93 protein-coding genes, 1 pseudogene, 1 CRISPR repeat array and 1 riboswitch (2 of these 96 running past the window's edge) are annotated in these 115,343 nt (G+C 52.6%); of the genes and pseudogenes, 43 read left to right on the top strand and 51 right to left on the bottom strand.

Annotated features, from left to right (window positions below):
* The 4 genes from EP25_RS0112010 to EP25_RS0111995 form a co-directional block, all read right to left on the bottom strand.
* A protein-coding gene (locus EP25_RS0112010) for an ATP-binding cassette domain-containing protein (RefSeq protein WP_235185891.1) crosses the window boundary here: on the bottom strand, nucleotides 1-227 show its 5' portion. Its footprint begins 1,528 nt before the window's first position; 227 of the gene's 1,755 nt are visible here — the first part of the coding sequence; its start codon is at nucleotides 225-227; its stop codon lies beyond the left edge, outside the window.
* Nucleotides 227-1,261, bottom strand: coding sequence for an efflux RND transporter periplasmic adaptor subunit (locus EP25_RS0112005; RefSeq protein WP_031434116.1), 1,035 nt, complete (start codon nucleotides 1,259-1,261; stop codon nucleotides 227-229). Before EP25_RS0112005 ends, EP25_RS0112010 begins: the two co-directional genes overlap by 1 nt.
* Nucleotides 1,262-1,682: 421 nt before the next feature.
* Entirely contained in the window at nucleotides 1,683-2,651 is a 969-nt protein-coding gene (locus EP25_RS0112000) for a radical SAM protein (protein WP_084191027.1), read from the bottom strand.
* A gap of 12 nt (nucleotides 2,652-2,663) precedes the next feature.
* Nucleotides 2,664-2,927, bottom strand: a complete 264-nt coding sequence (locus tag EP25_RS0111995; RefSeq protein WP_031434114.1) for a hypothetical protein — start codon at nucleotides 2,925-2,927, stop codon at nucleotides 2,664-2,666.
* A 185-nt stretch (nucleotides 2,928-3,112) separates the two neighbouring features.
* On the opposite strand from EP25_RS0111995, the gene EP25_RS0111990 reads away from it, so the two are divergent.
* The 5 genes from EP25_RS0111990 (at nucleotide 3,113) to EP25_RS0111970 (ending at nucleotide 9,040) form a co-directional block, all read left to right on the top strand.
* Nucleotides 3,113-4,192, top strand: coding sequence for a hypothetical protein (locus tag EP25_RS0111990; RefSeq protein ID WP_031434113.1), 1,080 nt, complete (start codon nucleotides 3,113-3,115; stop codon nucleotides 4,190-4,192).
* Nucleotides 4,193-4,427: 235 nt separating this feature from the next.
* On the top strand, nucleotides 4,428-5,855 hold the full coding sequence (locus tag EP25_RS0111985; protein ID WP_031434112.1) for an efflux transporter outer membrane subunit: 1,428 nt from the start codon (nucleotides 4,428-4,430) through the stop codon (nucleotides 5,853-5,855).
* A 34-nt stretch (nucleotides 5,856-5,889) separates the two neighbouring features.
* Nucleotides 5,890-7,131, top strand: a complete 1,242-nt coding sequence (locus EP25_RS0111980) for an efflux RND transporter periplasmic adaptor subunit (protein WP_235185890.1) — start codon at nucleotides 5,890-5,892, stop codon at nucleotides 7,129-7,131.
* On the top strand, nucleotides 7,128-7,841 hold the full coding sequence (locus EP25_RS0111975) for an ABC transporter ATP-binding protein (RefSeq protein ID WP_031434110.1): 714 nt from the start codon (nucleotides 7,128-7,130) through the stop codon (nucleotides 7,839-7,841). Before EP25_RS0111980 ends, EP25_RS0111975 begins: the two co-directional genes overlap by 4 nt.
* Nucleotides 7,835-9,040, top strand: a complete 1,206-nt coding sequence (locus EP25_RS0111970) for an ABC transporter permease (protein WP_031434109.1) — start codon at nucleotides 7,835-7,837, stop codon at nucleotides 9,038-9,040. Before EP25_RS0111975 ends, EP25_RS0111970 begins: the two co-directional genes overlap by 7 nt.
* Before the next feature lie 32 nt (nucleotides 9,041-9,072).
* On the opposite strand, the gene EP25_RS0111965 is transcribed toward EP25_RS0111970, so the two are convergent.
* Nucleotides 9,073-9,849 carry an alpha/beta hydrolase gene (locus EP25_RS0111965; RefSeq protein ID WP_235185889.1) on the bottom strand — a complete coding sequence of 259 codons (777 nt, stop codon included), beginning with the start codon at nucleotides 9,847-9,849 and terminating at the stop codon, nucleotides 9,073-9,075.
* An 88-nt stretch (nucleotides 9,850-9,937) separates the two neighbouring features.
* Entirely contained in the window at nucleotides 9,938-10,372 is a 435-nt protein-coding gene (locus EP25_RS0111960; protein WP_031434107.1) for a PGPGW domain-containing protein, read from the bottom strand.
* A gap of 271 nt (nucleotides 10,373-10,643) precedes the next feature.
* Between EP25_RS0111960 and EP25_RS0111955 the strand changes: the two genes are divergently transcribed.
* Together EP25_RS0111955 and EP25_RS0111950 are read left to right on the top strand one after the other, a co-directional pair.
* On the top strand, nucleotides 10,644-11,603 hold the full coding sequence (locus EP25_RS0111955; RefSeq protein WP_031434106.1) for a GNAT family N-acetyltransferase: 960 nt from the start codon (nucleotides 10,644-10,646) through the stop codon (nucleotides 11,601-11,603).
* 35 nt (nucleotides 11,604-11,638) lie between these two features.
* Nucleotides 11,639-12,727, top strand: coding sequence for an alkene reductase (locus EP25_RS0111950; RefSeq protein ID WP_031434105.1), 1,089 nt, complete (start codon nucleotides 11,639-11,641; stop codon nucleotides 12,725-12,727).
* A 65-nt stretch (nucleotides 12,728-12,792) separates the two neighbouring features.
* Here EP25_RS0111950 and EP25_RS0111945 read toward each other — a convergent pair whose 3' ends face one another.
* On the bottom strand, nucleotides 12,793-13,284 hold the full coding sequence (locus EP25_RS0111945) for an inorganic diphosphatase (protein ID WP_051906618.1): 492 nt from the start codon (nucleotides 13,282-13,284) through the stop codon (nucleotides 12,793-12,795).
* A 1,189-nt stretch (nucleotides 13,285-14,473) separates the two neighbouring features.
* Here EP25_RS0111945 and EP25_RS23910 point away from each other — a divergent pair.
* Complete coding sequence (locus EP25_RS23910; protein WP_031434103.1) at nucleotides 14,474-14,683, top strand: hypothetical protein; 210 nt, start codon at nucleotides 14,474-14,476, stop codon at nucleotides 14,681-14,683.
* Between the two features lie 132 nt (nucleotides 14,684-14,815).
* Here EP25_RS23910 and EP25_RS0111925 read toward each other — a convergent pair whose 3' ends face one another.
* Nucleotides 14,816-15,358, bottom strand: coding sequence for a hypothetical protein (locus EP25_RS0111925; RefSeq protein WP_051906616.1), 543 nt, complete (start codon nucleotides 15,356-15,358; stop codon nucleotides 14,816-14,818).
* Nucleotides 15,359-15,964: 606 nt separating this feature from the next.
* Here EP25_RS0111925 and EP25_RS0111920 point away from each other — a divergent pair.
* Entirely contained in the window at nucleotides 15,965-17,230 is a 1,266-nt protein-coding gene (locus EP25_RS0111920) for a glycosyltransferase (RefSeq protein WP_031434101.1), read from the top strand.
* Between the two features lie 146 nt (nucleotides 17,231-17,376).
* Nucleotides 17,377-17,724: a hypothetical protein gene (locus EP25_RS0111915; RefSeq protein WP_031434100.1), complete on the top strand. Its 348-nt coding sequence runs from the start codon at nucleotides 17,377-17,379 to the stop codon at nucleotides 17,722-17,724.
* Nucleotides 17,725-17,818: 94 nt separating this feature from the next.
* Here the strand turns inward: EP25_RS0111915 and EP25_RS0111910 are convergent, their stop codons facing one another.
* Nucleotides 17,819-18,346 (bottom strand): pyruvoyl-dependent arginine decarboxylase, encoded by a 528-nt coding sequence (locus EP25_RS0111910; RefSeq protein ID WP_031434099.1) that lies wholly within the window; start codon nucleotides 18,344-18,346, stop codon nucleotides 17,819-17,821.
* A 443-nt stretch (nucleotides 18,347-18,789) separates the two neighbouring features.
* On the opposite strand from EP25_RS0111910, the gene EP25_RS0111905 reads away from it, so the two are divergent.
* From EP25_RS0111905 to EP25_RS0111885, 5 genes are all read left to right on the top strand, one after another.
* Complete coding sequence (locus EP25_RS0111905) at nucleotides 18,790-20,205, top strand: alkaline phosphatase D family protein (protein WP_031434098.1); 1,416 nt, start codon at nucleotides 18,790-18,792, stop codon at nucleotides 20,203-20,205.
* Between the two features lie 619 nt (nucleotides 20,206-20,824).
* A complete protein-coding gene (locus tag EP25_RS0111900) occupies nucleotides 20,825-21,490 on the top strand; it encodes a YfdX family protein (protein WP_031434097.1) in 666 nt (221 codons plus the stop codon).
* 233 nt (nucleotides 21,491-21,723) lie between these two features.
* Nucleotides 21,724-22,998, top strand: a complete 1,275-nt coding sequence (locus EP25_RS0111895) for an NAD(P)/FAD-dependent oxidoreductase (protein ID WP_031434096.1) — start codon at nucleotides 21,724-21,726, stop codon at nucleotides 22,996-22,998.
* A gap of 50 nt (nucleotides 22,999-23,048) precedes the next feature.
* The gene (locus EP25_RS0111890; protein WP_031434095.1) at nucleotides 23,049-23,744 is read left to right on the top strand and encodes a TVP38/TMEM64 family protein; all 696 of its coding nucleotides are present in this window, start codon (nucleotides 23,049-23,051) and stop codon (nucleotides 23,742-23,744) included.
* Between the two features lie 43 nt (nucleotides 23,745-23,787).
* Nucleotides 23,788-24,240: a tellurite resistance TerB family protein gene (locus EP25_RS0111885; protein ID WP_031434094.1), complete on the top strand. Its 453-nt coding sequence runs from the start codon at nucleotides 23,788-23,790 to the stop codon at nucleotides 24,238-24,240.
* Nucleotides 24,241-24,367: 127 nt separating this feature from the next.
* Here the strand turns inward: EP25_RS0111885 and EP25_RS0111880 are convergent, their stop codons facing one another.
* Nucleotides 24,368-24,937 carry a hypothetical protein gene (locus EP25_RS0111880; RefSeq protein WP_031434093.1) on the bottom strand — a complete coding sequence of 190 codons (570 nt, stop codon included), beginning with the start codon at nucleotides 24,935-24,937 and terminating at the stop codon, nucleotides 24,368-24,370.
* 754 nt (nucleotides 24,938-25,691) lie between these two features.
* Here EP25_RS0111880 and EP25_RS0111875 point away from each other — a divergent pair.
* The 4 genes from EP25_RS0111875 to EP25_RS0111860 all read left to right on the top strand — a co-directional run bounded on the left by EP25_RS0111875 (nucleotide 25,692) and on the right by EP25_RS0111860 (nucleotide 31,021).
* A complete protein-coding gene (locus tag EP25_RS0111875) occupies nucleotides 25,692-27,365 on the top strand; it encodes an FMN-binding glutamate synthase family protein (protein ID WP_051906613.1) in 1,674 nt (557 codons plus the stop codon).
* Nucleotides 27,366-27,447: 82 nt separating this feature from the next.
* On the top strand, nucleotides 27,448-28,908 hold the full coding sequence (locus EP25_RS0111870; protein ID WP_031434091.1) for a sensor histidine kinase: 1,461 nt from the start codon (nucleotides 27,448-27,450) through the stop codon (nucleotides 28,906-28,908).
* Nucleotides 28,901-30,334 carry a sigma-54-dependent transcriptional regulator gene (locus EP25_RS0111865; protein WP_031434090.1) on the top strand — a complete coding sequence of 478 codons (1,434 nt, stop codon included), beginning with the start codon at nucleotides 28,901-28,903 and terminating at the stop codon, nucleotides 30,332-30,334. The genes EP25_RS0111870 and EP25_RS0111865 overlap by 8 nt, the downstream gene beginning before the upstream one ends.
* A gap of 54 nt (nucleotides 30,335-30,388) precedes the next feature.
* On the top strand, nucleotides 30,389-31,021 hold the full coding sequence (locus tag EP25_RS0111860; protein ID WP_031434089.1) for a MarC family protein: 633 nt from the start codon (nucleotides 30,389-30,391) through the stop codon (nucleotides 31,019-31,021).
* A 36-nt stretch (nucleotides 31,022-31,057) separates the two neighbouring features.
* Here the strand turns inward: EP25_RS0111860 and EP25_RS0111855 are convergent, their stop codons facing one another.
* The 8 genes from EP25_RS0111855 to EP25_RS0111815 form a co-directional block, all read right to left on the bottom strand.
* Nucleotides 31,058-34,225: an HD domain-containing phosphohydrolase gene (locus EP25_RS0111855; RefSeq protein WP_031434088.1), complete on the bottom strand. Its 3,168-nt coding sequence runs from the start codon at nucleotides 34,223-34,225 to the stop codon at nucleotides 31,058-31,060.
* Between the two features lie 698 nt (nucleotides 34,226-34,923).
* Complete coding sequence (locus tag EP25_RS0111845; RefSeq protein WP_031434086.1) at nucleotides 34,924-37,377, bottom strand: heavy metal translocating P-type ATPase; 2,454 nt, start codon at nucleotides 37,375-37,377, stop codon at nucleotides 34,924-34,926.
* A gap of 1 nt (nucleotide 37,378) precedes the next feature.
* Entirely contained in the window at nucleotides 37,379-39,127 is a 1,749-nt protein-coding gene (locus EP25_RS0111840; protein WP_031434085.1) for an FAD-dependent oxidoreductase, read from the bottom strand.
* Between the two features lie 59 nt (nucleotides 39,128-39,186).
* Nucleotides 39,187-40,128, bottom strand: a complete 942-nt coding sequence (locus tag EP25_RS0111835; protein ID WP_031434084.1) for a helix-turn-helix domain-containing protein — start codon at nucleotides 40,126-40,128, stop codon at nucleotides 39,187-39,189.
* 145 nt (nucleotides 40,129-40,273) lie between these two features.
* Nucleotides 40,274-41,173, bottom strand: a complete 900-nt coding sequence (locus EP25_RS0111830; RefSeq protein WP_031434083.1) for a DUF7281 domain-containing protein — start codon at nucleotides 41,171-41,173, stop codon at nucleotides 40,274-40,276.
* Nucleotide 41,174: 1 nt separating this feature from the next.
* Entirely contained in the window at nucleotides 41,175-42,404 is a 1,230-nt protein-coding gene (locus EP25_RS0111825) for a hypothetical protein (protein WP_031434082.1), read from the bottom strand.
* Nucleotides 42,401-43,033 (bottom strand): hypothetical protein, encoded by a 633-nt coding sequence (locus tag EP25_RS0111820; protein ID WP_031434081.1) that lies wholly within the window; start codon nucleotides 43,031-43,033, stop codon nucleotides 42,401-42,403. The genes EP25_RS0111825 and EP25_RS0111820 overlap by 4 nt, the downstream gene beginning before the upstream one ends.
* Entirely contained in the window at nucleotides 43,026-46,700 is a 3,675-nt protein-coding gene (locus EP25_RS0111815; protein WP_031434080.1) for an ATP-binding protein, read from the bottom strand. The genes EP25_RS0111820 and EP25_RS0111815 overlap by 8 nt, the downstream gene beginning before the upstream one ends.
* 283 nt (nucleotides 46,701-46,983) lie before the next feature.
* On the opposite strand from EP25_RS0111815, the gene EP25_RS0111810 reads away from it, so the two are divergent.
* Nucleotides 46,984-47,550, top strand: coding sequence for a heme-binding beta-barrel domain-containing protein (locus EP25_RS0111810; protein WP_031434079.1), 567 nt, complete (start codon nucleotides 46,984-46,986; stop codon nucleotides 47,548-47,550).
* A gap of 172 nt (nucleotides 47,551-47,722) precedes the next feature.
* Here EP25_RS0111810 and EP25_RS0111805 read toward each other — a convergent pair whose 3' ends face one another.
* The 4 genes from EP25_RS0111805 to EP25_RS0111785 all read right to left on the bottom strand — a co-directional run bounded on the left by EP25_RS0111805 (nucleotide 47,723) and on the right by EP25_RS0111785 (nucleotide 52,989).
* A complete protein-coding gene (locus EP25_RS0111805; RefSeq protein ID WP_200875025.1) occupies nucleotides 47,723-48,382 on the bottom strand; it encodes an integron integrase in 660 nt (219 codons plus the stop codon).
* 36 nt (nucleotides 48,383-48,418) lie between these two features.
* Entirely contained in the window at nucleotides 48,419-49,666 is a 1,248-nt protein-coding gene (locus tag EP25_RS0111800; protein WP_031432313.1) for an IS256 family transposase, read from the bottom strand.
* Between the two features lie 703 nt (nucleotides 49,667-50,369).
* Nucleotides 50,370-50,638: a CRISPR direct-repeat array (repeat unit 29 nt; unit sequence GTTCACTGCCGCACAGGCAGCTTAGAAAA).
* A gap of 186 nt (nucleotides 50,639-50,824) precedes the next feature.
* The gene (locus EP25_RS0111790) at nucleotides 50,825-52,498 is read right to left on the bottom strand and encodes a GMC family oxidoreductase (RefSeq protein WP_031434077.1); all 1,674 of its coding nucleotides are present in this window, start codon (nucleotides 52,496-52,498) and stop codon (nucleotides 50,825-50,827) included.
* Nucleotides 52,495-52,989: a gluconate 2-dehydrogenase subunit 3 family protein gene (locus EP25_RS0111785; protein ID WP_160172724.1), complete on the bottom strand. Its 495-nt coding sequence runs from the start codon at nucleotides 52,987-52,989 to the stop codon at nucleotides 52,495-52,497. The genes EP25_RS0111790 and EP25_RS0111785 overlap by 4 nt, the downstream gene beginning before the upstream one ends.
* 70 nt (nucleotides 52,990-53,059) lie before the next feature.
* On the opposite strand from EP25_RS0111785, the gene EP25_RS0111780 reads away from it, so the two are divergent.
* Nucleotides 53,060-54,346, top strand: coding sequence for an autotransporter outer membrane beta-barrel domain-containing protein (locus tag EP25_RS0111780; RefSeq protein WP_152555638.1), 1,287 nt, complete (start codon nucleotides 53,060-53,062; stop codon nucleotides 54,344-54,346).
* A gap of 337 nt (nucleotides 54,347-54,683) precedes the next feature.
* Here the strand turns inward: EP25_RS0111780 and EP25_RS0111775 are convergent, their stop codons facing one another.
* Both EP25_RS0111775 and EP25_RS0111770 read right to left on the bottom strand, forming a co-directional pair.
* The gene (locus EP25_RS0111775) at nucleotides 54,684-55,697 is read right to left on the bottom strand and encodes a hydrolase (RefSeq protein ID WP_031434074.1); all 1,014 of its coding nucleotides are present in this window, start codon (nucleotides 55,695-55,697) and stop codon (nucleotides 54,684-54,686) included.
* Nucleotides 55,694-56,467 (bottom strand): DUF5765 domain-containing protein, encoded by a 774-nt coding sequence (locus EP25_RS0111770; RefSeq protein WP_036300500.1) that lies wholly within the window; start codon nucleotides 56,465-56,467, stop codon nucleotides 55,694-55,696. Before EP25_RS0111770 ends, EP25_RS0111775 begins: the two co-directional genes overlap by 4 nt.
* A 145-nt stretch (nucleotides 56,468-56,612) precedes the next feature.
* Between EP25_RS0111770 and EP25_RS22515 the strand changes: the two genes are divergently transcribed.
* Nucleotides 56,613-57,101, top strand: a complete 489-nt coding sequence (locus EP25_RS22515) for a transposase (RefSeq protein WP_235185888.1) — start codon at nucleotides 56,613-56,615, stop codon at nucleotides 57,099-57,101.
* Here the strand turns inward: EP25_RS22515 and EP25_RS0111760 are convergent.
* Both EP25_RS0111760 and EP25_RS22510 read right to left on the bottom strand, forming a co-directional pair.
* Nucleotides 57,067-57,945, bottom strand: a pseudogene (locus EP25_RS0111760) (IS1380 family transposase); the annotation flags it as partial. The gene EP25_RS22515 and the pseudogene EP25_RS0111760 overlap by 35 nt on opposite strands.
* 50 nt (nucleotides 57,946-57,995) lie before the next feature.
* Nucleotides 57,996-61,370 carry an Ig-like domain-containing protein gene (locus tag EP25_RS22510; protein WP_051906609.1) on the bottom strand — a complete coding sequence of 1,125 codons (3,375 nt, stop codon included), beginning with the start codon at nucleotides 61,368-61,370 and terminating at the stop codon, nucleotides 57,996-57,998.
* A gap of 162 nt (nucleotides 61,371-61,532) precedes the next feature.
* Between EP25_RS22510 and EP25_RS0111750 the strand changes: the two genes are divergently transcribed.
* On the top strand, nucleotides 61,533-62,846 hold the full coding sequence (locus EP25_RS0111750; protein WP_031434069.1) for an IS1380 family transposase: 1,314 nt from the start codon (nucleotides 61,533-61,535) through the stop codon (nucleotides 62,844-62,846).
* A 511-nt stretch (nucleotides 62,847-63,357) separates the two neighbouring features.
* On the opposite strand, the gene EP25_RS0111745 is transcribed toward EP25_RS0111750, so the two are convergent.
* Together EP25_RS0111745 and EP25_RS0111740 are read right to left on the bottom strand one after the other, a co-directional pair.
* Nucleotides 63,358-63,942: a hypothetical protein gene (locus tag EP25_RS0111745; protein ID WP_084191025.1), complete on the bottom strand. Its 585-nt coding sequence runs from the start codon at nucleotides 63,940-63,942 to the stop codon at nucleotides 63,358-63,360.
* Between the two features lie 70 nt (nucleotides 63,943-64,012).
* Complete coding sequence (locus EP25_RS0111740; protein ID WP_031434067.1) at nucleotides 64,013-65,815, bottom strand: TonB-dependent receptor domain-containing protein; 1,803 nt, start codon at nucleotides 65,813-65,815, stop codon at nucleotides 64,013-64,015.
* Nucleotides 65,816-65,925: 110 nt separating this feature from the next.
* A riboswitch (cobalamin riboswitch) is annotated at nucleotides 65,926-66,137 on the bottom strand.
* A 251-nt stretch (nucleotides 66,138-66,388) separates the two neighbouring features.
* On the opposite strand from EP25_RS0111740, the gene EP25_RS0111730 reads away from it, so the two are divergent.
* The gene (locus EP25_RS0111730) at nucleotides 66,389-67,654 is read left to right on the top strand and encodes an MgtC/SapB family protein (protein WP_031434065.1); all 1,266 of its coding nucleotides are present in this window, start codon (nucleotides 66,389-66,391) and stop codon (nucleotides 67,652-67,654) included.
* Between the two features lie 15 nt (nucleotides 67,655-67,669).
* Here the strand turns inward: EP25_RS0111730 and EP25_RS0111725 are convergent, their stop codons facing one another.
* Nucleotides 67,670-68,899: a hypothetical protein gene (locus EP25_RS0111725; protein ID WP_152555637.1), complete on the bottom strand. Its 1,230-nt coding sequence runs from the start codon at nucleotides 68,897-68,899 to the stop codon at nucleotides 67,670-67,672.
* Between the two features lie 14 nt (nucleotides 68,900-68,913).
* Nucleotides 68,914-69,756 carry an outer membrane protein assembly factor BamD gene (locus EP25_RS0111720; RefSeq protein ID WP_031434063.1) on the bottom strand — a complete coding sequence of 281 codons (843 nt, stop codon included), beginning with the start codon at nucleotides 69,754-69,756 and terminating at the stop codon, nucleotides 68,914-68,916.
* Between the two features lie 96 nt (nucleotides 69,757-69,852).
* Between EP25_RS0111720 and rluD the strand changes: the two genes are divergently transcribed.
* From rluD to yjgA, 7 genes are all read left to right on the top strand, one after another.
* The gene (rluD, locus tag EP25_RS0111715) at nucleotides 69,853-70,797 is read left to right on the top strand and encodes a 23S rRNA pseudouridine(1911/1915/1917) synthase RluD (RefSeq protein ID WP_031434062.1); all 945 of its coding nucleotides are present in this window, start codon (nucleotides 69,853-69,855) and stop codon (nucleotides 70,795-70,797) included.
* Complete coding sequence (pgeF, locus tag EP25_RS0111710; RefSeq protein ID WP_031434061.1) at nucleotides 70,784-71,506, top strand: peptidoglycan editing factor PgeF; 723 nt, start codon at nucleotides 70,784-70,786, stop codon at nucleotides 71,504-71,506. Before rluD ends, pgeF begins: the two co-directional genes overlap by 14 nt.
* A gap of 2 nt (nucleotides 71,507-71,508) precedes the next feature.
* Nucleotides 71,509-72,342, top strand: coding sequence for a ZIP family metal transporter (locus tag EP25_RS0111705; RefSeq protein ID WP_031434060.1), 834 nt, complete (start codon nucleotides 71,509-71,511; stop codon nucleotides 72,340-72,342).
* A gap of 239 nt (nucleotides 72,343-72,581) precedes the next feature.
* Nucleotides 72,582-73,466, top strand: a complete 885-nt coding sequence (locus tag EP25_RS0111700; RefSeq protein ID WP_031434059.1) for an NHL repeat-containing protein — start codon at nucleotides 72,582-72,584, stop codon at nucleotides 73,464-73,466.
* A gap of 227 nt (nucleotides 73,467-73,693) precedes the next feature.
* Nucleotides 73,694-74,413, top strand: a complete 720-nt coding sequence (locus tag EP25_RS0111695; protein ID WP_031434058.1) for an SIMPL domain-containing protein — start codon at nucleotides 73,694-73,696, stop codon at nucleotides 74,411-74,413.
* A gap of 56 nt (nucleotides 74,414-74,469) precedes the next feature.
* On the top strand, nucleotides 74,470-74,655 hold the full coding sequence (locus EP25_RS0111690) for a hypothetical protein (protein WP_051907011.1): 186 nt from the start codon (nucleotides 74,470-74,472) through the stop codon (nucleotides 74,653-74,655).
* A gap of 1 nt (nucleotide 74,656) precedes the next feature.
* Complete coding sequence (gene yjgA / locus EP25_RS0111685) at nucleotides 74,657-75,190, top strand: ribosome biogenesis factor YjgA (protein WP_031434056.1); 534 nt, start codon at nucleotides 74,657-74,659, stop codon at nucleotides 75,188-75,190.
* Here the strand turns inward: yjgA and dinB are convergent.
* Nucleotides 75,187-76,272 carry a DNA polymerase IV gene (gene dinB / locus EP25_RS0111680; protein ID WP_031434055.1) on the bottom strand — a complete coding sequence of 362 codons (1,086 nt, stop codon included), beginning with the start codon at nucleotides 76,270-76,272 and terminating at the stop codon, nucleotides 75,187-75,189. The genes yjgA and dinB overlap by 4 nt on opposite strands.
* A gap of 168 nt (nucleotides 76,273-76,440) precedes the next feature.
* On the opposite strand from dinB, the gene EP25_RS0111670 reads away from it, so the two are divergent.
* Complete coding sequence (locus EP25_RS0111670) at nucleotides 76,441-78,150, top strand: L,D-transpeptidase family protein (protein ID WP_051906607.1); 1,710 nt, start codon at nucleotides 76,441-76,443, stop codon at nucleotides 78,148-78,150.
* A gap of 11 nt (nucleotides 78,151-78,161) precedes the next feature.
* Here the strand turns inward: EP25_RS0111670 and EP25_RS0111665 are convergent, their stop codons facing one another.
* The 12 genes from EP25_RS0111665 to EP25_RS0111610 all read right to left on the bottom strand — a co-directional run bounded on the left by EP25_RS0111665 (nucleotide 78,162) and on the right by EP25_RS0111610 (nucleotide 88,485).
* Nucleotides 78,162-78,731: a DUF882 domain-containing protein gene (locus tag EP25_RS0111665; protein ID WP_235185887.1), complete on the bottom strand. Its 570-nt coding sequence runs from the start codon at nucleotides 78,729-78,731 to the stop codon at nucleotides 78,162-78,164.
* Between the two features lie 120 nt (nucleotides 78,732-78,851).
* Nucleotides 78,852-79,169 carry a DUF4389 domain-containing protein gene (locus EP25_RS0111660; RefSeq protein ID WP_031434052.1) on the bottom strand — a complete coding sequence of 106 codons (318 nt, stop codon included), beginning with the start codon at nucleotides 79,167-79,169 and terminating at the stop codon, nucleotides 78,852-78,854.
* A gap of 4 nt (nucleotides 79,170-79,173) precedes the next feature.
* Nucleotides 79,174-80,190, bottom strand: coding sequence for a DUF2333 family protein (locus EP25_RS0111655; protein WP_031434051.1), 1,017 nt, complete (start codon nucleotides 80,188-80,190; stop codon nucleotides 79,174-79,176).
* Nucleotides 80,191-80,412: 222 nt separating this feature from the next.
* Complete coding sequence (xerC, locus tag EP25_RS0111650; protein WP_031434050.1) at nucleotides 80,413-81,312, bottom strand: tyrosine recombinase XerC; 900 nt, start codon at nucleotides 81,310-81,312, stop codon at nucleotides 80,413-80,415.
* 8 nt (nucleotides 81,313-81,320) lie between these two features.
* Nucleotides 81,321-81,998: a DUF484 family protein gene (locus EP25_RS0111645; protein WP_031434049.1), complete on the bottom strand. Its 678-nt coding sequence runs from the start codon at nucleotides 81,996-81,998 to the stop codon at nucleotides 81,321-81,323.
* Nucleotides 81,995-82,822 carry a diaminopimelate epimerase gene (dapF, locus tag EP25_RS0111640; protein ID WP_031434048.1) on the bottom strand — a complete coding sequence of 276 codons (828 nt, stop codon included), beginning with the start codon at nucleotides 82,820-82,822 and terminating at the stop codon, nucleotides 81,995-81,997. Before dapF ends, EP25_RS0111645 begins: the two co-directional genes overlap by 4 nt.
* Before the next feature lie 23 nt (nucleotides 82,823-82,845).
* Nucleotides 82,846-84,093 carry a diaminopimelate decarboxylase gene (gene lysA, locus EP25_RS0111635; protein ID WP_031434047.1) on the bottom strand — a complete coding sequence of 416 codons (1,248 nt, stop codon included), beginning with the start codon at nucleotides 84,091-84,093 and terminating at the stop codon, nucleotides 82,846-82,848.
* A gap of 2 nt (nucleotides 84,094-84,095) precedes the next feature.
* The gene (lptM, locus tag EP25_RS22975; protein ID WP_084191024.1) at nucleotides 84,096-84,230 is read right to left on the bottom strand and encodes an LPS translocon maturation chaperone LptM; all 135 of its coding nucleotides are present in this window, start codon (nucleotides 84,228-84,230) and stop codon (nucleotides 84,096-84,098) included.
* A complete protein-coding gene (locus tag EP25_RS0111625; protein WP_031434046.1) occupies nucleotides 84,227-85,609 on the bottom strand; it encodes a TRAP transporter large permease in 1,383 nt (460 codons plus the stop codon). The genes lptM and EP25_RS0111625 overlap by 4 nt, the downstream gene beginning before the upstream one ends.
* Nucleotides 85,610-86,146, bottom strand: a complete 537-nt coding sequence (locus tag EP25_RS0111620) for a TRAP transporter small permease subunit (RefSeq protein ID WP_031434045.1) — start codon at nucleotides 86,144-86,146, stop codon at nucleotides 85,610-85,612.
* 46 nt (nucleotides 86,147-86,192) lie between these two features.
* On the bottom strand, nucleotides 86,193-86,417 hold the full coding sequence (locus EP25_RS0111615; protein WP_031434044.1) for a hypothetical protein: 225 nt from the start codon (nucleotides 86,415-86,417) through the stop codon (nucleotides 86,193-86,195).
* 76 nt (nucleotides 86,418-86,493) lie between these two features.
* Nucleotides 86,494-88,485, bottom strand: a complete 1,992-nt coding sequence (locus tag EP25_RS0111610; protein ID WP_031434043.1) for an HDOD domain-containing protein — start codon at nucleotides 88,483-88,485, stop codon at nucleotides 86,494-86,496.
* Nucleotides 88,486-88,788: 303 nt separating this feature from the next.
* Here EP25_RS0111610 and EP25_RS0111605 point away from each other — a divergent pair, with 303 nt between their 5' ends.
* Both EP25_RS0111605 and EP25_RS0111600 read left to right on the top strand, forming a co-directional pair.
* On the top strand, nucleotides 88,789-90,330 hold the full coding sequence (locus EP25_RS0111605) for a CHAD domain-containing protein (protein WP_031434042.1): 1,542 nt from the start codon (nucleotides 88,789-88,791) through the stop codon (nucleotides 90,328-90,330).
* A complete protein-coding gene (locus EP25_RS0111600) occupies nucleotides 90,327-91,073 on the top strand; it encodes a ParA family protein (protein ID WP_031434041.1) in 747 nt (248 codons plus the stop codon). The genes EP25_RS0111605 and EP25_RS0111600 overlap by 4 nt, the downstream gene beginning before the upstream one ends.
* A 38-nt stretch (nucleotides 91,074-91,111) precedes the next feature.
* Here the strand turns inward: EP25_RS0111600 and EP25_RS0111595 are convergent, their stop codons facing one another.
* Genes EP25_RS0111595 through cbiB form a run of 3 tightly spaced genes read right to left on the bottom strand, consistent with a single transcriptional unit; the run spans nucleotide 91,112 to nucleotide 93,406 of the window.
* The gene (locus tag EP25_RS0111595) at nucleotides 91,112-91,483 is read right to left on the bottom strand and encodes a cupin domain-containing protein (protein ID WP_031434040.1); all 372 of its coding nucleotides are present in this window, start codon (nucleotides 91,481-91,483) and stop codon (nucleotides 91,112-91,114) included.
* Nucleotides 91,480-92,499 (bottom strand): threonine-phosphate decarboxylase CobD, encoded by a 1,020-nt coding sequence (gene cobD / locus EP25_RS0111590; protein WP_036300498.1) that lies wholly within the window; start codon nucleotides 92,497-92,499, stop codon nucleotides 91,480-91,482. Before cobD ends, EP25_RS0111595 begins: the two co-directional genes overlap by 4 nt.
* Nucleotides 92,492-93,406, bottom strand: coding sequence for an adenosylcobinamide-phosphate synthase CbiB (cbiB, locus tag EP25_RS0111585; RefSeq protein WP_031434038.1), 915 nt, complete (start codon nucleotides 93,404-93,406; stop codon nucleotides 92,492-92,494). The genes cobD and cbiB overlap by 8 nt, the downstream gene beginning before the upstream one ends.
* A gap of 88 nt (nucleotides 93,407-93,494) precedes the next feature.
* On the opposite strand from cbiB, the gene EP25_RS0111580 reads away from it, so the two are divergent.
* Both EP25_RS0111580 and EP25_RS0111575 read left to right on the top strand, forming a co-directional pair.
* On the top strand, nucleotides 93,495-95,030 hold the full coding sequence (locus tag EP25_RS0111580) for a cobyric acid synthase (protein ID WP_084191023.1): 1,536 nt from the start codon (nucleotides 93,495-93,497) through the stop codon (nucleotides 95,028-95,030).
* On the top strand, nucleotides 95,027-95,518 hold the full coding sequence (locus EP25_RS0111575) for a low affinity iron permease family protein (protein WP_051906605.1): 492 nt from the start codon (nucleotides 95,027-95,029) through the stop codon (nucleotides 95,516-95,518). Before EP25_RS0111580 ends, EP25_RS0111575 begins: the two co-directional genes overlap by 4 nt.
* 102 nt (nucleotides 95,519-95,620) lie before the next feature.
* Here the strand turns inward: EP25_RS0111575 and EP25_RS0111570 are convergent, their stop codons facing one another.
* The 3 genes from EP25_RS0111570 to EP25_RS22500 all read right to left on the bottom strand — a co-directional run bounded on the left by EP25_RS0111570 (nucleotide 95,621) and on the right by EP25_RS22500 (nucleotide 100,003).
* Nucleotides 95,621-95,824 carry a cold-shock protein gene (locus tag EP25_RS0111570; RefSeq protein WP_031434035.1) on the bottom strand — a complete coding sequence of 68 codons (204 nt, stop codon included), beginning with the start codon at nucleotides 95,822-95,824 and terminating at the stop codon, nucleotides 95,621-95,623.
* Between the two features lie 422 nt (nucleotides 95,825-96,246).
* Nucleotides 96,247-98,871, bottom strand: a complete 2,625-nt coding sequence (locus EP25_RS22505) for an Ig-like domain-containing protein (RefSeq protein ID WP_051906603.1) — start codon at nucleotides 98,869-98,871, stop codon at nucleotides 96,247-96,249.
* A gap of 229 nt (nucleotides 98,872-99,100) precedes the next feature.
* Nucleotides 99,101-100,003 carry a lipase family protein gene (locus tag EP25_RS22500; RefSeq protein WP_051906601.1) on the bottom strand — a complete coding sequence of 301 codons (903 nt, stop codon included), beginning with the start codon at nucleotides 100,001-100,003 and terminating at the stop codon, nucleotides 99,101-99,103.
* Between the two features lie 139 nt (nucleotides 100,004-100,142).
* Between EP25_RS22500 and clpB the strand changes: the two genes are divergently transcribed.
* The 6 genes from clpB to cydX all read left to right on the top strand — a co-directional run bounded on the left by clpB (nucleotide 100,143) and on the right by cydX (nucleotide 108,517).
* Nucleotides 100,143-102,716, top strand: a complete 2,574-nt coding sequence (gene clpB / locus EP25_RS0111555; protein ID WP_031434032.1) for an ATP-dependent chaperone ClpB — start codon at nucleotides 100,143-100,145, stop codon at nucleotides 102,714-102,716.
* 224 nt (nucleotides 102,717-102,940) lie between these two features.
* On the top strand, nucleotides 102,941-103,633 hold the full coding sequence (phoB, locus tag EP25_RS0111550) for a phosphate regulon transcriptional regulator PhoB (RefSeq protein ID WP_031434031.1): 693 nt from the start codon (nucleotides 102,941-102,943) through the stop codon (nucleotides 103,631-103,633).
* Between the two features lie 10 nt (nucleotides 103,634-103,643).
* Nucleotides 103,644-104,921, top strand: a complete 1,278-nt coding sequence (phoR, locus tag EP25_RS0111545) for a phosphate regulon sensor histidine kinase PhoR (protein WP_031434030.1) — start codon at nucleotides 103,644-103,646, stop codon at nucleotides 104,919-104,921.
* Between the two features lie 297 nt (nucleotides 104,922-105,218).
* Nucleotides 105,219-106,781 (top strand): cytochrome ubiquinol oxidase subunit I, encoded by a 1,563-nt coding sequence (locus EP25_RS0111540; protein ID WP_031434029.1) that lies wholly within the window; start codon nucleotides 105,219-105,221, stop codon nucleotides 106,779-106,781.
* Nucleotides 106,778-107,917: a cytochrome d ubiquinol oxidase subunit II gene (gene cydB / locus EP25_RS0111535; RefSeq protein ID WP_152555636.1), complete on the top strand. Its 1,140-nt coding sequence runs from the start codon at nucleotides 106,778-106,780 to the stop codon at nucleotides 107,915-107,917. Before EP25_RS0111540 ends, cydB begins: the two co-directional genes overlap by 4 nt.
* A 9-nt stretch (nucleotides 107,918-107,926) precedes the next feature.
* Nucleotides 107,927-108,517: a cytochrome bd-I oxidase subunit CydX gene (cydX, locus tag EP25_RS0111530; protein ID WP_031434027.1), complete on the top strand. Its 591-nt coding sequence runs from the start codon at nucleotides 107,927-107,929 to the stop codon at nucleotides 108,515-108,517.
* A gap of 399 nt (nucleotides 108,518-108,916) precedes the next feature.
* On the opposite strand, the gene EP25_RS22495 is transcribed toward cydX, so the two are convergent.
* The gene (locus EP25_RS22495) at nucleotides 108,917-109,585 is read right to left on the bottom strand and encodes an EAL domain-containing protein (RefSeq protein WP_084191021.1); all 669 of its coding nucleotides are present in this window, start codon (nucleotides 109,583-109,585) and stop codon (nucleotides 108,917-108,919) included.
* 3 nt (nucleotides 109,586-109,588) lie between these two features.
* Nucleotides 109,589-110,788: a sensor domain-containing diguanylate cyclase gene (locus EP25_RS22490; RefSeq protein WP_051906597.1), complete on the bottom strand. Its 1,200-nt coding sequence runs from the start codon at nucleotides 110,786-110,788 to the stop codon at nucleotides 109,589-109,591.
* A gap of 181 nt (nucleotides 110,789-110,969) precedes the next feature.
* Here EP25_RS22490 and EP25_RS0111520 point away from each other — a divergent pair, with 181 nt between their 5' ends.
* A protein-coding gene (locus EP25_RS0111520) for an AAA family ATPase (RefSeq protein ID WP_031434026.1) crosses the window boundary here: on the top strand, nucleotides 110,970-115,343 show its 5' portion. It continues 753 nt past the right edge of the window; only the first 4,374 of its 5,127 coding nucleotides appear in the window; its start codon is at nucleotides 110,970-110,972; its stop codon lies beyond the right edge, outside the window.

The following is a 115,343-nucleotide window of genomic DNA, read 5'->3' as shown; positions in this document are numbered from 1 at the left end:
CCGAACACGTTAATCTTGCCGGAATCGGGCAGCAAAAGGCCCGCGGCCAGGCGCAATAGCGTGGTTTTGCCGGCACCGTCCGGGCCGAGCAGCGCGACGATAGAGCCGGTGGCGACCGTCAGCGAAACCTTTTGCAACGCGGCGACAGTACGCCGGCCCGCGCTGAAACCTTTGCGAACATTCCGGAATTCCAGGGCGGTTTCGTCCGCCGGCATAGTGCTCGCCATCATTCCGGGCAAGTTTGCCGCGCCGCCGGCGACGGGCTCGAAGCAAGATCGATCGATACGGTGACCGGCATGCCGAGGTGTAGTTCATTCTGCGGATTACAGACGAACACGCGAACCTGATAGACCAGATGGGTCCGTAGTTCCGGGGTTTCCACCGTCTTCGGCGTGAATTCGGCGGTTGGGGAAATGAAGCCGATCCAGCCTCGGTAAGTCTTGTCCGGATGGCTGTCGGTTTCGACTCTTGCCGGCATGCCGTAGTGCAACAGTCCCAGGCGATCCTCCGGGACGTAGACGCGAGCCCAGACCGGGTCGATCAGGGCCAGCGTATAAACCGGCGTTTGGTTGTCCGCCATATCGCCGGGCTCCAGGATGCGGTCCTGTATGATGCCGTCGTTAGGGGCATGAATATGGCCGTCAAGCCAGATTTTTTCCGCCAGTTTGAGGTCGCTCTGATAGGCCTTCAACAAGGCCTGGGCCTCGGCGATGTCTTCCTGGCGAGGGCCGAGGACCGCCAAGTCCAGTTGTTCCTGCAAGGCCTGCATTTTCTCCTTGGCGGCGACATATTCGGAACGGGCGCGGTCGACCGATTCCTTGGAGGTGAGATGTTTTTTGTACAGGCTGCGCATTCGGCTCAGTTCCTGGTCGGCGAAGGTTACCGTGGCTTGCGCCGATTTGACATCGGCTTTGGCCTTGCGGATTTCTTCCGGGCGCGTTCCGGCGAGCAGCCGCTCGACCGCCTGCCGCTGAGCCTCGACTTTGGCTTCCGCGCTTTCCCGTCGGTAGTGGAAACGCTCCAGGTCTTGTATCGCCAATAATTGCCCCTTTTCGACACGGTCCCCCTCCTTGGCGTACATTTCCGCGATATGTTCGGGGTCGTGGAAACTCAGTTCCACTTGACGGATATCGATATTGCCGTATAGCGTTAACTGGTTTTCCTCGTCATTGGAAGTGCGGAGGTACAGCCAAGCGCCGGTTGCGAGTCCGACAAAAACAACCAACAGGATGATGAATATTATCGTGTGCCGAGTTCGCATAGTCTATTTCTTGCCCCTAAAAACAAGGATTCAACCTGGCCATGTCTTTCTTGGGAAAAACTAAACCAGTTTCTTAGCATTAAAATTATGTCATTCCAAATTGTTTTGCCGGCAACCGATTAATGGCAGGTTTCGCTCTCGTGACGTTTCTCTTTCGGGAATAGCCCGTTAAGCTATGCCTGTCGAAGGGGCGTTGGTTGTTTCAAATAACGGATCAAAGGCGGCATTAGTCGGTGTAGGCATGGTTATGGCAACTCGGCCACCAAAAGTGAAGGTTAGAAACTATCATCGGTTAGTCTGGCACGTCAATAGACGAACAAACTAACCATTTGGCTGAATATCCAGGTTTTCTTCCTGGTTCCTGAATGCGGTCGCGGAGTAATAGCGGCTTTAACCGGCGCATTCCGTTGAATGAAATGCTTCATTCGGCCAGCCGGTTCAGGCCGAAACGCCTGGCAATGGCCAGTGCTTTATGATACTCCGCCGCGGTGATAAGGCGCGACAGTTCCGGAAATTCTTTGGCCCGGTAGCAAGGGTAGTACTGGTCCATTAAATTGAGATAAGTGTCGCTGGAAATCTCGTTGGCAATGAACTTTAACACCCGTTCCGTCCCGGCCAGTTGGTTCGGAAGGACCAGATGGCGCACCAAGAGTCCCCGGTAGGCGATGCCATTACCGTTCAAGCGTAGATCGCCGACTTGGCGATGCATTTCCCGGACCGCCGCACGGTTGACCCGCCAATAATCGCGTGCATGGGAATAGCGGCGAGCTATCGCCGAATCGCCGTACTTCATGTCCGGCATGTAGATGTCGATGACGCCATCCAGCAGGGCGAGGGCTTCGGGACTGTCGTATCCACCCGTGTTGTAGACCAACGGCAGGGCGAGGCCTTGGTCTGCGGCGAGCAATAGCGCTTCTAGAATCTGCGCCACCACATGACTGGGGCTGACGAAATTGATGTTATGACACCCTTGGCTCTGCAACTGAAGCATTATCTTTGCCAGTCCATCGGCGGAGACTTCGCGGCCGGTCCGCTTCTGGCTGATCTCCCAGTTTTGACAAAACTCGCAGCGCAGGTTGCAGCCGCTGAAGAAAATCGTTCCCGAGCCGCGTTTGCCCCGCAGTACGTTTTCTTCGCCGTAATGGGCGCCGTAACTGTAAACGATGGCGTTCTCGCCGATCCGGCACACCGCTCCGTTAATGCCTTTAATTCTATCGACACGGCAGTAACGTGCGCACAGGTCGCAGCATTGCAGATGCCGTTTGGCGAGATCGGCGCGTCGCGCCAGCTCTCCGTTGGCGAGCAGGGACCGGTAGCCGGCTCGAAAGCCGGCACGGCCCTTGCACTTGGTTTTGTCGGCGTCCTGCCAGGCATTAAGCGTGTCGATCATGCCTGCCTCGCGTCAAACGGGCGCCGACGAATCGTCGTATTTGCCGCTTTGAAACATCGTCAGTTCCCAACGATGTGCCAATTCATCGTGCCGCAGGATGTAGATATCGTTCTCGCCTGAACGCACTTTAAAATAACTGTGCTCGGTCGCCAACCAACGGTCGATCACTTCCTCGATTTCGATCGCCTTGTCGCCCATGAAAAACCGCTGTGGCGTTTCCCCTTCATGGTCATCGTCACGATATTCGACGCGTAGTGTTAATGAAGCCGTTTTCATAGTATTTCAACCGATATTGCTGCACTGTTTAGCCTATGGTAATTTCAATATGAAGTTTGTGGTAGATAGATCGTAAAAAGGCGGTAAATGTTCAAAGATCCATCTCTTGGAAAGCAGTGGACGGCAAATTTAGCAACCATAAGATAATGTTTTGCCTGCGAGCTGTGAGGCGACTGGCGGGTTATATGGGCCTTATCATTTTGTGTCCGTTATTGGGCGCCTGGCTCGACGGCAAGCCGCTGGGGCCTTACCTGCGTTTTCCGCCGATACCCGAGAGAATCCATGCGCCATCATTTTCCTGGTTCGTCTTCTTTCTGATCGCCGCCGCGTCTTTATTGATCCTCGCACCATTTTTGCGCCGGATCATTGTTAGCGCTACTTCGCCATCGATGCCGCGTCCGGCGAATAAACCTTTTCCTGTCTGGGGCTGGCTGGGGCTGGTCATGATGCTGTTGGCGTGGATTGTGGCGTGGAACCGTTTTCAGTGGGTCGAAACGCTGCAGGAATATACCTTCACGCCGTTATGGTTGAGTTACATTCTGGTCGTAAACGGGCTGACTTACTCCCGAAGCGGCCATTGCCTGTTGCGCGACCGGCCGCGCTACTTGCTGCTCTTGTTTTTCGTCAGCGCGTATTTTTGGTGGAGTTTCGAATTTCTTAACCGCTTCGTGCAGAACTGGTATTACGTCGGCATCGCCGATTTCGGACCGGGGCGATATTTTCTTTATGCCACGCTGCCCTTTGCGACGGTTTTGCCGGCCGTTCTGGGGACCGCCGAGTGGTTACAGACTTTTCCGAAGCTAACTGCCGGTCTGAATCGGTTCAGCCCCCTACCCATCATGAACAACAAGGTTCTCGCTGTAACGGCCATTGGCGCGGCAAGCATCGGCCTGATCGCGTTGGCCATTTGGCCGCGGCAGTTGTATTCACTGGTTTGGCTTCTGCCAATTGTATTGGTCATAGGGTTGCAATCGGCCACCGGGAAACCGAAGTTGTTGCTAGAGACCGAAATCGGCGATTGGCGGAGGGTCTGGCTGCTGGCCATTGCCGGCTTGGTCTGCGGCTTTTTTTGGGAAATGTGGAATGCCAATAGTCTGGCCCATTGGCGCTACAGCATTCCCTATGTGCAAAGGTTCGAGATTTTCGCCATGCCGCTGCTCGGCTATTTGGGTTACTTGCCGTTCGGCATTTTATGCGGCCTGTTTGCCGATTTCGTTCTGCTCTCGTCACCGAAAAAGAATGATATAAAGGACCCGCGCACATAAAATTTGAGTCGTCTCGAATTGAAAAAACAGATGCCTTGCCCGCCATCGACGGAATTGCGGCGAAATTCCGTTATTAGAGTAATCGTTTTAAACAAAGCGGATGGCGGTCGGGGCAATCGCGCAACCATCGAGACCGGCGCGACTCAATTTGCCATCATGGACTGCGGATAGGTATGGCGTGCCCGACCTATTTTGCATTAACCCGACTGGATAAAGTGGTAAAACGAACATACCGATGACGAACCTATTTCAGTTAATCCTGCTATTGACGACCCTGTTGATGCTATCGGGTTGTATGGTAGGTCCCGATTACCAAAAACCGTGTCCGGAGCTGCCGGATCGTTGGAGCGGCATACCGGGCGGGAAGGCTCCCGCAGGAGCGTCGGCCGACCTGAGCGTCTGGTGGCGGGCTTTCGACGATCCGGTGTTAACCGCGTTGATTAAAATGGCCCAACTCGGTAATCGCGAACTTTACCAAGCGGAAGCGCGGGTACTGGAGGCGCGCGCACGGCGCAAGCTGGCCGGCGCCGAGCTGCTGCCGACCTCGTCGATGTCGATGGGCGCCAGCCGTACCGAAACAGAAAGCGCCTTGCGCGGGATCAATACGGAACTTTACAGTCACACCCTGGATGCCAGTTGGGAGCTGGATCTGTTCGGCAAGAAACGCCGCGCCCTGGAAGCGGCGGCAGCGAGCGAACAGGCGAAACAGGAGGATTTGCGCGATGTTCTGGTCAGTCTATGCGCCGAAGTGGCGCTGAACTATGTCGACGTGCGCTCCTATCAAGCGCAACTAAGCATTACCGAAGCCAATCTGGCGACGCAGACGGAAGCCTATCAACTGACCCGCTGGCGCCGCCAAGCCGGGTTGACGACGCAATTGGACGTCGAACAGGCCAAGCTTGCCATGGAAAACACCCGGGCAAGCTTACCCGGCCTGAAAAATTCGCTGGAACAAGCCAAACATAATCTGGCCTTGTTGCTGGGTAAGGAGCCGGCCGCATTGAAAAAAATACTGCAATACAGCGGTGATATTCCCTCCGCCTCCGCTGGCGTGGCCGTCGGCATACCGGCCGATTTGCTAAGACGGCGGCCCGACCTGCGCCGCGCGGAACGGCAATTGGCCGCGCAAACCGCGCAAATCGGCGTCGCCGAGGCGGAACGCTATCCCGATTTGACCCTGTCCGGCTCCATCGGCCTCAAATCGCTGGAATACGCCAGTCTTTACACAGCGGGTGCCAAAGCCAGTGAAGTCGCGGCCAGAGCGATGCTGACCCTGCTCGACTTCGGCCGCATCAACAGCAATATCGCGATACAAAAAGCGTTGCGCGAGCAGGCCCTGGGGTTGTATCAACACACCCTGCTGACCGCTCTGCGCGATGTCGAAAACGCGTTGACGGCCTATGTCGAGGAATCCAAGCGGCTCGAGGCCCTGCAAGCGGCGGCGCTGGCCGGCAAGGAAGCATTGCAATTGGCCAATTTTCAATATGCGGCAGGATTGAACGATTTTCAGGCCGTGTTGGAGTCGCAGCGCGCGCTATTGAATGCGGAAACCGCCGTGGCCGTCAGCAAGGCAGAAATTACCTCCAATATCATACGTTTATACAAAGCCCTCGGCGGCGGTTGGCATAACGAGGACAGCCAGGAGCAACAACATCATGAATGACCAGAACGATTCGTCCCGACCGGCGATCGGCGAGGTGATTGGACTCGATGAAAAAACTCACCGGCGGCGCGCGAAAAAATGGCTGTGGTATGCCGGCATCGGCTTGGCGGTCGTTATCGTCGGTTTGCTCTTTGTCGGCGGCAATGGCCAAAAAGTTCGCTACCAGACCGAAACCGTGACCCGCGGCGACCTGACCGTGACGGTCAGCGCCACCGGCACGCTGGCACCGCTGAATGAAGTCGAGGTCGGCATCGAAGTCTCCGGCACGATCAAATCGGTGGAAGTCGATTATAACGACCGGGTCGAAGTCGGCCAGGTATTGGCAATGCTCGATACCACTCGTTTGGAGGCGCAGGCCTTGCAAGCAAGAGCGGCGCTGGAGGCAGCCCGGGCCAGGGTGCGCCAAGCCCAGGCCACGGCCAGGGAGGCGGAGGCACAATTGGCCAAACAGCTTGATGTCCAAGAGTTGAGCGGCGGCAAGGTGCCGTCGCAATACGATCTAGATGCCGCCAGGGCCACGTTGGATCGCGCCCGTGCCGACGTGGCTTCGGCCAAGGCGGCGGTAACCCAGGCGCAGGGTACGCTGGACGTCAATCTGACCGATCTGACCAAGGCGGTGGTGAGGTCGCCGATCAACGGTGTGGTGCTGGCGCGCTCGGTGGAGCCTGGCCAGACCGTGGCGTCGCAGTTCCAGGCCCCGCAGCTGTTCACGCTGGCCGAGGACCTGACCCAGATGGAACTGCAGGTCGATATCGACGAGGCCGATGTCGGTCTGGTCCGGCCCGGCCAGCCCGCCCGTTTCACCGTCGACGCCTACCCGGACCGCGATTTTCCGGCCGAGATCACCCAGGTGCGTTACGGTTCGGAAACGGTGGATGGCGTCGTGACCTATAAAGCCGTGCTGAGGGTCGCGAACCCGGATTTGAAATTGCGTCCGGGCATGACCGCCACCGCGATGATCACGGTCGAGCAAAGAAACGCCGCGCTGCTGGTTCCCAACAGCGTGCTGCGTTTCTCGCCGCCGGTTAAGGACGAGCAAGAAACCGGCAGCCGCGGCTTTTTGGACGCGCTGCTGCCGCGCCGTCCGCGTTCCCGCGCTCAACGCCCGGCCGCAGCGGCGAACGGCAGAACCCAACAAGTGTGGGGCTTGCGCGACGGCGAACTGGTGCCCTTTACGATCACCAAGGGGGCGACCAACGGGCTCGTGACCGAGATCGTCGCCGGGGATGTAACGGTTGGCTCCGAGCTGGTTTCAGGGCAGATGAACAAGCAATGAACGGGGGGGAAGCTTTATTGGCGTTGCAACAGGTCAGCAAGGTTTACGGCAGCGGCGAGGCCGCGATGCATGCCTTGCGCGGTGTCACCTTGCGCGTCGAGCAAGGCGAATTCGTCGCGGTGATGGGGCCGAGCGGTTCCGGCAAGAGCACCTGCATGAACATTCTCGGTTGCATGGACCAGCCGACGGCAGGGCGCTATTTGTTTCAAGGCGTCGATGTCGGCAAGCTCGGCCGCGACCAGCGCACCTTGCTGCGGCGTTATTATCTGGGCTTCATCTTTCAGGGCTTCAATCTGCTCAATCGCACCTCGGCCCTGGAAAACGTCGAATTGCCGTTGATATACCGGGGCATGCCGCCCAGGGAGCGCTATGCCGCCGCTTCTCGGGCCTTGGAGACGGTGGGGCTGCGCGGCTGGGAGCACCACATGCCCAACGAACTGTCCGGCGGCCAGCAACAGCGGGTGGCGATCGCCCGCGCCATCGTCACCCAGCCCTTGTTGTTGCTGGCCGACGAACCGACCGGCAATCTCGACACCAAGCGGGGCGAGGAGATCATGGCATTATTGACCGGCTTCAACCGCGACCACGGCATTACTATTCTCATGGTCACGCACGAAGCGGAAATGGCCGCATACGCCAAGCGCATCGTGCATTTTCGCGACGGCCTGATCGAAAGCGATCAACAACAAGCGGAGCAAACGTTATGTTAGGCGTGGCGTTTCGGTTGGCTTTTCGGGAATTGCACCGTAACCTGATGCGTTCGATTTTGACGATGCTCGGCATTATCATCGGCGTGGCGGCGGTCATCGTGCTGGTGACGCTGGGCAGCGGCGCGACCCAGCAGGTGACCGAGCGCATCGCCAGCCTGGGCAGCAATTTGTTGATGATCACGGTCGGCAAGCGCATGGGACCGGGGCAACGGTCGACGGCGCCGGCGTTTAAGCTGGCGGATGCCGAAGCGATCGCGCGAGAGGTGCCGGGGTTATTGGCGGTGGCGCCGCAAGCCACGACTTCCGCCACCGCGATTTATGCCAATGAGAACTGGAACACGCGAATCACCGGCAGCACCGACGCCTATTTCACGGTCACCAATAATCAACTGGCGGAAGGGCGCTTGTTTACCGCCAGCGAGGCACGTTCCGGCGCCGCCGTCTGCATCATCGGCGAAACCGTGCGGGAGAAATTGTTCGGCCGAGAAAGCCCGCTGGGTACGCGGATGCGTCTGCAAAAATTGTCCTGCGAGGTCATCGGTCTGTTGCAAGCCAAGGGCCAATCCAGCATGGGAACGGACCAGGACGATATCGTCATCGTGCCGTTGCGCACCTTCCAGCGCCGCATCGCCGGCAACAACGACGTCAGCCTGATTCAGGTGTCGGCCAAGGATGGCGTATCCACCGAAGAGATCGAACAGGAATTGCGCCGGCTGCTGCGCGTGCGCCGCCATTTGTCGGCACAAGAAGAGGACAATTTCAATATCATGGACATGAAGGAAATCGCGACGATGCTGTCCGGTACGACGCAGACGCTGACTAGCTTGCTCGGCGCGGTGGCGGCGGTGAGCCTATTGGTCGGCGGCATCGGCATCATGAACATCATGTTGGTCTCGGTGACCGAGCGCACCCGCGAAATCGGCATACGCCTGGCGATCGGCGCGCTGGAAAAAGAGATCTTGTTGCAGTTTCTGGTCGAGGCGGTGGTGTTGTCGTCGACCGGCGGGCTCATCGGGATCGTGCTGGCGCTGTTGACGTCGGCCGTCCTGGCGAAGGTGCTGCTGGTTCCGTGGGTGCTTAATCTGTCGGTCATCGCCCTGGCCTTCGCGTTTTCGGCCACGGTTGGCATCGTCTTCGGTTACGTCCCGGCGCGGAAGGCGGCGCGCATGGACCCGATCGAGGCCTTGCGGCATGAGTAGTGGAAACGAGGTGCTGCGTTGGATTTTCTAATCTAATCATCGATAAATTTCATCGCTTCCCGCCACCAGGGCTGCAGCGGTAAGGTGTTGTGGCTTGCGCCGGCAAAGCGCCAGAGCTTTTTGGGGCCAGCCAAGCTGTCGAATAAAGCCAGGCTGTTGCGGGCTGGGATGATCTCGTCCTTGTCTGCCAGCACCATCGCAACCGGACCTCGATAATCGATCAGTCTGGAAATGTTATCGTAGCTATCCAAAAGCAACCAGCGCGCCAGGAAATACCAATAATGATGCTGCGCCACGTTGGCCATCGAATCGAACGGCGTAATAAACAGCAAGCCTTTCACCGGAACTTCTTGCGACGCGACGATGCCGGCGGCGACGCCGCTGCCGAGCGATTCGCCGCATAGGAACAAGGGCTCGCCGAATTCGCGCACGGCCAGTTTTGCGGCGACAATACCGTCCCGGATCAAGGCCGACTCGGTAGGCGGGCCTTGGCGCGTGCCATAACCCGGATATTCGGCGACGATGATGCGGTAGCCTAGATTATGCAAAGCGTCGATGAAGTATGTCCGATGCACGGCGGAACCGGCATTGCCGTGAAAAACCAACACCGTGCCTTGCGGATTTGGTGGCGGTGTTTTACTGGTCAAACCATGCAATTGGTTGGCGGAGGGCCAAGGCTTTAAACTTAATTCCGTGAGTTGGGCTTCCTGCTGGCGTTGGCTGAAGGTGCTCGGGAAATACAGCAGTTTGCGTTGCAGCAAGAAAACCGCCAGTAACAATAATAAATAGAGCAAGAGAAAAGTCGTCATTCGCCGAGTCTTCATACATAAGGAGGCCGAAAGTGGCCAGAGGTAGCCGTCTTAGACAAGCAATGCTTATGCGCCATCCGAACGTTACCTACTCAAAGCCATCGAAACGCAATGGCGGGCGACCGGCCTTGTGCCGCAACCAGTTCGCCGCGTTCCGCACCGACGGTCGCCGGATCAACCAGCGTTCCAGCCGATATTTGCCGGGGAAATTTAACAACAGGATGCCGACAAACATCGTCAGTAGTCCCTGTCCCGGTAAAAACAGCATGGCGATGCCGAGCGCGATGAAAAGCGTGCCGACGATGTTTTTCAGCACTAGCCCCAGCCAACGAAAGGCTATGTGCCGGCTTGCCCATGGCAGAATATGGCGTTTTTCCTCCGAGAAATAATCGACCGGGATGCGTACTATCAGCAAGGGAATGAGAAACATTGAGACGAGTAGCGAGAACAGACTCAACAAGCCCAGCGCCAGCAAGGCGGTTTCGTCGTTCCAGATTTGCTCTACGAGTTCGTACCAGGACAATGCTTAACCTCGAAAATGAAGAATCGGTCAGCCAGGGCAGCCATGAGAGGCTATACTGCAATGATGTGTTGCGTCCCATTGGTTTGCATCTTAATCTTATTAGCGCCGCACTTCAAAATTCGCTTTCTTAGCCAAGCATTACCTGATCGGCGAATCTTTTGAGGGTTCAAATTCTGAAGTGCGAACAGTAATATTGTTGTGCAAAGGCAAGTCGTTCGTTCTCGCAGGATAATGAAGGTAAAGCATTGTTCCAATCCAGTCATATCGAGCCATGAATATTCCGAATTTCTACGTCGAGCCCGCCCATTACCCAGTCGACTCAGAGGAGCTGCGTTATGTGCGCAACGCGGTGTTCGTCGAAGAGCAGAACATTCCGCCTGAAATCGAATTTGACGAACTCGACCGGCAATGCCATCACGTGCTCGCGCGCGACCTGGAGGGCCGGCCGATCGGGACCGGGCGCCTGTCGCCGGATGGCAAGATCGGCCGCCTGGCGGTCCTGCCCGGCTGGAGAAAGCAAGGGGTCGGCGGGTCATTGCTGCGCGCCATTATCGACAAGGCGCGCAGCCTGGGATTGACGACGGTCCATGCAAACGCCCAAGTCACCGCCCTGGCTTTTTACCGAAAGTTCGCCTTCGCACAAGAAGGCGACGAATTTATCGAGGCCGGCATCCCTCATCTAACCATGCGGCTCAAGTTGCGACCGGTGGATAAGCCGCCTCGTCCGGCTCTTAAGCTACGCTCGCCTTCCGTGCCGGCCGCGCGTCTGGCAAGCATCGAAGCAACTTTGCAGAGCACCGTGCAACTCATCGCCGAATCGCGGCGCCAACTTTGCATCTACAGTCGCGACCTGGAATATAGCCTTTATGGCCAAAGCGAAGTCGTCGAGGCCCTGAAGCAGTTTGCCCTGCGTAGTCGCGGCGAAAGCGTGCAAATCATCATTCAGGACCCGGCGAAGTTACGCGGCCGATCTCATCCACTGTTGGATTTGGCGCAAAAATTGGCATCTTTTTTTCTGATCCGCACGCCCCTCGAAGAGGAGGACCTGCAATATCCTTCGGCGTTCGTCATCAATGATCGCGATGGTTATTTGTTTCGCTTGGCCGGTAACCGCTTCGAGGGACATTGGAGCCCCAATTTGCCGGCCCGGAACCGCCAGTTACGGGAAGAATTCGAGCGAGTCTGGCAACGCTCCCGCCCCTGTAGCGAATTTCGGGCGCTGGGATGGTAGGCACGCTAAATTAATCATACAAACCAGGAGAGTAGATGAGCAGTTTGTTTGACCCAATTAAGATTGGAGACATCGACTTGCCGAACCGGATCGTGATGGCGCCTCTGACCCGCTGCCGCGCCAGTGAAGGAAGAGTGCCCAACGAGTTGATGGCCGAATATTACGCGCAACGCGCGGATGCCGGTCTGATTTTAAGCGAGGCGACCTGCGTTTCCGCGCAAGGCGTCGGCTATCCCGATACGCCGGGCATTTGGTCGGAGCGGCAAGTCGAAGGCTGGAGCAAGGTTACCGAAGCCGTGCATGCGACCGGCGGACGCATCTTCATGCAACTGTGGCACGTCGGCCGGGTGTCTCACCCCGACCTACTTGATGGCGAATTACCCGTCGCCCCGAGCGCCATTGCCCCGGAAGGCTTTGTCAGCCTGTTGCGCCCGCAGCGGGAATTCGTCACGCCCAGGGCGTTAGATAGCGAAGAAATCCCCGCTATTATCGATAGTTATCGCAAAGCTGCAGAGAACGCCAAACGGGCGGGGTTCGATGGCGTCGAAATCCATGGCGCCAACGGTTATTTGCTCGATCAGTTTATGCAAGACGGCACCAACCGACGCACCGATGCCTACGGCGGTTCGGTGGAGAATCGCGCCCGGTTGCTGCTGGAAGTCACCGATGCCGCCATTTCCGTCTGGGGAGCCGGACGCGTCGGCGTGCATTTGTCGCCGCGTGGGGACAAGCATTCCATGAGCGACTCGAACCCGTTGCAGACCTTCGGTTATGTGGCCGAACAGCTGGGGAAACGTAAGGTCGGCTTTATCTTCACCCGCGAATTTCGAGGTGGCGACAGCATCGGTCCGGCATTAAAAAAGCGCTTCGGCGGCGTTTTGATCGCAAATGAAGACTTCGACCTCGCGCAAGCGCAACAGGCGATTGCGGCCGGCGAGGCCGATGCGATAGCTTTCGGCAGGAAGTTCATCGCCAACCCTGATTTGGTTAAACGGCTGCGACTGAATGCGCCTTTGAATGCCCAAGACATGGAGACGTTCTATGGCTATGGCCTGCCGGACCCCGCAGTGGGCTATACGGATTATCCGACTTTAGAGGAACGAGGGGAGGCCATGTCCGGTTAACAAAGCCGCTTGCGTAATGACTATGGCATGCATTGATTCAAAAGTCTAAAACTTAGAATTCGATCCTAAGCTTTCTCGTCTCGATGATTGCGGGGCGTCGCGTTCGCCAATGCGCTAGCGGCATCGTGCCAGCCTTCGCAGCTGTTGCGGCCATGACGTCCCTTGATTAAATTGAGCAGATATTTGGCTTTGGCATAAATTTGAAAAAATAGAAGAATAAGCCGCCGCTTCCTCCGGGAGATTGGCGACTGGGCGCATATCAGTTTGTCTTCGTATATGCCGCCGTCGATCATCCCTACCGACCCCCAGGCATAAACTGAAACCTTTGCGCCCAAGGGAAGCCGCGGGCCAAGGACTACCGCATCCAGAAGGTCTCCATCCAAACCGATGCGCGCGGGAATCGAGCCGTAGTTAAATGGGCAAGGCACGGGAGAGATAAAATCCAATTTTCCATTGGAGCCTCGTTTCAAAAAGCTGCCGCGCGGTATCTCAATGATGACATCGACCAAAGGAGCCTGTTTGTGGAGGTAAGTAGAATTCACTGATAAAAAATACATGTCGTTTTTTTGATTTTATCAATGATATGAACTGAATGGATAAATAAAAACCGTAAGTCACATTCCTTTACAATAGCCGTTGTCCGGTTTCGTAATTTTGGCAGTTCTAGCTATTAAAACTTAACTGGTTGTATTCCATCAAAATTGGATGGATGAGTTCGACCCAAGGGCCCCCGAATAGGGCATAAGTTGCAATGGTAAATAAGCTGCCGTTAAAAACGTAGGTGCGATTAGCTTGCGTAATCGCACATTTCGAGGGCATCATTCCTCCGATTACGCTATCGCTAATCGGAGCTACGCTGGCTGAGTGGCTGGCGAAAGGTGTATGGTTGTTAATCTCATGGCAGTCTCCAGAAATGGACTAAAGAATGTCCACTTCAGATAATTGCAGAAATTATGTCCAGTCTTTTAGACAGGATGCCTTGCTGAGGCCGCTGATTACACGCTACAAACCCTTCGGCACCATACTGCTATACATAAAAGGAAACTTCACATAATGGCCGAATTGTGACTGTCTTTATCTGATTACATCCAACCTAATTTATAAAAATATTAGCTCAAGTCGCGGTCAATAAAAGAGTCTACGAGGAATGAAAACTATCAAATAGTGGGTTACATGGCTAAAAACATCCAGCCTCAAGTTTCGAAAATACGTGTTGCAAAATCCCTCATTTGGGATGTCGATATCGGCCGGGCTGAAAGTAAAATGGAATGTTTTACGCTTGCCCGGCGGGGATGGAGGTAAAAGGGGGCGATAGTTTAGTCGGTCATTTTTTTGATAAAGACATAGGCATAGGCCACTGAAACGCCAAAAATTCCGGTAAGTAGAATGTCTATAAACATAACTGTGCTCCTGGTTGAAATTGTTTTCATTCTTCTCTAACGCATAGAGACGTCGATTACTGTTAATGCCATTTCCATGCCAATCGTCTTACGGCGTGTTTTTCGTGTAAAAGAAAAGCGTTTTCTGTCGGTGGCCCGAAAGATAAGTTCATCAAATCAATGATTTATAAAACGGCAGAAAGGGGCTTATTTTGCTGCCCGTAACCAGAGAATAATGATTCTAAAAAGGAAAAAGGTTGAAATAAACCGGTCCGCCGGTTTATTTCAACCAATATGGTCTTTTGGCGCCAGCGACTATGCCGTTCGCCATCTACAACAGGACATTTAAGGAAAAGGCCATGCAGAAATGAAAAAGGAGTTACAAGTTAATAGAGGATTGCCGGATGAACTGAACGAACAATCGTTGTTGGCGTTGTTTCGTTCCGCTGAGGACGAGAAACTGAAGGAGTTGGCTGAAAACGAGAGCAATTATACTGTTTGCCGAAGAATGAATGGAATCGGTCATGCGGCGGGTCTTAAATATCTGCCCTTACTCATGCGGAGACTGTCAAATTAACAGGAATGCCTTGCGTGTCCGGTTGTGCCAGGATGGCCGCCTGCTCCAGCAAACCTCAGAGAGGGCTAAAGCGGCGGCACGGCCTATAATGCAATATTTTTATATCCGATAGCGTTTCGGGACATACTTACCTTAATGCCAACCGCCATATTGCTTGGTTGGGTCGCCGCGAAAACCGGTCGAGGTCTTATTGGCGTCTGGCGCATTGACCGTACTATCGGCCGCTAAAACCATATTGCTGTAGGTATAACCGCCCAGCTCCTTGGCACGCTTGGCTATTTTCGTGGTGTAAGGAGAAATGTCGTAGACAGACACCATTTTGGAAACGCCTACGGCGATTAATGGCTCGGAAGCGCCTTTTGGACGGATGCTCAGAACAATCGGCAATTTAGTGCCTGCGGGGACTTCCACTTTATAGTGTTTATCGTTCTTTAGCTCCGTCGTTGCGACAGTGCGACCGGAACTATCGGCGACTTTGATTTTTCCTTCCAGAACCGGTCCGTTTTCATCGGTTACCACGCCTTCCAAGACCATGTTTTGCTCAAAGCTTTGTTCCGGAACTTTGAGCGCGGGACTTTTGGGTTTTTGGCTATCGCAAGCCACTAACAAAAAACTGCTCATAAAAAACAAAGCCAGTAGGCCTTTCGAGATATGATTTTTATGATAGTGATACATAGCATCCTCCTCTGTAAGTGAAGGCGTTTAAGAACGCTTCGTAAATATAATTTGGAAAAGCTTAATCGACATTAGCTCGCTACAGCGCATATCGATGTTTCAATCGGGTTATAGACTAAGCAAACCGATTTGAATTCAACGCCGGCGTGAATGTCGCTAAGAGGCAACCTAATCGCTAGGTCTAGCAAGCTGACATCTTGAAACAATAACTCGCTCAAGGCAATTTTTGTTGCAGATAGCGGATTGTCATCGGGAAAATGGCATCAATTCTCAGTCTTGATTGGCTTCTATAATTTCATAAGCGTAACCCCAGGTCATCGAGATACGGCTAGGACGGCTAGCTCGAAAATTAGAGTATACTAATGTTTAAACCAAGTAAAGTTCTGGGTTATTTTTTCCTCGAAATGCCTCACTGTAATGATTCGTGATTTCCGATAATTCACGTCTCTAGCTTTGTTCGCGCGAAAATGTAATCGGCGACAATTTCGTGGAACAAAACATTTCAGGAGGTAACCGATCATTTATAATTGAAGGCAAACGGCTTTTCAATTGAACGTTCAGAGTTCATTCCAAGACAAGACATTCCGTGCGAACGACAAAGTAGTTATGAAAATAGGTATACAGACCTGGGGGTCGAACGGCGACATCCGCCCGATGATCGCATTGGCCGATGGGCTGCAAAAAGCCGGACATAGCGTGACCTTGGTGGTGACCAGTCTCGATAACAGACGTTATGCGAAAGAATGCGGCGATTTCAGCATCGCCTATCGGCAAGTTCCCGAGCATATGGAGTTCGATCTGGAAGATTTTGCCCAACAAACGTTTCGCATGAATACGGCGCAATGGTTGGTCGCTTTGCTCGATGCGGCGTTTTTCCCGCATGAACAAACGATTTATCAGGCGGCCAGGCAACTGGCCGAGGAAAACGACTTGGTCATCGGCCATCATTTTCTCTATCCGTTGAAAATCGCCGCCTTGAAAAGCAATAAGCCGTTTTACAGCGTGACGTTTTGCCATGGCGTGATACCGTCCGCCAGCGTTCCGCCCTTTCGCTTCCCCGATCTCGGGCGCTGGCTGAATCCGTTGCAGTGGCGGTTAATGGACTACGCCTTCGATTTCATTTTAAAAAAACAATTGACCCGACTGTGGAATCAGGAAGGCTTGCCTGAGATCAAGCATGTCATGACCGACCTGCTCAGTTCGGACCAGCTCAATCTGATCGCCGTCGATCCGGTGTTTTGTCCCAGCCGCAGCGAATGGCAGCCACGTCACCAGGCCTGCGGTTTTCTCAACTTGCCCACGGACCAGGACGATTGGTCGATTAACGACGCACTGCAACAGTTTTTAAATGACGGGCCAGCTCCGGTTTACATGACCTTCGGCAGTCTGCAGCAGGCCGTTCCGGAATGGAGCATGGAATTGTTCACCGAGGCGGCACGCTTGGCCGGTTGCCGAGCCATTATCCAGGCCAGCTCGAACAACTATCCGGAAAACAGCCGCCAAGGAAATCTTTTTTTCATCGGCCGGCATCCTCATCAAAAACTGTTCAAACACTGCGCGGCGGTCGTCCATCACGGCGGCGCCGGTACCACCCATTCCGCCACCCTGTGCGGCCGGCCGTCGATTGTCATTCCTTTCATGGACGAGCAATTGTTTTGGGGGCGGGCCGTCGAAAAACTCGACATGGCGACCAAGCCCTTGCCGGCCAGAAAAGCCGACGCCGCGCAATTGGCTTCGCGAATCAAAACCATACTCTCAGACGACCGTTATCGCACCCATGCTGAACAAGTGGGTGAAATCATCAGCCGAAGGCAGGGGGTGAGAAACGCGGTGGATTTGATACTGAGAAGAGCCAGCCCAAAAGACGATTGAATCGAACGCGATCGGCCGTTATGGAGGGCATCAATTGGCGAAGACTAAGCGCGCCGTAATAGACTGGCTTGGTAAAACACTGGAGTGGGATGGCGCGGACCATGTTACCATGCCGCTCGTTGATCAAAAGTTAAGCGGTATAAAAGATGGATGAAGCTGATAAATCCCTGCAGGCCTACGACAAACTACAACAAAGCGTTCCCTCAATCGGATTCCTAAGCCGAAAAAAAAGAATCGCGGCCTACCTGAAAGTCACTGGCTTGGCGCAGCGCATGATAGACGAGCAGGAGATAAGCGAGGAGCAGGCGTTATATTTATTGTCGATATTGGCGCGTAAATGCGCGCCTTTCCAAAAGGCGATGATGATGACGGCCCTTAATTTGGCGAGTATCGACCGCCGCCTGCTGCAACCGGTGGCGTTTAAGTACGCCAACGAGTTTCGCTGCAGTATGCAGTTGTTACCGGTCGGGGATGACGAATCGAACGAAACCTGAATATTCGTCCGGTAGTCAGTCGGTTGGGCTAAACATGAATGAAGCACTACAATTTATAGCCGTGTCTGAATGTTGGGCTTCGCTATCGTTTTGCTTAATTTCCCGAACTGGCTGTGTCGTTATAGGGATGGTCGACCAATAAAACAGCGGCAACCAGCGCGCAGACATATAGATCGTTTCTGGGAGCGCCTTCCACGGCAATTTGTTCTACGCTAGCGAATTCCCAACCTCTGGAACGGTAGATATCCTCTAAACAAACCAGCGATTTTTCCAGTGATTGTTGCTTGCTCAAATTGACGTCCCCATGTTCGATGATGATTGATGCCTCGCTCGTATCCTGGTTGATACCGACTAACAAGGAAGCCGCGACATTATGGCTATTTGACGCCGCGAAAGCATAAGCCATGGGCAGGAAAACGCCGTTGTCCGTATGGCTTGCCAGTTGTTCCTTGCTATTGACGATCTGCCAATGGGGCGGGATAAACGACGACGCCTTAATGGCGTTGGCCGCAACGATATTCGCATCCCGTTCCGCCGCGTCGAAAGCCGAAAGCTCCGTTTTTCCATAGCCTATGCCCGAGGTGAGGTAAGCCTTACCCGTTTTCTTGTGCCAATCATGCATGGGGATTGATTCCTTCCTGGTTATTTGTCTCTTGGTTGCATAACGCTTCGAATGTAACACGAACTGGATTCTAAGCAAGTGGTATTATCAACTCATACCAGCTAAGCGTGTCTTGTCCGATATAACGGCGCTGGTTGTATGCCGATATTTCATGGGACGGCGTTTACGTCAAGAGAGTAAGGCAATACCGTACTGATTGCGAAACGATCGAGAGTAATGGTTTGGATTTGTTGGACAGCCAGTCATCGCCGCAATCCTTTGCTCTATCAGGCACGATAGAGCCAAACATGGCGCGGAGTGCCTTCGCGGGCCTGCAAGGATGGCGGCATAGGTTACGCAATCAATGCCTCGATAAGCAAAGCAATTGACTGACCCGAGGCTGGAATCTAAACTCATTACCGCAATCATGCTAAAGCGATCCAGCCACCAGAGAGGTCAACATCATGATAATCAATCCGCTTACTGTTGGTCCCATTGTCGGTCATGCCGATGCCGATCACGTCCGCCTGTGGGGACGCGGCGAACTGGAAATCACGTCGGCCGGAAAACCGCGCAGGTGTTTCGGTGTCGCCCGGATTCGCAAAAACGGCGATGCCGATTACAGTCCCGCCCGTTATTTCAAGATGAACCCGAACTTCGATATGACCGGCATCGCCCTGTTTCACGATTTAAAGGCGGATACCCCATACGAATTTCAAATGGGCTACTTTTTTGCCGAGCAGGAGCTGACCGAACTGGATGCGATCACCGACATAGACTGGCGCAACGCCGACCAGGGACGGTTCCGCACGGCCAGCAGCGATCCGAAGGCCACCCGCGAATTTATCTTCGGCTCCTGCCGTTATCTGCTGCGGCTGTTCGGCGGCAGTTGGTTCGACGACCGCGGCGACAAGACATTCCTGTCCATCAACCAGCAGATCGAAAAAGGTAAAAAAGTCGACAAGCTGTTGATGGTCGGCGACCAAATCTATGCGGATGACCTCAATTTCCTGGCGCCCGATGCGCAATTGGACGAATTCCTGCGGCGCTATCGCGACGCCTTTTCCCAGCCCTATATCCGGGAATTGATGAGTCAGGTCCCGACCTACATGACGCTGGACGACCATGAGATCGAGGACAACTGGCCGGCACTGGCCAGTCAACGGGACATGATGCTGAAATATCCGGCCGCGATCCATTCCTATCAGGTCTATCAGATGAGCCATAGTCCGCTGCTGAAACATGACGGCAAGGGTAAATTGGTCGGTACGCCCGATTGTTTTTATTACCAGTTCAGCGACGGTTGTTGCGATTTTTTCGTGACCGATACCCGCACCGAGCGGGAACCTGAGGTGGGTGCTGATGAAGGCGATATAATCGGCGAACAACAAATGCTGGCATTGCTCGATTGGCTGGGCGACGGCTCCGGCAAAGCCAAACTAATCGTTTCCGCCGTGCCTTTTTTTCCCGACACGCAAAAGGAAAACGAGGACAAATGGGGCGGCTTCCGCAAACAACGCGACCGCATCATCGCTTTGATCCGCGCGAAAAAAATAAAACGCGTCGTCTTCCTTTCCGGCGACGTGCATTGTTCGATGGCCGCCGAACTCAATATCGGCACCGCCGACAAACCGTTGGCCATTTATTCGGTCATTTCCTCATCGTTTTACTGGCCTTATCCGCACATGAAACGCCGCCACTTTCAACTCAGCGGCCATGTCGCCTCGGCCGATGACAGAAACGCTTATCAATTGGGCAAAATCAGCGAGGTTTATTCCGGCGACAACTTCACCCGCGTCAAAGTCACGCCGAAAACGCTGGATATCAAGGTTTATGAGCGCAAGGGCGAGTTGTTGCAGAAAATTCGTTTTCAATTTTAATCTCCCTGCAGCCCCGCTCGCCAATTTTCAAAAGTTTTCCAAAACCTATTGAGGCGGAATAATTGAGTTGCGAAAAGAGACCGAATCGGAAATATTTCGGGTTTCCGATGTTTCTTTACAACTTAGTTATCCATCCGCTTTTGCCGAGCTGGTGCGCCAGTCATAACCAGTGGTGAATATTCTCCTCCGGTTTGGGTAATTACCCCCGGAAACAGTCAAGGACTATTAAAAAACCAGTAAATTCAACGAAATAAAACTTGGCATGGTATCTGTATTGAGATTGATGACAACAAGAAAGTTGGAATTGATCTCAGGAGAATATCATGCAGTTGTTCAATTCATTTTCTCAGATCGCACATGAGACGAAGAGACTGTTGAGAGGCTACCTAGTCGCTCCCGGTTTCAGTGTTGCGCAAACGGCAACCGGGCGTGAACAAGCCCAGGAATTCTGCTTCAAGCTGCCAATTCCCTATGGCCAGGGACCTTGAACTTAGCCCGCTCAGACTTTGAGCAGCCCATTAGTCGATTGACCAAAGTGATTTAAACGATTACCGGGCGCTTTAGCACGAAACGATCTGGTTGCTGGAAACCGGATTTCATTTCAAGAGGAGATAGTGTCATGAATACAAAAAAATTAATCAATACCGTAACAATCATTACCTTCATTTTCGGGGCCACGGTTCTTTCCAAGGAAGTGTCGGCAGCCCAAGCGAATAACGGCGAAAAAATGCTGGAACAGATTTCCAAGGAGGGGCGGGAAGCGGCCCGCGAAATGAAGTGGTCCAGGGTCGCCATGTTTGATGGAAATATCGATCAGGCCAGCAAGTTATTGACGAAGGCAAAGGAAAATCTGGCCAAAGTTGAAAAGCAAGAGCCGCAGTTAGTCGTCACCGTCAATACCGAGGAAAAGCTTGGAGGGAAAACGATCGGCCAGCAAAAATCGACGATGACCAATGATTTGATTCCGATCGATGCCGGTCTGTCTTTGGCGGAAGATTATGTCGCCACGCCGGAAAAGAATGAAAAAATCAAACAGGCTAACGAGCATTTGAAGAAAAAAGAGACTTCGAAAGCCGTCGAAGTATTGCGCGAGGCGGATATCGGTGTTTCGGTTTCCCGGGTACTGATGCCAGTCAAGGACACCATCAAACATGTCGATAAGGCGATTGAATTGGTGGGCGAACACAAATATTATGAAGCTAACCTGGCGCTGAAAGCCGCCGAAGACGGGTTAATCGTCGATTCGGTATTGCTTTATCAACCGACAGCGGCTACCGGTTCTTGAGATAAGGCTTTGTTGCTGGCGACTATCCACCCGGATTATTTCCGGGTGGATTTTTCAGTTTTTTACGATGTTTAAAAAAAGTCGTGGTGCTTGCTTGCGCACTCTCGGGATAGAGTCGAGGGTTCGGTCCGGACGGCAAAAGTCTGTGATGCTTAACAGGCATAAGGAATGACGGCTCGTCGAAGACCGCTAAGTAGGTGGCCGACTGCATCGATCGTTAAACGGAGGATAGCATGACAAATTCAGAATTAGCGTTTCCCCGTGTCGTTATCGTTGGGGCGGGTTTTGCCGGGCTTGCGGTCGCCAAGAAACTGGCCAATCAAGCCCTGCGGGTGACTCTGATCGACCGGCACAATTACCATTTGTTCCAGCCATTACTGTATCAGGTCGCCACGGCAGAACTGACCGCTTCGGAGATTGCCGTTCCGATCAGGCATATTCTCAAAAAAGCACAAAATATCGAAGTCATTCTTGATGCCGTCAATGACGTCGACACGCAAAACCAACTCGTGACAACGGAAAGCGGTAAGCAATTGCCGTATGACTACCTGGTTCTGGCCGCTGGCGCGCGGCACAGCTATTTTGGTCATGACCAGTGGGAAAGGTTTGCGCCTGGCCTGAAAACGATTGAAGACGCCCACTTGATTAAAAACCGTATTCTGTCCGCCTTTGAAAGAGCGGAAGTCGAGGCCGACCCTGAATTACGCCAAGCGTTGCTTACCTTCGTCATCGTCGGCGGGGGGCCGACCGGCGTCGAGTTGGCCGGGGCCGTGGCGGAAATCGCCCGCAAGTCGATGGCCCATGAATTTAGGCATATTTCGCCGGAATTGGCGCGCATTATTCTGGTCGATGCCGGTCCGCGCGTGTTAGCCGCATTCGATGAAAAGCTGTCGCGCAAGGCTTTGGCCGATTTAAAAAGTTTGGGAGTCGAAGTGCTGACCAACACGCCGGTGGAAGGAATCGATGAACTTACCGTGCGCTTGGGCGATCATAACATCGCGAGCGAAACGGTGATCTGGGCCGCCGGGGTTCAGGCATCGCCCGCGGCTCAGTGGCTAGGGATAAAAGCCGAGCGCGGTAATCATATCCCGGTTGACGATAACATGAACGTGGCCGGTTTTGACAATATTTTTGCCATTGGCGATACCGCGAGTTTCATTCCGGCCGGAAGCGACCGTCCCTTGCCTGGCGTGGCGGCGGTCGCCAAGCAGCAAGGGCACTTTGTCGGAAAATTCATTCGGGCCAAAGTACTCGGCAACAAGCCGCCGCTGTTCCGTTACCGGGATTACGGCAGCATGGCCACGATCGGTCGCAATAAGGCTGTCGTTTGGCTTAACGGTTGGCGAATCACCGGTTTTCCCGGCTGGCTGTTGTGGAGCGTCGTCCATATTTACTACTTGATCGGCTTTCCCAACCGCTTTCTGGTCGCCTTCAATTGGTTTTGGAATTATTTAACTTCGCAGCGGAGCGTACGCCTGATATTCGGTATAGAAAAAACTAAATCATAGCTTTCGCCTGGGATGTATCGGGCGAAACGAGGACGAAAGAGGGTGCATGTATGACAACAAAGACGATGATGCTCTGGCGCAAATTAATGCTCGCCGTTGCGCTTGCCGCTGGCTTGATTTTTCTTAGTCATGAACTAAAACTTCATCTGCCGGCTATTGAACAATGGGTCCTCGGTCTCGGCTATTGGGCGCCTCTCGGCTTCATCGTTTTGTTCGCGTTGCTGACGCCCTTGCTGGTTTCCGTCGATGCGCTTTGCTTTGCTGCCGGGTTATTGTTTTCATTGGCCGCCGCCGAGTTTTATATGATCCTCGCCACCTACCTTGCCGCCACGGTCATTTTTTTGCTGGCGCGTCATTTATTTAAGCGTAAAGTGGAAAGCTTTATCGCGCAACGACGAAAATTATACGATTTAAACGGCTCTTTGCAACAACATGCCTTCAGGTTGATGTTGTTACTAAGACTGACGCCGTTACCGTTCGCCTTGCTCAGTTATGCGTTTGCCGTCGGCCCGGTTCGTTTTTGGCCTTACCTGGCCGCGACCAGTGGTATTTTAGTTTACAATGGGACGCTAGTGTATTTGGGCTATGCCACCAAACACCTGGCAGGCTTAATCTCCGGCGACAATACGCATGTCGCTATTCCGCATTCCCTGTTAATCGCCGGGTTGTTGGCGACATTTGCGATATTGTTTTATGTGTCCAAGCTTGCCGGCAATACGCTTAAGGAATTAAGCGGCAAAAAATAATTCTTTAATATTTCGACAGCGAGAACATTACGGATCTTAACTTATGCTGAACCAGATAAAACTGTTTTTCGAGCAGCACATGGCGCTTCCGCCGGTGCAATCAGACGAACAAAACTTACATATCGCATGTGCGGCGCTGTTGATCGAAATGATGCACATCGATGACGAGTTGCAGTACGAAGAACAACAAACGATCGTCGCCAGACTGGAAGAGTTGTTTTCCTTGACGCGGGAACAAACCAGCGCCTTGCTGGAATTGGCCGAGCAGCAACGCAATGCCGCAACCGATTACTTTCAGTTCACCCATTTAATTAATCGGGAATTTTCCAGCGAACAGAAAATTCAGCTGATAGAGGCGCTATGGCGGGTCGCTTACGCCGATGAAAAGCTATGTATGTACGAAGAACACATGGTACGAAAGGTGGCTGACTTGCTACATGTCTCTCATCTCGATTACATCATGGCAAAAAACAGGGTTAAAGCCGAACTGGCGTAAGGCTGAGGATCGAACGTTACTTTGCTAGGGTCGATCTGTTTTAGTCTGTGTTTCAATGGCCTAAGGCGATTAATAGCAAAGTTTGCAAAACCTTCGCCAAAGGCGTTTTGGGCCGTGATTCGGCCGGTCACCGATCCTGTGTTTGTGTGTCAACTGATTTTCTTTTCGACGGAATGTAAATATAAACGAGCAGGACAATGAACGAGAGCGCCAGAATCGCCCAGGTATAGTTCTCCACATAAGCGACGATCATCAGCGATAACCCCAGAAAAACGCCGAGCAACTGAAACAACCAACCCGTGGTGACGCCGGTTTGAAAAATCGACAAAGCCAATATCAGCAATAAAATCATGCCGGTTGTTTCATTGTTGAAGCTGCCGATCTCTTCGAGAAAAAACGTCAGATAAACCGCGCCGAACAGGCCGATCCAATATTGTATCTGCTGCATTAGCAAGGTCATGAATTTTATGTTCTTATCCTTGGCGGACTGCCATTCGACAAATAAATTGCAGCCGTAAAAAATCGGAATCATCGCCAGCCAGTACCATTTACTCCAATAGCCGAAGGCATCGGTCATCCCTATGCCCAATAGGGAAAGGAGTAGCAGAAAAATCAAAATGTAGCCGTCGTAGCGAATGACTCTGATCTTGCTATGGAGAGATTGTTGAATGGTCAATAAACGGTCTTTTGAAAACATGGACATAACCTCATTGTGACGGTGAACCTTGCAAAACGACGCTTTTTCCCGACAAAAACAAAAACGGTTACTGCTCTGCAATTATGCCAAGGATTTAAGCATCATGTTCGAATGTATTTGCTTAAGCAGGAATCAAGCCATGAAAAAACTCCTCTTTTCCCTGTAAATCGCCAAGCGCAGAGGGAGATTGCCGGTTAATTGGGGTATATTCACCAATTGGATTTGGGGAATATCAACCAACGTTATCGGGCAAATGCTTCCCTACTGCTTTCCTGTCAACGGTTTTGCTTCTATTCAAAACGGGTTAAGCGAGTAATTGAAAGCGAAAACAAAGAGTTACGGGGTCGAGGCAGGCCGATGACATAATCGAGCCCGGATTTGCAAAAACTGTACAAGTTATGGAGCGATATTTGCTGATAATACAGAAAGGGGTAAAAATTCGATTGAGCCGGTGCGGTTTCGACAATGGGACAGCAGGTATCGTGGCCAAGGTTTAAATTGTTAATCCTCTAGTGAAGATAACATCATCCGTCAGCTGTGACAGTCAGCCCTCGCCATACTTGTTCCTGGGCGAGGGCCACCTTTTTCCAAAAGGCAAGCGAAAAGGCTTGCTAGGGTATTGCAATCGAACAGTGTTTTTTGGCCTTGCGGACTTGCACTCCAGGAAATACTGAATTAATCGGCATTTCCTTAGCTAAACTTGTCGTGAAAGGTAGATTGATTAATGGTCCTATAATGAAGAGCCGAGAACGCCATGAAATTTTATAAAGCAAGCGCTTTGTCCTTATTTCTCAAAGCCCTTCAACGAGCGTTCATTCCGCTTATCGCCCTGGCAATCGCTCTGCTACTACTGACAGTCCGGATGGATAATACGCTAAGGCTAGTGGGTTTCACCGTCTTCCTACCGGTCGTCATGCTGGGGCTTTTTGATGTGTTACAGAAAAAATCGGCGTTGCTGTGCAATTACCCCGTGGCAGCCCGCTTGCGTTGGTTTTTTTATGACCTAAGGCCTTTTTTCAGAGCCTATATCGTCGAAGACGATCAGGAGGGGAAGCCTTATAGTCTTGAGGCGCGCGAACTGGTCTATGCCCGGGCCCAAGGCAATATGAGCGCCCATCCATTCGGCACCGAATTGGATACCGATTCCTACGAATATCAGTGGATCACCCATTCGGTCTCGCCCGAGCCGAATCCCGATAGCAGTCCCCGCGTCTTGGTGGGCGGGCCGCAATGCTCGCGACCTTACAGCGCTTCGATCTTCAATATTTCGGCGATGAGTTTTGGTGCCTTGTCCGGGGCGGCAGTGAAGGCTTTGAACAAAGGGGCGCGTTTGGGCCGTTTTTATCAGGATACGGGAGAAGGCGGCATCAGCCCTCATCACTTGGCATATGGCGGCGATTTGGTTTGGGAATTGGGGTCAGGCTATTTCGGCTGCCGCGACGAAAAAGGGCGTTTCGATCCGGCTTTGTTCGCGGAAAATGCCAGCCATGAAGCCGTCAAGATGATCGAGATTAAATTGAGCCAAGGTGCCAAGCCGGGGCATGGCGGGCTGCTGCCGAAGACAAAGATTAGCGAGGAAATTGCCCGAACGCGCAAGATTAGCATGGGCCAGGATTGTATTTCCCCCCGTTCCCATGCCATGTTTTCCACCCCTCTCGAAATGCTTGAGTTTGCCGCGCAATTAAGAGAACTGGCGCAGGGCAAAGCCGTGGGCATCAAGCTCTGCGTCGGGCACATTCATGAAGTCATGGCCATCGTCAAAGCCATGCTCGAAGCGGAAATTTATCTCGACTATATCGTGGTCGACGGCGCCGAAGGCGGAACCGGCGCGGCGCCGCTGGAACTTTCCAACCATGTCGGCATGCCGTTACAGGAAGGACTGTTGGTGATGCGCAATGCCTTGGTCGGAACGGGGCTGAACAAGGTGGTTAAACTGGCCGCCGGCGGTAAGGTCTTTTCGGCCGTCGGCCTGGCCAAAAATTTAGCTATCGGCGCGGATTGGTGCAATGCGGCTCGGGCCTTCATGTTTTCCATCGGTTGCATTCAATCGCAGCGCTGCCATGAGGGGACCTGCCCGACCGGCATCACGACGCAGGATGGGTATAGACAACGCGGACTGATAGCCGAAGTCGCCGGTGCCAGGGCGGCGCGTTATCACCGGGAAACACTCGCAGCGTTGGCCGATATCGTCGCCGCGGCGGGCTTCAAACATCCGAAGGATTTACAGCCGCATCACCTTTATCACAGGCTGAGCGCAACAGAAGCCTATCCGGTGGATCAAATTTGGTGTTTTTTGTCGGAAAATGCCTTATTGGACGATCCTGACCGAACTCCATACGGACAATACTGGCGGGCGGCGACGCCCGCCAGCTTCTCCCCTGTGGGCGATCTTACTAACTCTGCCGCGGTTACCCCGAGATCGCCATGATGCTGTTAGCAGGCAATTGTCAAAATAAACGATGGTCCGGTCGCAAATGCCGCAAATGCCGCAAATGGATAAGGGAAAGGGAATGAAAGCAAAATACCTACAATTCAGTTTGCCGATCTGGATCCCTGTTTCTTTATTAGGGGCGTTATTGCTGATTTCGCTGATTATCCAGCTGCTGTTGGCTTGGCAGTCCCTGCAGAGAATCGAACCGGTTTCACGGCACATGGCCCACCTGGAGGATTTGCAGGCGGTGATCTCCGGCATGGAGGAAGGTCTGGCCAATTTGATGCCGGCGGATAAAACCCTGGATACGGCAACCAGGCGGCGCTTGCAACGAATGCTACAACAACTGTTGGAGAAAAATAATCATCTCGCCGCCACGACGCCGGACAACATCCGTGTGGCGCAACTGGCGCTGACCGATAATACATCCCATCCCAAAATGGTGTTGCTTAGCGTGCTCAATATCTTGAGAAAAACCTTCAGACAAGAAGCGTCGGCCCACCAAGTGTTGACCAATTCGGTGTCCGCGGCCGCCAAATTCGAGGTCGAGCTGGGCGTCATTATCATGATCGCCTTGCCGCTGGGCGCCGTCGCGACCTTGTATCTGATGCGGAAACGCATCTTCAATCCTTTGCAGCAAATGAGTTACCTGATGGAATTGTTGGGCAACCGGCAATATCAACAGGTGTCGCTACGCCAGGTCGATCCGGGTTTTAAACCCATCCTGGAAAATTACAATGCGATGGTGGTGCGCCTGTCCGAACTGGAAGATGAGCATTTGCAATATCAGCGTAACTTGGAACAACAGGTCGAACAGGCCGCGCGAACATTGATCGAATTGCAGCGGAACCTCGCTCATACCGAACATCTGGCCTCGCTGGGAGAAATTACCGCCCGGCTGGTGCATGAATTGCGCAATCCGTTGGCGGGCATCAAAATGGCCTGCATCAATCTGAAAAAGAAATTAACGAGCGGCGAGGTCAAGCCGGATTCGCTCGAGCGGATTGATTTGGTCATCAATGAAATAGACCGGATAATTTCGACTTTAAATCAGTTTCTGCAACAGGCTCATCACGACCCCGAGCCATTGCAAAATGTTCATATCGATAGCGCCATCAACGACCTGTTGACACTGGCCCGTTATCAAATCCCCAACACGATACAGTTGCAATATCACGGCAAGCGCGAATTGATTTGCCGCTTACCCGACGTGCAATTCCGTCAGGCGTTATTGAATCTGATATTAAACGCGCAGCAAGCGATGGGCGATTGCGCGGGCCAAATCGATATTCGCGCCGAATACCGGGACGATTTCTTGGTTATCAGCGTTTGCGATGAAGGCCCCGGTTTTTCCGCCGAATTTTTACACGACGGCATCCGGGAATTTGCCACGCGACGCAGCGATGGCACCGGTCTGGGCCTGGCCATGGTCAAGCGCTTTGTCCGTAACCACGAAGGCGACCTGATCATTCACAATCGCGAGCCTCACGGCGCCTGTGTCGAAATGAAACTTAACTGCTCCAATCTATCTCATGTCTGAAACTATCCTCATTATCGAAGACGAACAATTATTAGGCCGGGAATTGCGGGGTTATTATGTCGACCTCGGCTATGAAGCCGTGTGGGCGTCGACCTGCCAGGAAGCCAGGGAGACGCTAAAAAGCCCCGGTATGAAGCCGGCCGTCATTTTATCGGACTTGAACTTGCCGGACGGCAACGGTTTGGATTTGCTGGAAGAATTCCGCGCGATCGTGTCGGCCTGCGAATGGGTTTTTCTGACCGGCTATGGCGATGTTCCCGACTCGGTCCGTGCCTTGCGCCTGGGCGCGTTTGATTTTCTGACCAAGCCCTGCGAACAAGAGCATCTGGACATGGTCGTGCAGAGCGCCGTCCGTAGCGCGCAAGCGCAACGGCGTATTTTGACCGATTCCCTCAACGCCGGGAAACGCTATGCGCCGGAGTCTTATCTCGGCAGTAGCAACGTCGCGCGACAAACGGTGGAAATGCTGCGGCAACTCAGCCAGGTTCCTTATAGCGCGTTGATCCTCACGGGCGAAACCGGTTCCGGCAAAGGCCTTGCCGCGCGCATTCTGCATTACAACAGCCAGCGGTCGCGCGAACCGCTAGTTGAATTGAATTGCGCGGCCCTGCCCAAGGAATTAATGGAATCCGAATTATTCGGCCATGAGGCCGGGGCGTTCACCGGTGCCAAAAGCCGCCATCGCGGTTTGATCGAACAAGCTGATAAAGGCACCTTGTTTCTCGACGAGATCGGGGAGATGCCGTTGGATTTACAGGCCAAATTACTCAAGGTTTTGGAAGACCGCAAAGTTCGAAGGCTGGGCGGCGAGCAGGAAACTACTGTCGATATCCAAATTATCACCGCCACTAACCGCAATCTCCAGGACGAAATCAAGGCCGGTAATTTCCGCTCCGATCTCTATTATCGACTCAGCGTATTCGAAATCCGCCTGCCCAGCTTGCGGGAACGGATCGAGGATTTGCAAGATCTCGTCCCGAACCTGATCGCCGAATTCAATCTCAAGGCCGGAAAAAAAGTCACGCAAGTGTCATCTCAAGCCTGGGAGCGCATGAAAAACTATGCCTGGCCCGGCAATATCCGCGAATTGCGCAATGTCCTGGAACGTAGCGTCATTCTGTCGTCGACGGAGCAGTTGCCAGAACAATGGCTGCCGGCCGCCGGCAGCCATGCTGCGACGATGCCTATTGTTAACAATGCCGGTGCCATCGATGCGGAATTTTTCGGGCATGGCGGTGCAGACGAGAAACACAGTTTGGACTTGCAATTCCCGACCGACGGCAGTATGGGACTGGATGAGATGGAAAGCGAAATTGTCAGAAAAATGCTGGAGAAATACCACGGCAATGTCACCGAAGTGTCCCGGGTATTGAAAACCACCCGGGAAAAAATACGCTATCGTATCGGCAAATATCATTTGCGTTGAATATCAAAACGGAACAATGATGACCGATAGCGAAAGACACGGAGAAAAACAACGATGAACGCGATTCTGCTTCATACCATCACCGTATTCATGGGGTTTTTTGCGATCATGAACCCCATCGCCAATGTTCCCATATTCGTGAGCCTGACGGCGGACGACGATGAACGGACTACCAGAACCCTGGCATTGCGCTCGTTATTATTGGCCTTTGCGATCGTCTCCGTGTTTGCGATTGCCGGAAAATTGATCTTCGACATGTTCGGCATTTCGCTTCCCGCCTTGCGGATCACCGGCGGTATCGTGGTTTCGCTGATTGGTTTTCATATGCTGCAGGGAAATCAATCCAGCGTCCATCAACTCAAGGAAGAAGATCATCAGAAATGTTTGGAGGCGGAACTGAGCATCGCGGTCTCGCCGTTGGCAATGCCCATTCTGGCCGGTCCCGGAACGATCACCACGGCCATGAACTTTTCCGCCAGGGGCGGCATTTTGGAGATGATCCTGACTATTTCCTCGTTCGCAATCCTGTGCGTCATTACCTATGTTCTTTTTATTTTCGGCAAAAAATTCGTCGAATTCATCGGCGTTGGTGCATTAGGGGTGATTACCCGCTTGATGGGGTTGATTCTGGCCGTCATCGGTACCCAAATGGTCATCGAGGGGCTGCATGACGCGTTCAAATTTTAAGCTCAGGCACGGTAGGATTGGTTGCAGGTGTTATACTCAGACATTGGAATTGTCGAGATAGCGGTCGATATCGACCGCGTCGAGCTGTTGCGGTTTCAGGAAGCGTCGGCCGTAATCGAGATAGACGCCGCTGCGTAAAAACAATTCGAACACGTCGCGGTCGACATGCTGTTCCTGCACCATTCGATAAAGAATCTCGATCGCTTCGCTGACCGGCTTCGGTTCCTTGTAGGGGCGGTCGGCCGCCGTCAACGCTTCGAATATGTCGGCGACGGCCAAGATCCGTTCCGGAATCGATAATTGTTCCGCCGTCAGTTTCCTCGGATAACCGGTGCCGATCAATGTTTCGTGATGGGTCGAGGCGTATTTGGGGACTCGCGCCAATTCCTTCGGAAACGGCACGCTTTCCAGCATCTTGATCGTGCTGATCATGTGTTCGTTGATCTTGAAACGGTCCTCGGCCGTCAGTGTACCGCGGGATACGCTCAGGTTATAAAGTTCGCCGAGATTGTATAGCCGTTCGGGGATATCCATGCGGATACCGTATTCGGCGGGGAAGTCGGTATCGCGCAGGCGCTCGATGATATGTTCGGGCTTATCGCTCAATAATGTCTCGGTTGCCGGCAGCGGCGGCGGTTCCGATTTGAAACGCTCCAGTTCAGTTGTCGACAGGCCAGCGCGATCGTCGAAATGGCGCTGCCAGGTCAGCTTCGACAAAGCATGCAAGCGGGCGAGATCGGCCTCGGCCAAAGATTCGCCGCCGATATTGGTGCGGGCGATGAATTCGAAGTCATCGCGCAATTGCGATCGATTTTGCTCCAATTCGGCATACAGCCGTTTGCTTTGTTCCGGCGCGTTGATCGACTGCCTTAAGTACTCGATTTCGGCATCCCGCCATAACACTTCGAAGCGCATCCTGATTTCGTGAATCCGGTTATAAATCGTTTCCAACTTGGTTGCCTTGTCGACGACGTGTTCCGGCGTGGTGATTTTGCCGCAATCGTGCAGCCACGCCGCGATCCGGTATTCCCTAAGCTCATCGGCCGAATGAAAACGAAAACCCTGGAAAGGGCCGTTATCGGCCTGTTCCGCCGCTTTCGCAATCATCAACGCCAATTCCGGCACTCGGGCGCAATGGCCTGCCGTGTAAGGTGACTTGTCGTCGATCGCCTGGGCGATCAGGCGGATGATCGACTCCATCAATTCTTTCAGTTCATGCTCGTGCTGTTTGATGGCAAGCGCCATTTCCTTGATCGAAATTACCAGTTCGTGAATCTCGATGATGACGCTGTCGGTCAAGACCACGTCGTCGTATTTCCGGTTCTTGATCTTCTCGTTCTCGATGGCAAGACGCTTGATCGGCCGGACGATCGGCGAGGCGAACAGCCAAGAAACCGGCAGCAATAGCAATAATGCCGCACTGGTGATCAATAGCGACATTTTTACCTTATCCAGACTTTCCGCCAAGATATTTTCGGCGGGAATCACGGCGGCGAAATATTCCTTTTCCCCGGCAATAGCGCTCAGGCTGGTAATGAAAATAAAATAATCGCGGCCATTGATGACGCTACTCGTCAACTGGTTAAGCCGGCCCTGTTCTTGCCAGTTTAATAATTGCGGATACGGCACCGTCGACATCGTCTGTTGCGTCGCCAGCTCCTTGTCGCCGAACCATTTGTCGAACAGTGCTTGCCGTACCGGGGGAGAAAGTGCCTGCAGAGCTGAATTCAGAATTGCCAGCAGTTCGGACTGCTCCGGGTGAAGCACGAAATGCAATTCATCGGGCAACTGCAATTCTGCCATGTCGAGATTCTCATGAAACGACAAATCGTCGATGAAAAACTGCTTTGCCGTATAACGAAGAATTGCCGCCGAATCGAGTGTGGCGTAGGCTTGACCGGATACGACATCGAGCAATGCCTGGCGGGGCGACTCGACTTCCTTGATTTGAATAGCCGGAAAATGCTCGTGGAGCGCGTCGATGATCGACCAGCCTTGCGGAATCGCCAGTGTTTTGCCCGCCAACTGTTCGAATCGATGGATTTCGGCCTCGTTTGATCGGGTCACGATGGCATAAGGCAGTCTGAGAAAGGGTCGACTCATCATGCCCAGGCTTTCGTTGTCCGGGGTGCGAAAGACCGGCTGCAGAATGTCCAAGTCGCCATTTCTGAACATCTCCACCAACTCGGGCCAGGGGTAACCGTTGACGAATTCGACGCTCAATCCGGTCATTTCCGCCAACAGGCGGATCAGGTCCACGGCATAGCCTTTCGGTTCGCCGGAGACGGCATAATCGATCGGCGGCCAGTTCATTTCATTCGAAACGCGCAGTTTGCCCAGTTTTTTCAGAGTGGCTTGTTGCCGTTCGTTCAACAAAAACGGTTCGGCTTCCGGCACTTCGTCTTCAATTTCGCCGTCATCAAGATTACTGGCGATCATCTCGCCATTTTGTCGGTAAAGATAGATTTCGCCGTCGCCGCTGAGCGGCTGTTGCTTCAAATAGGCCGACAACGACGATAAGGTGATGTCGACGGCCAACACGGCGTCGGCCGAAGGTATCGCGATCGAATAGGTTTGCCCTGGCGTTTGCAACTGCTGGAACAAATAGGGCGGCGTTTTGTAAACCTGGCGCGCGTTTGCGTTGATGAACCAGGGGCGCTTGCTGGCGTCGAAATCGCTGGGCTCCTGCCTCGAAATGCGGAGATTGAACGCGTCGTCGAGGTAATCGAAGCGGCGTCTACGTTGTTTGCCTGTTCCCCTGACCGTGATCGCGACCCAGCGGTCTTCCTCTGCCGCCCTAAGCTCTGTCCGAATCAACGGATTGGTTTCCAGATTGACCAGCTCGTAAAAATCGCCGTTGGCGAAGCCGATATAAAGCGCGTAATAGATCGGGGTGGAGCGCATCACTTCGGCGAACACGTTTCTGGCGTTCGGATCGATCCAGCCGCCGGCAACCAGGCCCGGAAACTTCGCCAAAACTTGTGTCGTCTGCACGGCCTTGTCATCGATCGATAGCAGATACTGACCGGTGCCGGCGGCGGTCAATTGATGCCGCGACAAGGCCGCATCGATCGCCATCTTGCGGCTGAAATGATATTGGAGACTGATTGCGACGGCGACCGTAAACAAGGTGGCCAGGATAAACACGCTGACCACGGTCACGCGGATGGAAAAACGGAATTTCTTCTCGGCCTGCTTCGGCACCGTAACTCCTTTTCTTCGTTAAAGGGGACAGCCCTGAAACTATAAGACATTTCTGCTGCAATTGATATAAACCGAACAGTTCCTCGAGTTGGATGGCCCCGACCCCTTGCTCGACGCGTCATGGTTCAATCTGCTTTTCGGCCAGGCGAAGCAAACGCCCCGCTCGTTTCAGTGGCATGTTTTGTGCGATGTCGATTGAGATTAACCAAAACAGGAACTACTTCGATGCGTATAAAAAAGACACAGTTAGACCAGAGCCTGCAAAAGATCGACTGGAAAAAGTTGGTTGCGGTGGGAGTGCTCGTAGCGGCATCGCCCGGCGCTATACTATCGGCTCCTAATGCCCAAGCTTGTTTGAATGCAAGCGCGGATAGAATAGCCGAAATCTGCGGCGGGCCAGAAGCAATGCAGGGTTACGCAGTACCGGAACCGACTCCATTCGCACTTGTCAGCTTGGGAGTATTCGGTTTTTTCGCTTTAAAGCGGCTCAATAAACGGATATAAGCCGCCTGGTATTTATGACAGCCATTATTTCGATTGGCCGGCAAAAACCATTGTCACGGAGAGAACTGAGTTGATTGTTGCTCTTTATCCGCAATATGTCGCCAAACAATAATTGACTCAAACTGCCGTAAATTGTCAGAACAATTTGTTTTTAGCGAGAACGGAGCAAATTGACGGCAATGACTTTAAATGGCTCATTTTTTATTTAACCGTAACGAATTCGCCACGATCGACACCGAACTGAGCGCCATCGCCGCCGAGGCGATGGTGGGCGTCAATTTGCCGGCGACCGCGAACGGGATTGCCACCGCGTTGTAGGTGAAAGCCCAGAACAGGTTTTGCCGGATATTGCCCAGCGTTTCCCGGCTCAGCGCGATCGCATCCTCGACTCGGCCGATCTCGGCATTGTGCAGTATCAGGTCGGACGAGGCGATGGCGATATCGGCGCCGTGGCCGATGGCCAGGCTGAGATCGGCGGCGGCCAAGGCCGGGGCATCGTTGATGCCGTCGCCGACCATCGCGACACGGCGTCCTTGCCGCTGCAGTTCGCGAATTAAATACAGTTTTTTTGCCGGGTCGGCTTCCGCATGCCAGGTTGCAATGCCGACTTGACCGGCGATCGTCTTGGCCACCGCCTCGCTGTCGCCGGTGACCATCAGCGTTTCGATGCCCTGGTCTTGCAGCATTTGCACGACCCGTTCGGCGTCAGTCCTGAGCGGGTCGGTCAACCCGAACAAGGCGGCGGCTTGTCGATCGACCGCTAGATAGGTCACCGTTTTACCCTGTTGTCCCAATTTTTCCGCCGTGGCCCTCAAGGTATCGATCGCGACCTGGTGTTTCTGCATCCAACTGCGGTTGCCCAACAGGATTTGATGGCCGGCGACTTCGGCCCTAATCCCCTGGTCCGGCATGCTGTGGAAACGCGACGATTCCAATAATTCGATATGCGCTTGCTTGGCCCGGCGGACGACGGCGCGGCCGATATAGTGGGCCGAATTGAACTCGGCCGATGCGGCCAGTTGCACTAAACGATCGTCGTTGAAGTCGGAAACATTGAACAAATCGGTGATCGAGGCGTCCCCTTGCGTCAAGGTGCCGGTTTTATCGAAGATCACCAGATCGATCGCGGCGGCGGTTTCCAAGGCCTCGCCGTTGCGAATATAGATACCGCGACGCGCCGCGCGGCCGCTGCCGACCATGGTCGCTGCCGGCCCGGCCAGTCCCAGCGCGCAGGGACAGGAAATCAACAATACCGCGATGGCGTTGGCCAAGGCGTGGCCAGTGCTGGCCCCTTTCAGCAACCAGCCGCTGAAGGTGGCGAACGACAAGCCGACGATGCCCGGCACGAACAGCGCGGCGAAGCGGTCGGCCGTCGTCTGCATCGTCAGCTTGGAAGCCTGGGCCTGGTCGACCATGTGGATCAGACCCGACAACAGCGTGTCCTTGCCGATGGCCGTCGCTCGGACCTGTAACGCGCCGCTGAGATTCAGGCTGCCGTCGAAGACTCGATGTCCCGATTCCTTGATACTGGGTACGGAACTTCCCGTCACCGATGTTTCGTCGACGCCGGACAAGCCTTTGACGACGATGCCGTCGACCGGAATTCTTTCGCCCGAACGAATCAGCACGATGTCGCCGACGGCGATCCGGTCGGCACTGACCATTTCTTCATTTCCGTTGCGTAACAGTGTCGACTGCTGCGGTTGCAGATCGACCAAGCGACGGATGTCGCGCACCATCTTGTTTTTGGCGACTTCTTCCAGGTAACGGCCTAGCTTGACGAAATCGATGATCGCGGTGGCCGCGCCGAAATAGACATGGCGCTGCGGTCGCAATAAAGCCGGCAGGCTGTAAACGTATGTCGCGGCCACGCCCAACGCGATCAAGCTGTCCATGTTGGCCGAACCTTGTTTGGCGTGGTTCCAGGCTTTGTTGAAAATATCGCGCCCACCGACGAACACGACCGGCGCCGTCAGCAAGGCCTGTACCAGCAACAAGGGCCGCGAGCGGAGATTCAATAGGCCGAGCAACGCGACCGGAACGCTGAACACGGCCAGGGCCTTGAGCTGGTCGCGGGCCTGGCGTAGATGCCGTTGCTCCAGCTGCAGTGCCAGCTTTCGCTCGCTCAGCGAATCGATCGCATAGGCCTGGTAGCCGTTGGCGGCGATCAGGTCGCATAATTCTTCCCTGGACAAATAACTTTGTATGTGGGCGGTTTCCGCTAGGTAATTGACGTTGGCTTTGACGACATCGGGATGGCGCTGCAGCAACATCTCCAGATACAGCGAGCAAGAGGAGCAACTCATGCCGCCTATGCCCAACAGGACGTTCTGTTGCGACTTTCGGGGATGACGGTTTTTACGCCGTATGGCCCGGATGCCGGCGCGGGGTTTGCGGCCGAGATTGTCGATGACCGAATCGAGCAGGCGCAATAGATTGTCGGCCGGTAAAAGCTTCGGGTCGAAATGAATCGTGACGGAGGCGATGTCGGGGACGACCTTGACCTTGGTAATGCCTTCGCGCTTGTTGAGCAGGATGGCCAGCACATGAATCCGTTCCGGGTCCCGGCGCAAGGCCGGCGCGACGATGCGCAGGCGGCGAGTAAGACGGTGGGCGATCGAGAAATTCCTGTAATCGACTGGGTTCATGTCATTGCTCCTCGAAGACGTCATAGGTTTGCATGCCGCCGGACAAGTTTTTCACCTGAAAACCGTGCTGCTGCAGGATACGCGTCGCGTTGTAGGCGCGCAAGCCGACGCCGCAGACCACCCAAACCTCCCGCTCCCGCGACAGTTCATCAAGGCGTTCGCGCAACGAATCCAGCGGAATATTCAGCGCCCCCGGAATATGCTTGCGCTCGAATTCCGCTGCGGTGCGCACGTCGACTAGCTGCGCCCGGCTGTAGGGGTCGTCCAGAATCAGCGTCAACAGGCGCTCGGCTTCGTCCTGGTCGGCATTGTCGTCGACCACCTGTATATGGCTGTCGAATAGCTCCTCCCAGCGCGCCAACGGATGGTTGCCGCGTAAGTGGTTGGCCGCGATCATGCCGGCCAGATTGACCGGGTCCTTGGTCGCGCCGAATTGCGGCGCATAACACAGTTCGGCTTCCTCCAGATCATAAACCGTTCCCCCCATCTGAATAAAGGCCGCGATCACATCGATGCGTCGGGCCACGCCCGACTCGCCCAAGGCCTGGGCGCCTAGAATCGTCCCGTCACGGCTGTCGTAAAGCAGTTTGATGCGGATCGGTTTGGCGCCGGGATAGTAACCGACATGATTGCCGGGATGCAGGTAGACTTTTTCATAGTCGTTCATACCGGCCGCTCGCAATTGTTTTTCATTGACGCCGGTGGCGGCGACGGTCAGGCCGAACAAACCGCAAACCGAAGTGCCCTGCACGCCGCGGTAGGTCGTTTCGGCGGCCGCGCCGGCCTGTTCGCGTCCGGCGATATGGGCCGCCGCCAGACGCCCTTGGCGGTTGGCCGGGCCGGCCAGCGGGAACAATTGCCATTCGCCGGTGATGACGTTGCGCACTTCGACCGCGTCGCCGACCGCCCAGATGGCGGGATCGCTGCTGCGCATCGTGTCATCGACGCGGATGCCGCCCAATTCGCCGATTTCCAGGCCGGCCTGGCGGGCCAGCTCGGCGCGCGGTTTGACTCCGACCGAGATCATCACCGCATCGGTCGCCAGCGTCCAGCCGTCCTGTAGGCGCACCGTCAAGGATTGATCGGGATTTTGTAAAATTGCCTGCGCGCTGCAGTTCAGGCGGCACTCGATACCGTGCCGGCCGATATGCTGTTCGACATAGCGGGCCATTTCCTTGTCCAAGGTTGGCATCAGCTGGCCGGAAGATTGCAGCACGGTCACATCCAAGCCGCGCTTCTTCAGGTTTTCCGCCAACTCCAGTCCGAGATAGCCGCCGCCCATCACCACGGCATGGCGCATGTTGTCCAATTCTGCGCGGATCTTGCGGCTGTCGGGAATCGTGCGCAGCGCATAGACGCCGGGCAGGTCGGCGCCTTCAATGTCCGGCCACAGCGCGGCGGCGCCGGTGGCCAGCACCAAGGCGTCGTAGTTCTCGACCCGGCTGGCGCCGTTGCTCAAATCCTTGACGACGATGGATTTGGCCTTCCGGTCGATCTCAGTCACTTCGGAATCGGTGCAGACCTGAATATTGAAGCGCTTGCGGAAAAGCTCCGGCGTCGCTACCAGCAGCTTGTCTTCCTCGACGATGACATCGCCGATGAAATAGGGCAGTCCGCAGTTGGCGAAGGAGACATAAGAGCCCATTTCATAGATGACGATTTCGCAATGTTCGCACAGGCGCCGCAGTCGCGCCGCACAACTGGCCCCGCCGGCGACACCGCCGACGATCAGAATGCGTTTGTTTGTCATGACCGTCCTCCCGTTTTTATTGTTAGTATTCCACCGAGGCCCGCCGATGAAATGGCGCGCTATCGTTTGCCGACACGGCTCGGCGACAGGCCGAAATATTTCGTGAATGCCGCGCTAAAATTGCTGGCATGACGGTAGCCGACTCGGTTGGCGACGCTGTCGACAGGATAGCGCCCGCTTGCCAGCAATCGCCAGGCGTTTTTCATTCTAATCTCGTGCAATACGCCGTAAGGGGTATTATTGAAGTAATGATGAAACAATTGCTTCAGTTTCAGCTGATTGGTTCCGACCCGTCGCGCCAGTTGGGCGACTGTAGGCGGATCGCGGAATTCCTGCGCCAAGATGTCCCGTGCCTGTTCGGCCTTGTCCCGGTCCCCGCGCAAATACTTCTTTACGGCCGGCTCGCTTTCCCGCAGCAAGCGGTCGAGTTCGTCCGCGACCGTGGCGATAGCGATGCCGCGCATGAAGGCGGGTTTCAATTCGGCCTGTAGCCGGCAATGGCTTAATTGGCGCGCGGCCATGACGGCGAAGTTGGACATGGGGTGGCGACTGACCAAGCGCATACCGGTCCGGCGAAACAGCCGGTCGATAAGGTGGTCGCCGAACTGTTGTTCCAGGAAGGTTTTCGACAACGAGAGTCGCAGCTGCCGCGAACACTGCTCGGCCTGATACTGCCGCTTCCCGCTAGTGGCGGAAAACGTCGTAATCGTCGTGTAACCGGATGCAAAGAGCAATTCGCCTCCGCCATCGTTGAAAAAGCTGGAACAACCTTGCAAGCCGAAGGTAACGACCATGCGCGGTTCATCGGCATCGGTACGATTCAAGACGGCAAGATTCTTAACCGGACTGTAATCGGTTTCAATATAGGCCATTTCCTCGTCCAGGCGATAGATTTTCGACTGACCGCGACCAATTTCAAGCGGAAGAGATTGCTGCCAACAGCCTTGATCGGAAAGGTAGCGTATGGGTAAGTCGTCGCTAGCGATAGTAAAAGGGGCCATGTGACATCGCCAAAATTCAATAGGAAGATTAATTTAAGCAAATAATACGCCTGACTCGATTCTCTAGCCACAGCTGGCCATGCGGGGCAGAGGTCCCTCACTTCTTAATAAAACTATGTTATTTAACGCGGTCGCTGATGCGGCGTTATTCGCCCGCGAGAGAGAAAATGTCTAAAGGGATGCGATGGCTGGCCATGTGCTCTTGCCGGTAAGTACTGCGTTCTTGGCGTAAACACTCCAACAGGTTTTTCATCGGAACGGTCAGGGTGTTGTTGTCCGCTAAATGTTGCAGGTAAACTACAGCCTGGCTTTGCAGGTCGAAGCCGTCGCGGTTGGCTTGGCGGCTGCGCAGACAGGTGCGCCAGACGTTTTCGGCAGGGCCCATCCAGTAATCGGCATGAGGCATCGTCAAGGCGATTTCAAGGCCTTCCGGGTCCATGTCGCCGAACACGATGACGGTTTTTTCGGCGCCGAAACGGGTGAGGAATTGGCGGCAGATGTCCGCTTTCGCGCCGGTTTTATGATCGCCGCGATAGACCCACAAGGCGCTTTGCGCCCGAGGCGGCAGTTGCAAGGCGGGGCCAACCGACATTATGGCCAGGTTTTCGACGACCACGATAACCTCATGCTCGACCGTTTCTATTCCATTGTTCAGGCAAAACAGCCCGGCTGACGGTATTTGCTGCGATTGCAGATCGACGAGCCGGCCATTCAGGCGCAGCTTGCCGTCCGGGCCGTTCAGCAACAGATGATCATGGCTGGCCGGCTTGGCCGCGAGCTTTTCGTTGCCATGATATTTCGCCATCGCGATACGGTCGTCGGGCAATTCGGGGGTCGTGAACGGGTCCAGGCCCAGTTCGTCCTTGACCCGCCGTCGTAGCGTCAGTTTGTCCCGAGGCGTGAAAACCAAACGGTTCTTGGCCTCATGACCGCAGTGATAGCGTTCCAGCACCGACTTTCCCTGAGCACTTACGCGACGCTCCGTGGTTTGGGTCGGTTTATCGGTGACCAGTTCGCTGATCCATTTGAATAGCTGGCGGTTCATCTTATCCCACCCGCTGCAGCAGGATTTCGTCGATGACCTGGTTGCCGTTGAAGCCGGCCAAGCAATCGCCTTGCAGTTCCAGCGCAATGGCCCGGCGCATGCGCTGCGGCAGACAACAATATTGCGCGAACACCATGTCCAGCCAGAGCGCCGCCTTGACCTGCAAGCGCTGGTCGCGCCAATAATGCAAGGCCGACATTTTGCGTCCTTGCCGTTCCAGGGTATGTGCGAACAAGGTTTCGATGTGGGTTTCATACAGGTCTTGATCGTATTCGATGGGTTCCGGCTGTTGCGTGTCCACAGGCGTGGCCGCGCCGTCCCGGCTCAACGGGGCGACGGGTTTTGATTGGCGTCTCAGTTCCTGAACGATCGCGGCGAAGTCGCTCTGCAACGCCGGGTTGGCGGTGTTGAGACCGGATTGCAGTTTCAGGCCGGGCTCGCGTCTTAACAGTTTGGGAACTTCCGCCTCCTCGCTCCATTCGAGCGGCTCCCATTCCGGGTGCTGGCGCAGAAACTGGGCCATCGCCCGGGCGCGGTTGGCGGTTTGTTCCTGCAGGCGCAATTTGAACAGCAGCGTCTTCATGCGATCGACGATGCTGCCGAGCCGCTCGACGATACTCTTGTACTGGTCGATGAAGCGGATGATCTTGCGACTCAACTCGGTCGGAATCGCGGCCCAGTTCAGCCATTCGTAACAATCGTTCAGATTGACCTGGTTCAGTTCCCGCACCAGGCGTTGGGCATAGGCCAGCGCCCGCTGGTTTTGCCGGATCTTGCTGTTCAGCGAGGCGACGAAGCCGAATTGGCTGGTGATCGCCGCGAACATGACCGTCAGGCTGTGCTCCAACGATTCCAACGCTTCGTACAGGGTGTCGTCGATTTGCTCGAGATGATAATGGGCTTCTTCCTGCTCGTTGCGCTCCAGCGCGCGGCGGTAGTCTTCGATGTCCTCCTCGACGCTCAGGATCATCTTGGCCATGTCGATATTCTGCTGATAACGTTGGTTGCGCAGCAACAATCGGTCGATCAGTCGCTTGATATCGCCGGTCAGACGGTATTCGTCGCTGAAATCGGCGGTACGCAGGATGCCGGATTTCTTCAGGCCGTCGATCGCGTTGCGGTTGTCCTCGTCGACGAACACCGTGCCGTCGATGTAGGTCTGGGCCAGCAGTCGATCGGCGCTCGCCAGTTTGCGGATCAGGCCGGCGATTTGCTCTTGATCGAAACTCATAGGAACAGTTCCTGTTGCTCGCCGTCATCGCGGTTGGCGTTATGCTGGTCCAGCTCCAACGCTTCGGCGTCGTTGAGAAAGGCGATGACCCGGTGCAGATAATTGATCTTGCCGGTGGCGATGTACAGCGAGCCTTGCGCATTGGGTTTGACCAGGTAACCGCATTGCTCCAGTTTCTGCAACACCCACAGCAATTGCTCGGAGACATTGGTTTTATTGGTTTTGAACAGGCTCAGCCGGGTCAGCCTATTGAGCTGTTCCGTCAGCGACGGTTCGTGTTCGATTGCCAGCAACAATCGATGCAGACGGATTTCGTCGCGGGCCCGGATCGGCATGTCCTGGCCCAGCGCGGTCATGACCATGTCCATCCATTCGACGACCGGGCGCAGTTGCGAGCGGATTTCGGCGAACGCCTCGCGGATGGCGCCGCGATTGCCGTCGTCGACCACGGTGTAGGCGGCATAGAACAATTCGTCGTCCAGGCTGCACAATTCCCGTTCCAGCGGTTCGAGGTAGGCGTTCACCTTGTCCGCATTTGGCGCTTGCGACAAATAGTCGAAGGCGTCGGGGAATGCGGTCGGGCAAATGAACTGGCCGCCGAGCAAGGTTTCGATGACCGACTTAAACATGGGCATCCTCCTGCTTCGGTAAGGCGGTTAATAATTGTTCGAGTTTGCTTTGCGGCAGCTCGACTTCATGCAGTTTTTGTTGACTCAACAGATAGCGCCGCCTGAACAAGCCGAGCACATGACGGTCGGCGGTCGGCGTGGCCGACAGAATATGGATGTTTTGTTTCTCCAGTAGCTGCATCATCGCCTCGATATTTTCCGGCGCCAGATCGCCCAGCTCGTCGATAGGCCAGCAAACCACGGTCGGGTTCTGTTTCCGCAACATCGACGTGACGCCGGTGAAGAATGTGATCAAGGCCAGATAGGACAGGCCGGTGGAGCTGACGTCCTTAAGTTCCCTGGCGTTCCGGGCGTGCTTGAGCTGGCCGTTTTCGTGAATGCTGAATTCGATGTCGAACAACGACAAATGTTTGATCTTGACGCCGGCCGAAGGCAGCAGCGCGGTCAGTTCGCCCATCGCCTGCACCAGCGCCTCGGGTATATCGTCGTGCAGGCCCAGATCGGCATTGTCGCGATACTGGCCGTAATGGTCGCCGAACTTTTTCAGGGCCTGCCAGTATTCCAGGTCGCTCATCTTGGAGCGGACGTTGACGGTGATATCGCCCAGCGCGGCGAAATAGCGTTCCTCGCTGACATATTTGGACAGTTCGGTGCCGGTGGCTTTGATCGCGCGGTCGAAATTATGCAGATGCTGGTAAAAGGTGTTGACGCCGGAGGCGTGCAACTCGATTTGTTGGGCGGTGGCCTGCTTGACGTGTTCGATCATTTGCAGAATATCGCGTAAAGGTTGTTCGATCTCCAAGGCTTCGGCCTGAAAGAAGGGGCTTTGCTGCGAGGAAGCGTCCAAGGCTTGTTGCCAGGCCTCCGCCAACTGGCTGCGGTGATGCTTGAGAAATAGCTGCACCAGCGTCTGCTTGCCGCTATGTATAACTTGTTCATGGCGTTTGCGCTCTTTGATAGAGTCCTGGCTCAATTGCGGCAATGTGCCAGGAGCATAGTGGGGCTGGCCTTCTTCCCGTACCGGCGGGTTGTTTTTCAACTGTTCCAGGCAGTTTTCCAGTTGATTCGACAAGCTGCGATTTTTCTTCAGTTGTTCTTCCTGGATGCCGATTTGCTGGTTCAGTTGGAGACGATGACGTTTGAAGTCTTGCTTCAGCTGGCTTATCTCCGTCTCCACGTGTTGGATTTTGCTCTGGCAGGTATCTCTGTCCCGGCAAAGTCCTGGATGCTGATTCCAGCGTTTTTTCAACCAGTCCCGGTATTCCCGGTCTTTTTGCTGAAAGCTGCGCGCTTGCCTTTCCAGGCGCTTGGCTTCGTCGCGTTGTTCGGCCAGCTTGACGATGGTATCGTCGGCGCCGCTGCTTTGCAGGTCGCTTTTCAATTGCTGCGAGATGCGCGTTTGTTCTTGCTTGAAATGGGCTTTGTCCGCGGCGATTTGCTCGCTAATCGTCGCGGCCAGGTTGTCGCCGTCCGATTCGATAATGCCTTTGCGGGCCAGGAGTTCGTTTTGCAGGTTTTGCAGGGCCTCGCGGTGTTCGCCGCTAATCCTGTCTATCGTGTGTTGGCAGGTCGCTATCTCGGCGGACAGGCGTTCGCTGTCCTGTCGTATGCGTTGACGGGCTTTTTCCGTTTCCACCTTGATCTGGTCGGCCAGCGCATCGGCCTCGTCTTGCAGGGTTTGTTCGAGCTTCTTGGCGCGTTCGAGGCGTTGTTTCTCCTTGTCCATGGCCGCCTTGGCGTGCTCGCGCAGTTTGTTGGCCGCGTGCAGGCTGGCTTCGAGCTTTTCGCATTCCGTAGCGAGGTCGTCCAGCTGCTCGAACAAGGCCTTTTCTTGTTGTTCCAGCTTGAGTTTGTCCGAGGTCAGATAGCTGCGCTCGGCCAGCTTATCGAGATTGATGCCGAGGCCGTAAAAATCCTTGTTCGCGCCGTCGCTCCAGTGCGGTTCGAGTTCGGTATGGTCCAGCAAGTCCGGTGCGATGACGCGGCCGATGGTTTGTTGCCAGCCTTCGGCTTCCTGGTCCAGGTAATGTTGCAGCGAGCCGGGATCGGGGCTCAGACGTTTAAGGCATTGCTCGTGGCGTTGCTGTACCTGTATTCGTTCCGTCTTTTTCTGTTGCAATTGGCGCTCGATCTGCTGATAGTTACCGAGGGCGTTTTGATGGTCGTTTTGCGCATCGGCCTGCGCCTGATAGGCCGATTTGGTCTCTCTGCCGGCTTCATCCAGCGCTTGCCGGTTTTTGCATTGTTGTTCGGTGAGGGCTTCGGGAATCTGCGGGTGTTGCAGGCGGTTTTTCGTCACCTCGAATTCGGTCGACAAGCGCGTTTTCTGCTCGTTGAGTGGAGTGATTCTGTCGTCCTTGTCCTGCTGCAATCGTTCCTTGCGCTGCTGGAACTCCGCTTCGCATTCGCGCAGGTTTTTCTCCTGCTCGAATTTCGCTTCGGTGAGTTGCTGCTGGTAGGTTTTGAGTTGGCTGTCGTGCCGGTGTTTTAATTCATTTAGGCGTTGCTCGTAATGGCGTTTGATTTCCTGGGTCTTGCTTTCCAGCGCGTCGATCTCTTCCTGAATATTACGTTGCCGTTCGGCGTATTCGTCGGCGAGCGACGCCTCGAACGCAAAGCTTTCCGCGTCTTGCTGTTCGTAAGCGAGTTTTTGTTCCTCCAGGCTTTCGATCTGGTATTTCAGTTCGTTGAACTGTTCCTTGTATTTGATCAGCTCGTCGTTTTTCGGCTCCAAGTCCCGGTCGTATTGCTGTTGCAGCTGCTCGCGCTGTTGCGCTAGGTCTTTCAGGGTTTGCGTGAGCGTTTTGTCTAGCTGTTGGCAATGCTTGTACTGGTCCAGCGTTAGAAAATGCAGATGCGATAAGGTCTTCAGCGTCTCCTTCAATGCCGTGATTGTGCCGAGTAAATCGTCGAAATAATCGCGTTTGGCCTCGATTTCGCGGGCCGCGGTCAAATCGGCAAGCCAGGCGTCGATATGCTGTTTGTTGAGTTGAAAAGGTTGCTGCTCGTCTTCCTGTTGCAGAAAGGTATGGCTGAGCTTGTTACGCGAAATGTCGATTAGCATTTGTTTGATGACGTCAAAATCGCCGATTTTTTCGATCACCGAGCCGATCACTTTTTCGATATGGGTAAGCGGCGCGGACCCCATCGCGAAGCGTTGCTGCAAGGGCCGCAGCCACTTTTTACCGCTGCTGACGCGATGGCATTGGATGATGCTGCAATAGTCGTCGACCGCGACGAATTTGGAGATTTCCGCCGTGCTTCGATAGAGCCGCTCGACACTTTGGCTGTCGCGGGGAAAACCGTTCTCGGCAATGTAATATTCCTGGTCGTATGGGGCGTCGATGAATTTGTATTTGGCTCCGCGGCCGTCGCTTTGCACCATGACATGGCAGACCTGGCCGTAGGGACGTTGGTATTCATAGACCAAATAACTGCTGGCGCGCGGCAGGTAATAGTCGAGAAAGCCTTTCTTGCTGCCGCTGCCGGAGACGATATTGCTGGGCCGTTCGCCCCAGAACAATTGCATCAGTCGTAAGAAAGTGGTCTTGCCGGCGCCGTTGGTGCCGCCCAGGTTGGTGTGGCCGTCCAGTTTCAGCAAAACGGTTTTGCCGGGCCAGAAGCTGTCTATCAGGATGATCTTCTTCAGTTGATAGTGATCGGACATTTTTTTCCTTAAATGACTAATTTCCAGAGTAAGAGAGAGACGTTGAAACGGATGAACCGTAAAATGTTAACCCAGCTTTGTCAATGTAGTGCCATAAAATAATTTATTTATTATTTATCAATATCTTATAAATAACAATGACAAGACTGGATTAACGGGTGCTCGAATAAATACATATCGGTGACGTCAATTTTCGCGTCGTATTCGGCTTGTTAAATTGAAAATTGTTTGGCTTAATGGCATTAATGCTCCTCAGGCAATCGCTAACGTAAGGGGGATCGACATGACTGACGATGCAAGTATAGATTACGGTCCGTTGACGGAATTGATCGGCGTGTGGCAAGGCGATAAGGGGCTCGATGTGTCGCCCGAGCCGGAGGGCGGCGAGCGCAATCCCTATTACGAAACGATCACCTTTGCGCCCATCGGCGATGTCACCAATGCGGAATCCCAGCTTCTTGCCGCACTGCATTACCGCCAGATCGTGCAACGGAAGTCCAACGACGAAATTTTCCACGATGAAACAGGCTATTGGATGTGGGATAAAAAGGCCGGCATCGTCATGCAGTCCTTGACGATACCGAGGGGCGTCTCCGTGTTGGCCGGCGGGACCCACGACGGCGAAAAGGATGAGAACGGCACTATCATGCTGGAAGTGGCGGCTGGCTTGGATGATGAAGACTGGCAAATCATCCAGTCGCCATTCATGCGCGACCATGCCCGCACCACGGCATTCCGTCATCGCATCACGGTCGGCAGCGGCCTGTTGAGCTACGAGGAAACGACGATGGTGGAGATTTACGACAAAGTGTTCGAGCATACCGACCGCAATGAACTGCAGCGGCAATGAGTGTTTATGGACAGGGATAAGTCGACCGGAACAACCTGAAGGCTTGGCTGAAAGCGGGGCATGCTGGGCTAAACGTCACAGAGCCAATATTGTCTAACGGCTGGATAGCAAAAGCCGTCGCTTAATTTCGATATAAAATTAGCATGGACGTCAACGGAGGAAATCAGGCAACTTATTCGGCATCAAAATCCAAAGGGCTTTTTGCTTGCTTAAGCGTCCTGCTTTGTACGGTATGGGTATAGATCATCGTGGTTCTGACATCGCTGTGGCCCAGTAATTCCTGAATCGTACGAATGTCATAGTTGGCTTCCAATAAATGGCTGGCAAAAGAGTGCCGGAACGTATGGGCGGTTGCCCGTTTGTTTATTTTTGCATCATTCACCGCGCGCTTGATCGCTTTTTGCACCACCGACTCATGGATATGATAGCGCTTACGTTCTTGAGTTTCGGTAATCAGAGTTAACGAGGGTTGCGGAAAAAACCATTGCCAGACGAATTCCTTGGCGGCATTTTTATATTTTCTTCCTAACTGATCAGGCAAGAACGCGCCGGCATAATTGGTTTTCAAATCGGTTTCATGTAACGCGGCAACTTTCCGTAACTGTTGTTTTAATTCCGGTATTAATGTTTGAGGTAACGGAACCGTCCGATCCTTTTGGCCTTTGCCATCATGAACGGTCAAAATACCCGCATCGAAATTAAAACACTGAACGCGTAGATTCAAACATTCGAAAAGCCGGAGTCCGCAACCATATAAAAGCTTGGCGATTAGGTTTAGGTCCACCGGTCCGTCGAGATGATCGAAAATCAATTCGATTTCTTCGCGGGACAAGACGAGCTATTGTCAAATCTGGTGTATAGAAGAGAATCAAGCGGCGTCCTGTTTTTGATCTCCCGTTTGTTTAATACCGTCGACGAATTTCACGCCGGTAATCACATCGGCTAAATGTTTATAGCCCCTAAGCCGAAACCATCTTCTCTGGGCTGTTTCGATCAGTTTAAACGCCATCGCCAACGTGGTTATCCGGCTGCCGCAATTCTTGGTCTTAGTCGTTCTCAATCTCACCGTAGCAAAGACGGACTCGATCGGGTTGGTCGTTCGAATATGCTGCCAGTTTTCAGCAGGATAATCATAAAATGCCAACATCGAGGCTTTGTCTTTTGCCAAGCATTCCATAGCCTTCGGGTATTTCGGACTAAACCGTTCGAGGCAGTGATCAAAGGCTTGATAGGCCGCCTCCCGCGTCTCGGCTTGCCAGATATTGTGCAACGCCTCTTTAACCTTGGGTTGCATGGCTTTGGGCAATTTCTCCAGTACATTGGCTGTCTTATGCACCCAACAGCGTTGCTGGTCGGTCTGCGGCCAAAGCTTAGCGACGGCTTTCCAGAAACCGAGAGCGCCATCTCCAATCGCTAATTTCGGGTCCGTAGAGAGGCCACGCTGCCTTAAATCCATCAACACCTCTTCCCAGCTCGCAGCCGATTCCCGGTAGCCATCGACTAAGGCGATGAGTTCTTTGCGCCCCGTTTCATCGGAACCAATGATGACTAGTAGACAGAGTCGATCATCCATTCTGACGTTGCTGTAAATACCATCGGCCCAGACATACACATATCGTTTATTACTCAGATCCCGACGCGTCCAGTCCCGATAGTGATGCTCCCAATCCTGCTTGAGCCGACTGATCGTCGCAGCGGATAAGCCAGGAGCGTCCGATCCCAATAGGTGTTTTAAGGTCTCCGGGAAATCTCCCGTCGAGATTCCTCGCAAATACAGCCAAGGCAGAAATTCCTCGATGTTCTTGCTTCGCTTCAAATATGGCGGCACCAAGCGACTGTTAAACTTGATCCCCGAACCGGATCGATCCCGAACCTTCGGGACTTTGACTTCAATATCACCCAGCCCTGTTTGAATTGAACGTTCAGGCAAATAACCATTTCTAACGACCGCTGCCTTACCTTCGTCGGTCTTCAGCCCGCTATGCTGATCAATAAAGGCTTTTACTTCCGCTTCAATCGCTACCTCCAGCATTTTACGGGCACCGTCTCGCAACACTTCTTGCAACGGATCATTTTGCTCTAGCTTATTCAGGTTGATGACATTACTATGTACCATGGTGGTGTTTCCTTCTCGTTTGGTGGTTGATCTGGCGAGATCTTAGCCAAACAGGTTACACCGCTTTCTTCTCAAGTCATACACCAGAAATGATCATAGCTCTGGGATTACTCTTTAAAATGTAAAAATTAACTCAGCCTTGCAAAGCTGTTTAAAAGCTAACAACTGGGTTCGCAAAAAATGAAATATGAAAATTGCCAACATCCTTGATGATATTTTCTTTGGATTAAATAAATCTTATTAAGGCCATCCTTGATTAACTTTTTTTCGTTTGAAAAGCAGTAAGGGCAGTTGCTTTGATGAAAAGTCGGAAAAAGTTTAGCGGCCATCAATTAAAGTGTTTGCTTACCAGTGCCATAAATAATTATTTTGTATTGATGTAGTTCACATGCCAAAAAATAAAAGGCGGCATGAACCAAAAGCGAAAGAGATGGGAGTGTTTATTCGTGACAAGCGATTGTGCAATTGTCAGTCGACAACGGCTAATGGATGACCCCTTTGCATTTTGATTTCGGAATGAACGAAAGAAGTGTTGGCTGATTTTTTGCTTTATGCTAATAATTAAGCGATTGGACCAAAAAAATTAAGGCTCTTTAGCAATATATAAAAATCAATAGGTTGTAAAACAGCAAAAAATAATGGTTAAAACGGTTATTTGCTAATAAGTGACTGTTGCCATTAATTTTTTATGTTTTATACTACAGTTCACTGCCGCACAGGCAGCTTAGAAAACGAGAGTTCTTGTATGTCGACGAATGAAATAGTTCACTGCCGCACAGGCAGCTTAGAAAAATATTTCGGCGTTTATTTTAGCCTCACGCTCGTTCACTGCCGCACAGGCAGCTTAGAAAACACGATGTCTCGGTCGGCCGGCTGTTCTTTAGTTCACTGCCGCACAGGCAGCTTAGAAAAACACAAACAAGCCGTATGGTTCATCCTCACCGTTCACTGCCGCACAGGCAGCTTAGAAAACAGCCAGCCGTCACGGGTGCCCAGTAATAAGGCCCCATCACCTGAGATGAAAGGCCAAGGAATCGCACGCCAGACGGCCTCAGATGGCATTAGAAGAAATCTGACGTGTGTGAATTAGGCGTATTGATTCTGTATGGGGACGGTTTTAGCCTGGACAGATTGAAAAGATAACGGTTTTTCCTTGAGTTAAAGCGCTTTGTCAGACATTAGTTGTCTGATCTTTTCGGCGGTTCTGATAGCTAGTGCTTCGATGGTTAGGGAGGGCCCTTCTCCTCCGCCTGTGGTTGGAAAAACGCTGGCATCGGCAATAAATAGATTCTTCCAGCGGTGACTTTGGCCGTAAGGATCGACTACCGAAGTATCCGGTTTTTTCCCCATCCGGCAGGTTCCGAAAACATGGGTTGAATTAAAAAAGTCGTAACTGCCGTACTGCTCGAAAATCGCTTCTATTCCACAAGCATTTAGGATTTCACGACATTTTAGAGCCATAAATTCCAGCCGTTTGATATCGGAATCGGCCAGGTGGGAATGAATGAGCGCCTTAGGTTGACCGTTTTGGTCGATCTGGTTCGGGTGAAGTTCGATAAAGGAGTGGGGATTACTTAAATGTTCGCCGATGGCGCTGACACTGATGACGTTGCCGTAGTTTTTCAACATTTGTTGCTTATGGGCGGATCCCCATCCTGAAACTACCCGTGTCGCGTAATTTATCGGGCCCAACAGATCCGCCTCCGAAACCGAGGATCCGAAACGACAACCGCCGATAACGCCGGGTATCGCGTTTGGCTCATTGTAGTCCCAGCAAATCAGATCGGCAGGTAGTCCGCGCTGACTGCCGATATGTTTGGGATACAAGCCGCTGGCGGACCAATGCAGCGTTTCCATAAAATGCCTGCCGACCAACCCGCTTTCATTGGCTAAACCTTCCGCTGCATTCGGGTTGGTCGAGAGCAATAACAGTCTCGGAGTTTGAATGGCTCCAGCCGCTAGTACCACGGTACGGCAATAGAGCTTTTGGATTCCTGAACGATTGTCAACGGTTACGCTACGGATTCGGTCATCTCTTCCGGCATCGATATGAAGCGCCGTCGTTTCGGTAAGTAGGGAGAGCCTCCCGGTCTTGCGCGCTTTGCGGATGAAAGTAATATCGACGCTCCCTTTGTCGGTACGCGGACAGCCACGATTGCAGTTAGCACAATAATTACATGCAGGTCGACCGTCGTAAGGGCGGGAAAGCGCTGCCCGCGAATTGACGGCTGGAGTCAAACCGATTTTTTGCATGCCTTCAGCCAATTTGCGACTAGCGAAGCTCAAAGGATGGGCTGGTAAAGGGTAAGGGGACGATCTCGGAGCGCGAAGATCGTTTTCAGGTCCGGCAACGCCGATCACTTGCTCAGCTTGCAGGTAATAAGGTTCAATGTCTCGGTAACTCAGCGGCCAATCGGCGCCGGTCTGGAATAGAGTTTCCATTTGCATTGAAGTCGGGTTCATGCGATGGGCTTCACCGGTAAAGTGCAGAGTCGAGCCGCCGACGCCGCGGATATGGTGGTAACGGAACGCTTGTCTGACGGCCGATTTATTATGATATCCGGTTATATGATTCCACGAGCGCAAGTGGTTCAATTGCGGATTGAGCGCTTGCAATGGGGCAAAATCGTAAAAAGTGTGGTTTTCCTGTTTATCCGGAAATAGGTCACGTTCCCACCGCCACTGATCGAGCCGATAATCTTTAAGTGGGTCGTATTCAGGGCCGGCTTCCAATAACAGAACATTGATGCCGGATCGAGTGAGCGCCCAAGCGCAAGCGCCGCCTCCCGCACCCGCACCGATAATAACGACATCGTAAACTTGATCTTTCACGGTTGTTGGGGCGGTTTAGTAAAATCAGGAAAGCCAAGCGGTTGGGGTGGGCGGGCATAGCGAAAGTGCCGCATAATTTCGGGGTGGGAATAATAGAATGTAAATACTTCTTGTCTGACCGATTGATAAAATTGATTAGGTAAGCTGTTTGCGTTTCCTTTTTCGGATAACGCAATGATTTTCAGTTGGGCTAGTTGTGGCAGGTCGGCAAAATCATCGACATTCAGCTTTTTGGCTAAGAAGTTTAACCATAAGACGCCTTTTCTGATAAGGCGACCGAAACTCGGGTCTTGCAAGGCCTTATCGATAATTATTTGTTCCGCGCCTAATTGTAATGCGCCCGGCCATTCGTCCTCAGGAAGCAGTAAATCGATATAAGTTTGTAAAGCTTTGCGGCCGGCTATTTTTTCGCCTTCGCTTGCGGAGGCGAATCCCGGTAGAGTAAGCCAAAACCATTTACTCCACCAACTAATCCACACTGATTTAATCAATAATCGTCTTTTTATTAGCACAGGCGATATTTTTATTAAAGTTTGTAATAGTTCACATTTCTATTAAAATTTGAAAAAAATTTTAATATTTATTCAGTTTAAAACATTCTTTTCAATTAACGCTGATAATACAATGAAACTATATAGTCGTCTCGTTCTCTTATTTTTACTGTTCTTTATTTCATCAACTCAAATCGCCGTTGCTGGCTCGCCTCCGTCGCCACCATTACCGTTACCAACCGACAATTTAAATTTTGACGATTTGGCCGACGCTTTGTTTGAAGCCTGTAATTCCGCTACTCTAGGATCTGATTTTGAAGCGGATTGTTTTGATGCCTTATCGGATGCCAGCCGTTCTTTAGGCGCTTTGACCCCGGATGAAATTATTGCCAATAATGCCAATATCACGAGCAGCGCCATTATGGACAGTTTTACCCGTTTGGCGCTGTTGCGTCAAATTGGCGGTGGTGCGAGCGCGGATTCGATTATCAGTCGTTTCGATGTTTTTGCCAATGGCCACACTTCCTGGCAAGAATATGATCGCATCAACCTGAACCCCGGTTTTAACTTGTTCGATTCCAAAGTGACTATCGGCGCAGATTATCGTTTTACCGATAATTTGATTGTCGGATTGACTAGCAGTTATCTCAGTTCAGACAGCGAATTAAAACAAGGGGCCGGCGATATCGATACCAATGGTTACGCTTTTTCGATTTATGGATCATATTACGTTGGCGATAGTTTTTTTATTGACGGTACCTTTGCTTACGCCGATCAGCGTCACCGCACTTTGCGCAACGTGGCTTATACCGGAGTTAATCAGGTTGCGACCGCTAATGTCGATTCCGACACTTATTCTGCCGGCGTCATCACCGGTTACAATTTTAATTTCGGCGGATGGACCGTAACGCCGACCGCACGTTGGATGTATCGTAATATTCAATTGGAAGGCTATACCGAATCGCTATCCAATCCTTCCGGAAAAGGCGGTTCTTTGGTTTTGGCTATCGGCGAACAAGAATACGAATCCATTACCGGAAATTTCGGTACTCAGGTCAGTTATGCATGGAGCCAATCCTGGGGCGTATTGATGCCGACAGTATCGGCCGAATACATTCATGAGTTTGCCAATAACTCTCAAAGCGTCAATGTGCGCTTCGTCAACGCTCCAACCGGGACGGGCGGTTTCACCTTGCGCAACAGTGCGATGGACAGAGACTATGCGGCTATCACGGCCGGTTTTTCCGCACAATTTAGCAAAGGGCTCTCGGCATTCGTGATATACGAAAAATTATTGGATTTGAATAGTGTCACCAGTGACTCGTTGTCTATGGGAGTTCGGATGGAATTGGATTAATCGATATTGCCAACTCGGCGCCAGATGGTTTTAGCGTATCTCGCCATTCGGCAAACGAGTATTGTTTGCGGAAGAAAAAGCAAACAACGTATCAAGGATTTGGACTCACTAGGAATAAATGCCGTAACAAGTCATCAGCCGAAAGCGAACGACTCAACTGTTATCACTGATGCCCAGCGTCGCAATCCGCCGGTCCAGTCCAGCCAGTCAATACCAGGTCCGGGTAATAACAATGCGAAAATGCCATGCCGGGTCTGAGTTTGCGGTCGTGATTGCGGTAGCACTGACAAGAGGTTCAGTCGGCTTGTTCATCCTGTTGGTGTTTTTATGAAATCGATTAGAGTCCGGCAGACGGCGAATTGTTAAGGTAGCGCTGCAAAAATTCCGGAATCCGTCGTTCCAGCCAGTAGTGCGGCTTGAAGGGGACGCGGCCGGAGATGAAGCCTACATGGCCGCCGCCTGCCGTCGTTTCCAACCTGACATGGGCGGATAATTCGTGTTTCTTGGGCAACACTTCGGGCGTCATGAAGGGGTCGTCCAAGGCCTGAATCAACAAGGTCGGCACCGCGATTTTTTTAAGATATTGGCGCGAGCTGGACTGGCGGTAATAATGCGTGGCGCTGTCGAAATCGTGCAAGGCGGCCACGACCTGGTCGTCGTATTCCCAAAATGAGCGGATTTTCGATAAATTACCCAGCCTGGCGATCTTATCGGCTTCCTGGGTATTGCCGGCGTTAAGCAAATAACGATGCTTGTCGCGGATATAGTGTTTTAACTCGCGGATCAACCTGTCGCGGTAGACTTTGCTGAAACCCTTGTCCATGGTCGTCGCGCAGATATCCAGTTGCAGCGGCACGCAGACCGCTACGGCAGCCGACAGCTTAAGCTTGACGCCTCGTTCGCCCAACCATTTAAGCAAAACGTTGCCGCCCAGGGAAAAGCCGACGGCGGCCAATTTAGCGTTCGGTTCGCGTTGGCGCAAGGTGCGGTAGACGAAGTCGATATCGCCGGTGTCGCCGGAATGGTATCCCCGGGCCAGACGATTCGGTTCGCCGCTGCAGCCGCGAAAATTCAGTGCGACGCTGCGCCACCCTCGATCCAACAGTGTTTTTTGCAAACCCGTGACGTAACCGGAACGGGAACTGCCGGTCAGGCCGTGCAGCAAAATCGTCAGCGGCTTATTTCCCGCGCCGCACCAGTCCAAATCGATAAAATCGCCGTCCGGCGTATTCAATCTTTCCCGCCGCAAAGGCAACGATGTTTTTTCCCTGCGCAGCAGCGCCGGATACAGCGTTTGTAAATGGGCATTGCGTAGCCACCAGGCCGGCTGGAAAGCGTGGCGTTGAGTCATGCTTCGCCGCTGGTCTTGGCCTCGACGCGGAAATATGGCGGCAGTCGCAGACCGTACCAGGAGTCGGTGTGCAAATAATGACGGATCGGGGTCTTGATCAGCAACAGCAGCAAGCCGATGGAATAAAGGCACCAGACCGCCGCCCATTCGTTCATGTTATTAGTGGTCAAAAAGGACAGCAACGGTCCGGTGATTGCGTGGTATAGAACCACTTTCCAGGAACCGTAGAGCAACGGCAGCAGAAATGTGGCATAAATGTAGGAATTAGCCATGCCGATACCTCCCTTGGCCGGAATCGCCCAAGCGATATGCCATTCGCCGGAGGTGGAGCAAATCCGTTCGCCGCAAAATGGCATGCTGAATTTAATATCTGAATTAAATAAAAGTTGGTAGCTTTTATCGAAGCAGAACTCTCCCCACGAGAAAGGATAAATACGCATCATAAAGACGACGGCGGCGGCGAAACACAGCGTATAGACCCAAAGAGCGATGCGCTGTCGCATGGGCGGCGGAATAAAATGCATCGCGACGGCATTGACGAAGAACGGCTGAAAGGCGATATGCATATAGCCGAGAAAGGTGGCGACCTGGTTGCGCGGATTGAAGCATTGGTCGATTACCGTGTAGGTGTTGGCCTGCAATAACTCCATTAGGGAAAAATACGCGAGCGCGGCGCATAACGCTTTAGACTCGCCTTTCCTATAAAAATACGCGGTACTGCTAAATCCGGCCGTTGCCAGGACAGCCGAGGCCTCTCCACTCCAACACATACGCTATTCCTCTGTTATTATTTTAACTTCCGACAACGCTTCGCAACGTAAATCTAACCCGAATATTTCATGATAGAGGCGGGCAAGTTTGTTGATATTTGATAAAATTCAGTTACTTATATTGAATTTAACCAACAACTTGCCCATGACAAATTGTACTCCAGCTCAGATAGAATTTCCTCCCTTAAAACGCCGTAAAATAGACGCCCAATTCAGTGGTGGAGCGATCACCAGTGATGGCGGTGTGCTGTTGTTAAGAGCGATTGACCAGCAATTAGGATTAACCGAACGGATAGCGGCGCAGATTCCTGACGCCAGAGCCCCTGACCGCGTGCAACACTCTGTGCTCAACCTGCTCCGTCAACGGGTTTATGGCTTGGCGTGTGGGTATGAGGATTTGAATGATCATGACACGCTCAGAAATGATATCGCCTTTCAGACGGCGGTGGAAAAGGATCAGACATTGGGCAGCCGATCCACCTTGTGCCGGTTTGAGCAGCAGGCGGATCGCGCCTTGATGTGGCGCGTTCATGAGGAACTGGTGGCGCAGTTTATCGCTTCGTATGAGACACCGCCGAAATCGTTGGTCCTGGACTTCGACGCCACCGACGATCTTTATAGTGGAAATCGGTAAAGAGACGCTGTTTCTGCTGTTCGCTTTGGAACTGTTGCCGGGCTTGTTCAATCCAGGGTTGGCTTAAGCGCGTTAAGCGTTTATTTTTGGCCAACCCGACAATATAGTGAACGCGATGCCGCTCGCACCAACTCAGCATCTTATGGCGACAAAAACCGCCATCGCCGCGAAACGTGATGTCAACGTCCGGCCAAGCCTGACGCAAGCGCCTGACCAGCAACGCCAGAATCGCCCAGCTGTGCTTGGCGCCATCAATATTGCTGGGGCGTAGATAACTGACCAAGCAATGATGGCCGCAAAAGACATACAACGGCAGGAAACAATAGTGCCGATAGTAGCCATGAAAAAAACGTCCGTCCTGTTCGCCATGAACCGGATCATCGGTGGCGTCGAAGTCCAGGATCAACGATTTCGGCGGTGTCTCATACGAAGCGATAAACTGCGCCACCAGTTCCTCATGAACGCGCCACATCAAGGCGCGATCCGCCTGCTGCTCAAACCGGCACAAGGTGGATCGGCTGCCCAATGTCTGATCCTTTTCCACCGCCGTCTGAAAGGCGATATCATTTCTGAGCGTGTCATGATCATTCAAATCCTCATACCCACACGCCAAGCCATAAACCCGTTGACGGAGCAGGTTGATCACAGAGTGTTGCACGCGGTCAGGGGCTCTGGCGTCAGGAATCTGCGCCGCTATCCGTTCGGTTAACCCTAACTGCTGGTCAATCGCTCTTAACAACAGCACACCGCCATCACTGGTGATCGCTCCACCACTGAATTGGGCGTCTATTTTACGGCGTTTTAAGGGAGGAAATTCTATCTGAGCTGGAGTACAATTTGTCATGGGCAAGTTGTTGGTTAAATTCAATATAAGTAACTGAATTTTATCAAATATCAACAAACTTGCCCGCCTCTATCATGAAATATTCGGGTTAGATTATAAGGCTCGTTTTTGCTGTACGCGCCGCCGAAGGCGACGACCTTGAGGTAAAAGCTGGCGATTGACGAACCCGAATTGGTGTAATTCACCGATTCGCTTGAGCCGACATTGGCGCTGCTTCTTAAGGTTCTGCCGGAGCTGTTCAGCAAGTAAAGATCGTAGTCCCTGGCGGGCCCGGTCATGTTCACCGTCAGATCCTGGCCGGCAAGCAGTTCGATCTTGAAATAATCTTTGTCGATCGAGTTCTCGATATACCCGACGATAGTCGTGACCGCGTTGCCGACGCTATTGGCCGTTTGGGTGGTGCCGTTGCTTTCCCTTTCGTGATAAGTCGTTGCTCCGGGGCCGGTGTTGTCGACCGTGAAAGCGACAGCCTGGGATGTGCCGACATTGCCGGCGGCATCGTAGGCCTTGCCGACCAGCGTATGGCTGCCGTTGCCGAGTGTCAGCGAGTCGAGTACCAAGGAGTAAGGCGCGGTCGTATCGTAGCCTTTCAGGACATTGTCGACATAAAATTCCACCTTGCTGACGCCGACGTTGTCGCTGGCCGTGGCGTTGAAGGTAATGGGGCCGCCGTTGCCGCTCGTGCCGACCGCAATGGTCGGTGCTTCGTCGTCTTCGGTGGCGTTGTTCACCGTGAAGGTTACCGGCGTGGAGGTACCGACGTTAGCGGCGGCGTCATAGGCTTTCGCGATAAGCGTATGGCTGCCATTGGCCAGCGTTTTGCTGTCCAGTGTCATGATGTAAGGCGCGGTTTGATCGCTTCCTTTCAAGCTGTTGTCGACGTAAAACGAAACTTTGACGACGCCGACGTTGTCGGAGGCCGTGGCCGAAAACGTGATGTTGCCGCTGGAACCGCTTACGCTGGCGCTGACGTTGGGCGCGACGTTATCCTCTCCAGTGCCGCCATCGCCGCTCACGTTCAGATTCACCTTGTCCAAAATAAAGCCGGTGGCGAGGGCCGAATCCTCGGCGCACAGGAAATAGACCTGGACGGATCGCCCCTTGTAGGCGGAGACGTCGTGGCTATGAAGTTGATAGCCCGCTTTCGCGTTCAGATTGCTGTGGGTCGCCAAAGTGGTCAGAATGTCTCCGGAGGTGTTGCGTAGCTGCACGGCCAGGGTGTCGCGGACCGAACTCGAGGTTTCCTCGGTAGCGATATGCAAGGCGTAACTCAGCGTCGCCGCTGGGGTGGTGGCGGGAATGGCGACGGTTTGGAACAGGGCGACGCTTTTTTGCGAGCCGCTGCCGCAGAACTTGGCCATCTTGGTGCCGTCGTAAGGCGTTTCGTTAAGTATCGCGCCGATCTGCATGCCGGTCGTATTCGACCAGCCCACGCCATAGCCTTTCTCGAAGCTGCCGTTACGAATCAATTGGCCGTTGTTGATGGTAATGGTCTTGCTGGCGTCAGTATATTGCCCCGTGGTGTCGGTCGCCCTGGCTACCAGCGTATGCGCCCCGTCGTTCTGCATCCGGGAGTCGTAGTCCATCGTATAGGGCGGCGCGGTTTTCGTTCCGACTAAGGCGCCGTCCAAGAAAAACTCAACCTTGACGACGCCTTGGTCGTCGCTGGCGCTGGCGCTGAAAGTCAGAACGCCCTTGTCGCCGTTGACGCTGACGTTGACGACGGGCGGATTGTCGGGCCCGGTCCAAGGGTCGCCGACATTGATCGCGGCGAAGGCGTTCCAGACGGCGATTTCCTCGGGGCCGGCGGTGGCGTATAAATCCCTAGCCGCGTTGATGCAGGCGATTCGCGCGCCCAAATAATCGGTCGAAGAGGTCATATAGACGGTCATGGCGCGAAACCAGATCTTGGCGGCCTTGTCGTTGCCTATGCCGGTCATGCCTTGCGGCAAATAGGTGGACGAGGTGTCGCCGCTGGTGGTGGCGCCCTGGCTCAGGAAGTAAAAGGCGCGATTCATCGGTCCCGAACTGTAATGCACGTCGATATCCTTCAGACCGGGACTCCAGGCGTCGGGACTTTTGCCGTCCTTGCTGGGTTTGTACAAGAAGCGCATTTTCAATGGATAGGCGGGCGTCGTCATTTGCTCGCCGTGCGTCCAGTTGCCGCCGGTATCGGGAATTTTGTTGCCTTTTCCGTTGGCGCCCCTGGAATAAAATTCCGCCATCGTTCCCATGATGTCCGAATTGGCTTCGTTCAAGCCGCCGGACTCTCCCTTGTAAATCAGGTCGGCCGTCATCGTGCAGACGCCATGGGAGTATTCATGGGCGGCGACATCCAGCGCGGTCAGCGTCTGCAGCTTGGTGCCGTCGCCATAGGTGATGCATTTGCAATATTTTGAGTAGAAGGCGTTGTCGTAGGCGTAGTCGTAATGCACGCGGGCGTAGGTCGCGGTGCCTTGTCCATCGAGACCCTGGCGGCCGAAGACGTTCTTGTACATGTCCCAGGTCAATTGGATGCCGTAAGCGGCATCGACCGCGGCGGTCTGGCCGTTGGCGGAGGTGGTCGGCTCCGGGTCCTCCTGGTAATTGTTGCCGTCGCCCCAGGTATTGTCGGCATCGGTGTAAAGCGTGCCGGTGCCTGACGTGGCATGATCCAAGTTGTAAACCATGTTGCTGCCGCTGCTGGGCCGGGTAGAGTCCTTCAATTCGAATCCGCTGGTCACGCTGTTGCTATTCAGTGGCACCGTGCCGCTGTATTGGCTCTTGCCGGCGCCGATGGCATTGGCCGTCATCAGGCTGTCCCATTTTTCGATGATTTCACCGTTGTGGGCATCGATCAAATAATCGGTGTGTTGGGTATCGCCGAGTTTGTTACGTTCGGTATGGACGTAGTAAGCCAGTCGGTAACCGGTTACTTCGGTCGCGAAATCGGCCGCATTGGGTTCTTGGCGTCGTCTTAGCGCTTTGTTGGCCTGTAAATGCCTGATCGTTTGCGGATAGATCACCAACTCCGGTTCCGGTTTCAGGGTAAAACCGGCGCGAGGCGCGTTGTCATGTTCGATGACGGCGAGGGCTTCGGCGCCGGAAAGCTTGGGTTCGATATCGACCCGAATGTCCGGTTTGAGCATCGAGGTCGGGGGCAGCGCCATTCTATTGGCCTGGGTATGGGTAATGGCCTCGCCGCCCCAAACGCGGATGCCATGATAATACTGTTGCAAACGCACATGGGTATGCCCCAGCGCGTCCTGTTGCAGATTCTTTACTTGAAACGAATGATTTTCGTTTAGGCCGAAGGCATCGCGCATACCGAGCAGTTGTTGCTGGGCTTTCAGCGCCAATTCCTCACGGAGGGTATCCGCTGCTATCGAGTATGGCGAAAGTGACAGGGAGGCAACCAGAGTTAACGCGAACAAGAACCGATTCATAACACACCCCTTTTAATTATAATTTTCGCGGGATTGCTTCGGCTGAGCCTTTGAACCTCCATTGTTACCGCTAGCCCGAATATTTCATGATAGAGGCGGGCAAGTTTGTTGATATTTGATAAAATTCAGTTACTTATATTGAATTTAACCAACAACTTGCCCATGACAAATTGTACTCCAGCTCAGATAGAATTTCCTCCCTTAAAACGCCGTAAAATAGACGCCCAATTCAGTGGTGGAGCGATCACCAGTGATGGCGGTGTGCTGTTGTTAAGAGCGATTGACCAGCAATTAGGATTAACCGAACGGATAGCGGCGCAGATTCCTGACGCCAGAGCCCCTGACCGCGTGCAACACTCTGTGATCAACCTGCTCCGTCAACGGGTTTATGGCTTGGCGTGTGGGTATGAGGATTTGAATGATCATGACACGCTCAGAAATGATATCGCCTTGCAGACGGCGGTGGAGCAGGATCGCACCCTCAGTAGTCCATCGACCTTGTGCCGGTTCGAACAGCGGGCGGATCGAGAATTAATGTGGCGCGTTCATGAGGAACTGGTGGCGCAGTTTATCGCTTCGTATGAGACACCGCCGAAATCGTTGATCCTGGATTTCGACGCCACCGATGATCCGGTTCATGGCGAACAGGACGGACGTTTTTTTCATGGCTACTATCGGCACTATTGTTTCCTGCCGTTGTATGTCTTTTGCGGCCATCACTGCTTGGTCAGTTATCTACGTCCCAGCAATATTGATGGCGCCAAGCATAGTTGGGCGATTCTGGCTTTGCTGGTTCGGCGCTTGCGTCAGGCTTGGCCGGACGTTGACATCACGTTTCGCGGCGATGGCGGTTTTTGTCGCCATAAGATGCTGAGTTGGTGCGAGCGGCATCGCGTTCACTATATTGTCGGGTTGGCCAAAAATAAACGCTTAACGCGCTTAAGCCAACCCTGGATTGAACAAGCCCGGCAACAGTTCCAAAGCGAACAGCAGAAACAGCGTCTCTTTACCGATTTCCACTATAAAGCCGGCACCTGGAAACGCCGACGCCGTGTCATTCTTAAGGCCGAACACATGAGCCAAGGGAGTAATCCCCGCTATGTCGTAACCAATCTGGACGGCGATGCCCAAAGCCTTTATGAACAAATTTATTGCGCCCGCGGCGACATGGAAAACCGGATTAAAGAACAACAGTTGGATCTGTTTGCCGACCGCACCAGTTGCAGCCTGTGGTGGCCGAATCAGTTTCGTTTGCTGTTATCCACCTTGGCCTATACCCTGATCCAGGCGATTCGCCGAATCGCCCTCAACAACACCGAACTAGCGACAGCCACTTGCGCCACCATTCGCCTGAAATTGTTTAAAATCGGTGCCGTCATCATTCGTAACACCCGTCGTATTCGACTGCTGTTCAGCAGTCAGTATCCGTTTCAATCCCTGTTTAAATCCGTTTGTCAGCGCCTGTGCCCTGATTAGTACAAACAGAGTGCTGTGCCCGGCACGCTGATAAACAATGGGGTAAGGGGAAGTTGCGCCTGAAAAACGGAAATCAATGCTTAATTCCCTTTTTGACCGCTCAATTTCTCCTTACGATCGCATGTTTTAAAACAAATGAGGGTTTCGATAGGGTTTCAAGGGACTGATGAAATATCCGGGCTAGGGAAGACAATGCCGTTGTTGAGAGAGTCGCGATCCGATAAAGCCGAAGGTGTCCGCCTGCGCAGCATTCCTTAGCTTAAACGGTTGTTCGCTTTATTAGATTTTATCCCTAGCTAGTGTAATGTTTTTTGGCTTGGGTAGACAATAGGAAATGTAGAGGGTAGCAATCGGCAACAATTATTGAAGATATGGCGGCTTGTCAGGCGTTGATTTTTGCTAGTTTACGAATCGTTTACCGCTCGAATCGGCTTGCGGCATAGGCTGCTTGGGAGGGAGTGAACACGTCCTTGTGTGTACTGCTGTCGAAGCGGTTGCTTGATTTGGGCGATTAAGCTTTAGGAGATTCCTTTTCCGTCGCCGTAGCGGCTAACAGCTTGAATAACCGGCTCACGCCGTAAATGCCGAGGACGTAAACGACAGCATATTTCAAATAAGGGGGGTAATACATCATGACGCGGTTTATGTATTCGGCCCAGTTGCTGTCGGGGTATCTGCCCGATAACAGATAGAAACTGCCGTTGGAGATCAAAAAGCCCATCGAAACGGAAGCAATCAAAATGGCGAATTTTATCGCTAAGTGAGAAGCGTTATGGCCGGTAAAACGTTTGCAATATTGGCCTCCGAACCAAACCGCACCATAGGTCGCGATCAAAAAGACGTAAGCGGGCGAAACGCAATAGCCGCTGACGCCGAGATGTCCGATGGCGATATAGTCCAATACTGCGGCTTCGACCAACAGGGCGACGAACAGCGTGATGCCGCCGAACCATAAACCGCTCAGAAAAAATACCGCCACCGAGGCGTCCGGTAACGACACGGGGCCACCGTAATGATGAATGCGGGTCGCGGCCATGACAACCATCAGGGCGAATGCGCCGGGTTTGAGTTGGGCGGGGAGTAGTTTGCTTAGCATAATGAATCCTCAGTGTTAAATTGATAAATCGGGTAAGACGGTTAGGTCACGCCCTCCATGGCGACTCCATTCAGTTATTATAATGAATCGATACAAAAAAGTTTCTATCCGCAGTGTTATAAGTATCGGCGAGTTGATATTGTTTATCCAGCAGATTCTTCAGTTTGGCGCTGATGCGCCAGTGCCGGTCGAAATGATAAGCGGCCCTCAGATCAACTGTGACGAACCCTGCCACCTTGGTGCTGTTGCTGCTATTGTCAAAACTGTCGCCGCGCGCCAAAATGCTGGCGCCGACATCGATCGCCTCGAATGAGCGGGACAGGTCGTAAGTCAGGATTTTCTCGGCCCGGCGCGGTAGCCGTTTGTTGGTGATGCGGTCTTTGGGGCTCAATAGCTGAAATCCTAGCTTGTTGTGCCAGCCGAGAATCTTCGCGCCAATTTCCGTTTCGATGCCGTCGATTTGCGCCTTGTCGATATTTTCCGGCGGCCAATTAGCGATCAGGTTATCGATATTGGTGTGGTAAGCGCGCACTTCCCAGTTCAGCCAGTCATGAGCGCCGGCCAGGCCTGCTTCGAAGGTGGTCGATTCCTCGGGTTCCAGATTGGGATTGCCGCCGCCGAAGCCGGTGTTCGGCCAGAACAGTTCGTTGAATGTCGGGGCCTTGAAGGCATTGCCGAAACTAGCGAAAGCGCTGATTCCATAGTCCCAGTTAAAACGCCAGCCGAAACTGCCGGTGACATAGTCGCCGAAGGCTTCGTTTTCGTCCCAGCGCAGCGAGGCGTTGATGTAGTGACGCTCGAACAGACGGCTGTGTAATTCACCAAAGATGCCGACGCCATAGCGTTCGCTCTCGGTAAAATCGGTGCTGCTATCGACTTCATCCAGGCGGTAATCGGAACCGAGCACCAATTGATGGTCGTCGGCCAATTGCAATTCGTTCAGCCAACTGACGTTCCAGCGGGTGGTGCCGAAGCGGCTGTAAAAAGAACCGTCCGGCGCGAAATTATCGTTATCGTCGCGGCTTTGCCCCAGCCGTAACGTCGAATGCCAGATATCGGTTATATCCGCCGCTCCGGATAGGCCGACCACCTGATTGACGAATTCGGTTTTGTTCGGGGTGCCGTCGAAATCGGTGCGTCCTTCCGTCCTCATATAAAACGCTTCGATTTCGGCGTTGTTGTCGAAACGGTACCCGAGCTTGGCGTTGAGGCCGGTGTTGTAATAACCGTCGTTGTCGGGATCATCGACCCGGCTGGTCGGTTCGCGGGCATCGAAGCCCTGGGTATTGATATGCGAGGCGGAAAGGGTGTACCAGGCCTTGTGCCATTTGCCGCTGATCGAGCCTGAAGTTTGCAGGGTATCGTAATTGCCGCCTCCGGCATCGAGCGTGATGCTAGGCGTTGCCTGTTGTTTGCCTTTGCGCGTGAAAATCTGGATCACGCCGCCGATGGCCTCGGAGCCGTACAGGCTCGATTGCGGCCCGCGTATGATTTCGACGCGTTCGATTTGATCGACTGGCAGGTATTGAAACGGTGACGTGCCGCTCGTAACCGAGCCGGCTTTGATGCCGTCGATCAGCACCAAGACATGATCGGAATTGGTGCCGCGCATGAAAACACTGGTGTTTTTGCCCATGCCGCCGTTCTGGGTCATATCGATGCCGGTGGTGCGTTGCAGCAGTTCCGGCAATGTGTTGACCTGATATTGCTCGATATCGTTACGGGTATAAACGGTGGTGGCCGCCGACAACTGGTTAGTGGGAATGTCGGCCCGTGTAGCCGTGACGACATAGTTAGGGAGCTGGACCGATTCGTCGGCCAATGCCGGACTGATTCCGGCCAACAAGAACGTGCTGAAATAAACTTTATACATTATATCCTCTGCGCCGCCCGCGCAAACGAAAGCTGAAATAATCGCAGAGGAAGGAATGAGGAAAAGACAAAAGGGAATGGCCTTGTCGCTTTCGTACACAGCCCTCCGCTGCACCGAGATACTCTCAGGCAGGTCTCCGGGCTCATAAGTGGCGGAAGCCAAAACTATCGCCTTCCCATATCCTCGGACACAGTGGCATATGACGGTTCTTTTACTTATCTACCGTTGCGGGGGCAGCGCCGGCCTTGTTGTCGAACAACGCACCGGCTTCCCTTTTAAGCCTGTGATGAAGTCACCAGGCACCAGAAAGCAAGAGGCGAATTATAGAGAGTCAACAAATAAAGTCAAGGTTGAGAGAATAGAGGGGACGTTTGCAACGATGTAATAACATCCAAAATACACTCACACTTTGCGCGCTATATAAATGTTTTAATGAGTGAGAAAAAATAGCAATTCGTCCCCAAGCAAGTCGGCTAAATGATTTTTTTACACGATATCGCTCGAATTTTTGCTAAGCCCATCGTCTGATGTATTGTTATACCTATTATCTGTCGAACAATACATGGCAAATACATGAGTGAGACTCAACAAGCTTTTTATTTTTTAAGCGTCGCTCTGGCCATCGGTCTGATGATCGGCCTTGAGCGCGGCTGGGAAGAACGCGAGGCGGAGGAAGGCGGCCGCATCGCTGGAGTGCGCACCTACGGCTTGATCGGCCTGTTGGGCGGAGTTGCATCCTTGCTGACGGAACAGCTCGGTTCGCTGGTCTTGGGTTTGGTATTCCTCGGGTTGGCGGGCATGCTGACCGTGGCTTATGTGGTCAATATGCGTAAGGGGAAAGATGTCGGCATCACAAGTCTGATTGCGGCGTTGTTGACCTTTTTTCTGGGCGCGCTGGCGGCAAGCGGGGAAATAGCGATTGCCGCGGCGTCGGCGGTGGTGGCGACGATGCTGTTGAGTTACAAGCCGTTGCTGCATCGTTGGGTGAGTCATTTGGAAGGCAACGAGCTGAGAGCGGGAATCAAACTGTTACTGATTTCGGTGGTGCTATTGCCGATTTTTCCGAATCAGGGTTATGGTCCCTGGCAAGCCCTAAATCCTTATACGATCTGGTGGATGGTGGTATTGGTCGCGACCATTTCGTTTGTCGGTTATTTTGCCATCAAGATCGGCGGCGCGAAACGGGGATCTCTCTTTACCGGTTTGTTCAGCGGCTTGGCCTCGTCCACCGCGCTCACGTTGCACTTTTCCCGGTTGTCGCGTTATCGCGACGGAGCAATGGCATCGATACTGGCGATGGGGGTGTTGCTCGCCTGCGGAACCATGTTTCCGCGCATGTTGCTGGTCGCGAGTTTGATCAATCCCGATTTATTCAAGTTACTGTTGGTGCCGGCGGCGGTGATGGCGCTGATCTGCTATCTGCCGGCACTGTGTTATTGGCGGCTGGCATCGCACAAGAAAGCGGTCGCGTCGGTGCCTTTGAAAAATCCCTTGGAATTAACCACGGCGCTGAGTTTCGGCTTGTTGCTGGCCATCGTTATGTTGCTTGGAAAAGCTTTACAGAATTGGTTCGGCGAAGCCGGGGTTTTGGCGCTCTCCGCCGCTTCGGGCGTGGCGGACGTGGATGCGATTACATTATCGCTGGCGCGTATGAGTCAGGATGATTTGGCAGTGCAAATAGCGGTGACCGGCATCATTATCGCGGCTAGCGTCAACAACCTGATAAAAAGCGGGATGGCAACTTTTATCGGTGGACGCCAAATTGGTATTCGCGTCGGGCTGCCTTTGTCGGGCAGCGTTATGGGCGGCGGAATTGCGGTTTGGCTCTGGGTCTGGTAAATCGAAACCCGGTGACTATTGGCCAAGGACCTTGGCGATGGCGTCTTCCCACAGGTTGAGCGGTTTGGTAACCGGGCTGGAACAGGTGTCGTAGCCTTGGTATTCGAGGCCGTGAAAGACGTCGTCCCGCAACCATCGATACGCGACCGGCGAACTTTGCTTCAATCGTTCGGGAATCAGCACATATTGCGCCACCAGTTCGGCCAATTTCTCCTGGATTCTGCCGTTATAGCGGCCTTCATTGACTTCCCATAAATATTCGAAGGCTTCGAACCATTTCGACGGCCATAGCGCCAGTTTAGCATTCAGGATTAATTTCGCTGTGGCATTGTCGGTGGACATCTTGCGGTACCAGTAAAAGAAGTACAGATCGTCGGTGCCGTTCCAGAAATGGAAGTTGTCGATGGTATGAGCGATTTCATGAATCAGGATGGGCAGGCGGAAGTCAACCAGGTATTTTAAGTTAATGTCGCGGTACATCCTGCCATCCTTGGCCTTGTCGAAGGCCTTGATCGTGAAGATGATCATATTCTGGCCGCTGAACACTTGCGCGACCGTTTCCCCCCTGAAACCGGTGCCCGGTACGATCATCAACGGGCGGGTGTGATCTGTCCAGACGCTGGTGCCGTAATCTTCCGGGAACGCCTCCTTGATCAGGCTTTGTATATGCGCCGGAACTTTTTCTATCGCTTGCTCCAATCGTTCCATCGGTTTTGCCCGGCTGATCGTTTGCCGCAGGAACGGCGGAATCTTCCGGATGCCTTTCTCGAAGACGCGCAGATGGTCGTCCTTAAAACGGGGAATGCGGTAATCGTCGCTGTGCTTGATGATGGTCTTGGTGTCGTAGAATAGCGCCAGGGCCCTGAGCGCCGCTTCCTCGCTGTCCCAATATTTCTCCAGCACACACAGATCGGGCGACGAACGACCGGCGCAATCTTCGCGAAATTCCTGCAAATCCTCCAAATGACGCGGGTGGGTGTGGTCGGTTAATACCGCAACGGAATGGGAACGCAGATCCGCCGCGTCCTTTTCGTAATAAGCGATGACCTGGCGCAGTTCTGCGATGGGTTTATATTGGTTGTCGCTGGTCGCGCACAGCAATGAATTGTCTTGGGAGAGGGTGAAAAAGCGGTTTTGAAACAGTGGGGGCGCGTTAGCGGGGTGGTGGGCGCAGGCGAGTGCCGGAGCGATGAGGAGGTACAGTAATTGCCATTTGTTAAAAAGCGTTCTCTGTTTTCCCCTCATCGCTCGACCTTGTGTTATTCGTCGAAACCAATGCTGTCCCAAAGCGCTTCGACAAAAGTTTTCTCGCCTTCGCTTTCTTTCACCGGGGGGCCGTCGGGATAGTTTTGCTTGTACACCCGCTCCGCATCGGCGGCCAGGTCGGTCAGGTTAAGTTTAGTATAGGCCTGCCGCATGATTTGCAGGGCATAAGGGACGGCCGGCGTGCGTTGGTATTCTTGCACGACATGGCTGGCGCGATTGGCGGCGGCGACATAGGCGCGTCGTTTCATATAAAAGCGCGCCACGTGAACTTCGTACATGGCCAGATTGTTACGCAGCGCAATCATGCGCTGTTTCGCATCGGGCACGTATTTGCTGTCGGGGAACCGGCGTATCAGTTCGGCGAAGTTATCGTAGGCGTTGCGGGCGTTGCCGGGGTCGCGTTGCGAGGCGTCGGTGGGCAGAAAACGGTCGAGAAAGCCGATGCCGCGATTGTAATTGACCAAGCCTCTCAAATAATAGGCATAATCGACATTGGGATTTCTGGGATGAATTTTGATAAAACGGTCGGCGGCGGCGATGGCAGCTTCCGGGTCGTCGTTTTTGTAATAGGCGTAGGCGACATCGAGTTGGGTTTGCGCGGCATAATCGCCGAACGGATAACGCGCTTCCAGCGTTTCATAGAGCTTGATCGCTTTTTGATAATTGCCGGCCTCCATGGCGGCTCGCGCCTTTTCATGGAATTGTTTGGCGTCCCAGCCGGTGTATTCGGCATCGGAACCGGAGTCGCCCGATTGCAAATTCTTCAATGTTTCGCAGCCCGGCAGCAGGGTCAGTAAGGTTAGAAGAAATAAAATTTTTATGAAAAGAAATCGCATATTAATGACAGCACGTTGTAATATAGCGGGTTTTTTGTGATTTTTTAAAGCCCGGGCTTATCGCCACAGGCGAGTATAACTTAAAAACAGTTGGATATGGCTATATTAACGGCAATTGTCCCCGATGAGCTAGCGGGAATGCGTCTGGATCAGTGTTTGGCGGAAATGTTTCCGGACTATTCGCGCAGCAAACTGCAAACCTGGGTCAAGTCCGGACGGGTGCTGGTCGACGGCCGCACACTGAAAGCAAAGGACAAATTGGTCGGCGGCGAGGAGATCAGGCTGGATGCCGAGGCGGAAGTGGTTCTGGAGAATGAGGCCGAGGATATTCCGCTGGATCTCGTCTATGAAGACGAATCCATCTTGATCGTCAATAAACCGGCCGGATTGGTCGTACATCCGGCCGCAGGCAATTGGCATGGTACTTTGGTCAATGCGCTGCTCAACCATGACCCGAATCTGAACACATTGCCCCGCGCCGGCATCGTACATCGCCTGGATAAAGACACCAGTGGTTTATTGATGGTGGCAAAAACATTGCAGGCCCATCATAGTTTGACCGAGCAATTACAGGAACGCAGCATCAACCGCGAATATCTGGCCTTGGTCAAGGGTTGGATGACCGCCGGCGGCACGATCGATGAACCGATCGGCCGGCATCCGGTGGACCGCAAGCGCAACGCCGTCAGAGAGGACGGCAAGCCGGCCGTGACACACTACCGGCTAGAACGGCGTTTCAAACGGCATACACTGATCAGGGTCAAATTGGAGACGGGCCGTACGCACCAAATCCGGGTGCATATGGCCCATATCAATTATCCCTTGGTCGGAGACCAAGTTTACGGTGGGCGATTTCAACTGCCGGCCGGATGTAGCGAGAAGCTGGCGCAGGCTTTGCGCGATTTCAAGCGCCAAGCTTTGCATGCGGCCAAGTTGGGGCTGGAGCATCCGGTGAGCGGAGAATATTGCGAATGGGAGCAGCCGTTGCCGGCGGACATGCAGCAATTGTTAAGTGTGTTGGCGGAAGATGAATTGGATTGAAGCCGACTGGCCGGCACCGGCTCATGTTCATGCCGTTACCACGCTGCGCACCGGCGGCGTCAGTGAGGGCGGTTATGCCAGCTTGAACCCGGCGGCACATGTCGGCGACCGGCAGGAAGACGTTTTCGAGAACCGGAACCGGATTAAACATGACCTGCGCTTGCCTGCAGAGCCGGTTTGGTTGCGACAGGTGCATGGCAGCAGAGTGATCAAGGCCGATCGGGTCAACGGCGTGGAGGAGGCGGACGCGAGTTATAGCGACCGGGCAGGAATCGTCTGCGTTGTCTTGACGGCGGATTGTTTGCCGTTGGTTTTCACCAACGCAGCCGGCAGTATCATTGCCACTGCTCATGCCGGTTGGCGCGGTCTGGCGGCGGGCGTTATCGAGCGGACGATCGAAGCAATGGGGTCTCGCGATTTATTGGTTTGGCTGGGGCCCGCCATTGGTCCCGAGCGGTTCGAAGTCGGGAGTGAGGTCAGACGGGTTTTCCTAAACAAATCGCCGGATTTCGCCGTTGCCTTCAAGGAATCGAGGGGCGAAAAATGGCTGGCCGATATTTATCAATTGGCGCGCATCACCCTGAGGCAACAGGGTGTTGAGCGCATTTTCGGCGGCAATTATTGCACCGTTATGGAAGCCGAGCGTTTTTATTCCTACCGCCGTGATGGCGAAACCGGCCGTATGGCCACCCTCATCTGGAGAGACTGACGTTGGAGTTATTGTTTTTTATCATCGTTTTTACCGCAGTCGGCGGTGTATTGAGCGTATTGGCGGCCGGTGTTTTTCTATTGTTGCCCGAACGCCATAGGAACCGCATATTGCCGCACGGCATTAGTTTCGCCATCGGCGCGTTGTTGACCGTTTCGTTTTGGGGCTTGATTCCGCATGCCCTGGAAGAGGTGCGCCCAGACCAAATTCAATCGTTATCGGGAAGCATCCTGGTCGGCATTCTTTTGTTTTTCACCTTGGAGAAATTATTGATCTGGCGTCATTGTCATTCTCATTCTTGCGAGGTGCATCTCGATGAAGGCCATGATCATCATCACGGTCACGGGCGACGTTCGACCGGCGCGTTGATCATACTGGGCGACAGCATCCATAATTTTGTCGACGGCGTGTTGATCGCCGCGGCCTTTCTGACCGATGTACAATTAGGCATCGTCACCAGCCTGGCCGTTGCCGCCCATGAAATTCCCCAGGAAGTCGGCGATTTCGCCATCTTGTTGGAAAGCGGCTATAGCAAGGGCAAGGCGCTGTTCTATAACATTCTGGCCAGCTTGACGACGGTGATTGGCGGCGTGTTGGCCTATTTCAGCCTGGAGGATTTGCACGATATCCTTCCTTATTTCCTGACTTTGGCGGCTTCCAGCTTTATCTACATCGCCGTCGGCGACTTGATTCCGTCGCTGCATAGAAAAACCGATATCAAGACTTCGCTTGAGCAGATCGGCTTGATCCTGGCCGGCGTATTGTTGATTTTTTCCTTGCACGGCGTGGCGCATGACATAGAAATCGCCGAGAACTTCGAAAAAGTTTCGCGTTGACAATGTAATAATTATTCTAGCGGATAAGCCAATTCAGAGGTAATATTATCCTAAATTTTCTACTTGATAAATTTTGATTTCCATCGCCAGACTGGCTAAGAGAGGAAGCGACAAAATACACCCTTCTGGAATAGTTTCTTCTGTTTCACTATATTCCCATTTCGTTTGTTGGGTTTATCTTGCATGTGCCCGATCAAGCGAATTGAATCACTTATTCAAACTTACTAGAGGAACGCCTTATGAAAAGTTTGACGAAATATATAAAAGTAGGGTTACTCGTTGGCGGCACGTGTTTGTTATCACCGGCGCATGCTTTGGTTGCGACCTATCTGGCCCCCGGGTGGAACGCGACCGATTATCTGACGCTGGCTACCGCCACCAGGTCGATTGAATTCGATGCGACTGGAAATCTATATATTGAAGACGTTTCGGATGACGGCAGCGGGGGTGTCAGTATTTTAAAATTGGAAGCGTCTTCCGCTTACACTTCAATTTCAAATTTCGTTTCTTACGCGACAAGCTATGATGGCGTGACCGGGCTCGATTTTGATGGATTGGGTAACCTTTATGTGAGTGAGCGCGCGGCATCAGGAGATGCCGGTGTGATTCGAAAAATTAATGCGACTATTCCTGAATTAATAGGGGATGTAAGAACTTTCAATCATCATCGACCTACCGGCGTCGATGCCGATTCAGAAGGGAATGTCTATTACACCGGCAGGATGGAGTCGGACGGAACCTTCGGAAACGTCTATCGCATAGATTCTGCTGGAAACAGGACAATATTGTTGGAAAATGTTGTCGGAACCGGCATTGCTTTGGACAGCCTGGGCCATATTTTCATTTCTACGCCGGGGAGGGCGGATTTAGGTTTTACGCAAAATTCGATCTATATGTTCGATCTTTCCGATTCGATTAATGCGGAAAGAATTGCGACTTTCGATGAAACCGGAGGAGAGCTTACCTTCGATGACGCAGGCAATTTGTATATGATAGATAACATCGATCATACCAAAATTATTAAGCTGTCATTTGTGCCTCTGCCGCAAACGGCTTGGTTGTTCATTTCGGGTCTATTCTTGTTGATATTTTCTTCAAATCGCAAACGTCACCAGGCGACTTAGGCGTCAATGCCGCATCCTATGAGATAATCGTTTAGCCGATTGTCTCATAGGCCAGAACGGTTAAGATCGCGCCGATCTTCGGTTTCCTGCGGTATGGATGACATTTGCCATTTCACGTCCGTTCACTGCAACTAATTCGAATGACATCGAATTATCATGAGGGCCGAGCAAAATCGCAGTATGATGTCTGCTTATCCGGTCATCGGTCAGTTAACGAGGAGGCTCGAATGGAACGGAACAAAAATACACAAGCCCTGATTTTGGGGATTTCAATTATCCTGGGTCTTTCTTCGCTGGGCTATTTGCTGGGAAATGCGGCTCTGCGCTTCAAGGCCTATGAACGCAGCGTCACGGTCAAGGGGCTGTCGGAGCGTGAGTTTCCCGCCGACATCGTGATCTGGCCCATTCAGTTCACCGCCGCCGATAATCAACTCGAGGGAATATACGCGCAAGTGGAAAGGAACACCAATGAAATCCAGGCGTTTCTCCGCAAAGCGGGCATCAAGGAAAACGAAATGACCGTCTCCGCGCCGTCCATTACCGATAAATTAGCGCAACGTTTTGGCGGCGACCAAAAAGTCGAATTCCGTTACAGCGCGATACAAACGGTGACGGTGTATTCCGGCGAAGTCCAACAAGTACGCTCGCTAATGAAACAGTTGAACGAACTGGGCAAGCGGGGCATCGTCTTTACCGAAGGCGATTACCAGAATCGGGAGGAGTATTTGTTTACCCGTCTCAATGACGTGAAACCGGAAATGATCCAGGAAGCCACGACCAAGGCGCGCGAAGTTGCGCAAAAGTTTGCCGAGGATTCTAACAGTCTGCTGGGCAAAATCAAACGCGCTTCCCAAGGCAGTTTTTCCATCTCGCCGCGCGACAAAAACAATCCGCATATCAAGAAGATCAGAGTCGTTTCGACGATCGAATATTATTTGACCGACTGAATGCCGTTGCAGCGCGGCTCTGTTACAATGAATTTTGTAACCGCGGAGGCAAAATGATGGAAACTTCAGGATGGGAAAATTTGTTGCTGGGCGTATTGGTGGTGTTGGTCATCTTCTGGATGTGGCCCGGCGTCAAGGGGTCGTTGGAAATGAGTAAACGGGCTCCCAAAGATTGGGCCGGCGTGCTGGTGCCGATCGCTTTTGTCGTGATGTTTGTGATTTTTTTGATTATGATGGTTTGAGATGCAGGAAGAAGATTATTACGACGACGATGAGGAATTGATCGAATACGCGGTGCGGCCGAATAAATCCCAGATCAAGCGGGATATCGCCGTCGTGTTCGCTATGGCGGAAGAAATCTGCGACTTGGCGGAAACGCAAATCGATTCATTAGAATTGCCGGAAAACATTTACAAGGCAGTGCTGGAAGCCGCGAAAATGCCGCATAAGGGGGCCAGAAAGCGTCAATTAAAGTATATTACCGCGCAACTGCGTAAGATCGACCTGGAAGCGGTGCAGGAGAAGCTGGCCCGAATCAAGAATCAAAGCGCCCATGCGGTGCGGGAGCATCACCAGGCCGAACAGTGGCGCGATCAATTGCTGTCTGAGAACGGCCACGAGCAGTTGACCCGGTTGTTGAGCGAATTTCCCCAGGCCGACAGCCAGCATATTTGGCAATTGCAGCGCAACGCGTTAAAAGAGCGGCAAGCCGAAAAGCCGCCGAGGTCGGCCCGTTTGTTATATCAATATCTCAAGGAACTGATCAGCACGAATTAACAGAACAGGTCCAGTTGCCGGAAATGGCGCAGATCCGGTTTATCCAGGGATGATAGCGTAACGCCAAGCAAGCGTACTTTCTTGGTACCGATGTCGGTGTCCTTCAACAATTCGGAAAAAACCAAATCGATGCCCTGGGCGTTTAAGATGGGTTGCGGCAGGGTGCGGCTGCGGGTGATTTGTACGAAATTCTGATATTTGATCTTGATCGTGACGGTATGGGCGGTTAAGCGCTTGTCGTTTAGTTTTCGCAATGCCTTGTCCAGTAGGGCCAATAGCTGTTGCAGAATCAGATTTCGGTCATCGAGATCCTGTTGATAAGTCATTTCAATACCGACCGATTTGCTGGGGCGGCGATTATTGACTGGCCGGTTGTCGATGCCCCGGGCGATGTTGAAATAATGCTGGCCGGCCTTGCCGAAATGTTGGATTAGCATGGACAGCGGTAAAGTTTTCAGATCCTTTCCGTTTTTTATGCCCAGGGCATGCATCTTCTTTTCCGTGGCCTGGCCGATGCCGGGGAATTTTCCTATCGGGAGCTGTTCGACAAACATAGGCCCCTGTTCCGGTGTGATCACATAGAGCCCATCGGGCTTGTCCATATCCGAAGCGATTTTTGCCAAAAATTTATTGTAGGAAATGCCGGCCGATGCGGTCAGGTCGGTTTGGTGCTTTATATCGTGTTTGATCGCCCGGGCGACTAGCGTTGCCGAACCTTGGCAGCGTTTTACCGCGCTGACATCCAGATAGGCCTCATCGAGAGACAGCGGTTCGAACAGTTCGGTATAGTCGGAGAATATGCGACGGATGATGGTCGAAGCTTCTTTGTAGGCTTCGAAACGAGGTTTGATGAAAAGTGCCTGAGGGCAAAGACGATAGGCTTGCGAGGACGGCATGGCCGAACGGATTCCGTATTTTCTGGCCTCGTAACTGCAAGTGGCGACCACGCCGCGCGAATCCGGCCTCCCGCCAACTACAATGGGTTTGTTTCGGTAGTTCGGATTGTCGCGCTGTTCCACCGCGGCAAAAAAAGCATCCATGTCGATATGAATGATTTTGCGATCAGGTTTCGAGGCGGCCATGCTCATTGTGGATTACTATAAAGATTCGGATGGGTCACAAATATTGTAATGACAAATGGAGGAAATGAACAAAATTGCTATTATGGGAGACCAACACAATATAAGTATGCGGCAAGTCACTGTCGGCAAGCAGTGGTTTGATCGCTCGATAATATTTGGCAGGTTTCAATGAACTACTTTAAGGTGCCGACTTTTCTTGTGCAATGCATAATACTGTTGCATTGCGTCATTTTTTCGTTGGTTTCCGCATTTGCCGATTCATCCGTATCCTCTTCTTTTCCGCCCCCTGCCGTCATTACATCGGTATTGAGTTTTAGAAAACATCCTTATTTATCGCAAACTATTTCCGAGAGCGAACAAGTTGCCCTAAAACGCCTATATTTCGAGTCTCCCCAGCCCTTGCTTTGGCTCAGCCGGGATGATCTGCATACTCATGCCGCCGAGGTATTCCGTTTGCTTGAGTCCGCTCCCGACAGCGGGTTGCCGATCGCTGTTTATGATGTGGATAATTTGAAAACGAAGTGGCGGCAGTTGCAAGGAAAGCAACCAGCCAATAATTTCGAATTGACTTTGCTCGATACTGCCTTGAGCCTGAGTACGTTGCGTTATTTAAGTGACGTTCATCGCGGACGGATTGATCGTAAAAACGAACGCTTCGGCTTTTGGCGCGCTACCGATTATGACCTATTGCTCGGTTTTCTGATCGACGCCGTTCGAAACGTTCAAATTACGCAATTGACCGAACGGGTCGAACCAAATTGGTCGTCTTATCGCCGACTTAAGCAAGCCTTGAGACATTATCGCGAATTGGCCCGCAACTTTCGGTTCCCCAGCCTCGTATTCGAGGGAATGCTGGAAGAAGGGGATAGCGATCCTCAGATACCCTTATTAAGGCACAAATTGCAGGTGTTGGGTTTGCTGCATGATTATGCCGACCTATCCGATATCTATCGGGGCGAAATGGTGGATGCGCTCAAACATTTCCAACGCTTGCATGGGCTTAATGACGATGGCATCGTCGGCGAAAAAACCTTGGCGGCGTTGAATACACCGTTAACCGAGCGGGTTCGGCAAATTGAGCTGGCATTGGAAAGAATGCGTTGGTTGCCCGAGTTGCATCAGGGTCAAGGTTTGATTCTGGTGAATATCCCCGCTTTTCGCTTATGGGCTTACCAAGCCGGTAACTTGAACGGACCTAGTGATTTGTCGATGAAGGTGGTGGTGGGGATCGCCAAGAAGAATCAAACGCCGGTATTCATGGCCGATTTGGCTTATCTTGAATTCAGGCCGTATTGGAATGTGCCGAAAAATATTACGTATAAGGAAATCCTGCCGAGCCTGCTGAAAAACCCGGATTACCTGGAACAGCAAAACATGGAGTTGGTTCAGTATTTTAGTGTCAATGCCGAGCCGCAACGGCTGACCGAAGACAGTTTGCAGTTGCTGCGCCAAGGGGCGATGAAGATCAGGCAGCGTCCGGGGCCGAAAAACTCGTTAGGCTTGGTCAAATTTATTTTTCCCAACCGTTATGATGTCTACATGCACGATACGCCGGCAAAAAAACTGTTTCTATCCGAACGGCGCGATTACAGTCATGGTTGTATCAGGGTCGAACAACCCCGGGCGTTGGCGCAATTCGTGCTAAGTTCGCGGGGTGGCTGGCGGAGGGAAGAAATCCAGGAAGCCATGCGGGAAGGGGATAATCGAAGGGTTTTCGTTAGAAATGCCATTGCCGTGCTGATTTTTTACAGCACGGCAATGGCGATCGACAACGAAATTTATTTTTTTGATGACGTCTATAATTACGACGAGCGACTAAACCAGGCTCTCTATCCAGCAAAGGGTGAAGCGGCCAGCTTGACGGCTTCGACCCAGTGAATCTGGTTGTCTTACCAGTGTCTTACTCGACCGGTATCGACGTGGACGAAATCCGATTCCGGATAATAACCCACGCCCCCACGCTGCATCGCAATGGCCGCTTCCTGGATGATTTTACTGTCCACCCTGTCCATGCGGATATCGATCGCTTTTCCCAGCATGTGCAGGCTTTTAGTCGCCACTCCGCTGGTTTGTTTCTGCAGTCGGGCATTGGTTGCGGGCGAGCGATAACCGGAAATGACCTGAATCGGCCGGCGAACTCCAAGGTTCTGTTGTAATTCATGGAGCAGATCGAACAGTGATGGGTCCATCGCGAATACGTCGCCGGAGCGATGGTCGCGCAGCAAGTTATTCATTTCCTTCAAGGCACCATTTACATAATGGCCGTTTTCAAAATACGTGACGGACAGTTGTTCGCCGGTATGTAGGTTTTCGAAAGCTAAATGTTTTGCCGGGTGTCTTTTCTTGATGGTCGCCGAAGCCAGGCTTGGAAATGCCATGGCTGCCGCAGTGAAAGAAACACCGCGCAAAAATTGACGGCGGCTTAATGGAGTAGGGGGCATAAAACTGTTTTGGTTCATGTTAGACGCTTAAATTGCAAATCCAGTGAGAATAACAATAGCAGAATGATGTTATTTGTGGAGTAAACTGAATTTAATTTTTTTGTCAAGCAATCATAGGTTGTCTAACTTAAGAAAGAATTAAGGCTCTTTCTTTTCATCGAGGTTGGGAAGTTTCATTTCCTGGGTTAATTGCCAGTCCGAAAACGGGAAGGGCAATTTTTCGGTGTTGAAGGTCAAGAACATCAGGATATGGTAGAGATATGCCGCCAAGCTGCTGCCGAAGCTGAGGATGTTTTCATTGCATTTGCCGGTCAGCAAGGTCGAGGCGATTTGCAGCAGGATGACGGCCCACAACAGAATTCTGACCAGGCCAACGATGACCGTGTAAATCAGCATGAAGAAAATACGCTTCCAGGTGCTGGTTTTTTTCAGGTTTTCGTTGATTTGTTCCTGCATGACTTTAACCTCGGTTCATGATGTCGCGTAAATCCAGCGCGGCTGCATTGGCGCGCGAGATGTAATTGGCCATGGATAAGGAATAGTTGGCGAAAATGCCGAAACCATCGCCATTCAATACCACTGGGCTCAGAATCGGCGTCAAGGCGTTTTCCATCGAATGAATCATGATATCGACCGTATTCATCGCCCGTTTGTCTAGCAGAATGTCGGCGAAATCATGTTTGACGGCTTTCAGAATGTGCAACAGCGCCCAACTGGCTCCGCGGGCTTCGTAAAAAACATCGTCGATTTCTAGCCAGGGGGTTTGCCCTAAGGTAGGCGTTTGGATGTCGATCGGGTCGGTCGGCGGTCCGTGCGCCGCGCCGGCGAATTGGTCGGTACTGGCGGCAAGGCGGGTGGAGAGTCCGCCCAGACGCTTAATGACGATTTCGATATATTGCCATAGGTTGTCGGCGCGGGAATAAAACTGGGCAGGATTTCTGACGTTAGGGTCTTGCAGCCGGATCATGTAGTCATGCAGCGAATCGATCCCTTTCTGGTATTCCGATTCGGTGGAGGGTAGGGCCCAGGAATTACGTTCGTAATAAAAATAAGGTTCCGCCTTGGCCAGGTCCTTGTCCTCGGCCGATTGCGATTGGTCGCGAGCGAAATGGTTGCGCAAGGCGGTGGTGGCGTCGCGCAACATGATGAGCGCGCCATGTTCCCAATTCTGAATATTGTCCAGTAATACGCCGGGCGGTGCGACGTCGTTGGAAATATAACCGCCGGGTTTATACATCAATACTTCGGCAATATGAGCCAGCGTGTTGGCATAAACATAGCCAACCGGCATTTGGTCGGTATGCGTGACTTCCATACGCTTGATCGCTTCTTCCTGAACGTTGAATTGGCCGGGTTCTCTTCCCCACCATTCGCCAAGAATGATAAGAATCAGCAGAACAATGCCAAGGAAGCTGCCAAAGGCCCATAAAATTCCCTTCGACTTGGCATCTTCATGGTCTGAAGTGTTGTCTGTCATTTATTGTTAATCCTGCGCTGGAAGTGAAGTGCAAACGAAAAGATATTACATTTTCCCCAAAAAAATGATTGCCATAGTAGCATGTTTTCCTTTTATTAGGCTATGCAGAAAATTGCATTTGTTTTTGGCTCGATGAGGCGGGACTTTGCGATTAATGGCAAAGGACGGCCCGTAAATTCGCTATTGAATCAACTTTATAAAAAACAACGATTGATTACAAGATTAACGAGTTTTTTTATGGGCTCGGGGATGAGTTTTGTCATAAATCTCGGCTAAATGTTGGAAATCGAGATGAGTGTAGATTTGCGTCGTGCCGATATTGCTATGCCCAAGCAGTTCTTGTACGGCCCTGATGTCTTGGCAGGATTCCAATAAATGGCTGGCGAAAGAATGGCGTAGCATATGCGGATGAACATGTTCCGGCAGGCCGACTTTCTGACACCAGCGTCGGAGGCGTTGTTGTATATTGCGTTGACCGAGGCGGTTTCCTCTTGAGGAGGTAAACAGGGCCGGGTCGTCGTGCGCCGGACGGTGGGCCAGCCATTGTTCCAGCGCTTGGATCGCTTTACCGCCTACGGGTAAAATACGCTGTTTGCCGCCCTTGCCGAACCGTACTCGCAGCAACCGTTCGTCCAGGTCGATATCGGCGACATCGAGGGCCGTCAGTTCGCTCAGGCGCAAACCCGAGGAATAAAACAATTCGAACATGGCCAGATCGCGAATTTCCAGAACCGAGTCGGCGTGGCGGTCGAGCATGCCGCTGACTTGGTCGACATCCAGTGTTTTCGGTAGCTTGCGGGCGGCTTTAGGTGCCTGGACCAGCTTGGCCGGGTTTTGCGCTACCAGGTTCTTTTTCAATAAGTAATTGAAAAAGCTACGCATCGCCGACAGCTCACGCTGCAGTGTTTTGCCTCCGATGCCGTTGCGATGACGGGCGGCGACATGTTGGCGTATATCGGCGGATTGCAGTTCCGACCATTGATGGAGTTGGCGGCTTTCACAAAAATCCCGTAAGCGTTTTAGGTCTCGATGGTAGTTGTCAATGGTGTGGGGCGAGGCGCGCCTTTCGACTTGCAGGGTCTGAAGGAAAGATTGCAACGCGCTTTCCGCTTCGGCATGCATAGAGATCGTCAGTTCAGTAGGGAAATCAGACGGGTACCGATGATTTCACTCATCTGGGTCAGAAACAGGTCGCCCATGCTGTAGTGAAAACGATTTTCGTCGCGGCTACCGATTGCCAGCAGACCCACCAGGTCATTGAATGCCATCGGAATGATGGCGCAGGATTTGACTTCGAGTGCCGCGTCGCCGAATAAAAAGCGCGCCTGCGCCAGGGTGGGGCGGCCGCATTTGGCTTGATTCTGGGTCAATTCCTCGCGGAAGTGTTTGAGATTGTCGTCATCCGGAGCAACAAAAATATCGGCGTTAACGGGAGCTTGTTTTTCGCTAATGATTTTAAGCGTGATGAAGTCCGTCAAAAAACATTCCGACAAGACCTGATCCAAGTTATTCATCGCCTGCTCTAGCGTTTTCGCCTCCAGCATCGCCAGTGTTAATTCGTGCATGCGGCTGAAGGCGGTGTCGTTTTCCCGCGCGATTTCAATCAGTGCGCTAAGCTGGTTTTCCAGTTCCTGGTGTTTGCTGCGAAATATTTCCAATTGTTTGGAAATCAATGAAATCGCGTCGCCGCTAGGGTGCGGGATACTGAGGTTTTCCAGCAACTCCAGATGGTCGTGAAAAAAGTCCGGATGCGTTTCCAGGTAGGATTCCACCTGCTCGGCGCTGATCGCCTCTTGAAGTTCGGTCATAGTTGAATTTGTCCTTCGAATACGGTGACGGCCGGCCCGGTCATCAATACCGGATGGCCACGGCCTGACCAGTGAATTTGCAGTTCGCCACCCGGTAATTCTACTTTGACGTCGGGGTCCAGCAGAGTTTGTTCTATACCGATCACCACGGCGGCGCAGGCGCCGCTGCCGCAGGCCAATGTTTCCGCCGCACCGCGTTCGTAAACGCGTAATTTGATATGGTGCCGGTCGATGATTTGCATAAAGCCAATATTAGCTCGTTCTGGAAAAAAAGTGTGACTTTCCAATGCTTCGCCCAGTTCGGCCACCGGCGCCGTGCGTATATCGTTGACTTGCAATACCGCGTGGGGATTGCCCATCGACACGGCGCCGAAAGCTTTTTCGCTATTGTTGACGGTGACGGTATAAAAACGAGATTCTTCCTCGGCTTTGAGCGGAATTTGTTTCGGATCATGCCTTGGAATACCCATGTTTACGGTCACAAAACCTTGCTGGTCCAGGTGCAGCAATAATTGACCGGCGTCGGTGTCGACCGTGATATCGGTTTTGTCGGTCAATTGCTTGTCGTGAACGAAACGGGCGAAACAACGGGCGCCATTGCCGCATTGGGCGACTTCGCTGCCGTCGGCATTGAAAATCCGGTATTTGAAATCAGCATTGTCGCTGACCGGTTTTTCCACTAACAAAAGCTGGTCGAAACCGATGCCGAAATGGCGGTCGGCCATGAAACGGATTTGCTCGACGGTTAAGAAAGGCCGTTGATTAATGGCGTCGATAACGACAAAGTCGTTACCGAGTCCGTGCATCTTGGTGAAATGAATCATCGCTGCGGTCACGCCTGATTAGTTTACGGAAGTAAGTGTTCGCCTGCCCACAGTTGCGGGATCGATTCGCGTTCGCGAATCAGATGCGTTGTCGAGCCATCGACCATGATTTCGGCAGCGCGCGGACGGGAATTGTAATTGGAACTCATGGTAAAGCCATAGGCGCCGGAGGAGCGCACCGCCAGCAGGTCGCCCGGCTCGAGACTGAGGCTTCGATTCTTGCCGAGAAAATCGCCGGTTTCACAGACCGGACCGACGATGTCCCAGTTTGCCAACTCGGAGCTGGAGCCTTGTTGGACTGGAATGATGTTTTGCCAGGCGCTGTATAAGGAAGGGCGCACCAGGTCGTTCATCGCCGCATCGACGATGGCGAAATTCTTTTCCGCAGTCGGTTTCAGATATTCCACCCGGGTCACCAGGATGCCGGCATTGCCGGCAATGGCGCGGCCCGGTTCCAGCAAAGTCTCAAGATCGTGTCCGGCCAGCCTGTCCAACACGGCTCCGACATATTCCGCCGGTTGCGGCGGCTGTTCGTCTTTGTAGCAAATGCCCAAGCCGCCGCCCAGGTCGAGATGCCGGAGTTCGATGCCTTCCGCCCGCAGTGCATCGACTACGGCCAGTACGCGTTCCAGGGCGTCCAGGAAGGGACGGGTTTCGGTCAATTGGGAACCGATATGGCAATCGATGCCGGCGATTTCGATATTGGACATTCGCGCGGCTCGGCGGTATTCGTGCAAGGCTTGCTGTATGTCGATGCCGAACTTGTTTTCTTTGAGGCCGGTCGAAATATAGGGATGGGTTTTGGCGTCGACATCGGGATTGACCCGGAAGGAAACCGGTGCGATGACGCCCAGTTCTCCGGCGAGACGGTTGATGCGGTCCAGTTCGCCGCTGACTTCGATGTTGAAGCAGCGAATCCCCGCTTTCAGGGCGGCCAGTATTTCGTCTTCTCGTTTACCGACGCCGGAGAAGACGATTTTATCGGCGCTGCCGCCGGCGGCCAGCACCCGTTCCAATTCTCCCTGTGACACGATATCGAAGCCGGAACCCAGGCGGGCCAGCAGGTTCAGGATGGCGATGTTGGAATTAGCCTTGACCGCATAGCAAATTAAGTGGGGATGGCCGGCAAATGCCTGGTCGAAGGCGCGCCAGTGCCGTTCCAGCGTGGCGCGGGAATAGATGTAGCAGGGAGTGCCGTAGCGCTCGGCGATTTCGGCGACGGCGACATCTTCGGCAAACAAGCGCTGGTCGCGGTAATTGAAATGATCCATCGTTATTGGTCTTCCTCTTGCTCTTCGGGAACATAAATGGGGGGCTTTTCGTCAGGCAGATAAAGCGGCCCGGTTTGGCCGCAAGCCTGCAGTACGAGGGCCGAAATAAATACGGCCAGGAGTAACTTATCTTTCATGGATTTTCGCTATAAATCAGTTCGGGCAGCCAGGTGGCCAATTGCGGCCAGAATGCCAGGATGCCCAGCATTAGTAATTGAATGGCGATGAACGGAACGACGCCGCGGTAGATTTGCCCGCTGCTGATTTCCGCCGGCGCCACGCCGCGCAAATAGAACAGGGCGAAACCGAAGGGCGGTGTCAGGAAGGATGTTTGCAGGTTGATCGCGATCATGATCCCCAGCCATACCGGGTCCAGGCCCATTTCCAGCAACACCGGTCCGACGATCGGCACGATGACGAAGGTGATTTCGATAAAGTCCAGCACGAATCCCAACAGAAACATCACCAGCATGACGCAGAACATCGCGCCGAATTGACCGCCGGGCAGATCGGACAGTAGATCGACGATCAGCTCCTCGCCCTCGAATCCACGGAACACCAGGGAAAACAAGGCGGCGCCGATCAGGATCATGAATACCATGCTGGTGACCTGGGTCGTACTCTGCATGACGTCCAGCAATCTTTGCCGGTTCAGTTGACGCTTGATCAGCGCCAATAGTATGGCGCCGGTCGCGCCGACCGAGGCGGCCTCGGTCGGCGTCGCCAGTCCGCCCATGATTGAACCCAATACCGCGACAATCAAGAGCAAAGGGGCCGCCAGGCTTTTAGTCACGCGCAGGTAAAAGCCGTTCTCTCTCGGTTTTCGGTCGGGCGCCGGCATCGCGGTCGGCGACAGCCAGGCCGTCAGGAAAATATAGAGCAGGTAAAGAAAGACCAGGGCCAGTCCGGGTAGCAGCGCGCCGGCAAACAGGTCGCCCACCGACACGGTTTCCGGGGCGAACACCCCCATATTCAGTTGCGCTTGTTGATAGGCGGTGGAAATGACGTCGCCGAGCAATACCAAAACAATTGAGGGTGGAATGATCTGGCCCAGAGTGCCGGAGGCGCATATCGTGCCGCAGGCGATGGCGGGGTTGTAGTGATTGCGTAGCATCGTCGGCAACGACAATAGCCCCATCGTGACGACCGTGGCGCCGACGATACCCGTGCTGGCCGCCATCAGCATGCCGACCAGTGTCACCGCGATGCCGAGACCGCCACGGAGCGAGCCGAACAGCTCCGCCATCGTTTCCAGCAAGTCCTCGGCGATGCGCGCCCGTTCCAACATCACGCCCATGAATACAAATAAAGGCACGGCGATCAGAGTTTGGTTGTTCATGATGCCGAACAGACGATTGGGCAAGGCGCTTAAAAAAGCGGAGTCGAACAGATCGAATTGTATACCGACACCGGCGAATAGCAGCGCGGTGCCGCTCAGGGCGAAGGCGACCGGGTAGCCGGTCAAGAGAACGACGAAGACCGCCGCGAACATCCATAAAGCCATGCTGTTGTCCATTTATTGCGCCTCCCGTGAATTTTGCCCCAATGCGATCAGCAGGTTGCGAACAAATTGGGCGAGTCCTTGTAGGATCAGCAAGACGGCCATGACGATGATACAGCTTTTCAACAAAAACAGGCCGGGCAGTCCGCCGGAATTGCGCGAACCTTCCAAAATTCGCCAGGAGTCGGCCACGTATTCCCAACTGCTCCAGATGATAAAAACGCTGACCGGCAGAAGCAGCAATAACGAGCCCAGGCAATCGATCCAGGCGCGTGTCTTTGCGCCACAGCGCTGATAGAAAATATCGACCCTGACATGGCGGTCGTGTTTAAGGGTGTAGGCCGCGCCGAGCATGAAGACCAGTGCATGCATGTAAGCGACCGATTCTTGCAAGGAAACCCAGCCTAAATCAAAGGCGTAACGAAGGACGACGATGACAAAGGTGACAAGGACCATGCCTAATGTCAGCCAGGCGACGCTTTTGCCGATCCATTCGTTGATCTGGTCGATAAAACAGATGCAGCGCTTGCTGAAGGTGATGCAGCAGGACATAGGACAACCGATTGGAAAAATTCGCTAATTTTAACCGAAAACCCGATCAAGCTGTATTTTCCTTCACGGAATCTTTGTCGGTCGCTTTCTTATTGGGTGTATGCGCGGTCTGTGCCAGACTGAGTAATAATTCGGTCGCCCATAGCGGAATCATCAATAACAGCATGGTGGCCACGGCGAAAAAACCGGGATTCATGCTGTGGGCAAGCCACCAGGAAGCCAGGCTGCTGCACAGAATGCGGATGGGGTTGGGGAGTGTGACCGGTTGCATAAGCGTTTTGTAACCAATGACCAAAATAAACGGCCGTTGTGATGCCGCCGAAGGCCAGGCGGCGATTTGTCGACAATCAATTGTTGAGGATTACGACTCTATTGCGTCCGCCTTTTTTGGCCTGATACATGGCTTTATCGGCGGCATCGACCAATTCTTGATAATTTTTATACTTGGGATGGTACATCACGATACCGATGCTGACCGTGAGTGCTTGATTGCGAAAGCGATGGCGTAACGCGATGCCTTTTGCCTCGATTTTTTGACGCAGTCTTTCCGCGTATTGATAAGCCCCGGATTGACCGCTATTGCGCAATACGAACAGAAACTCCTCGCCGCCGTAACGGCCGACGAAATCGCCGCTACGGGTAATCTCGCGTAGGATATCGGCGACAATCTGCAAAGCCACGTCGCCCGCTTGATGTCCGCAGTTATCGTTGAGCACCTTAAAGTAATCGATATCGAGAAAACCGACGGCAATTTGGCTTAAGTTTTTCGTTTCTTCCTGAAAAATGGTTTCCAGATAATCGATCAACATCCTTTTGTTGGACAGGCCGGTCAGCGGGTCGCGTTTAGCCTTGGATTTCTCTTCCTCGAATTGTTTGGCATTGTGCAAGGCCGAACCGAGTTCATTGGCTATCGGCGTGATTTTAGGTAGGATTTGGGTCGGGATGTGGTTTTTACTGCGGATATTATCGGCATAGAGTAAACCGGTGATGCGATTATTGCGTAGAACCGGAATGGCAATGAATTCATCGACCCCAAGTTGCGTAAGCAATTTTGTATTTTTATTGAAGCGGCCGGAAATCAGGTCGGCCTGCTGTGTTCTGAGGCAAGTCACCAAGTCGCCGACCATGTGTTCCAGCTTGATTTCGAAGTGTTCGGCGCTTTCGCTTTCCGGCCAGAAATAGGTTGCCATCAGACTGCGTTGCTTAGCCGTCATATTCAGCATCAGCACCCGATCCAATCCGAAAGTTTCGCCGATAGCCTGCAAAGTACGCGGAATGAAAATCTCGGGATTCAGGCTCTGATGGGGGATGGTCAGATTGTTAAGAAAGTTAATCGGATCTTCCGGGCGCTTTTGCTCTACCGGTAAGTGCATGGTTGAATTCGTTTGGCTTAGAGCAATCGAGGTGTGAACCAAGTTGGCGCGCAGTTGATTGAGTCCGGGGAAAACGATGCCGTAAAATTGTGCGGTTTGTTGCATGTCGCGGTCGACATGTTCGAGTAAATCTTCCAAATCGATTTCTTGCAACGGGATGATTTCAAGAACCGTGGCTGGTAAATGCGGTGGTGTATTAGAGACAAAGGAACCGATGCCATGCAGCCAGGCCAAATAATTGGCGAATCCGACAATAGCGATTTCTTTTTTGTATTTGACGGATAGATTGTCGGCGATTTCGTCGGAATTATGATAAGCGGCTACCGCAGTAATGATCTCCGGCAATTGCCAATCGCGACAAAAAACATAGCCCACCTGTTCGTGGGTTACGCCATAGAAATCCAGTTCGCTTTTCAATAATGACGGCGTATCTTGAGCGTAATTACCGATGAAATTGCTGTAATTGATGATACCGTAATTCTCCAGCACCAATTTTCCAATGTCGTGTATCAAGCCAGCCGTATAAAGAATTTCCGGGTCGGGGTAATTCATTTTCTCGGCGAGTTTGGCGCTGAGTGAGGCGACAAACAGACAGTGTTGCCAGAAAAACAACAGATCGAAACGCTTGCTGCTTTGGTCTTTAATCAGCGTGTTGTAAAACAATAGTTTGAGCGCCAAGTTATGGATGCAGGAAAAACCGAGCAAAGTGATCGCTTGCGGTAACGAAGTAATTTCCTGGGGGAAACGGTACATCGCCGAATTGACGGTTTTGAGTATTTCGGTAGCCAGCGCCGGTTCTGTTTCGATTACCGTGGTTAAGTCTCTGACATCGGCGTTATCATCGTTAATCAGTTTAAGTAATTTGACGGCCGCGGCTGGAATCAACGGCAACAGCTCTCTTTGCTGGGCCAGGATCAGATAGACGCTATCTTTAAGTATGTCGTTATCTTGCGACGCGCTGTTCATGTTGGAATGAAAGTAAAAGCCTAATTAAAAACATGGCATGGCTGATTTTTCCATGACTTCCCTAGCATATATAGCATAAGCTCATGGTGTGGGGAGAAATAGTTTCGGCCTCCCAGCTTGTTCGCTTGAAACAAAGCGGGAAATAAAGTTTAGAGCAAAGTATAGGCCGTTCTTGTCATAATTTTTTCAATATCACCATGGTATGATAGTGAAGTCGATCAAAATAATATAAATCGAAAGGTTATCCTGTTGGCCCGACATCTTTTGCTCTCATGGCGGGCGAGTTTTTATCCATACATAGACATGTCCGCGACCAATTTATGCTATGAATTGCCTGAAAACCTCAAGGCAGAAAAGTTTATTTCCAAACTCGGCAACAAAACCGATTTGGAAATCGCAACGCAAGAGTATTCGCTGAAAAAGTTTTATGACAGTTTCGATTGGCGGCTTTTCAATGCAGGCATGCTGTGCGAATTGAATCAATCGAAATCCTCGTCGCTACTGAATTTCGTTCATCTAAAGGATGGCCAAGTAATCGTCTCCGCGCTGCTGGATGAAGTACCGACGTTTGCCGCTGATTTCGACGATCAGAAGATTAGAACAATGCTGGAACCGATTCTGGAGATGCGGGCGCTACAGTCGTTAACCTCCTTGTCTTATCGGGCCTATCGCATCAATATCTTGAACAAGGAACGTAAAACCACGGTGCGCCTGATACTCGAGGATTACGAATTGTTGCCGGCGCGTATTTATGTGCAGCCCATCAGGGGCTATGACAAGGCGGCGAGACGAATCGGCAACCTGTTAGAAAAAAAAATCGAATTAAAGGTCCCGAAAAAAACGCTGTTAAACGCCGCGTTGAAACTGCAAGGGCGTCGGCCGCAAGATTACTCTTCCAAACTGACGCTGCAATTGGATCCCAAGATGCGTGCCGATATATCCTGCAAATATATTTACAGCTCGTTGTTGAGGACAATTAAAATCAACGAAGGCGGCACGATTGCTAATGTCGACAGCGAATTTTTGCACGATTTCAGGGTCGCCGTCAGAAGAACTCGGGCCGGCTTGAGTCAATTAAAAAATATTTTGCCGGCAGAGGCTACTAGACAATTTGCCGATTATTTTGCCTGGTTGGGGCAAATCACCGGTCTGCCGCGCGATATGGATGTCTATCTGCTGCACTTCCCCAATTATCAGCAAAGCTTGCCGCCCGACATGAGAAAGGATATCGAACCTCTGCGGGATTTTATCCGGCGTAAGCAACAGAACGCCCAACAGGAATTGGCGGCGAAACTTCGCTCGCCCGCCTACTTGAGTAAACTGCAGGCGTGGGAGGATTACCTTAAGGAAACGCCGGCGAAAAAACCGGCGGAAAACAATGCAACATTGCCGATCAAGCAGGTTGCCGACAAACGGATTTGGAAGGTCTATCAACGGGTCTTGAAAGAAGGCAACGCTATCGATGAGCAATCGCCGGCCGAAGCGCTGCATGCCTTGCGTAAAACCTGTAAGAAATTGCGCTACCTGATGGAATTTTTCCAGAGCCTCTACCCCGCGAAAAAAATCGGCAAAATGATCAAGGCTTTGAAGAATTTTCAGGATATTCTCGGAGATTTTCAGGATTATGAAGTACAGGAGAAAACCTTGAAGACATTCGCCGAGGAAATGATGGCCGAGCAGGCGCCGGCCGATACGTTCATCGCCATGGGGGTGTTGGTGCAGAACCTGAAACAAAAAAGAGACGAGGCGCGAAAGGAATTTGCCGGCCGCTTCGAACAATTCCAGCAGGAGCAAAATCAAGCGGCATTCGCCGAGTTGTTTGCCGGGAAAGGAGGAGCTGCATGACCATTATTGCCGCTTATAATATCAAGGGAGGCGTGGGCAAAACCTCGACGGCGGTGAATCTGGCCTATTTGGTCGCGGAGCAAGGCCATAACACGCTGCTTTGGGACTTGGATCCGCAGGGGGCCAGTACCTATTATTTCCGCATCAAGCCCAAGATTAAAGGCGGCAGCCGGGAATTGATCGCCGGCGAGCGCGAACTCGATGGCTTGATCAAAGGGACCGATTTCGACAATTTGGACCTGTTGCCGGCCGATTTTTCCTTTCGCAATCTGGACCTGGTTTTGGATGCCCGCAAAAAACCTACTCGGCGGCTACAAAAGCTGCTGAAGCCCTTGTCCCAGGAGTACGATTATATTTTCCTCGATTGTCCTCCCAACATTTCGCTGTTGTCGGAGGCCGTGTTCGAGGCGGCCGATGTTTTATTGTCGCCGATCATTCCGACGACCTTGTCGATAAGAACCTTGCAACAATTAAAAAAATTCATTAAGGACAACAAGCTGAAAAATCTGACGCTGATGCCTTTCTTTTCGATGGCCGACCGGCGAAAAAAAATGCATCGCGACATCATGGAACATTTGGCGGAGAAATACCCCGAATTGCTGACGACGGTGATCCCCTATGCCAGCGATATCGAACGCATGGGGCTAGAACGCATGCCGGTTCACGGTTTTGTCAGGAAAAGCCGCTCGACCGAGGCTTATCGGGCATTGTGGCGGGAAATCGAGTCTTTGCTGGATGGCTAGGGGGCGGGCGGAAATGGCCGTCGCTAAAATCACCCCGATCAATCGTTTTCCAGATCTTCGTAGGCCTCATCGCGAAAGCGGGGCGTGCAGACGGCCAGAAAGATTAGATCCTCTTCGCCGATGTTACTGATGCGTTGCCGGCACATCGGTGGAATCAGCACGATGTCTCCGGCCGTTACTTTTTGCGGATGAAGAGCGCCCACTTCAACGCGGCCGATGCCGCTCAGCACGATATAACGCTCGACGGTGCCCCGCAGCCGATGCCAGCGGGTGGTCACGCCGGGCTCGACCCGGGCCTTGGCGATCGAAGCTGCGTCATCGTCGCGGTTATTGGACAGTTCGGTGATGAAGCATAATTCTTCGGTGAAAAATTCGTTTCCCAGATTTTGTTTTTTTATCGCGGCTTTCATGAGTATTCGTGATTTGTAAGGCGCTTGGGTTGCTTGTTTGCAAGAGCGGCCAAGGCCTGTTGCAAGAGACGCCAATGCCGCTCTTCCCCGGGCAGGCCGAAACGCAGGCTCGACGGATGCTGGAACAAGCGGGTCAAGATGCCCCGTTCAGCAAGAAAACGGTGAATTTCTGCGGCCTGTTCGGAGGGTATCCATTGAAACAAATCGGTGCCGCCGGCGGGCTGCAACCCGTATGCCGACAACAATTGCCGCAATCGTCGTGCTTGACCAAGCAATGCCGCGCGGGTCTGTTGTTGCCATTGACTGTCCTTAAGGGCTTGGGTGGCGATATAGCGGGATGGGTGGCTTATCGCCCAGGGGCCGAGGTTGTCGTTGAGTCGTTGCAACAATGCCGGCAGCCCGATCACGAAGCCGCAACGGATACCGGCCAGGCCGAAGAACTTGCCCAGCGAACGCAGGACAATCAGCCCTTCCTCAACGGGATGGGCGGTCAGGCTTTTCTCCAGGCGGCTGTCAATAAAGGCTTCGTCAATAATCAGCCAGCCTTGGCGCTTTTGCAGCAAGCGGTGCCAGTGTAATAATTGCTCAGGTTCGAACTCCTGTCCGGTGGGGTTGTTGGGATTGACGATAATCAGCACATCCAGGTCCGTCAGCGCATGTTCGATATCGGCTGGCTCGAGCTCGATGACTCGATGGCCGGTTTCGCGCCAATTGGCGGCATGCTCGGCATAGGCCGGACGGAGAACGCCGACGCGCGAATGACCCCGTAGTAACGGCAGTGTCTGGATGGCGGCTTGAGAGCCCGCGACCGGAAGTATCGAGTCGTTTCGATAATAGGCTTGGGCGACCTCCAGCAAGTCGTCGTCGGCTTCCGGCAAGCGTTGCCAGCACTCAGGCGGCAGCGACGGGACCGGCCAGCCGTTGGGGTTGATGCCAGTCGACAGGTCTAGCCAAGCCGACAATGGGATTCGAAAGCGTTGCGCCGCCGCACGTACATGGCCGCCGTGTTCAAGCAAGGGAGTCTCCGATGGCGATGATGAGGAGCCAACAGAACAAGGTTTTGTCGATTAGGCGGTTGGCTCTGTCGATGTCGTGATTGTGCGTTGCTTTGTCGGTGCCGAAATGGATTTTGTTTTTCAAGCGTCCGTGATAATAGGCCGGGCCGCCCAAACGAAGGTCCAATGCGCCGGCGCCGGCGCACATCACCGGTCCGGCATTGGGACTGTCCAGATGTTCGGCTTGCCGCCGCCAGCAGTCCAATGCCAAACGGGCATGACCAAGCAGGGCATAACTGAACGCGGTCAATCGGGCCGGCAGCCAATTCAACGCATCGTCGCAGCGGGCCGCCGCGCGGCCGAAATATAAATAGCGTGAATTTTTGTAACCCCACATGGCGTCGAGGGTATTCGTCAAGCGATATAGCAATGCGCCTGCTGGGCCGGCGGCGACAAACCAGAACAGCGGCGCGAACACGGCATCGGCACCGTTTTCCAGTACCGATTCGATCGTCGCTTTGCGTATGTCTTCCTCGCCCATCCGGTCGGTTTCGCGACTGACGATATAGCCCACCGCTTGCCTTGCCGCTGGCGGGTTTTGCTGTTGCAGATGATGAAGGATCGTTTCTGCGTGGCGTTTAAGGCTGTTGGCCGCGATACAAAAATATAGGGCCAAAGCGGGCAAGATGCTATCCAACATAGGTAATTGCATGAGGAGGAACAATAAGGCGGTCAACGGCATGACGGTCAAACAAAACGCCAGTAAACCGGCGATTTGTTGTCGTCGCGGCGATTGCTCAGGACGGCGCAAGCGTCGTTCCATATAGTCGGCCAGCTTGCCGAAGGCAATCAATGGATGATGTTTTCGGGGCTCTCCTAGCCAGTGGTCCAATAGAATCGCTAAAATTACATTGCTTGTTAACGTCATGAAGTGTCCGATTGCGTTCGGATGCGCACAATGCCATATTCCGCATTGAATTTCAAATCAACTAAAGAGACGGCTGTTTAACGAAACTATGCAAACCAATACGATTATGGTTCAGGGAACGACCTCGGATGCCGGCAAGAGTGCCTTGGTTACGGCCTTATGCCGATATTATCGGCGTCGCGGTGTCGCGGTGGTACCGTTCAAACCGCAGAATATGGCGTTGAATAGCGCGGTAACGGTCGATGGCGGCGAAATCGGCAGGGCCCAGGCGGTGCAGGCGGCGGCGTGCGGCTTGCAACCCCATACCGACATGAATCCGGTGCTGTTGAAACCCAATTCGGACAAGACCGCCCAGGTTATCGTTCATGGCAAGGCGCTGCGGAATTTGTCCGCGGAGCGCTATCATCATTATAAAAAACAAGCGAAAGGCGCGGTGTTGGAATCCTACCGGCGTTTGCTGGCGCACTATGAAAAAGTCATCGTCGAAGGAGCGGGCAGTCCGGCGGAAATTAATCTGCGCGAGGGCGATATCGCCAATATGGGCTTTGCCGAGGTGGCCGATTGTCCGGTCATTTTGATAGCCGATATCGATCGCGGCGGCGTGTTTGCCCATATTGTCGGCACATTGGAATTGCTGTCGCCAAGCGAGCGCAAACGGGTAGTCGGTTTCGTGATCAATCGCTTTCGTGGTGATATCGCATTATTACAACCCGGGCTCGATTGGTTGGAACAAAAGACCGGCAAACCGGTGCTGGCCGTGTTGCCGTATTTGCCGGATTTGTTTCTGGAAGCGGAAGATTCATTGGCCGGTAAGCTTCAGAGTAAACAAGGTGAGGACTTATTTAACATCATCGTGCCGGTTTTGCCCCGGATTAGCAACCATACCGATTTCGACCCCTTGCTGTTACATGAAGGCTTGAGCGTCGGTTTTCACAAACAGCCGCCACAAGGCGGCGCCGATCTGGTGATCCTACCCGGCAGCAAGTCGGTGCGCGATGATCTTGACTGGTTGCGCCAAAACGGCTGGGATGTTTTCATTAACAGGCATTTGCGCTACGGCGGCAAGGTATTGGGCGTTTGTGGCGGCTATCAAATGTTAGGCAAGAAAATCCACGATCCGCTGGGAGTTGAAGGCGAGCCGGGTTCCAGCGACGGCTTGGGGTTATTGGATATTGCAACGACGTTGATGCAGGAAAAACAATTGCAGCGCTCGGAAGGTTTTTTTCATGGTGACGGTAGCGCCGTCTCGGGCTATGAAATCCATATGGGGACGACTATTGGTGGCGACACCGCCAGACCGGTGCTTTGTTTGCAAGGCAGGAATGACGGAGCCAGATCTGGAGACGACCTGGTGATGGGAACTTATTTACACGGGTTATTTGATTTGCCCACCGCCAGTCAGGCAATATTGGCTTGGGCTGGATGTCGGCGGCATAATGCGATAGATTTAGACGCGTTACGGGAACAGGGCATCAACCATATCACCGATGCCCTGGAGCAGTATTTCGATTTTTCTCGATTGGAAGTGATGATAACAAGAGTAACAGAGGCGGGTGAAGCCGGGCGGAGAGTCGCCGCGTTTCAGCCGGAACAATTATTAGATGAGGTCAAGGGTGAAATATGAATGAAAAAGTGGATTATCTTGATAAATTTAAACAGATCGATTATGTCGATATCCTAAAAAAAAGCGGGTGTTGGTTGGCTAAAAAAATCCGGGACAACGACTATTGGAATAACCGGTTCGATCGCTTCGCGCGATTTGCCTCGCATTTATCGGGCCGTCCCCTGGCTTTCAATATCGCATTGCTGGTGATTCTTTCCTGGGTTGTGACCGGGCCGTTATTCGGTTTTAGCGATACCTGGCAATTGATCATCAACACGGCAACGACGATCGTGACCTTTTTGATGGTGTTCCTGATTCAGCATACGCAAAATCGCGACACGGAAGCATTACAGGTCAAGTTGGACGAATTAATACGCTCGATCGATGGGGCCAATAATTCCTTGCTGGATCTTGAGGAACTGGAGGAGAGGGAGTTGGGTGTTTTGCGTAAACAATATACCGAGCTGGCTCGTCTGGCCAGGGAGGAAGGGGGGCAAGACAATGAGTAAGCGAGCCTGTTAATGACGATTTGCCATGCATAGCTAAATTTCCGTTAGGCATAAAAAAAGGCCCTTGCGATGCGAGAGCCTTTTTGGCGGAATATTCAGGCTTTATTGAGGCTGAACATTCGTTGCAGTCAAACCTTTGGGACCAGATTCAATTTCGAATACAACCGCTTGGCCAGGTGATAGAGTTTTAAAACCTTCACCTAAAATCACTGAATGATGGACGAAGACGTCTTCGTTACCTTCAGAAGGCTCGATAAATCCAAAACCTTTGGTGTTGTTAAACCACTTTACGGTACCTGTTGCCATTTGGAAAACTCCTAACAAAATAAAACTTTAGTTACACAGAACGACAATATTGAGAACCCGAAATCACTTAGGGCTTGCCCGCCATGGCTCCTGCTGAGTAGGCAATGGATCTCCCGCCGTGGTCGAAGGTTTTGTAATTCAACATCTGTTATCTGATCGCGGCTTATTTTACTTCTATTTATTGGGGAAAGCTATTGCCAGCGGCCAAAAATACTTCATTTCTTTGCTTGATCAAGTATCCCTTGTGCTTTGCAGCGAAATAAAGTATCAAGTCTAACGACTAAAAAGAGCAGCAAAGTGTGGGGCCATGATTATGGCGAGAGCGGTGGCAATTATCAATGATAGTCGCCAGTTTCTAGACGGTTAGCGTATCGCGGTAAACAAAAGCCCCGATTAGGGGCTTTTGTCGTCGGCAGTCAAGGTTAAGGCGCGATGATCACTTCATTGCTGAAACCGGAATCACCATTGCTGTTATGGGCGCTCACCTTATAGTGAATGGCGTTACTTTCCAGTGGGGTGGAGAAAGGCGCGGTGTCGGTTGTGGCAAACGGCGTCTCTGGATATATGCAGCTAGTCGTTTTGTTTTTTCCCTTACCGGATGTGACTTCCTCGCAGCGCCATACTTTGTAGCTTTCAAGACTATTGCTCGACCACTTTAATTGGACTGTACCGTTGACCGATTTGTCCTTTCCGCGTCCGCTGATGATTTTATCAACGCTGTAAGTCAAGCTAGGCGCTTCCGGCAGGATATTATTCGGATCTATTACCGTCATCACGATTGAAGCACTATCGGATAAGCCGGCTTGGTCCGTGACCGTTAATGTTACCGTGTAAGTGCCGGCCTCATTGTAATTGTGACCGGGAGAGGCCAGTGTCGAAATGGTTCCGTCGCCAAAGTCCCAATTAAAACTTAAGACATCATCTTTGTCAGGGTCAAAAGAGCCGTCGCCGGAAAATGAGACAGACAGGCCTTCTTTGTTGTCAAGAGCGGCCGAAGCAATTGGGGCGTCGTTGACTGCAATGACATTGATCGTCACAGTGGCGCTGCTTTTTCCGCCAAAATTATCGGCGACTTGATAGACAAAACTGTCGCTGCCGTTGAAGTTCGTTTGGGGGGTGTATATAACGATTCCGTTGTTGTTGGCGACTGTGCCGTGCAGAGGGGCGGATTGAATCGAAAAGGTCAACGGGTCGCCCTCGGCGTCCTCGGCCAGCGTTGAGAGATCGAGGGTTGTGCCGTTATCCTCCTGGATATCGATGCTGGTATCGCGGCTTTGAGGCGAAGCATTGACCTCGGTTGTCGCGCTGGCGCTGATGGATGGATTGGTTTCGTTGCCGTAACTATCCCGAGCGAGTACTTGGAAGCTGTAAGGCGTACCGGCTTGCAAGCCGGTCGCGGTAAATTGATCGGATGCTTGCCAGCCGCTATCGGCGCAACCTTCGAGACAGATAAAGCGGTACTCCACGGCGCCGGAATCGTCAGTGGCAGTAGCCGCCTGCATGCTGATACGGTCACGCGCTTGCGCAAACGGAGCGACGCTCCAACTCATCGGGTCGGGATTGGGCGGTGTATCGTCAGTCGTCGGACTGAATGGTACGACGCTACCGGAGATGTAATATTGTCCGAGACTGCCGTAATCCGAATAAGGCGTGACATTGTTGCCGACGCCGCTGATGGACAACAAATATTGGCCGCTTGCGACGGTGGTTACGATCTGGGCATCGGTTTCGTCTAGCGGATCGCTTTCGGCAATTATCTGGCCGTCCCAGTTATAAAGGGAGGCTTGGATGTCCAGGTTGGCGCCGCGGCGGGAACTGCGGTAGAAAGATTCCCAGGCTGGCGTCACGGTGATCGATAGCGGTCCCGCGCCGGCGTCGAAGGCAAAGAAATCGACGTCATCGCGGGTTTCGATGATGCCTTTATTGTCCGGCGCCAAGTTATACGGGTCGGTTTCCGGCGACGTGACCGGAATAGTGCCGTTAATGTCGATATATAATGGCGTGGGGCTGGACATATTGTTGCCGTGGTCATCGCTGCGGAATGTTAACCGGTCGGCAATTAAGGCGATGTCGTCCTGTGTTTGCGTAGCGTCGGTGTATTCCCCTTTGCTCCATTGGGTGACATTGTTGTAATAGCCGACCCCCATGATGGGCGCCCAGGAAACGAAACCGCTGCCGTGCCCCGAATAATAAGACGCCGTGGAGGTTCCGTCATGCGACAAACTTAAATTATGGCCCATTTCATGTGCGGCCGCCTCGGCGATATAGGGAGGAAAGGAAGCCAAATTATTGTAATAAACCAGCGCTGGCGAATAATAACTGGCGTAACTGCTGCTCCCCCAGACATTGACGTAAGCGACGCCGCCGGCCGTGGCGTAAGGCATGTCGTTGTTCGAGGCATCCTTATTGCGGGTAATCAGGATGCGGCCGGTGGTAGGCCCGAAACTGGCAGGTTGTTCGGTAGTGACGTCGACATTGAAAGGGGCGAAATCTTCCGCGACACGGTGCCAGATTTCGGCGATTTGTGCTAGCTCCATATTGCTGAATGAACTGTTGTCGCCATCGGTGTCGAACGGCAGGGTATCTATGCTGCCGGAACCCCCATTCCAGGCCGTGCCGCTGAGCGTATGGCCATCCACATCGATAAAAATGACATTGGTCGCGCCCGGTTTACTGTGTAGCTTGAATGTGTCGGCCGGCGCAATCGATTGAGGCGCATCGGTGCTGTCAGCGGCGCTATCGGCCAGTTCGGTCATGTCGAACGTGTCGCCGTACAGTACCCCGCCTTCGTCGTCGATTTGCAGATGTTTTAAATCATGGTCGCCGAAGGTAAAGGAATGTAGCCAGTTTAAGGCCTTTTGTCGTTTATTAACGGCCAGTTTTTTCAGTTTGGTTTTGACGTTGCTATTCGGCAGGTCTTCGATCGTGAACGGCATATTCTTGCCGTAGTGTTTGGTTGCGGCAGGGGTTGCGGCGGTGCCGAGCGGAGATAAGGCGAGAGCAATTGACGCTGTCAAAAGGGTAGTGTTGAAGGTTCTGGTTTTCATCGTAGCCTCGGAGTTCATAAAATAAGATATTGAAACGAACTCTATTGGCTCTAAAGAATTATTTTTGTTGAGAATGTCGCATTTCGGCTAACGCTTGATGGTTTTCGTCTGGCTTTGTGAGCGAGTTGACGGAGGTGTGTGCTCGGGCGAGAGAAGAATGCGGACAGGTCAACGATAAGCCATTGCTAGGTTATTGGATTGTTCGCTGAACTTTTAAAGCATGATCGGATTATTTTGACAGCGCTTTCCAGATACCGTAGAGGTAGTTGGCAATGCTGTGATCGGCCAATCGGCGGAAGGCGACTTTTTGGCTGAAAAATGGAATGGGTAACTGGGTAAACGGATAGAGCAAGCGCGCCTTAGTGCTGTCGCGTTGGATGAACCGGGCATCGGGGTTTTCCAACCAGTCGCCGGCGGCGGTGAAATATTGCAAGGTTTCGATATGTTGATAATCCATGATGTCTTTCAGCGGAACCCGCGTGACCAGATCGCTACAGTTGACGAAACGTTGGCTGTTGCTACCGGCGAAGGAAGCGCAAAAAACGCTGTCGCCGACCCGTGGCGAGGCGAAGGTATAAAGGCCGTGGGGGTTCAGGTGAGCGGCGGCGACGGTGGCAAGCGCTGCGCCCAGACTATGGCCGGTAATCCATAACATCTTGGTTTGTAGGTGGGGCCGTTGCAGTACCGATACGATTCGTTCCCAGCAGTCACCGCTGAGGGCGCCATAAAAACCGCCGTGCACCTTGCCTTTGCCGGGGAATTCGAGCGGATGTAGATAAGCGTCGGCCAGAACGTCTTTAAACTGATCCGGTTCGGTACCTCGGAATGTCAATATTACAGCATCGTCGTTGGCAACAATATAGGCCTGGGTGTCCTTGATTAACTTGCCGAAGCTGTCTTGTTCCTGGCGGTCGTCGATAAATGCTTCCAGGGTTAGTTGCATGCGTTGCAGGATAGGCAGGGCATCGCTTTCGTCATAGTAAGCCAAGTGGGAGAGGTTGCACAGCCACCAGGCATTTTTCAGTGATAGTTCTGTTGCGCGGGCGTTAAATTTCCATTCCGGGTCATGTTCGCTGAAAACCGGTAAACGTTCGCAGTGATAAAGCGCGTCACGGGTGAAATTCTGCCGCATAACAGGCCCTCTTAAAGTAGTAAGTCGAAAATCGTTGAACCAGTGTAGCCCAAAATCGACGCTGAATCATCTAGCTTGAAAAATGACCGGCATCGCCCCATCTTTAGTCATAACTTTACAATTTCATGAGGTACGCATAATGCGAATGGATAAATTAACCAGCAAGTTCCAGCAGGCGCTGGCCGATGCGCAAAGCCTGGCATTGGGCAAGGATCACCAGTTCATCGAGCCAGTGCATGTGATGAGCGCTCTGCTGGACCAAGAAGGGGGCAGCATCGGGCCGTTATTGACTCAGGCCGGCGCCAATGTCAATAGCGTGCGGGCGGAAGTCAATCAGGAATTGGCCCGCTTGCCGACGGTTTCTGGTACCGGCGGCGATGTGCAGTTGTCCAGCGAACTGTCCCGTATGTTGAATCTGACCGATAAACTGGCGCAGAAACGGAAGGACGCCTATATCTCCAGCGAGCTGTTTTTGCTGGCGGCTTGCGAAACCAGCGGTTTCTTGCAGAACCTGTTTAAACGCCAAGGTATCAGCAAGGAAATGCTGGAGAAAGCTATCGAAAATATTCGTGGCGGACAGGCGGTCGACGATCCCAATGCCGAAGACCAACGCCAAGCATTGAAAAAATACACCATCAACCTGACCGAAAGGGCCGAGCAAGGCAAGCTGGATCCCGTGATCGGCCGCGATGATGAAATACGCCGCACCATTCAGGTGTTGCAGCGGCGTACGAAAAACAACCCGGTCTTGATCGGCGAGCCCGGCGTCGGTAAGACGGCGATCGTCGAGGGACTCGCGCAACGGATCGTTAACGGCGAAGTCCCGGAAGGCATCAAGGGCAAGCAATTGCTGGCCCTGGACATGGCAGGTTTGATCGCCGGCGCCAAGTTTCGGGGGGAGTTCGAAGAGCGTTTGAAAGCGGTGTTGAACGACATCGCCAAACAGGAAGGCCATATCATCCTGTTTATCGACGAGCTGCATACCATGGTCGGCGCCGGCAAGGCGGAAGGGGCGATGGACGCCGGTAATATGCTGAAACCGGCGCTGGCGCGCGGCGAATTGCACTGTGTCGGCGCCACCACGTTGGATGAGTACCGCCAGTACATCGAAAAAGACGCGGCCCTGGAGCGGCGCTTCCAGAAGGTTTTGGTCGACGAGCCTAATGTCGAGGATACCATCGCCATCCTGCGCGGTTTGAAGGAGCGGTACGAGGTTCATCACGGTGTCGACATCACCGACCCGGCCATCGTCGCGGCGGCATCGTTGTCGCATCGTTATATCACCGACCGGCAGTTGCCGGACAAGGCGATCGATCTGATCGACGAAGCGGCTAGCCGAATTCGCATGGAAATCGATTCCAAGCCGGAAGCGATGGATAGGTTGGACCGGAAACTGATTCAGCTGAAAATTGAACGGGAGGCATTGAAAAATGAAAACGACCCGGCCTCGATAAAACGGTTGGAAATATTGGAAGGCGAAATCAGTCAGCTGGAGAAGGAGTTTTCCGATCTGGAAGAGATCTGGAAGGCGGAGAAGGCCGCTGTGCAGGGCTCGGCGACGGTCAAGGAAAAACTGGAACAGGCCCGGTTGGATTTGGAACAGGCCAGCCGCGCCGGCGATTTGACGCGGATGTCGGAGCTGAAGTATTCGACGATTCCTTCGTTGGAAAAGCAACTGGATTTGGCCTCGCAGGCGGAAATGCAGGATATGCGCTTGCTGCGGAATAAGGTGACGGACGAGGAAATCGCCGAAGTCGTGTCGAAATGGACCGGTATTCCGGTTTCCAAGATGATGGAAGGCGAGAAAGAGAAGTTGCTGCATATGGAAGAACAGCTGAGCAAACGGGTTATCGGTCAGCAGGAGGCGTTGAAAGCGGTCAGCAATGCGATCCGCCGCTCCCGTGCAGGTTTGGCCGATCCCAACCGGCCCAACGGTTCCTTCATGTTTCTGGGGCCGACCGGCGTCGGTAAGACCGAGTTATGCAAGGCGTTGGCCGAGTTTCTGTTCGATACCGAAGAGGCGATGGTGCGCATCGACATGTCCGAGTTCATGGAGAAACATTCGGTGGCCAGGTTGATTGGCGCGCCTCCCGGCTATGTCGGTTACGAGGAAGGCGGTTATTTGACCGAGGCCGTGCGGCGCAAGCCTTATTCGGTGATTCTATTGGACGAGATTGAAAAAGCTCATCCGGATGTATTCAATGTGCTGTTGCAGGTCTTAGACGACGGCCGTTTGACCGACGGTCATGGCAGAACCGTCGATTTTAGAAATACGGTAATCGTCATGACGTCCAATTTGGGGTCGGCGCGCATACAGGAATTGGCCGGCGAAGAGAATTATGCGTCAATGAAGGCGGCGGTGATGGAAATTATCGCATCTCATTTCCGGCCGGAATTCATCAACCGGGTTGATGAGACGGTGGTATTCCATCCTTTGGGACACGATCAGATCAGCGCGATTGCCAAGGTGCAGCTCGATTATCTGCGTGCCCGCCTACAGGAACGCGAAATTGGTTTGTCGGTCTCGGATGGGGCGCTCGATCTGCTGGGCGAAGCCGGTTTCGATCCGGTTTATGGCGCCCGTCCCTTGAAAAGGGCAATCCAGAATCAATTGGAAAACCCGTTGGCCAACGAGATTTTGTCCGGTCGTTTCGGCTCCGGGGACGAGATCAAGGTCGATGTCGAGGACGGACAATTGGTCTTCGCTAAATAACAGGGAGCTTGTGTTTGGCGCCTTTTAGCGAAAAGGCGCCAAATTAAACCATTGGATATTCATTCCTTGTGCTTTATAAGCCAATGACTGGCGTCGCGGCTGTGATTTCGGGGTCATTATGGCAGGCTAATCCTATCCAGAATATTCATCTTTCAATTCTGTCATAAAAGGGTAATATTACTTTGCTAAATTGAAACAGTTTTGACGTTACCAAATAATCATATATGACGAAATTGAATGTTCTGGTTATCGAGGATGAGGAGGCTATCAGGGAAATGCTGACCATGGTGCTGGAACAATCGGACTTTACTGTTTCTGCGGTGGAAAGCGCCGAGGAGGCGCAACAGGCATTAGCCGAAAAAATGCCGGATATTCTGTTATTGGATTGGATGTTACCCGGCGTTAGTGGTGCCGAATTTGCCAGGCGGTTGAAAAAGGACGATAGCTACAAGGAGTTGCCGATTATCTTGCTGACCGCCCGAGGCGAAGAGGAAGATAAAGTCAGGGGACTGGAAATCGGTGCCGACGATTACATCACCAAGCCTTTTTCGCCGAAGGAGTTGGTTGCCCGCATCAAGGCCGTGATGCGCAGAAGCGGTAAGAGCGGCGAAAGCCGACAAATCAAGTTGGGCGACTTAACCTTGGATACCGAACAGCATCGTCTAATGATAGATGGGACTTCGTTGGATGTGAGTCCCACCGAATTCAGGTTAATGCATTTTTTCATGCTCAATCCGGATAAGGTGTTCAGCCGTAGTCAATTATTGGACCAGGTCTGGGGACGCAGTGTCTATATCGAGGAACGGACCGTCGATGTGCATATCAGGCGTTTGCGCAAAATCCTGGCGGCTTATAATCGCGAGGACATGGTGCAAACCGTGCGCGGTTTTGGCTACCGTTTTTCCGTAACCGGTTAGGTGATGGACGATGGGGCGCTGGTGGTGGCGGGAAATCCATATCGTTTTGTTGCTGTTGCTCGCGGCGACCTTGCTCAGTGTTTTTATCGGCCATTTCACCGAAATCTGCTTATTCATCGCTATTTGTCTTCTGCTACGGCAAACATGGCACGTCAACGAATTGGAACACTGGTTGAGAGCCGGAGCGGTTGGCGACAACTTAACGGCCAAGGGAATCTGGGAAGACATCTATTTTCATCTGTATAAAATCAAAAAGACCGAAAAAAAGCGGAAAAAGAAACTGCGGAAAATGATCGACCAGTTTCGCCGCTCTACCAACGCTTTGCCCGATGCGGCAGTCGTTTTAGGCAAGCATGCCGAAATAGAATGGATTAACAAGGCCGCACGAGACGTGCTCGGTTTGAAAAAATCGGATAAAGGCCAACGCATTCCCAATCTGATTCGTTCGCCTCAGTTCAGTCAATATCTCAAGGAAAACGACTATACGCAAAAAATCAGCATCGCTTCGCCGGTCAATGAAAATATTATCCTGCAAATCACCATCGTCCCTTACGGGGCGGGCCTTAGACTATTGATCGCCCAGGACATTACTCATCTGAAAAACATGGAGCGGATGCGCAAGGATTTTGTTGCCAATGTTTCCCATGAATTACGGACGCCGTTGACGGTATTGAAAGGCTATCTGGAAACCCTGCAGGAAATGGGGGACGGTATGGCGGCCTATGCCCGATCGTTTCAGCAAATGTCCGAGCAAACCGAACGGATGCAGTTGCTGATCGATGATTTATTGTTATTGACTCGTTTGGAAACGCGGGAAAAACACTCGGAATGTGTCAATGTGCCGCAATTGCTCAGCCAGATTTGCCGGGAGGGCGATGCCATCGAAAATTCCGCCAGGCGTATTGAACTGACATTCGGATGCGACAAGAATCTGATGGGTGATCCCCAAGAGTTGCGCAGCGCCTTTACCAATTTAGTCATCAATGCGCTGAAATATTCGCCAGAGGAGAGTGTCGTCAGGGTGCATTGGCAGCTTTTAGCGGATGGTGGCGCCTGTATTGAGGTCGAAGACCGAGGTGAAGGCATTGCGGCCAATCATATCCCTCGAATCACCGAGCGTTTTTACCGCGTCGAGGGCAATCGTAGCCGTAAGATTAAAGGGACCGGCCTGGGTTTGGCGATTGTCAAACATGTGTTGGTGAGGCATGACGCCAAGCTGGAGATCCAGAGCGAACTCGGCAAAGGCAGTTGTTTTCGCTGCCTGTTTCCGCGTAAGCGCGTTTGCTGATTCTGAAATTCTTAATCCGCCATTCCAGCGCGGATAACCCCGACACCTTTCCACGATTAAACCTACTGTTGAAAATAAAATGTCGCCATGAATATTATAAAGTGCTAATATTTGGGGTGGTCGAATTTATCAGTCATGGGATAAAAAATTAAATGTCTGGCTGTTACAAAGCGATAAAAAGACTTATTCTTTAGATGGGACGGCGAAATTGTATGTACCGTTTCCAAGATTAAGTACAAGCATGGATGTATTAGAATGCGCTAACTAAATAATTCATTTGTTTGGAAGGAGTAGGTTATGATTTCAGAAGGGGTGGTTGAGTTATCACGATGGCAGTTTGCCGTCACTTCCATGTACCATTTCCTGTTTGTGCCGTTGACGTTGGGTTTGTCGTTCCTCCTGGCCATCATGGAGTCCACGTATGTGATGACCGGACGGCAAATCTACAAGGACATGACCCAGTTTTGGGGTAAGTTGTTCGGCATCAATTTCGCCCTTGGTGTCGCCACCGGTTTAACGATGGAATTCCAGTTCGGCATGAACTGGTCCTATTTCTCCCACTATGTCGGCGATATTTTCGGTGCCCCTTTGGCGATCGAAGGATTGATGGCCTTTTTCATGGAGTCGACGTTCGTCGGCCTGTTTTTCTTCGGTTGGGACAAGCTCAGCAAAGGCCAGCACCTCGTCATCACTTGGCTGGTGGCGTTGGGAACCAACCTGTCGGCCCTTTGGATTTTGGTCGCCAACGGTTGGATGCAAAATCCGGTCGGCGCCGAATTCAACTACGAAACCATGCGCATGGAAGTGGCGAGTTTCGCCGATCTGATTTTCAATCCCGCCGCCCAAGTCAAGTTCGTGCATACCGTTGCTGCCGGTTATACCACCGCTTCCGCGTTCGTACTCGGTATTAGCGCCTATTACATGTTGAAGGGAAGGGATGCGGCGTTTTCGCAGCGATCCTACACCATCGCCGCCGGTTTCGGTTTGGCGGCGGCGCTTTCGGTGATCGTATTGGGAGACGAGAGCGGTTATACCGATGGCGAGGTACAGAAAACCAAATTGGCGGCTATCGAGGCGGAATGGCATACCGAGGAACCGCCGGCGGCGTTCACCGCGATCGGTTTGCCGGATCAAGACAATATGAAAACCGATTTCGCCGTCAAAATTCCCTGGGTGCTTGGCTTGATCGGAACTCGTTCCATCGATGAACCTATTATTGGCATCAGCGAAATTCTGGAACATAACCGCGAGCGTATTCGCAGCGGCATTAAGGCCTATGCCTTATTGGAGCAGTTGCGAGGTAATGAAGGCGGTCCCGAGACAGTGGCGCAGTTCGAACAGGTCAAGGCCGACCTAGGTTATGGATTATTGTTGAAGCGCTGGACCGACCACGTCGTTGATGCCACCGACGAACAGATCGAAATGGCGGCGCAATACAGTATTCCGCAAGTAGCACCGTTGTTTTGGACATTTCGCATCATGGTCGCCTGCGGTTTCGTGATGTTGGTCGTGTTCACACTAGCCTTTATCGCTAGTTCAATTCGGAAATGCCGGCAGGAATGGTTGTTGAAAGCCAGTCTGTACATGATTCCCTTGCCGTGGATCGCCTGCGAGATGGGATGGTTCGTCGCCGAGTTCGGCCGGCAACCGTGGACCATCGCCGAAATTCTGCCGACTTTTCTGAGTTCCTCGTCATTGACCGAGTGGGACTTGATCCTCAGTTTGTCCGGCTATTTTATGGTTTACACAATCCTATTGGTCATTGAGCTGTTTTTGATGTTCAAGTTCATCAAGTTGGGGCCGAGCAGTCTGCATACCGGTCGCTATCATTTCGAAGTCGCTGAAGGAGGTGCGCAATGATTTTCGATTACGAAACACTCAGAATTATCTGGTGGGCCTTTTTGGGCGCATTGCTGATCGGCTTCGCCATCACCGACGGCTTCGATCTTGGCGTGGCGATGTTGTTGCCGTCGCTGGGGAAAAGCGACGAAGAGCGGCGCGTCATTATTAATTCGGTCGGGCCGACCTGGGAAGGAAACCAGGTTTGGTTAGTTACCGCCGGGGGCGCCCTGTTTGCCGCCTGGCCGATGGCGTATGCAGTCTCCTTTTCCAGTTTGTATCTGGCGTTGTTCGCCACCCTGGTGGCGCTGTTTTTACGGCCGTTAGGCTTTGATTACCGCAGTAAATTGCCCGATCAAAAATGGCGCGAGAACTGGGACAAGGCGCTCTTTGTCGGCGGTCTGGTGCCCGCGTTGATCATGGGGGTCGGTATCGGTAATTTGCTGAAAGGTATTCCGTTTCACCTGGATGCTGACATGCGTATCTTTTATTTGGGTAGCTTTATCGGTTTGCTTAATCCCTTCGCGTTATTGGCCGGTGCGATCAGTGTGGCAATGTATTTGATGCATGGCGCGGTTTATCTGCAGTTACGGACCGAAGCGGAAATTTATCTGCGTTGTAAACCGGTTGTTTTGGTTTCGGGTTTGGTATTGTTGGTTTTGTTCGCCTTGGCCGGATTGTGGGTCACCCATCTGGAAGGGTATCACATCACTTCGGAAATTTTCCCGAACGCTCCGTCCAATCCACTGGCTAAGTTCGTCAAACGAGGCGAGGGTTTGTGGCTGGATAACTATAACCACGTGCCGGCGTTATGGTCGGTGCCGGCATTGGCTTTTGTCAGCGGTTTGCTGACGATAGCTTTGTCTAGGTTCGATCGCCCCGGCCTGGCTTTTATCACCAGTTCATTGACCGTGACAAGCATCATCCTGACGGCTGGGGTATCGATGTTTCCATTTCTGATTCCTTCTAATATGTCGTTGAATAGTTCGTTGACGATATGGGATTCGAGTTCCAGCCAGGCGACGCTCAATACGATGTTCTGGGTCACGGTGGTCTTTCTGCCTTTGATTCTTCTTTACACCAGTTGGGTGTTCCGGGTGCTGCGAGGCAAGATTACCGTCGAATACATTCGCGACAACGATCATAAGCTTTATTAGGAGATTGCCATGTGGTATTTCAGTTGGATTCTGGGGGTGTTGTTGGCCTGTTCGTTAGGCATCATCAATGTATTGAGGCTGGAAGCGCAATTGGCCCTGGTCAAGGAAAACGAAGTGCTCGATCCTTTGACGCGATTGCTGTGCAGGGACAGCATGATGACTAGAATCGCGGAAAAAGTCGACAATTCCCGCCGCAGCGGTTTGCCGTTTTCGTTGCTTTATATCAGTCTAAGGGATTTTAAAGTCAAGCATGCCTTGTTGGATCATGAAATGGATACGACCTTGCTGAGGGTCGTGGAAACGATGAAAAAGGATATTCGTGTCGGGGTGGATATCGCCGCCCGGGTCGGCGAGGAAGCGTTCTTGTTGGCATTGCCCGGCGCCTCGCAAGACCGTGCCGAACGCATTGCCCATAAACTTCAGAGCGATATTCATGCCCAGGTCAAAACCCCCGGCAACATTGCCGCCGAGGCCAGGGTTTCGGTCGTAGAGTATTCCGATCATGCCGGACAATTCAGGGTTGACGGACTGAATACGGCAGAAGAAGCCGAGAAGCTGTTGACGATTGCCAAGGTCCAATTGGACGAATTAGCGGCTTGATTGTCTATAAATTTCTAAGCAACTACCGGTTCAATCCGTAGCGAAGGGCGAACAGGAAGGCACGCTCCCGATCCAATCAAGGCAAGTGGTTTCATTTGGCCGGTGATAAGCCACTTCGCTATCGGCTACCGCTGAAAACTAGGACGATTTTTTCAGTGTGGCAGCCCTAAGCGAGACAGGGCGTTACGCTTTTGAGTCGTTCCTTTATTCTTATCAATTCAGGGGCTGCACTATAATTGTGCTAGCCTTTGTGTTTTAACCCGTTAGCCGGTAAATAGCATGCACCCCTGGATAGTCAAGAATTTCGCTTTCACTTTCCACGAAATACTGCTAAACAGACCGGCAAGGGATTGATAAAGCGCATAAGTTTGCTAAATCTTTGAGCATTTCAACTCATTATCACTTATTTTCTGACTCGAGAGGCAATTGTTCGATTAGTATGCGTTCAAATTGCTCGGCTGGTATCGGTTTGTTCAATAAATAACCCTGTAATAAGTCGCACCCTCTGGAAATCAGAAATTCCTGTTGTTGTTCGGTTTCGACGCCTTCGGCGAGTACCTTCAAACCTAAGCTGTGAGCCATATCGATGATAGTGGAGACAATGACATTGTCATTATCATGGTCGGGAATGTCGATGACGAAAGAGCGGTCGATTTTCAGCTTGGAGATGGGAAGGTGTTTGAGTTGGGCAAGCGAGGAATGGCCGGTACCGAAATCGTCCATGGCTATTTCGATGCCTAATTGGTGGAGGGCGCGTAATTCGTCTAGGTGTTCGAATTTCATAATCTGACTTTCGGTGACTTCAATCTCCAGATTAGCGAGAGGAAAGGCCATGTTTTCGAGAACGTGACGTAATTGTCTGGCGAAGCCCGGACGTAGCTCTTTGAACGACAGGTTCACGGCCAATTGAAAGCGCGGCAAGCCTCGTTGCCACCAAGCGAGGCACTGGCGACAGGCGGTAGTCAGGACGTACAGGCCCAATTCTTGAATCAAACCCGATTGTTCGGCAATGGGAATGAAGATATCCGGTGCAATCCAGCCTTTGCCGGGGTGTTGCCAGCGAACCAGCGCTTAGGCGCCCACGATGTGCCCGTTTTTGCAGCAATATTGGGGTTGATAATGAATGAGGAAGTGCTCCTGTTCCAGCGACAGACGCATATCGGCGGTCAGTTGCAGACGTTCGGTCACGCTTTCGGTCAAGGTGTCGTGATAGAAATGATAGCGGCCGGGTCCTTGTTTTTTAGCTTCGTACATCGCGGTATCGGCGTTGCGCAGTAATATTTCGGCCGTTTTGCCATGCTCGGGATAAACACTGACGCCGACACTGATGGAGAGCGGGTAATCGATATTATTGATGGATAATTTTGCAGGGAAAGAGTCGCATAACTTTTCGCAAATAGCGCTGAGTTGCTGGGTATCGATAAGGTTTTCGATCAACACGACAAATTCATCGCCGCCAAGCCGGGCCAAGGTGTCGCCGCCACGGATGTTTGCCCGAATATTGTCGGCAATATACTTTAGAACCCGGTCTCCTTCGATATGGCCTTGGGTGTCGTTGATGTCCTTGAATTTGTCCATGTCCAAAAACAGCACGGCCAATTTCTGCCGCGTGCGTGCGGCGATTTGGATGGCGTGTTCGAGGTGATGGAGAAAAAAAGAGCGGTTCGGCAAGTCGGTCAGAGGGTCATAATGAGCCAGTTTCCACAGTTGATCTTCATCCTGTTGTCTTTTGATGACGATACCGGCGATATAGGCGCAGGTTTCCAACAGGCGTTTGCAGAATTCGGAAGGTTGTCCGGGTTCGAAACTCGATAGCGCAAAGGAGCCAATAGGGTCATGGTCATTTATCCTAATGGGATTGGACCAGCACGCGCCGATATTAAAATCGACGGCAAATTGTTTAAGATTTTTCCAGCGATCGTCGCGGAGAGTGTTGAAAACATACTGGGCTTCGTTACAGAAGACAGAGGTGCCGCAAGACCCGGCCTGGGGACCCGGTGCCAAACCATTGAGCTGTGTTATGGCGGACGGGGGAATGGACGGCGCGGCAATCACGTTGAGACAACTGCGGGTTTTGTCGAATACCATGATCGAGGCGACAGCATTGTCGACCATGCTTTCGGCGGTTTTACATAAGGCATCCAAAATGGATTGATGCTCGTTTCCGAGCGCCAATTGTGCCAGGATATCGCGCTGGATCTTCAGCAAAGCATTGCTCTGTTCCCGGCTAATGATTGTGTCCTTGTCTTTGGGGGGGAGGTCCGTTTTCATTGGATGCAAAATCGCATGGCAATCTTTAGTTCCGACAGCTTCGGTCGATTTTTACTTCATTAAAATTAATGTTATAGCATACATTTTATTTAAACATTGATAAATTAAAATGCGGCGTTTCAAGTATGTGAGGCATGATATATTCCAACCGCCCATAGTATCAATTAATAGTTACGTAAAGATGAAAGAACTGTTGAATTATCGGATTGTTAAATCTTTGGGAGCCAGTATGCATGCCGAGGTCTATAAGGCATTTCCTCATGGTCAAAGGAACGATCCGGTTGTCGTCAAGAGAATCAATAACCGGTTCAGTAACGACGAGTTGGCGGCCTATCTAATTCAGCAGGTCGAACACTTAACGGAACTGGGATTGCAGGATGTGCCGGTGCCAACCGTGTTGCAGGCAGATAGTGAAATCTTGTGCCTGCTGCAACCCTGGTGGGAAGGGCAAACCCTGACGCAATGGTTGCAGGACAATGCCGCACCGGGATTGGAAGCGATACTGGGGATAATGCTATCTCTTTGCGCGCAGATAGAACTGCGGCATCGGGCCGGACATATCCATAAAAGCATCAAACCCTCCAATATCTTGCTCGACTCGGTCAGCTTGCAGGTACAGATTATCGATGATGTTCGTGTGTTGGACATTAATCAAATCAGCCATTTTATCTATCACGATCATTTCCGATCACAGACCTTGCCTTATTTATCGCCCGAACAGACCGGCAGGATCAAGTATTCGGTGACTTATTCCACCGATCTGTATTCATTGGGTATGATTTTTTACGCGTTACTGGTTGGCAAGCCGCCGTTTTTGTTTAAGGACCCGATTGCCATCATTCATTCGCATTTGGCCGAGACTCCGACCCCGGTTAATCGAGTCAATCCTGCGGTGCCCAAGATGTTGAGCAATATCGTGACACAATTATTGGTCAAAGCGCCGGAAAAACGATATCAGACTGCTTCCGGGTTGGCCGCCGATATCCAACAATGCCTTGAGGATTGGCGGCAACATCGGCATATCAGCCGTTTTACCCTAAAGCAAAAGGATTACAGTAACCGGATTACCATCCCTTCCTTGATGGTCGGCCGCGACCAAGAAAAGAAACTGTTATTGGAAGAGTTTAACAAAGCCTGCAGCGGCGTCTTCAGGGCTGCGCTGATCTCCGGATTGTCGGGTATCGGCAAGACCCGTTTGATCCAGGAATTGCAATTACCGATTGTTTCCCATGCCGGCTATTTTTGCTCGGGGAAATTCGACCAATTCAAGAAGCATATTCCTTACAGTACGTTAATTCAGGCATTAACCGGGTTGATCAAGACTTTTCTGACCGAGGACGACGAAAGAATCCGTTACTGGAACAGCAGAATTTCCGCGCAATTGGGAGAAAATGCCCAACTCATGATCGATCTGCTACCGGAGTTGGAATTGATCATCGGACCGCAACCGCCGGTTGCCGACTTGCCTCCGGTGGAGGCTCGTAACCGTTTCAACGATGTGGCGGGGAAACTTATTGCGGCATTGGCCAGTCAGGAACATCCTGTGACGCTGTTTATCGATGATCTGCAATGGTGCGATGGCGCCACGTTCGATCTGCTGGAACGATTGTTCGACAATCCGCTGGATTATCCCTATCTGTTCTGGATTGGCGCTTATCGCCATAACGAAGTGGACGGCAGTCATCGATTGACCGCGCTGATCAATAAAATCCGGCAAAAAAATCGCCCGTTACAGGAAATCCGTTTGCATGCCCTGGGCTTGCCGGAAGTAAACCTGATGACGGCTTACATCCTAAATACCTACCCTTCCCGAACGGAAGCCTTGGCCGAGGTGATTTTCCAGACCTCGGGAGGTAACCCGCTGTTCGTTAACGAAAGTTTGCGTTGGTTACATGATTACCGCCATTTACATTTAGCCGAGGACGGCGTTTGGGTTTGGGACGAAGCGCAATTGCGCCATACGGACATGCCGGAGTCGGCGCTGGATTTGTTCAAGGACAAGATCGCCAAGCTCGATACCGGTACGCGGCAATTGGTGTCGACCGCCGCTTGCCTGGGGGCTCGCTTCGAGGCCGAAGAGCTGGCCCTGGCCGCCGCCATGCCGTTAGCCGATTTATATCAATCCCTGGCGGCTTGTTTCGCCGACAATATTCTGCTGCGGGAAAAGGAGCAAATCCTGTTCTTTCACGATCAGGTGCAGGCGGCCGCGGAAAGCTTCATGGACCGCGACATGAAACGACAGGTGCACCAGCAAATCGCCGAGGCGTTGCTCAAGGCCATTCCGCCCCAGGCCGATTTGGAAAACTTGCCGAATTTGTTCAGCATCGTCGAACATTTGTATGAGGGACGACCCGAACACCAAAGCGACGCACAGCGACTGCGCGAAGCTCGGTTAAATTACCATGCCGGGATCATGGCGATGAAAGCCCTGGCGATGGAAAACGCCAATTTTTTCTTTTCCCAGAGCCGTGAACTCTCCCGGCATTTGTCCTGGGATAAGCACTACGAGTTTCTGTTCAGCTTGCATAAATATTTGGCCCGCACCGAAATGGCCCTGGGATATCAACCGGAATCCGAGCAGATTCTCAATATTTTGATCGAGGAGGCAAAAAGCGACCTCGACCGGGTCGATTGTTTATACGAACAAACGACGGGCTTGTCCTCGATGGGGAAATTCAAGCAAGCCATCGAACTGGGCAATCGCGGCCTGAGACTTTTCGGGCGCGCAATTCCAGAGGACGATGACGAGGCGTTGACCAAGTCCGCGCAAATCATCGAGCAGATTCATCATGACAATCAGGATGTTTGGCAGCAAATTTTAGATATCAGGCCCAGCGGCGATCGAGCCACGCGCATTGAGACCGGCATCTACAGCGAATTGATCCCCGATTATTATCTGGCCGGCATGGTGCCGCAGTTATATCTGGCGGCGATTCAGTCGACCCAAAACTGTCTGGCCGGCGGCGTCGACGAGACGGTCATTTACGGTTTTTCGATGGTCGGTTTGTACCTGCAACGCCAGGGCCGTTATGAAATGTCGTTCCGCTACGAAGACCTGGGTCTGGCGCTGTCCGAGCGCTATCCCGACACCTTCGGCGCGACCAAGGGCATTAACGGCATTTTATGGACCAACATGCACAACCGCCGCGGCTCCGAATATATCATCGAGCAATGTCGCAAGAACATTCATCGGGGTAAGGGGTGCGGTGACTTGTACAATGCCGGTTTGTCCTACGGACCGTATATTTGGCATTTGATCCATCAGGGCAAACATCTCGACCAGGTCGGTGAAATTGCCGCCGAATGCATTGCTTTTTCGGAGAAATTCAATTTGTCGTTATCGCTGGGATTGGCGCAAAGCGCCGTGGCCGGTTGGTGCGATCCGATGGTCAATGGTGAGGCCAGTTATACGGAAGCGGATATCGCGGCGATGTTGGCGAAATGGGAACTGGACAAGCATGTCGTGTCGATCGGCGGTTACTATACATTAAAGGGCATCAGCCATCATTATCTCGGCAATTTCCGTAAGGCGGAGCAAGCTTTGGAACGGGCCCGGCCCTACTTACGGGGATTGAGCGACAATATTCTCAATCGCTTGTGGTATGTCTTTCGTTACGTCAATGGACTGCGTTTGTATTCCCAGCCGTCCGTAGACGAGGAACGTATATTACGGGAGTGTACCGAACAGGTCGAGAGTTGGGCGGCACTGGGCCCTATTTTGCAACCTTATCGCTTGTTCATGTCGATGGAGCAAGCCTTCCACCAAGACGATTTCAGTAATTGTCGGCGCTATTGCCTCGATGCGCTGGATCGGGCGGTCGAACAGGAATATACATTATTGCAAGCCTATCTCAAGGAACGTCTCGGCCAACTTTATATCCGACATCGGCATGACCAGGCCGGCATGCACCTGCTCCAGGCGGCCAGGGATTACTATCGTTGTTCCGCCATGGCGAAATATCGCCAATTGCAGGAACGATATTCCCTGTCCTTACAAGAGGAACAGGGCGATGCGGAGCAGTCGCTAGCGTTAATGCTCGATGTCAATTATCTGTTGCAGGCGACTCGGGCGATTACCCAGCAATTGGATCTCAATCTGTTGCTCAGCACGATATTGAAATCGGTCATGGAACGATTAGGCGCCCGCACCGGGTATTTTGTTCTGGCCGAACAACAATTGCAAGTCGTCGCACGGGGCATCAAACGCGACCAGGTGGAAGTGGAAATCAGCGAAGAAGGTAACCTCGATACCACCAGCTTGAGTTGGGCCGTCGTCAATTATGTTTATCGTACCCGCGAGATGTTGGTGTTGGAAAACGCTTGTGACGAGGGCGATTTCATGACGGACGAGACCGTGCAACAGCTGCAATTGAAGTCGATTTTGTGTATGCCGCTGTTGATTCAGCAAACCGTATTGGGCGTGCTTTATTTGGAAAACAAACTGATTAAAGCCGTTTTCACCCGCGAACAAGTGGAACTCACCAAACTGTTGACGGCGCAGGCGGCCATTGCGTTACAGAATACCCGGCTGGTTCGGGATATGAAACAAAGCCAA

This window comes from Methylomarinum vadi (genome assembly GCF_000733935.1).
GTDB lineage: Bacteria > Pseudomonadota > Gammaproteobacteria > Methylococcales > Methylomonadaceae > Methylomarinum > Methylomarinum vadi.
This window is presented reverse-complemented; position numbering and strand designations above follow the sequence as displayed.

Excerpts from the sequence above, each read along its gene's own strand:
- EP25_RS0112005 (WP_031434116.1), bottom strand. The coding sequence starts at position 1,261 with ATGCGAACTCGGCACACGATAATATTCATCATCCTGTTGGTTGTTTTT.
- EP25_RS0112000 (WP_084191027.1), bottom strand. The coding sequence starts at position 2,651 with ATGATCGACACGCTTAATGCCTGGCAGGACGCCGACAAAACCAAGTGC.
- EP25_RS0111995 (WP_031434114.1), bottom strand. The coding sequence starts at position 2,927 with ATGAAAACGGCTTCATTAACACTACGCGTCGAATATCGTGACGATGAC.
- EP25_RS0111990 (WP_031434113.1), top strand. The coding sequence starts at position 3,113 with ATGGGCCTTATCATTTTGTGTCCGTTATTGGGCGCCTGGCTCGACGGC.
- EP25_RS0111985 (WP_031434112.1), top strand. The coding sequence starts at position 4,428 with ATGACGAACCTATTTCAGTTAATCCTGCTATTGACGACCCTGTTGATG.
- EP25_RS0111975 (WP_031434110.1), top strand. The coding sequence starts at position 7,128 with ATGAACGGGGGGGAAGCTTTATTGGCGTTGCAACAGGTCAGCAAGGTT.
- EP25_RS0111970 (WP_031434109.1), top strand. The coding sequence starts at position 7,835 with ATGTTAGGCGTGGCGTTTCGGTTGGCTTTTCGGGAATTGCACCGTAAC.
- EP25_RS0111965 (WP_235185889.1), bottom strand. The coding sequence starts at position 9,849 with ATGACGACTTTTCTCTTGCTCTATTTATTATTGTTACTGGCGGTTTTC.
- EP25_RS0111955 (WP_031434106.1), top strand. The coding sequence starts at position 10,644 with ATGAATATTCCGAATTTCTACGTCGAGCCCGCCCATTACCCAGTCGAC.
- EP25_RS0111950 (WP_031434105.1), top strand. The coding sequence starts at position 11,639 with ATGAGCAGTTTGTTTGACCCAATTAAGATTGGAGACATCGACTTGCCG.
- EP25_RS0111945 (WP_051906618.1), bottom strand. The coding sequence starts at position 13,284 with ATGTATTTTTTATCAGTGAATTCTACTTACCTCCACAAACAGGCTCCT.
- EP25_RS23910 (WP_031434103.1), top strand. The coding sequence starts at position 14,474 with ATGAAAAAGGAGTTACAAGTTAATAGAGGATTGCCGGATGAACTGAAC.
- EP25_RS0111925 (WP_051906616.1), bottom strand. The coding sequence starts at position 15,358 with ATGTATCACTATCATAAAAATCATATCTCGAAAGGCCTACTGGCTTTG.
- EP25_RS0111920 (WP_031434101.1), top strand. The coding sequence starts at position 15,965 with ATGAAAATAGGTATACAGACCTGGGGGTCGAACGGCGACATCCGCCCG.
- EP25_RS0111915 (WP_031434100.1), top strand. The coding sequence starts at position 17,377 with ATGGATGAAGCTGATAAATCCCTGCAGGCCTACGACAAACTACAACAA.
- EP25_RS0111910 (WP_031434099.1), bottom strand. The coding sequence starts at position 18,346 with ATGCATGATTGGCACAAGAAAACGGGTAAGGCTTACCTCACCTCGGGC.
- EP25_RS0111905 (WP_031434098.1), top strand. The coding sequence starts at position 18,790 with ATGATAATCAATCCGCTTACTGTTGGTCCCATTGTCGGTCATGCCGAT.
- EP25_RS0111900 (WP_031434097.1), top strand. The coding sequence starts at position 20,825 with ATGAATACAAAAAAATTAATCAATACCGTAACAATCATTACCTTCATT.
- EP25_RS0111895 (WP_031434096.1), top strand. The coding sequence starts at position 21,724 with ATGACAAATTCAGAATTAGCGTTTCCCCGTGTCGTTATCGTTGGGGCG.
- EP25_RS0111890 (WP_031434095.1), top strand. The coding sequence starts at position 23,049 with ATGACAACAAAGACGATGATGCTCTGGCGCAAATTAATGCTCGCCGTT.
- EP25_RS0111885 (WP_031434094.1), top strand. The coding sequence starts at position 23,788 with ATGCTGAACCAGATAAAACTGTTTTTCGAGCAGCACATGGCGCTTCCG.
- EP25_RS0111880 (WP_031434093.1), bottom strand. The coding sequence starts at position 24,937 with ATGTTTTCAAAAGACCGTTTATTGACCATTCAACAATCTCTCCATAGC.
- EP25_RS0111875 (WP_051906613.1), top strand. The coding sequence starts at position 25,692 with ATGAAATTTTATAAAGCAAGCGCTTTGTCCTTATTTCTCAAAGCCCTT.
- EP25_RS0111870 (WP_031434091.1), top strand. The coding sequence starts at position 27,448 with ATGAAAGCAAAATACCTACAATTCAGTTTGCCGATCTGGATCCCTGTT.
- EP25_RS0111865 (WP_031434090.1), top strand. The coding sequence starts at position 28,901 with ATGTCTGAAACTATCCTCATTATCGAAGACGAACAATTATTAGGCCGG.
- EP25_RS0111860 (WP_031434089.1), top strand. The coding sequence starts at position 30,389 with ATGAACGCGATTCTGCTTCATACCATCACCGTATTCATGGGGTTTTTT.
- EP25_RS0111845 (WP_031434086.1), bottom strand. The coding sequence starts at position 37,377 with ATGAACCCAGTCGATTACAGGAATTTCTCGATCGCCCACCGTCTTACT.
- EP25_RS0111840 (WP_031434085.1), bottom strand. The coding sequence starts at position 39,127 with ATGACAAACAAACGCATTCTGATCGTCGGCGGTGTCGCCGGCGGGGCC.
- EP25_RS0111835 (WP_031434084.1), bottom strand. The coding sequence starts at position 40,128 with ATGGCCCCTTTTACTATCGCTAGCGACGACTTACCCATACGCTACCTT.
- EP25_RS0111830 (WP_031434083.1), bottom strand. The coding sequence starts at position 41,173 with ATGAACCGCCAGCTATTCAAATGGATCAGCGAACTGGTCACCGATAAA.
- EP25_RS0111825 (WP_031434082.1), bottom strand. The coding sequence starts at position 42,404 with ATGAGTTTCGATCAAGAGCAAATCGCCGGCCTGATCCGCAAACTGGCG.
- EP25_RS0111820 (WP_031434081.1), bottom strand. The coding sequence starts at position 43,033 with ATGTTTAAGTCGGTCATCGAAACCTTGCTCGGCGGCCAGTTCATTTGC.
- EP25_RS0111815 (WP_031434080.1), bottom strand. The coding sequence starts at position 46,700 with ATGTCCGATCACTATCAACTGAAGAAGATCATCCTGATAGACAGCTTC.
- EP25_RS0111810 (WP_031434079.1), top strand. The coding sequence starts at position 46,984 with ATGACTGACGATGCAAGTATAGATTACGGTCCGTTGACGGAATTGATC.
- EP25_RS0111800 (WP_031432313.1), bottom strand. The coding sequence starts at position 49,666 with ATGGTACATAGTAATGTCATCAACCTGAATAAGCTAGAGCAAAATGAT.
- EP25_RS0111775 (WP_031434074.1), bottom strand. The coding sequence starts at position 55,697 with ATGACTCAACGCCACGCTTTCCAGCCGGCCTGGTGGCTACGCAATGCC.
- EP25_RS0111770 (WP_036300500.1), bottom strand. The coding sequence starts at position 56,467 with ATGTGTTGGAGTGGAGAGGCCTCGGCTGTCCTGGCAACGGCCGGATTT.
- EP25_RS22515 (WP_235185888.1), top strand. The coding sequence starts at position 56,613 with ATGACAAATTGTACTCCAGCTCAGATAGAATTTCCTCCCTTAAAACGC.
- EP25_RS22510 (WP_051906609.1), bottom strand. The coding sequence starts at position 61,370 with ATGAATCGGTTCTTGTTCGCGTTAACTCTGGTTGCCTCCCTGTCACTT.
- EP25_RS0111750 (WP_031434069.1), top strand. The coding sequence starts at position 61,533 with ATGACAAATTGTACTCCAGCTCAGATAGAATTTCCTCCCTTAAAACGC.
- EP25_RS0111745 (WP_084191025.1), bottom strand. The coding sequence starts at position 63,942 with ATGCTAAGCAAACTACTCCCCGCCCAACTCAAACCCGGCGCATTCGCC.
- EP25_RS0111740 (WP_031434067.1), bottom strand. The coding sequence starts at position 65,815 with ATGTATAAAGTTTATTTCAGCACGTTCTTGTTGGCCGGAATCAGTCCG.
- EP25_RS0111730 (WP_031434065.1), top strand. The coding sequence starts at position 66,389 with ATGAGTGAGACTCAACAAGCTTTTTATTTTTTAAGCGTCGCTCTGGCC.
- EP25_RS0111725 (WP_152555637.1), bottom strand. The coding sequence starts at position 68,899 with ATGAGGGGAAAACAGAGAACGCTTTTTAACAAATGGCAATTACTGTAC.
- EP25_RS0111720 (WP_031434063.1), bottom strand. The coding sequence starts at position 69,756 with ATGCGATTTCTTTTCATAAAAATTTTATTTCTTCTAACCTTACTGACC.
- rluD (WP_031434062.1), top strand. The coding sequence starts at position 69,853 with ATGGCTATATTAACGGCAATTGTCCCCGATGAGCTAGCGGGAATGCGT.
- pgeF (WP_031434061.1), top strand. The coding sequence starts at position 70,784 with ATGAATTGGATTGAAGCCGACTGGCCGGCACCGGCTCATGTTCATGCC.
- EP25_RS0111700 (WP_031434059.1), top strand. The coding sequence starts at position 72,582 with ATGAAAAGTTTGACGAAATATATAAAAGTAGGGTTACTCGTTGGCGGC.
- EP25_RS0111695 (WP_031434058.1), top strand. The coding sequence starts at position 73,694 with ATGGAACGGAACAAAAATACACAAGCCCTGATTTTGGGGATTTCAATT.
- EP25_RS0111690 (WP_051907011.1), top strand. The coding sequence starts at position 74,470 with ATGGAAACTTCAGGATGGGAAAATTTGTTGCTGGGCGTATTGGTGGTG.
- yjgA (WP_031434056.1), top strand. The coding sequence starts at position 74,657 with ATGCAGGAAGAAGATTATTACGACGACGATGAGGAATTGATCGAATAC.
- dinB (WP_031434055.1), bottom strand. The coding sequence starts at position 76,272 with ATGGCCGCCTCGAAACCTGATCGCAAAATCATTCATATCGACATGGAT.
- EP25_RS0111670 (WP_051906607.1), top strand. The coding sequence starts at position 76,441 with ATGAACTACTTTAAGGTGCCGACTTTTCTTGTGCAATGCATAATACTG.
- EP25_RS0111665 (WP_235185887.1), bottom strand. The coding sequence starts at position 78,731 with ATGAACCAAAACAGTTTTATGCCCCCTACTCCATTAAGCCGCCGTCAA.
- EP25_RS0111660 (WP_031434052.1), bottom strand. The coding sequence starts at position 79,169 with ATGCAGGAACAAATCAACGAAAACCTGAAAAAAACCAGCACCTGGAAG.
- EP25_RS0111655 (WP_031434051.1), bottom strand. The coding sequence starts at position 80,190 with ATGACAGACAACACTTCAGACCATGAAGATGCCAAGTCGAAGGGAATT.
- xerC (WP_031434050.1), bottom strand. The coding sequence starts at position 81,312 with ATGCATGCCGAAGCGGAAAGCGCGTTGCAATCTTTCCTTCAGACCCTG.
- EP25_RS0111645 (WP_031434049.1), bottom strand. The coding sequence starts at position 81,998 with ATGACCGAACTTCAAGAGGCGATCAGCGCCGAGCAGGTGGAATCCTAC.
- dapF (WP_031434048.1), bottom strand. The coding sequence starts at position 82,822 with ATGATTCATTTCACCAAGATGCACGGACTCGGTAACGACTTTGTCGTT.
- lysA (WP_031434047.1), bottom strand. The coding sequence starts at position 84,093 with ATGGATCATTTCAATTACCGCGACCAGCGCTTGTTTGCCGAAGATGTC.
- lptM (WP_084191024.1), bottom strand. The coding sequence starts at position 84,230 with ATGAAAGATAAGTTACTCCTGGCCGTATTTATTTCGGCCCTCGTACTG.
- EP25_RS0111625 (WP_031434046.1), bottom strand. The coding sequence starts at position 85,609 with ATGGACAACAGCATGGCTTTATGGATGTTCGCGGCGGTCTTCGTCGTT.
- EP25_RS0111620 (WP_031434045.1), bottom strand. The coding sequence starts at position 86,146 with ATGTCCTGCTGCATCACCTTCAGCAAGCGCTGCATCTGTTTTATCGAC.
- EP25_RS0111615 (WP_031434044.1), bottom strand. The coding sequence starts at position 86,417 with ATGCAACCGGTCACACTCCCCAACCCCATCCGCATTCTGTGCAGCAGC.
- EP25_RS0111610 (WP_031434043.1), bottom strand. The coding sequence starts at position 88,485 with ATGAACAGCGCGTCGCAAGATAACGACATACTTAAAGATAGCGTCTAT.
- EP25_RS0111605 (WP_031434042.1), top strand. The coding sequence starts at position 88,789 with ATGTCCGCGACCAATTTATGCTATGAATTGCCTGAAAACCTCAAGGCA.
- EP25_RS0111600 (WP_031434041.1), top strand. The coding sequence starts at position 90,327 with ATGACCATTATTGCCGCTTATAATATCAAGGGAGGCGTGGGCAAAACC.
- EP25_RS0111595 (WP_031434040.1), bottom strand. The coding sequence starts at position 91,483 with ATGAAAGCCGCGATAAAAAAACAAAATCTGGGAAACGAATTTTTCACC.
- cbiB (WP_031434038.1), bottom strand. The coding sequence starts at position 93,406 with ATGACGTTAACAAGCAATGTAATTTTAGCGATTCTATTGGACCACTGG.
- EP25_RS0111580 (WP_084191023.1), top strand. The coding sequence starts at position 93,495 with ATGCAAACCAATACGATTATGGTTCAGGGAACGACCTCGGATGCCGGC.
- EP25_RS0111575 (WP_051906605.1), top strand. The coding sequence starts at position 95,027 with ATGAATGAAAAAGTGGATTATCTTGATAAATTTAAACAGATCGATTAT.
- EP25_RS0111570 (WP_031434035.1), bottom strand. The coding sequence starts at position 95,824 with ATGGCAACAGGTACCGTAAAGTGGTTTAACAACACCAAAGGTTTTGGA.
- EP25_RS22505 (WP_051906603.1), bottom strand. The coding sequence starts at position 98,871 with ATGAAAACCAGAACCTTCAACACTACCCTTTTGACAGCGTCAATTGCT.
- EP25_RS22500 (WP_051906601.1), bottom strand. The coding sequence starts at position 100,003 with ATGCGGCAGAATTTCACCCGTGACGCGCTTTATCACTGCGAACGTTTA.
- clpB (WP_031434032.1), top strand. The coding sequence starts at position 100,143 with ATGCGAATGGATAAATTAACCAGCAAGTTCCAGCAGGCGCTGGCCGAT.
- phoB (WP_031434031.1), top strand. The coding sequence starts at position 102,941 with ATGACGAAATTGAATGTTCTGGTTATCGAGGATGAGGAGGCTATCAGG.
- phoR (WP_031434030.1), top strand. The coding sequence starts at position 103,644 with ATGGGGCGCTGGTGGTGGCGGGAAATCCATATCGTTTTGTTGCTGTTG.
- EP25_RS0111540 (WP_031434029.1), top strand. The coding sequence starts at position 105,219 with ATGATTTCAGAAGGGGTGGTTGAGTTATCACGATGGCAGTTTGCCGTC.
- cydB (WP_152555636.1), top strand. The coding sequence starts at position 106,778 with ATGATTTTCGATTACGAAACACTCAGAATTATCTGGTGGGCCTTTTTG.
- cydX (WP_031434027.1), top strand. The coding sequence starts at position 107,927 with ATGTGGTATTTCAGTTGGATTCTGGGGGTGTTGTTGGCCTGTTCGTTA.
- EP25_RS22490 (WP_051906597.1), bottom strand. The coding sequence starts at position 110,788 with ATGAAAACGGACCTCCCCCCCAAAGACAAGGACACAATCATTAGCCGG.